Raw genomic sequence first — 115,343 nt, 5'->3', positions numbered from 1 at the left:
TGGTTCCCCACCGGGAACATGGCCGCGACCCCCATCAGGCCGAACAGCAGCACGAACATCGAGATCAGCACCTCGAGCAAGCTGATGCCGCCCCGAGCGCGCCCGCGCGGGGCCGCGCAAACGCCATGCCCGGCCAAGCATCGGCGAGGCAGGCGGCGTTCGAGTTGTCCCACGGGCTTGCGCATGGCTGAGTGCAGAGGGCTTATTGATCCGACCGCGTCAATTCCGCGGCGTAACTGTGGGCGGCGGCGATCTGGTCGTCGTAATCGCGCTCCAACTGGGTTCCGTCGTTGTCAAAGTCGACCGTGCTTCCGCGCGGGTCGACGAACCGATTCTCGCTGACGATCGCCCGGCCGTTGCGCGCCCCCAGGGCGACCCACCGGCTGTCGGCGTTGAGCCAGTTGAGTTCTCGCCGCAGCCGCCGGAACTCGTCCTCGTCGGCGCCGAGGCTGCCGAAGTCGGACCCCGGCGGGTCGGGCGGCACGGCCGGATACCCGGCCCCTTGCGCCCCGCGCAGGCCCGCGACCGCGTTCTCGATCCGCCCCACCAGCAGGAACGCCTTGGTGTAGCCGCGCTGCTCCTCGCCGTTGACGAGCACCGACTCGATGCCGGCGTTGGGCCGGAACATGATCGACACCCGCAGTTCGTTCCCCGCGACGTTCCCGCCGGGGAAAAGGCGGGGCGGAGGGTTCGTCCCCCCTTGTCGCCTCGTCGTCGCGCGAGACAACATCCGTCCGAACTGCGGCGAGGGGGGATTGGGCGAAGGCAGGGCGTACGGCGAAGTCACCAGGGGATTCGTCTCCACGCCGAACTCGACGCGATCGAGCCCCGAGGCGACCAAATCGATGCCGATCCCGCGCGGAAAGGTGAGCGGCGGCGCCGAGGTTGCAGCCGGCATCCGGTGGATCACGTACGCCTTCGGCGGCGAAGCGGGCGCCGGCGTGCCGCTGTTCAGCGGGTCGCAGGATGTAAAATCCCCGTTGCCGTCGACGATCGATTGCTCGCCAAGCGGCAACAACGGCGCGGGACGGCTGACAGGTTCGCAGCGGAAGAAGCTCTTCTGGAACATGCCCGGATTGCCCGGAACCGTGTAGTAGTCGCCGCGAACGAACGGGGTGCTGCTGGCCGTATCGTCGACGTTGTCTCCGTCTCGATCGCCGTCGGTGATCTCATAAAACGCGCCGTCGACCTCAACGACGTCGCCGCGACGCAACATCTGCGGAGGCATCGGCTCAGCCGCGTAACCGCCCGACACAGGGTCGAACGCGATGAACTGCAGCCCGTCGATCTGATTGCCGCCGCCGATCGCGAGCAAGTAGACTCGCGAATAGTCGGTGAACCCCGCAAACGGCGCCGGTTCGGCCAGCATGTGGACTTCCAAGGCGAAGCCGCTGTCGGGGCCCGTCTCGCGCAGCGCGATGCCGTGCGGCCGGCCGGTGCGGGCCGCCTCGGCCTGGGTGCGGACAATGAACGTGTGGAGGTTGCGGGCCCCCTCGCGAATCTTCCGCGCGTCGTTGTTGGGCGACAGGATCGGCACGACCCCCGCGACCAGCGTCGTGACGATCACCACGACCACCAACAACTCGATCAGCGTCATCCCGCGAACCGCCCCCCGCGCAGGGCGCACCGCGACCGCATCCCGCCGCGGGAGCGCCGCCGTTCGCGTTGACATGCCGCCGTTCATGATCGTCGTGGGAGGTTAGCCGTCGTGATTGGAGATGTTGTCTTTGTCGCTGTCGATTTGCCCGTCTTCGTCGTAAACGGCGCCGAGTTGCAAAGCCACGCCGTTGAGTTCCACGTCCGTCGGCGCGTACGGATCGGCGACTGTCGGCCCGGCAAATCCGACCGCGACGACCAGACCCGTACGTCGATCAGGGCCGGCGGAGAAAACGAGCGGCACGAGACGAAAGGCGCCCAAATACTGTCGAGGCGTGCCGGCAAGCGCCGCCTCGGCCTGCGCGTTGCGATTCTGAATCGCTTGCATGGATCTTTGCATTGCCGTCGTCGGGTAATTGCCGTAGGGAATCGCAGACAGACTGCTCGGCAACGCATCGCGGCGAAACACGTCGAACGGATCGTGGTCGGTCTCCCAATCGCCCGACATGATCGTCGACCGCTCGACATGCCCCGCCGGCCAGCGAATGTAGCGAATCGGCTGCCCCCAGCCGTCGAGGAACTCCAGGGCGCCGTCGCCGTCGGTGTCGCCGACGTCCTGTTCGCTGAACAGCGTTCTCGCTTCGCCGTCGCCGGTGGCGGACATGATCGTCATGAACAGGCACTCGGCGGCCTCGTTCGCCAACAACGTGTCCCGATCGACGCGATTGGCGGTTGCCAAATAGCGTCGGTAGTAGGACTGAGTCAGCGGCGAAGGTTGCGACAGAAAGTAAGTCGTCGGCGCGGGGGCGCTGCTCGGGTTTCCGGTCGGCACTCCCGCATTCAGCACGTCGCTCCAGCGGTCCGGCATTTCGAGCTTCATCAGTTCCCGACGGGCGAGGAGCCGCAAATCGGACATCACGCGATTGCGCGCCAATCCCTGAAAGTTCTGATTGATCTGCTGCACGATCGCCGGGTTCAACGACAGCCGCCGCGTCTCGTACGACTCCCACCGTTCCATGAGCAGGCCGTGGATCTTGGCGATCGTGCTTTTGGTGCGGGCCGCACGGGCCGACTCCATCGCCGAGCCCGCGGCGCCGTAGATCGCCGCGGCGAGGATCGTCAGGATCGCGATCGTGATCAGCAGTTCGACCAAGGTCACGCCCCGCCCGGACGCACCGCCGCCGGCCGCGCGACGCCGGGCGTTGCGCTGAACCCCGCTCAGAAGGCATCCCGCTGCGGCGATCATTCTTCCTGCGAGTCCTCAAGGGTGCCGGTCGTGAAGTTCGTCAAATTGTCCGCCAAGTCGCCGGTGAACGGCCCGGTCGGGAAGGCCAGGAACAGGTTCGCTGCCGTGGCGTACTGCTGAATCGTCGAGACGCTCATGTCCCCCCACGCATCGTCGAGCCCCGCGTGCAGGATCTGAAACTTGCCGCCGTTGACGAACACGATGTCCTGCGCCGGCGCGTTGATCGCCGTGATCCCCTCGCGCAGCTTCACCAGCGGATAGATCAACCGCCCCTGGCCGTCCGACATGGGCGCCGCGGGGAGCGAATACTCAGCCGGCTTGTGCCGCGAGACGTCGAAATACACGTACGGTTGCTGCGACCCGGCCGGCAGATACTGCCAGAGATTGATCCGGCGCTCGTCCCCGGTGCGGGGATCGTCGTAGACGATGTATCTGCCAAAGCCCCGTTCGTCGTTGAAACGGCCGTTGTCACGACGCGGGCCGAGCCGCGAAAGCTCGAACGGGTACAGCGGCGTGCGGTTCTCTAGGACTTCGCCGGCGGCGTCCGCGATTCGGAACGAAGGTCCGCCTAGCCCGGAAATGGGATACTCGGGGTCCTCGCTGAACCCGCCGAGCCAGAAGTAGACCGCCTCGCCAGCCGACATCCCCCCCTCGAGCGCCTGCGGCGCGGCGTTGCCGCTGGCCCCCGCCAGACCGGCGATCAGTTCGGGGTCCTCGCGATGCCGCGGAAACGCCTTCTTGAACATCCGCGCGAAGTCGGAGGCGACGATTTGGTTGACGTACTGATTCTTCGAATTCCGGCTCCCGTCGTTCATGCCGTTGGGAGGATACGCCCCGTACTTGTTCTTGAAATCCTCGACGGACTGCGAGAGCTGGTTGAGCTCCATCGTGATCCGCCCCCGCTTGGCCGCCTTCAGGCCGTTGACCGCGGCGTAGGTCCCCAGGGACGCCAGGATCGCGATGATGCTGATCACCACCAGCAGCTCGGTGAGCGTGAAGCCGCGCCGGCCCTCGGCGACGGTTGACCGTGGGTCGCGAATCAGCCCTGCGAGGCGCGAGGACCGACCTGTCGACGACCGCTCTGAATTGTCCATGCTCGTTGCTCCTGAAGCGGGGATTCGCACGCTCTCGGCCGGGGCCTGTCGACAGGAGAACCGGCGTCCCGAGGCCTGGGGAGGCCGCGGGGGGTTCGCCGAGGGGATTCCAACGCGACTGGCTGCCGTGCTCATTTTGGGATTAGGGGCCGACGACCCCTCCACAGAGGGAATCGACCAATGTCGCAAGATGGGACCATTGCCCCGTCTTGCCGCGCAAAATCGTACGTCCCCGCGAAAAAACCGCGGAAAACGTCGGGATTCGTGCGATCCGCCGGGGTTAGAGGGCAAACGGCGCGCCACCCGGGCCCGCCGACCGAGGGGGTCGTCCAAACTCCTTGCGACAGCACCGATTGTAGCACACCGGCGGCCCAATCCGCATCAAGCACGCATCCCGGTGCAGCGGCTGGATTTGCGGCTTCGCGGGTTGACGCGAGCTTCCTCAGCAGCGAACCGGCCATCGCGCCGCGACTACTGAGGCGGCGTCCACTTGCGGCTGTCGACGGTCCGGCGATGCTCGGCGACCCGGGCCTCGTGGGCCGCCCTGGCCTCGCCGGCCAAGTCCTTGCCGGCTCGCAGGTCCTCGAGCACTTGCCGCAGTTCGTCGGCCGACTCGAGCGGCCCCGGGCGCCAGAGCTGGACGCGCGATTTTTGGTCGAGCACGACCAGCGTCGGCGTCGCTTCGACGGCGAAGGTCTTGCGCGACTGGCGGTCGACGTCGGCCAGCCAGCCGAACGTTCCGCCCCAGGACTTCCAGGTCCGGTCGAGCAAGTCGCGGGGGGCGTCTTCGCGGTCGACGTTGACCGCCAGGAACTCGACCCCCGAGTCCTCCCCCAGTGCGGTCCGGACTTCGTCGATCAGTTGGGCCTGGCGCCGGCAGGGGGGGCACTCCACCTGCCAGAAATCGAGAACCACGATCTTGTCCTGATAGTCTTCGAGCACACGTTTCTTCCGCTGGGGGTCATAAAATGCCGCCTCGGCCGCCAGCCGGCCGGTCACAGGCGAAGGCCCCGGGGGGACGGGGGGCGTCAGCGCGGTCACCAGCGTCGCCTCGGCGGGCGCTTCCAGGACGAACGTCGCATCGTCGATGTCGGCGTCGAATGCGGGATCGCGGAAGTCGATCCAGACGCTGTGCTCCATATACTGGCTGTCCGGGTCGAGTTCCCCTTTCTGGGCGTCGACGGGCAATTCCATCCGCAACAGGGCGTCGGTCTCCTGGTCGATCCACAGGACCCGTTTCCCGGCCGGGTTGGTCGTTTCGAGCCGGTAGCAGACCCGCCCGGCGAGCGACTTCGAGGCAAGGAGCCGCGGGGCGCCGTCCTCGGGGAACACCAGTTCGTCCTCCGAGCGGTTCCACATCATGGCGAGTTGCGGAAAGACGTTCGCCAGCGATTGGGCCAACAGGGTGTCGCGCAGGAGCGGATCGGGAAGGAAATTGTCGCCCGCAAGTTCGGCCGGCGCCGGGGCGACAAGGATCTGGTCCGGCAGCGCCGCCACCGCGACCCGCAGTTGCCGGCCGTCGCACGCGACGTCGTACGACTGCCGGTCGGGCCCTTCGCTGATCGACTCCTTCAACGTGAGCCGCAGCCGGTTGGGGCGCGCAAGCGCGAGCGCCAACTCGAAGAACGGCCGCTCGCGCTCAACCCCTTCGCCCCGCACCACGTAGTGTTGAACGTAGGAGGCGCTGTCGGCGTAACTTTGGGCGCGGTTGTAGCGGGCGAACAGTCGCTCGGCGACCTCGTCGGCGGTCACGTCTGCTGGGATGCCCCTCTCGGCGACGGGCGACGTCGCGACCGGACCGCTGCAGCCCGCCCAGGGACACGCGGCGCACACGACCGCCAACCCTCCGAATTGCCGCCAACGACTCATGCTATTTCCTCGCAAGACGCCCGCAACTTCGACTCGGGGCTCGCCCCCGGTGCGGACTGGGCGAGGCGCGTCCCGTCCGCGATAATCCCGCCGGAGACTCCTGCCGCGGCGAAGTCCCCGCACGGTATCACACCCCCCAGAGCGAGCAAAGCCCGCCCCCATGACTGCTGCGACCCCTCCGACCGGCGACGTCCAGTTCTTTCCCCTGGCCGAATGGTCTGTCGTCGAGGTGCGCGGGGCCGATCGGCAAGCGTTTCTCAACAAGTTCTGCACGAACGACCTCGCGCCGTTGCAGGCCGGTCAGGGGGCCGAGACGTTCTTCACCGACGTCAAGGGCAAGGTGCTCGCCCACGCGATCGCGGCGATCGGCGACGAAGCGGTCCGGCTCGTCACGGCTCCGGGCCAAGCCTTGGGGTTGATCGCACATCTCGACCGGTACTGCATTCGCGAGCAGGTCGAATTCGTCGACGCGACGGCGACGACGCAGGCGTGGCACCTGTGGGGCCCGGGAGTCGAGGCCGCGGTCGCCCGCGCCGCCGGGGGGACGCCGTCGCTCCCGCAAACCGACTGGCAATGCGGGACCGTCTCGATCGGCGGCGCGGAGGCGGCGCTGCAGCGGTTCCCGCTGGGGGAGCTGCCGTCGTGGCTGGCGATCTCCTTGCGCGATCGCGCCGAGTGCGTCGAGCGCTCGCTGCGCGACGGCGGCGCGACGCTCGCCTCCGCCACGGTCTGGGACGCCCTGCGGATCGAGGCCGGGTGGCCGCTGTTCGGCGTCGACTTCGGCCCTGACGCCCTGCCGCAGGAAGTCGGCCGCGACTCGGTTGCGATCAGCTTCCGCAAAGGGTGCTACCTGGGTCAGGAGACCGTCGCCCGGATCGACGCCCTGGGGCACGTCAATCGCCACCTTGCGGCGGTGCTGTTCGCCGCGGGGACGACAGGCGTCGCCGTCGGCGACGAGTTGCACGCCGGCGGCAAGTCGGTCGGGCGACTCACGTCGCTCTGCGACTCGCCTCGCTACGGCAGGCCGCTCGGGCTGGCCATGCTCCGTCGCGAGGCCCATGTCCCGGGCGCCCGCTTGGAGTGCGGCGCCGCGCTGGCCGAGGTGATCGCGACGCCGGGCGACGCGCCCGAGTGAGCGGCAATTCAAGCCCCAGCCACGTTGGGAACGTTGGCGATCCGCAGCGGAAGCAGCGACGGCACGAGGCTCGCGAAGCGCGCAAGCGCATCCCCCTGCGGCGGTTCCTGCCCTTCGATCGTGAATCGGCCGGCGGCGAGCGCCGCAGCGACGCGGCCCAGTCGTTCGGTCGCGTCGGCGAGCAACGCCTCCGTTTCGGCGGGGGCGAGGCGGCGACTTGCCAGGGCGACCTCGGTTGCCGACCGCTCGCGCCGCATCGCCACCAAGGCGCCCTCGGCGGCCTTGAGCAATTCGCCCCCGACGAACGCTCGCCGCAAGCGACCGGCGGGATTGAAGTGATACGCGGGATCCTCGCCGAAGTAGACGCTAGCCGCATCGCCGCGGAACCCGCAGACGATCGGATCGGCCGCGGGTTCGTCGCTCAGGGTGATCTGAATTCGCGGCACGAGCGCCTTCGCGTCGCGCAACAAGTCCTCGCGCGTATGTTCTTGCCGAGCCATGGTCCTGAACCGCCGCCTTGCTTCGCGCCGCCTATGCCTGACGCAGCGCAGTTTGACGCTTGCGATTCTACTGGATCCAAGTCGTCGGATCGATGGTTCGCCCCCGCGGCTGGTCGGGGGCCCCGGCGGCAATCTTGCGAAAGTCGTCGCGCCGGGCGAAGTAGGCTCCCACCACCGCGGGGTCCCACTGGCTCCCCGCTTCGTCCCTGAAGATCTTCTCGACCCTTTCCACAGGCATCCCGTCGCGATACGGGCGACTGCTGGTCATCGCGTCGAACGAATCGGCGACTGCGACGATCCGGGCCAAGAGCGGAGTCTGTTCCCCGTTGAGCCCGTGAGGGTACCCGCGCCCGTTCCAGGCCTCGTGATGATGGAGCACGATCGGCAAGATCTTTTCCAGCGGACGAACCCCTTTGAGGATGTCGTAGCCCAGCGTCGGGTGCAGCTTGATATGCTGGAACTCCTCGTCGGTGAGATCGCCCGGCTTGTTGAGCACGAGATCGTCGATGCCGATCTTGCCGATGTCATGCAGCAACCCGCCGAGGTAGATCACGTCGAGCTCGGACTTGCCCAGGCCGAGTTGCTCGGCAAGACAGACGCTCAGGCGGGCGACCCGGTCGCTATGGCCCGAGGTGTAGCGGTCCTTGGCGTCGATCGCGGAGGCCAACGCCGAAACCGAACTGACGAACAAATCCCCCTGGCGCCGGAACAACCGCGAGTTGTTGCTGTGGATGGACAGGATCGCGGCGATGCTGTCGAGGAGGCGAATCTCTATCGCCCCGAACTCGTGCGAGTCGCTGCCGCCGCGGTGATTGATCGCGATCAGCCACGCGCGGACGTCGTCGCCGCTGACGACGGGGACGCAGGCCATTTCGCGAACCGCGGGATGGCGCCAGGTCGCGTGAGTCGTTTCAGCCCGATTGAGAGCAAAAGACAAGCGCCCGGTGCGCGGGCGAACGTCGCAGACGAGGGTCGACAGGGCGTAGTCGTCGAGCATCCGCTCGCCGTGGCAGATGACTCCCGGAGAGCCCTCGCCTGCGACGGGAACAAGCGCCAGCATGCGGGCCGGCACGGCGTCCGAAAGCCACTTCAGGGCGTGCCGCCACAGGTCCTCCTCGCTGTCGGCCACGTGGAGCCGGCGGCTGAGGCGGTGAAGCAGCCCGAGTTCGATGTAGGTGTCGCGGGCGTGAACAAGGGCCTCGTTCATGCCGTTGGAGAGCCGCAGGACTTGGCGCTTCAGGCGCAGGTTCTCGGCGGTCGTCTCCGCCAATTGGACGAGCGTGCGAACGTTCCACGGCTCCCGCGAACGAGCCCATCGAAACGCTCGCCCCCGCTTGACGCCCAGCACGCTGGCCGCCGATTCGATCTCGGACTCCCGGCGAACGACGCGGGTGAGAAAGGGGGCGACGGCGACCAGCCCCTTCTGGTCGATCATCCCCTCGAGCGGCACGGCAAGGACGCAAATCGGCGACTCGTCTTCGACGATCTCGACGCGACCTCGCGCCGCAATTTCCGCCAGAAGTTCCAGGCGGTCTCGGCAGTCGACCGTGAACCCCCCGGTCGGCGCACAAACGACGTCCCCGGCGATCGCGTCGACCGCCACGAACGGTTGCGCGAATTGCTTTTCCAGCGCTTGCAACAGCGGGCGCACGGGGCGCGCAGCGGGCGGCGTCGCCGGGTATGCCAACGGCGTCACCGGCAAGGCCGGATTCAAAGTCACAAGAACCGATTCTTCCATCACGTCGGTCAAGGCGCTCTGGCGAGCGCCGCTCGATACCCCAGCGGTCGACTGTTCGTGGTGCAATCAGCCGCAACGAGTCAAGCTCGGCAGCCACACAAACATACGTGGGCGCCTTGCCCAGGACCGCAATTCAAGCCGGACGGATTGCCGCAGGGCGACTCCCGGGGGGCCGGATCGGGGGATTGCAGCAACCTTGCCGAAGACGCTAATCCAAGCGGGGGGCAAGCTACTGCGACGCGGGAACATCCGGCGCGAGCCATGGCGCTGCGGCTTCGCAGGGGCACAGGGGGGACGCCGGGGATTGGCGGCGCACGCGATCGTAATCGAGATGCGAGGGATACGGCCGCTGGTACCAACTGCCGCCAAAGACCATCTGCGGACCGAAACCGAAGCCCCAGCCGACGCCCGGCCAGGGAACTTGTCCAGAATTGTCCCAGCCTCCCCCCGTCGGCATCGCGGCGTAGGCCGACACGACCCGTTGCCGCTGGTAGACGGGGGCGACGTAGTCTCCCTCGGCAGCCGCTGCGCGCGTCGACCCTGCCGTCGCGAGCGTGCAAACCGCTAAGAACGCAATCCGCCGATGCATTGCCTTTTCCCCCGATTCGGGCCGGGCGAACAAGAATTCGCCGCGGCAGGCCCGTCGCCCCCCTGGGGTCCCGACGGGCGCCTGCTAGGTCTATGCTAGGCAGGCCGCCGGGCGTTCGTCAAAAAAGCGGGGGATCGGGGGATCCGCCGCTGAGGGCCGGAGGAGTCGTCGCAATCCTGGCGGACCTGCGGTTGCTGACGCTTGGTCTTTGGCGCGCCGGACGAGTGCAAAGCAAGGCTTGAATCGCTCTACCGCGCCGCCGGACCGTCCATCGACTCGGCCATCTTTTCCAGGGCCTCGGTCTCGATTTGCCGGACTCGCTCGCGGGTGAGGCCGAGCTGCTCGCCGATCTCTTTGAGCGTCTTCGGCTCGTACCCTTCGAGCCCGAACCGCATCTTGAGCACCGTCGCCTCGCGGCCGTCCATGGTCTTGAGCATCTCAAGAACGTGCCGTAGGGCGTCGTTTTCCAAGAGCTGCTCGTCGGGACTTTGCTGCCGCTCGTCCATGACCATGTCCCCCAAGGTCCAGCCCGCCTCGGCCTGGTCGGTTTGGGGGGTGGCGTTGTAGATCTTGATCGCCTTCTTGATGATCGGCAGTTTCTTCTTGGGGAGGCCCAGCACCCGGGCGATTTCCTCGGGGGTCGGCGTGCGATCCAGTTCCTCGGTCAGCCGGGCGTTGGCGCGGCGCCACTTCGACAGCAACTCGACCATGTACGCCGGGATCCGAATCGTCTTGCCCGTGTTGATCAGGGCTCGCTTGATCGACTGCTTGATCCAGTAGCTGGCGTAGGTGCTGAAGCGAGTCCCCATGGCGGGGTCGAACCCTTCGACCGCCCGCAGCAGGCCCAGGTTCCCTTCCTCGATGAGATCCTGCAGCGCAAGCCCCTTGCCCGAGTACCCGCGGGCGATGTTGACGACCAACCGCAGGTTGGCCCGGACCATTCGGTCGCGGGCGGCCAAGTCCCCCTGACCGATACGCACGGCCAACTCGCGTTCGTCAGCCGCGGTCAACAGGGCCGTCTCGTTGATTTCGCGCAGATAGGTTTCCAGCGGCGTCTGGACCGCGGAGCTCGTGCGTCGACGTTTCGTAGAAGCGGCCATCGTCGCGGGTCCGTCGGGGGAGTACGGGAGGGGAGCGCGGTCGCCGCGGTCGATCGAGCGCCCGAGCGCGCCCTGACGGCGCACCTCAAGCGCAGTAGCTTCCCTGCCGTGCGATAGACGCTGGCTGCAAGTTTGGATTCATTCCTACGGACGACGACTGGCGCCATGGGGCAAGAACGCAAGCGCCCCGGCTGAACCGTCGTCCGTGATGGTGCTATCGTCGCCGGCGGCAAGGTCGCTGGAGAATCGCCCGGGGGCGCACCCATGGCGCGAATGCGCGCGACGTTCCGGCCGTAACAAAAAGAAAGGCCCCGCGGGTTGTGACCCGCGGGGCCTGGCGTTGCGTCGTTCCGTCGTCCCCGTCCCGGGGCGACTTTACTCTGAATCTTCGGACTCGTCCGCGGTCTCGGAGGCGACCTTGAACAGCGGGCCGGACCCGCCGCCAATGCCCCCCTTGAGCTCGGCCGGAGAGGTGCCGCCGGCCGAAGCGGCCGCCTCGGCCGCCGCTTCGTCCTCCGCAGCCCATTCGACCCGCTTGCGCGACAGGCCAATCTTCCGCTCGTCGGTGTCGACCCGCAGAATCTTCACTTCGAGCTCGTCGCCGACGTTGACCACGTCTTGCGGGTTTTCAACTTTGTGATCGGCCAACTCGCTGATGTGAAGCAGGCCTTCCAAGCCGTCTTCCAACCCGACGAAGACGCCGAAGTTGGTGATCTTGGTGACCTTCCCCTTGACCAACTGACCCTGCTGGTAGCGGTTGGGGATGTCGTTGTGCCAGGGGTCCTCTTCCATCTGCTTGAGGCCCAGGGCGATCCGCCGACGTTCCTGGTCGACCGACAGGACCTGGCACTCGATCTCTTGGCCCTTCTCGACCACTTCGCTGGGATGGCCGATTTTTCGGGTCCAGGAGACGTCGCTGACGTGCAGCAGGCCGTCGATCCCTTCTTCGATTTCGATAAAGGCGCCGTAATTGGTCAGGTTGCGAACTTTGCCCTTCACGAGGCTGCCGACCGGGTACCGCTCGGCGACCTTCTCCCAGGGGTTCGACTGCGTTTGCTTCATGCCGAGCGAGATTTCCTGCTTCTGCTCGTCGATCCGCAGGACGACGACCTCGATCTCGTCGTCGATGTTGACCAGTTCCGAGGGGTGGCTGATCCGCTTGGTCCAGGACATCTCGCTGATGTGCACGAGGCCCTCGATGCCGTCCTCGAGCTTGACGAAGGCGCCGTAGCTCATGACGTTGACCACGGTCCCCTTGATCTGCGAGTTGACGGGGTACTTCGTGGCGACGTTCTCCCACGGACTGGGCGACTTTTGCTTGAGGCCCAGGGCGATCTTTTCCTTCTCGTAGTCGATGTGAAGGATGACCACCTCGAGTTCGTCCTCGATCTTGACCATCTCCGAAGGATGGCTGATCCGGCCCCAGCTCATGTCGGTGATGTGGAGCAAACCGTCGATGCCGCCGAGGTCGACGAAGGCGCCGAAGTCGGCGAGGTTCTTCACGACGCCTTTGCGAAGCTGGCCGATTTCGAGCTCCTTGAGAAGCTTGGTCTTCTTCTCGGCCCGCTGGGCTTCGATGAGGCTGCGGCGGCTGACGACGATGTTCCGCCGGGCCTCGTCGATCTTGAGGACCATGCACTCGATCGTCTTGCCGATGTATTCGCCAATGTCGTGGGGCCGGCGGATGTCGACCTGGCTCGCCGGGAGGAAGACGTTGACCCCGATGTCGACCAACAGCCCGCCCTTGATCTTGCGCGTCACTTCGCCGGAGACGACGTCCCCTTCGTGGACGCTCTCCATGACCTTCATCCACTTTTCGATCTTCTCAGCCTTGCGCTTGCTGAGAACGATCATGCCGCGTTCGTCGACGCGCCCCAGGGCGTCCTCGACGTCTTCGACCAGCACCCGGATGACGTCGCCGACCTGCGGGGGAGGCGAGGCGGCGTCCTCGTCGGTCTCTTCCCATTCCGAGAGGGGAATCATCCCCTCGCTCTTGTAGCCGACGTCGATCAGGACGTACTCGTCGTCGATCCGGATGATCTTGCCTTCGACGATCTCGTTGACGTCGATGTCTTGGCTGCCGAGCCAACTGGCGTCGTCCGGAACTTCGCCGATGGCGGCGTTCCAATCATCCTCGGAGACGTCAAATTCGCGGATAAGGTTACGGTTGACCATGAATGGGGGGACCAGAAACGTGTCGACCGACGCACGAGCGGCGGCGTTCACGCGCCAGAGGAAGCATGCCGCTCGCGGCCGCCGAACATCGGCGGACTCTGCAGTCGCTCACGGGCACTAGGACCTCGTAGCGTACCAAACGCTGGCAGCGGTCACAATGCCCGCCTGGGCGAGGATTTACGGCAATTCGAGCCGCGAGGGCGAGCGATTTGTCAGCTCGCGGCTTTTCGACTGGGATCGACGCAACCTGCTGGTAAAGAGAGATGTTGCGCCGTCCCCAACCCAACAATCAGCCTGCGTCAACGCGCGAGTTCCCTTTGGCTAACCGTGCCTGCATATCGCGAACGATCGCCTCGAGTCCAGCGACGACCTCGTCCCGGGTGAGGCCGTCGGTGTTCAGCTCAATCGACTCGGGGGTCCGGGCCAGCCCGCCGTAGGGGCGGTCGAAGTCCTGCTGGTCGCGGGCTCGCTGTCGGGCGAGCACCTCGGCGAAGGTGACTGACTCGCCGTTCGCCAGCAGGTCGGCGTGCCGGCGACGAGCTCGTTCCTCTTCGCTGGCGGTGAGGAAGATCTTGCACTCGGCTTGGGGGAAGACGACGGTGGCCTGATCGCGCCCCTCGGTGACGACGTTTCCCGAGGCGGCCCAGGCCCGCTGCCGGTCGACGAGCAACCGGCGAACTTCCTGATTGTCGGCTGCGTGTCGGGTGAGGGTGGTCACCTCGAAGGTGCGGATCGCGCGACTGACGTCCTCCCCCGCGAGCCGGACGGCGTCCTCGGACACGTCGAGGTCCATAGCGGCCGCAATCTGGGCTAGGGCCGACTCATCGGCCAAGTCGATTCCGGCCCGGAGCCCGGCGAGGGTGACCGCCCGGTACATCGCCCCGGTGTCGAGAAACCGGAATCCCAGCCGCTGGGCCAGTTGGCGAGCGGCGCTGCTCTTGCCCGAACCGGCGGGGCCGTCGAGGGTGACAATCATGCTCGCCTCGGGGGGATTGAAGCCGGCTCAGGCGGAAAACGGACGGGAACGCCCCAGTTATTGTGCGGGGAGCGGCGATCTGCAACCCGGGCGGGACCTGGGCGGGCGGCTGGGGCCGGCGGCCGGGAGGGGCGACTGCAACGCGTCGTAAGTCCAAGCGTCTGCTATACAAGCGATTCGACCAGATTAGAATGGACCCTATGTCGTGGGGGGACGATGGGCCGACTCCCGCGGAGCCTGCTGCCGCATGCAACCGCCGCGGGGGCGCGCCGCTTTGTCGGCGACAAACCCGGGAAATGCGTGGGTTGTTTGACTTTGCGCACTTGCCGCGCATAGATTGCAATTGCAGAGAAGGCACTGCTGCGACTGCGACCGCCGGAACGGTCGCGGACGCTCGGCTTCGTCTCGTCTCGACGTGTCACTCCACACACGTCGCGCGGAGCGTACGCAGCAGCCACGGGCGCAGCGCCCGGCCGAGTTCGGCCGCGCCGCCGACGGAACAGAGGATTCTGGGATGGCCAAAGGCAACGCCGTTTGGGGAATCGACATCGGACAATGCGCGCTCAAGGCGCTGCAGTGCCGACCGCACGAGAAGGACCCGCGCCAAATGGTCGTGGAGTCCTTCGACTACATCGAGTACCCCCAGATCCTGTCGCAGCCCGAGGCCGACCCCGCGGAGCTCGTCCGCGACGCCCTCAAGGAGTTCCTCTCCCGCAATGATTTGACCGGCGACACGGTGGCCGTTTCCGTGGCCGGACAAAGCGGCTTGGCGCGGTTCATCAAATTGCCGCCGGTCGAGGCGAAGAAGATCCCCGATATCGTCAAGTACGAAGCTCGGCAGCAGATCCCCTTCTCGCTGGAAGACGTCGTCTGGGACTACCAACAACTGCGCGGCGGGAGCGAGGAAGACGGCTTCGCCTTGGAACCCGAGGTGGGTCTGTTCGCGATGAAGCGCGACCAGGTCGCGCGGGCCCTGGCGCCCCTGGAAGAATCGGGGATCGAGGTCGACGTCATCCAGCTCACGCCGCTGGCGGTCTACAACTACGTCTGTTTCGACCGGCTCGCCGAGTTGAACGAACAGCCGTACGACCCGCAAAATCCTCCGACCTCGACGGTCGTCATCTCGTTGGGAACCGACACGACGGATCTCGTGGTGACCAACGGATTCCGCGTCTGGCAGCGGAACATCCCCATCGGCGGGAACCACTTCACGCGGGCCCTTTCCAAGGAGCTCAAGCTCACCTTCGTCAAGGCCGAGCACCTGAAGCGCAACGCAATGCAGGCCGACGACCCCAAGGCCGTGTTCCAGGCGATGCGGCCGGTGTTCAGCGACCTGCTGGCCGAAATCCAGCGGTCGCTCGGGTACTTCATGAGCCTCGACAAGAAGGCGAAGATCGGCGAAGTGATCGCCCTGGGCAACGCGATGAAGCTCCCCGGGCTGCAGCGCTATCTCGCCCAGAACCTGGAGCAGGAGGTCAAACCGATCGACGACTTCCAGCGGCTCTCCGCGGGGAGCGCCGCCGGCGCGGCCCAGTTCAAGGAAAACATCCTCAGCTTTGCGGTTTCCTACGGCCTGTGCGCCCAGGGGATGGACAAGGCGGAGATCCACACCAACTTGCTCCCCGAGGAGATCGTTCGCCGCCGGCTCATTCGGGGCAAGAAGCCGTGGGCCGTCGCCGGGGCCGCGGCGATCCTCGCCGGGCTCGCCTTCAACTACTTCACGCACGTCTCGGCCTGGGCCGAGACCCAGACCCCCGCGATGTCGGCCGCCATTTCTCAAGCCGACAGCGTCAGCACCAAAGTCAGCAGCTGGGAGAGCGAACGGACTTCGCTCAAGGCCAAAGCCGACGAGGTCCTGACGATCAAGACGGGGCTCACCAGCAACGTCGAGGGACGAGTCCGCTGGCTGGAACTGATCAAAGCGATCTCCGCGGCCCTGCCGAAGGACGAGACGCCCCACAAGGAAGAGGGCACGATGGAGGAGATCGCCAAGGCGATCATGAGTCGCAACGAGCTCCACATCACCTCGATCGACGCGCGGCGATTCAACGACCTGCAAAGCGAATACCTGGGGTTGATCCAGAGCAAGTACAATGACGCCCGGGCGACCGCTGCGTCGGAGGAAACGACCGTCGAGACGACCGACGTCACAGAGGTCGACCCCTACGCGGCCGGGGCCGGAGGGACGGACGCGACCTTCGACACGGCCCCCGTGGTTGACTCCGGCGCCGGGGGCGCAGGGGCGCCCGGGGCGTGGGTCATCCAGCTCACCGGTTTCCACTACCACAACGACGACCGCACGAACCAGGCGACCCGGTTCGTCAACAACACGCTCATCAAGGCCCTCGAGGAAGGGACCGTCTTGCTCCCCGACGGCTACGACGAAGCGACCCAGAAATGGACCGGGAAGCTCGTTCGCGTGCCGATCGCGGACCTCAAGATCCATCATCCGTTCGTGCTCGTGAACAACGAGCTCGTCACGGTGATGAAGGACCTGGACGAGGAACTGAAGACGGCCGACGGGACGACCGGCGACATGGGAGGCCGACCGCCCGTGTTTGCGCCCCCGGTCGAAGGAGCGGGGCTCGACGGCGCAGCGACCGCCGATCCGGCGGCGCAGATGCGGATCGTCAAGCTGAAACGTTATGACTTCGTCGTGCAGTTTTGTTGGGAACCGACGACCCGCGCCCAGCGCCGCGAAATGCGAATCGCTCGCAAAGCCGCCGAAGACGCGGCGGCCGAAGCGGAAGCCGCGGCCGACGCCGCCGGAGTCGTCGAAGAAGACCTTGGACCTTGAGCAGCAGTAACGAACAGCAGAATCGCCCCTCCGCCCGACGCAGCGCGCGGCGTCGCCGACGCAGCGGCGGCGGGGACTAAGGATCATTCGCCATGGACCAACTTCGCCAAATCCTTCGCGTGATGTGGCAGCAGCGATTTTGGCTGCTGACCTCGATCGGCACGATCGTCGCTGCGATTTGCTGGATGCTGGCCTCGAAGGGGATCGACGCCGAGTTCGCGAAGAAGAAGAGCGAAATCGACGGCAAAGTCTCGGCTATGAACTCGCTGCAAAGCGCCCAAGTCCACGGCAACCCCGAGGTCAACGCGGCCGAACTCGCCCAGACCAAGATCATTCGCAACGACGTCCGCAAGGTCTGGGCGATGTTGTACGAACGGCAGCGGGAGGAAGTCCTCCAGTGGCCTGACGTGCTCGGCAAAGAATTCGTCAACTACATCGAGTCGAAGAAGTTCGGCGAGGCGCTCCGTCGCGAGCACCGTGAAACGTATCTCAACTACATCAAGGACCGCTTCGACGGGCTCCTGGAGATCGTCAAGGCAAAGAAACTGTTCGATCCCAACGCAATCCAACCAGGGATGCCGGGGGCCGAGTTCGCCCCCGGGGCGGCGGGGTATGCAGGCCGCGGGGCCGAGGGCGCCCTGCCGGGGATGTTCCCCGAGGACGAGGACGATTATCTCGTTCAATGGGCCGACCAGACGAAATTGCAGGCCAAGCTGACCTTTCCCGCGATTCCCAGCGCGATGGAGATCTGGGTGACGCAGGAGGACCTGTGGGTCTACCAAACCCTGCTGCGGGCCATCGCCGCGACCAACGACGCCAAAGGGTCGACGCGACCCGACAACACGGCGATCCGCGCCATCGTCACCTTGGACGTCGGTCGCGAAGCGGCCGAAGCGGGCCGGGCGACCGGCAACGTCTTGCTGCCGGCCGGCGCGGCCGACGGGAGTCTAGGCGGCGAATATCCCATGGGCGGGCCAGACGGCGGCATGTCGCGCGAATTTGACGGCTACGGAACAGAACGATCGCTCGACGGGGGCGAGGACCCCGCCGCCGCGGCGACCGCACTGCTCGCCAGCCGGTACGTCGACGCGGCGGGCCAACCGGTGACCGACCCGGCAGGCGCCGAGGGCCAACAGTTCCGCCGTCTGCCGGTTCACATGACGCTGCTCATGGACCAGCGCTGGCTGCCGACTTTGCTCATTGAGTTCGCCAACGCCCCGCTGCCGGTCGAGGTGTCCCAGGTGCGGATCAATCCCGAGCTCAGCGGCGTCGGCTTCGAGGCGGCGCTCAGCGCCGGCGCCGGAGCCGGTTCGGGGCGCGGCGGATTCGGCGGCGGCCGGATGGGCGGCGAGTTCGGCGGCGGCATGGGAGGTTACGGCGGCTCGCGCATGGGCGGCGAGTTCGGCGGCGGCGGATACGGCGCCGGGGCGACCGTCGACCTGACTTCGCTCAAAAGCCCCGGCATCGAAACGATCGTCATCCAGGGGGTCGTGTACATCTACAGCGAACCAAGCGACTCGATCCTGCTGCTCCCCGGCGAAGACGGCGCCGACGAAGCCGAAGCCGCCCCCAGCGACGTCGCAGTCAATCCGTAACGCCCCGACCGAACCGAGCGCTCGTCGCCGACGACGAATCCCCAGACATCTCCATCCTCCTCCGTCGCACTCACCGGAGACTCGGACATGAAGGCCAAACTCAAAAGCGCCAACGGACTGGTTCGATTCCTCCTCGCCCACGGCGAGAAGCTGGGAATCGTGCTGCTGTTGGGTCTTGCCGGCATGTTGTTCTACTCCTCCCTGGGACGCGACACGCTCAAGGACACGCAGCGGCCGACCGCGCTGGAACAGCTCGCACGGAGCGCCGACAACCACATCGCTCAGATGTCGTGGGAGCAATTTCCGCCGACCGAGAAGGTCGTCCCCCCTCCCGCGAGCGACAACGACGCCATCGGCAAGCCGATCGATCCGGAGCAGTTCCCGCAAATTGATCCGTTCAATCTCCCGATCACGCCGCCGGTGAGCCTGCGACAGGATCCGGTGCTCTTGGCGCTGAAGGATCTGGAAGCGTCAGGCGGATCGGGCCTGTGGGCCGAAGGGGACCCGGACGAACTGCGCAGGATGCGGCTCGAGGCCCTCGCCCAGGCGCGCCGCGACGCGGCGGAAGCCGAGGCGGAGCGCGAGCGGATGGATCGCGAAGCAGATCGCGGCGGTCGGCGTCGCGGTCCCGGCGAAGGAGAGCGATTCGGCCCGGGCGGCGGCTACGGCCAAAGCGAATTCACCAAGAGCGGCGCCGCGATCGTCCGCCCCAACACGGGCGCCATGACGCAAGGCGGAGGAATCGAGATCATCAAGAGCCGATCCTGGGTCGTCGTCAACGGGGTCGTGCCGCTGAAGGCTCAGTTCGAGGCGTACAAGTCGGTCTTGGAAAACGCCCGCGGATACAGTCAATCGGATTTCCCCGAGTATTACGGATATCAGGTCGAGCGCGCCGAGGCGACCCCCGACGGGCTAGGCCCGTGGAAACTGCTGGGGAGTTATCGCGACAAGTCCCTCATCGATCAGATCAGCGCATGGCCGGTGCAGACCCCCGAGGTCGTCAATCAGAAATACGTTCACCCGCTGCTGACGTTTCCGCTGCCGCCGATGATGCTGCGTCAATGGGGCGATGAGGTCACGCATTCCAGCATGCCGATCCCGACGCCCGAGGAGCTCATGGCCGAGCAAGGCTTCATGGGAGAAGGACTTCCTGGCGAAACTCCCCCGAGCGGGGAAGAATCGGCCGAGCCAGACGATCCCGCGGATCCGTTCTCGCGGCCTGATCCCCGTGAGATGATGCGTCGCCAAATGGAAGGCCCGATGGGCGGACGAACCGGGTCGCCCTACGGTGGCGAGTTCGGCCGCGGCGGCGGACGGATGGAAGGGCCGATGGGCATGGGACGCGGCAGTCGCTTCGGCGACTACGGGGGAGGAGAGTTCGGCGGCCGTGGCGGCGGTCGCGGCGAATTCGGTTCCATGATGGGCATGGGGGGCGGCTACGGCATGAGCGACACCGGGCTCATCCAGCTTCCGCCCTACGTCTGGGACTACAAGACGAAGAACCTGCTGTTCCGCTTCTTCGACACGACCGTCGTCCCGGGCGGGCGGTACAAGTATCGCATTCGACTGGTCCTGACCGATCCCAATGCGTACATGCCGCCAAAGTACCTGGCCAAGGAGGTCTCGGCCCGGCTCAAGAGCGAGGGGCCGAAACCGCGCGGCATTCGGTACACCGAATGGAGCGAGCCGAGCGCAACCGCGGTCGTCCCGCCGCCGGGGCTGATTTTCATCGCCGGCGGCAGTCCGGCCAATCCCAACAACATCGCCTCCGAGCCCGAAGCGACGCTGATCGTCAAGACGCTCGACGCGATTCACGCGGCCGAGGCGGCAATCAAAGTCGACTTCACCCGGGGCAGCGTGATCAATCTGTACGACTTCGCCAAGGTGATCTGGTCGAACACCTTCAGCACCGAGACCACGCCCGATGAACCCAAGTTCGATTTCCGCACCGGGGTGACGCTGCTCGACGTCCGCGGGGGGGGGCGGCTCGCGGGGAGCCGCGATCTGAACGGCCCGGTCCGCACGCTGCTGATGGACTCGGGAGGGCGGCTGACAGTGAAGGACGAGCTGGACGACTTCGAGGTCGTTCGCGAGTACAACTACATCTCCGAAGCCGCCGAGCAAGCGCGCCGTGCAGCGCGCGACGGGGGGGGCGGCGGAGGCGGCGGACGCGGAGGTCCCGAGGGAGGGGGCCGCGGCGGCCGCGGGTTCTAGTGCGAGGCGAAGGCTGGGGCGATCCTGCCTTGCGTCATAGCCCCCCGCATTGCGTCGGAGCTCGGAGCCATGACGACGGTCCGCGCGCTCACGACGCCTCGCGCTGCGGCGCGTCGGCCGGGGGCTGCTCTGTCGCGGCCAGCGGCTCGGCCTCCGAATCCATGAGCCGTTCGACCAACCGCCGCCGTTGCCGCCGCAGGAAGTAAAGCGCCGCGGCGAGACCTCCCAACAGCACGGCCAGCGTGATCGTTTTCTCGGCGTCGCGGAGGATGGCCGCGATCTCCTCGCCGTAGAAGTACGCCAAGCCGAAGAACACGGCAACGACCAAGGTTGCGCAGATCGCGTCGAGCACCAGGAAGCGGCGAAACGGCATCCGGATCATCCCGGCGGCCAGATAAACCGGCCCGCGGACCCCGACCATGAACCGCGCCAACAGCAGCACTTTGAACCCGTGGCGCTCGACCGCTTGCTCGAAGTACTGCTCGCGATCGGCGCCGACCAGCTTGGCGAACTTGGGATGCCGCATAGCGAGCCCGTGACCGAACCGGGCGCCAATCTGGTACATGATCGCGTCCCCCACCAGCGCCCCGGCCAGACACGCCCCGAAGGCGTACCAAGGGTCGAGCTTCTCCTGGCTGCTCAGCACGCCGGCGAGGATCAAGAACGCTTCCTCGGGGATCGGCAGACAGCACCCGGTGGCGACCAGCCCCAGGAACAGGCCGAAGTAGCTGCTGGGGTTGAGCAGGGACCCGAACACCGATTCGCTCTCGGAAGTCGCGGCAAGGAGGGACGTGCCTAGCGCTTTGACAAAGCCCAGGTCGGCGGAACCAGTCTGCTGGGCCCGCTATTGTACTATCGGACCAAGCGCCGACGACACCCGCATTTTGCCGGCGTCTGGCATTCAACCGTCAGTTCTCGTCCAGTCCGTCGGACTGAGATTGAATGCATGCACGTCGTACTCGTCCTCCCCAGCGCCGGGGCAAACGAGCACCGCGGCGACGTCGTCGTGCGCTGCACAGTACTCCGCGGCGCCCCCGGGCCCCAGCACGTAGAACGCGGTGGCGAGCGCGTCGGCCTCGGCGCCGGTGGGCGCGACGACCGTCGCCGTGTGAACCCCCTCGGCCGGCCAGCCGGTGCGGGGATCGAGCACGTGACCGTAGCGGCGTCCCTCGTACTCGAAGTGCTGCGTCGCCGAACCCGCGGTCCCCAGCCCCCGACCGACGACCCGCAGTTGGCCGACGTTTTCGCCGGGGCGAAGCGGGTGCGGGACGCCGATCGCCCACCCCGCGGCCGCGTCCCCCTCAGGCGACCCGCACGCCACGACGCTGCTGCGCCCGCCGTGAATCAGGAAATCGTCGACGCCCCGTTCGAGCAAAATGGCCGCCGCGAGATCGAGCGCGTATCCCTTGCCGATCGAGTTGAAGTTGAGTTCGACCCCCGGCTCGGCGAACTGAACAGTCTCGGCGGCCTCGTCGAGCAGCACGCGGCCAAATCCGACCCGATCCAGGGCGGCGATCCGCTCGGCTTCGTTGGGAAAACGTCCGTCGCGGGCAAAAAAACCCCACGTACGGGACAGCGGACCGCTGGTCGGGTCGAACGCCCCCCCGGTCGCGTGGTGGAGCCACTGACAAAGACGCAGCAGGCGAAACAGTCGCGACTCGACCGGGACCGGCCGGAGGGCCGCGTTCTGGTTGACGTCGATCGTTTCGCTCCACTCGCGGTAGACGGTCAGTTGGTCCTCGACGCGAGCGACGGTATCGAGCGCAGCGAGCGCAGCTTCGGTCGCGGCGCCGCCGGCCGCCGCGCGGACCTCGACGACGAACTCGGTCGCCATCGCCCGGCGCGAGACCGACGTCAGCGGCCCGGACTCCGCCGCAGCACCGCGGGCGGAGCGGATCGCGTCGAGCGACTTGGCGGCATCGTCGGCGATCTGATGCGTGCGCTGCCAGAGGGCGCGCAGTGCGAACCGCCCGCGGAGGAATTCACGACGCGATGCCTGTTGGTCGTCGGCCATGGGTCGATTATAACCGGTCACCCGGGCCGTCGTGCGGCGCATCGGCTCGTATCGCAACTTGGCCTGATCCCAGAACGCGTCCCAAGCACCAGCACTCCATGACGGCGCCGCTCATCATCAGCGTCTCGGGACTGCGCGGCATCGTGGGCGAGTCGCTCACGGTCGACGTGGCGCTCCGGTACGTCGACGCCCTGGTCGACGAACTGCAAAGCGCCGGCGCCGACGGGCCGATCGTGTTGACCCGCGACGGTCGGGCGAACGGGCCCCCCTTGGCCGAGGCGATCTTCGCGCACCTCGACCGCCGGGGGACGACTTGCCTCGACGGCGGCGTCGCCGCGACTCCCACCACCGGCGTGCTCGTGCGGCAAACCGGCGCCGCCGGCGGCGTTCAGGTCTCCGCCAGTCACAACCCGGCCGAGTACAACGGGCTGAAGCTGTTCGCTCGCACGGGCCGCGTCGTCCCCGCGGAGTTCGGAATGCGGGTCTTGCGGCGTTACGAGCAAGACGCCGCTCAGTCGACGGGACGGTCGATTCCGGGACCGCCAGCTTCGAAATCCGAGCGCGTCGACGGATACGCCGTGATCGCGCAGCATTTGGAACTGATCGCCGCCGCTTGCGACGTCGCGCGGATTCGCTCGCGACGGTTTCGGGTCGTGCTCGACGCCAATCACGGCTCGGGGAGCTTGCTCGGCCGGGCCCTGCTGAGCCATCTCGGCTGCAATACGATCGTGCTGGGAGACTCGCCCGACGGGCTGTTCGCGCACCCCCCCGAGCCGACCGAGGCGAACCTGCAAGCAGTGCTGCAGAGGATCGTCGAGGCGGGCGCCGACGCGGGGTTTTGCCAGGATCCCGACGCCGATCGGTTGGCGATCATCGACGAGCGCGGCCGGTACTTGGGAGAGGAGTGCACGCTCGCCCTGGTCGCCGATCACGTCCTGCGCTCGGGCCGCCGCGGACCCGTCGTGACGAACTGTTCGACCAGCCGCATGACCGAGGACTTGGCCCGGCGATACGGCGTGCCGTTCTTCCGGTCGAAGGTGGGCGAGGCGAACGTCGTCGATGCAATGCTCGCCGAGGGGGCCGTCCTGGGAGGCGAGGGGAACGGCGGGGTCATCGATCCGCGGGTCGGGTTGGTTCGCGACAGCTTCGTCGGGATGGCCCTGGCGCTCGACGCGATGGCGGCCCGCGGGGCCCCGCTCTCCGCACTGGCCGCGGAATTGCCGCAGTACGCGATCCACAAATCCGCGATCGCCGTGCCGCAGGGTGCGGTCGAGGGGGCGCTCGACAAGCTGGCCGCTCGGTTCAGCGACGCGATCCCCAGTCGGCTCGACGGACTGCGGCTCGATTGGCCCGACGGGGCGTGGCTGCTGGTGCGCGCAAGCAACACCGAACCGATCGTCCGCGCCGTCGCCGAAGCGCCGACGCTCGAGCGGGCTCGCGAGTTGTGCGAATCCGCGGCAGGCGTGATCTCCGGTTAGCAGGCGAGCGCTTCGTCAGTCGCTTCTTGAGCCTCGATGACGCCCTCCGACGCCTCGCCGGCGACGACGTCGACGAACTCGCCGACTTGAGACAGATCGCCCGGGAGGTTCACGGTGGCGTAGCGGCAACTGGTTCCGGCGAGGCGGGGGGACGACAGGCCTGCCGGGGGCGGGGACGCCCCGGCTCGCTGGGCGGAGCCAGGCTCGGCTTCGCCTTCGACGAGGACCCGAAGAGGCATCCCGCGGAGCGAGGCGTAGTACTCGTCGCGGAGTTGCGACTCCACCGCGGCCAACTCGCGACCGCGCTCTTGCTTGACTCCTTTGGGGAGTTGCCCCGGCATGTCCGCAGCAGGGGCGCCGCGACGCGCGCTGAACGGAAAGACGTGAATCTTCGAGAACCCGACCTGGCGGCAGACGTCGACCGTCTCGGCGAACTCGGCGTCGGTCTCGCCGGGAAAACCGACGATCACGTCGGTCGTGATCGCGGGGCGATCAAGCTGTTCGCGGACGTAATGGCAGCGATCGACGAATCGCTGCGCCCCCCACCGACGTCGCATGCGGCGTAGCACGCCGTCGCTCCCCGACTGCATCGAGATATGCAGATGCGGGCAGACCTTGTCGGGGCTCTCGGCCATCGCCTCCACGAGTTCGCGCGTCACCTCGGTCGCCTCGATGCTCGAGAGCCGCACGCGAAAGTCGCCGGGGATCGCGGCGATCGCCCGGACAAGGTGCGAGAGCCGGGTCCACTGCTCTTTCGGGGCGTCGCGGTTCCGCTCGACGCCGTAGTGGCCCAAGTGGATGCCGGTGAGGACGACCTCGCGATAGCCCCCGTCGACGAGCCGGCGAATCTCGTCCAGCACGTGCGGCAACGGCCGACTGGCCAGATGAGGCCGCACGCTGGGGATGATGCAAAAACTGCAGCGCAGCATGCAGCCGTCCTGGACCTTCACATACGCCCGATGCCGGCGGCCGAACCCGCTGATCCCGGTCGGCACGTCGGTCACCCCGAACCGGCCCAACAAGTCGGGCAGTTCTCGCTTGTCGGTGAGGACCTCGGTCACGTTCGGCAGCGCGGCGACCTCCTCGGGGGCCCGGGTGGCATAGCAACCCATGACCACAATCTTCGCCGCGGGGTTTTCCCGCGCGAGTCGCCGGACGACTTGGCGACTCTTCGAGTCCCCTTCTGCCGTCACGGTGCAAGTATTCACGACGCACAAATCGGCCGCCTCGGCCTCCTGCGCATCGCGATAGCCGATCCCCAGCAGCCCCTCGCGAAGGTACTCGGTTTCATATTGGTTGACTTTGCAGCCAAGCGTGACGGTCTTGAGCTTCATACTGAGAGCGGACTTGGTTGCGAAGGGGCAGTGACGTCGCTGCTGAACTCGCCGGATTTACTCCGGCTCGATCGTGCTGTGCATCGAGCCCTTGCAGGCCGTGATGGCATCGTCTTTGCCGTAGGCATGGATCTGGTCGCGTTTCAGTTCGGCGTGTTCCATGGTGGTGGTGAGGACAATCGCCCGGCCTTGTTTGTCGACCTCGACGGCCAGTTCATGGCATTTCATCTCCTCGTGGCCGAAGAGATCGCACAGCATCTTCTCAACGTACTGGTACGTGTGGTCGTCGCTGTCCCATAAAATCACGTGGTAGCGCGGCTGGCGTTTGCGTTTTTTCTTGGTCTCGGTGCGAGTTTCCGGGACGGCGACCATGACGCCGAGGCCGTCGTCGGGGGTCGGAGAGTCGCTGGACATGGAACGGGTTCTCACAGTTCGTGCCGGCCAAGGAGCGAGTTCGAGCGGCTGTAGCTTAACTCCTTGAGTGGCATTATATTGGGCCGATTCCCGGGGGCTAGCGGCAGGACCGCAAGCCGCGAGGGGACGCCGCCGGAGGCAACCGGGCGGTTGTCGCCGACGGATGGGCGAGATTCCTCAGGCAACATGCGAGTCGCTGGCGGTGAACGACGTCCTGGCATACATCGAGAAGCATCGCGAGCGTTTCGAGCAGGATCTGTTCGAGTTGCTCCGCATCCCCAGCGTCAGCGCCGACCCGGCGTTCGCCGGCGACGTGCGCCGCGCCGCCGAATGGGTCGCCGGACACCTGCGCGGTTTTGGATTGGCGGCCGAGGTGATCTCGACCCCCGGGCATCCGGTCGTCTACGCCGAGACGCCTCCCGTACCTGGAGCGCCGGTGGCCTTGGTCTATGGCCATTACGACGTGCAGCCCCCCGACCCGCTCGACGAGTGGATCACCCCAGCTTTCGAGCCGACGGTCCGCGCCGGCAAGGTCTTCGCCCGCGGGGCCACCGACGACAAAGGGCAGATGCTGACCCATGTGAAAAGCGTCGAAGCGTGGCTGGCCGTCGCCGGCAAGCTGCCGCTGCAGGTCAAGCTGCTCATCGAGGGCGAGGAAGAGGTCGGGAGCGAACACCTGGAGCAGTTCCTGCACGCGAATGCCGAGCGACTCGCGTGCGACTGCGTGGTCGTGAGCGACACAAGTCAGTTCGCCCCCGACGTGCCGGCGATCACCTACGGGCTGCGGGGGATCGCGTACTTCGAACTGCGGTTGTTCGGCCCGCAGCAAGATTTGCACTCGGGGGTATTCGGCGGCGCTGTGGCCAACCCGGCGATCGCCCTGTCGCAATTGCTGGCCGGGCTCATCGACGCGGAGGGACGGATCCAAGTGCCGGGGTTCTACGACGACGTGGTCGAGCTGACTCCGGCGGAGCGGGCGGAGTTTGCCGCGCTCCCCTTCGACGAGACGGGGTTCGCCGCCCAATTGGGAGTCGATGCGCTCGCCGGCGAGGCGGGGTACACGACGCTTGAGCGCCGCTGGTCCCGGCCGACGTTCGACGTCAACGGACTCACGAGCGGCTACCAGGGGGAAGGCGCCAAGACGGTCCTCCCCGCGCGGGCGAGTGCGAAGCTGAGCTTCCGGCTGGTCCCCGCCCAGGACCCGCACAAGATCGCCGCCGGCTTGCGGGCGCGGCTGGCCGAGTCGCTCCCCGCGGGGATTCGCATGGAACTGGTCGAACACCACGGCGCCCCGGGGATCGTCATGCCGCTGGACAGTCCCTACCTGCAGGCGGCGGCGCGGGCGATTGAAACGGGCTTTGGCCGCCGGCCCGTGTTGATCCGCGAAGGGGGCTCGATCCCGATCGTAGGGACGTTCGCCCAGGCGCTCGACGCCGACGTGCTGCTGCTGGGCTGGGGGCAGAACGACGACAACCCGCACAGCCCCAACGAAAAGTTTTCGCTCGCCGATTATCATCGCGGCATCGCCTCGAGCGCCGCCCTATGGCGGGAGCTGGCGGCAATTTGCCGGTAATCAAACAAGGATTTCCTAATTCACCGCAGAGGACGCGGAGCTTTACGGCGATCGCGTCCGGATTGCAATCATGTTTGTAGGGACGACTGACGTATGGGAATAATCTGCAGCCACGGCTACAGCTCTCGAGCGTGCTGTCGACCGCAAGGCGGCTTCCGCCCGCGTCGACGTGTGCTGCGGCAAGTTTCCGTCGTCTCCGATCGTCGCTAATCACCTCGCCCTAGTCCCTAGTTCGGACACTATGCTCGACAAACGCTACATCCTCGACCATGCCGACGCCGTCCAGATCAACTGCGATCGCCGCGGCGTAAAGGCGGACCTTGCGCGATACGTAAGGCTGGAAACCCAGTGCCGGGAACTGCAGCAGGAGATTGAAGAGATCGCCCGGCAGGCGAACGTCGTCAGCAAGTCGATCGGCCAAGCCAAGGACGACGCCGAGCGCGAGTCGCGCAAAGAGGAAGGCCGTCGGCTGCGCGAGGAAAAGGAGGCCAAGCAGGCCGAGCACGACCGCATCGCGGCCGAAGCGGGAGCGATCTACCGCAGCCTGCCGAACCTGACGCATCCCGACTCGCCGGTGGGGGGCGAGGACGCCAGTCGCGAAGTGCGCCGCGGCCCGCACGCCCCGAAGCGATTCGCGTTCCCGGTGCTCGACCATGTCGAGTTGTGCGAGCAGCACGACCTGTGCGACTTCGAGGGGGGCGCCCGCGTGGCCGGGCACGGATTCTACTTCCTGCGGAACGAAGGGGCCCTGTTGGAGCTGGCCCTGCAGCAATACGCCATGGAACTGCTGGTCAAGGAGGGCTTCACCCCGGTGATCACCCCCGATCTGGCTCGCGGCGAGGTCGTCTCGGGGGTCGGCTTCATCCCGCGCGGTCCCGAGACGCAAATCTACAGCATCGAGAACTTCGACCTGAACCTCGTCGCGACCGCCGAGATCACGCTCGGCGGACTCTATGCGGGGGAGGTGATCGAAGCCGAGAAGCTTCCGATTCTGCTTTGCGGCATCAGCCACTGCTTTCGGACCGAGGCGGGGGCCGCCGGCCGAGCGTCGCGCGGGCTGTACCGGGTCCATCAGTTCACCAAGGTCGAGATGTTCGCGTTCACGCTCCCCGAGCAAAGCGACGAGATCCACCAGCGACTCTGCGACCTGGAGTGCCGGATCTTCGACGGCCTGGGGCTTGCTTATCGGGTCATCGACATCGCGACTGGCGATCTCGGCGGTCCGGCGTACCGCAAGTTCGACCTCGAGGCCTGGATGCCCGGCCGCGGCGAGGGAGGCGAGTTCGGCGAAGTCACTAGCACCAGCAACTGCACCGACTACCAAGCTCGACGGCTCAACATCCGCTATAAGACCAAGGGGGAGAAGGGGACCAACTTCGTCCACACCCTCAACGGCACGGCGATCGCGGTGAGCCGAGCGCTGATCGCAATTCTGGAGAACTGCCAACAGGCCGACGGTTCGATCCTCGTGCCCGAGGCGCTCCGCAAGTGGGTCGGCAAGGAGCGCATCGGCGCTGCGGGGGACGACGAGGCTTAAGCTTCCGTAAGCTTGGTCCCCCGGCTGACGGGGGGGCGGCTCCGCTCGTTCGGCGGCAGAGTGTGCGGCGCGTGCCACGCGCCGCACGGCTGTGCGGGGCTTTTTCACGCCATGGTCGGTGTCGCCGGCCGCGAGTTCGAGACGCGCAGAGCCGTTTTATGTCGTGCGAAGCGGCGCCTGCTTGCGGCGCGCAGTACGGCGCGCCACTTGCACCGCAACTGAGTGAACGGGGCGATTGCCAGTCCGACGCCCGTTTCTGCGCCGGCGCGCCCGTCAGACGGAGGCCAAGCCATGGCGCCTGCAATCTCGCTCGACGTTTATCGCGACGCGCTTCGCGTGCAAGTCTGTGCCCGCTGCCCGGAGCGACCTCCCCACGGCCCGCCGTGCGAACCGCTCGGGAAGCGATGCGGCATCGAACTTCACTTGGAGAAACTGGTGGAGATCGTTCACGCGGCCCGCTCGGCGCGAATCGATCCGTACATCGAGGGGTTCCACGAGAACATCTGCGTGGGCTGCCCGAACAGCGTCACCAGCCAATGCCCTTGCCCGCTGGAATACCTCATCTCGCTGGCGGTCGACGCGATCGAGGAAGTCGATCGGCGTGAAAGTTGTCAGTCGTGAGTTCGGCGTCGTGAGTGGAACGGCCTCGACTCCGCCCCTCAAGACGCACGTCTCAGGACTCACGAAAACGCAATCGCCCGCTCGCGCGGCTGTCGTTGCGCGAACGGGCGACTTGTCGTTTCACGGGGGGACGATCGCCGCTGGTTACTGCGGGCTGGGGTCGGTGTAGCGACCGCCCGGCGCGGCGGGGGACAGCATCGCCGGCGAGGGGGACGAGGGGATGTACGACTCCCCTTCGTAGATCATTCCGGACGAGCCCGACTCGCAATTCGAGCAGCCGCTCATCCCTCCCATGTAGCCGGTCGAGTAGCCGCCGCACGGATCGGCGCACGGGTCGGCGCACGGATCGCACGGGACGCACATGGGAGATTGCATGTACTGCATGGGGGCGCCGACCATCATCGGGGCCGGCGCAGCCATCGTCATGGGCGCGCCGAGCACGGCGGGCGCCACGCGGGTGCCGCAGGGCGAGCCCTTCTGGAACCAACTGCGCACTTTGCCGAAGCAGCCGCAACAGCCGCTGCTGGACGTGACCAGCGCGGCGGCCGCGACAAGAACCAATAACTTCCTCATGATCCGATACTCCGCAGAGGGCGCCCCAATCCAGGGCGCAGGGGGAGGGTAGCGTGTCTTGCAGGCGGGGAGGGCAAGACGGCGGGTGTGAAAAACTCTACATCACGGCGAGCGTGTGGCAAATTTTCAACACGAAGTTTTTTTCTTGCCACGCCGTTCCGCACGCGCGCAGTTTAGGTGCTACATTTGCCTAAGGCCGCCGCGATGCGGTCGCCCCTACGACCCGCAGCGTTTGCACGTCCCGCGCGAGCGGCATGCTCGCCCGCGAGGATGATGCGTCAGGCACGATGCCCCTCGCCCCGTTCACGACGCTTCGCTCAGCCATGCAGGAAGTTCGGCGTCCCCCTCGCACCGGAGTTGTGATTCGCATTGCGCTCGCGGCGCTGTGCTGCGGCGTCGCGTCGTGCGGCCGTTGCGCCGCTGCGACCGAACTCTCGTCCCAGTCTCCCGCCGACCCCCGGCCGCGGGACGAGATCGTTCTGGCAAGCACGCGCCCCTTGGGAACTCGCTGCGACGCCGCGGCCATGTCTGCGGGGCTCGACTGCCGACGGTACGCGGCCGAATTGTCCGGAGGGGCCCGGACTTGGCAACGCACCGATCTGGCCACGGCCCTGCCGGCCGCGTCCGAGTTGCCGACGATCGTCTACATCCACGGTAACCGGGTCGAAGCTGGCGAGGCCTTCGGGCACGGGCTGAAGATCTATCGTTCGCTGGCGCCCCGTCTGCCGAGCGACACGCCGGTGCGATTCGTGATCTGGTCGTGGCCCGCCGAGCAGATTCGCGGAGTCGTGAAGGACTACACCGTGAAAGCGGCTCGGACAGGCGCGGTCGCGTGGCAGTTGGCGTGGACGCTCAACCGGCTCCCCCCCGACGCGGCGATCGCCCTGGTGGGATACAGCTACGGCGCCCGGGTGGCGACCGGCACGCTCCACCTGCTGGGGGGGGGCGCGCTCGAGGGGCGAACCGTTGCCAATCTGCAGCCCGATCGCCGCCGGGCGCACGCCATCCTGCTGGCCGCGGCTTTGGATGCCGACTGGCTCCTCCCGACGGGCCAACACGGCCGAGCCCTCAAGCAGCTTGAGCACCTGACGCTCGTGACCAACCGGCGGGATCCCGCGATGCGGTTCTATCACATGATCTCCGATCGCGACGTTCGAGCCCTCGGCTACGCCGGGCCGCCGTCGTGGGGACGGTTGAAGAGCCAGTTCCAGGTCGAAATCGATGCCTTCGACGCGACGAGCGACGTCGGCCGGCATCACGCGCTGCAGGCCTATCTCGCCTCCTCGCCGCAGTTGACGCGGGCCTGGAAGGGCCTCGCTACGCTGCTGCCCCCCTCCCCCGCTCCGGCCGCCGCGGTGCAGATGGTGAACGCCCCTGCCGCGGGCGACGCGAGCCAAGGGGGCTAACGGGCTTGTCGCCCCGCTCGGCGATGGCGTCGGCTCAGTCCCGGAATCGCTTGCGCAAGGGCGCGCAGCCGGAAGACGCAGCTCAACGCGGCCGAGGAACCGTTGGTTCTCGTCCGCGCTGACCTGCGTTCATCTGCGGCGACTCGTTTCAAGTCTTGAAGACCTTAATGACTTGAAATGCAGGACTTGGCGATGAATTGAGCCCGCCAGAATCGACCCTCCCCTTTTGCGGGCCTCGCGTGATAATGGGCGACATGAGCTCGCCGCAATGTTATCTGAACGGGCGCTGGCTGTCGGCCCGCGAATTGTCGATCCCGCTGGACGATCTGGGATTTCAATTGGGAGTGACGATCGTCGAGCGGCTGCGCACGTTCGGCGGCGAGCCGTTCCGCGTCGCCGAGCATGTCCGCCGATTGCGACGCTCGCTGGAGATCGTCGGTTGGGAGCCGGAGCGAATCGCCGACGAGGTCGAGTCGCTCATCCATGAGTTCACGAGCCGCAACGCCCGGCTGATCGCCCCTGGCGACGATTGGGCGATCGTCGCGTTCGTCACCCCGGGCAACTCCTACGACGCTCGGCGCCCGGTGGTGTGCGTCCACGGATTCCCGCTGCCGTTCGCGAGTTGGGTCGAGCAGTTCGCCACGGGCGTCGCGGGGGTGATCGTCGACGTCCGGCAGACCCCGACCAACTGCTGGCCGGCGGAGCTCAAATGCCGCAGCCGAATGCACTACTACCTAGCCGACCGCGAGGCGGCCCGCCGACAGCCGGAGGCCCGGGCCGTGCTCCTCGATCAGCACGGGTTCGTCAGCGAAGCGACCACCGCCAACGTCGTCGCCTGGTACGCCGACCGGGGGCTCGTCACCCCGCGACTCGACGGCGTGTTGCCGGGGATCAGTCAGCAGGTGCTGTTCGAGCTGGCCGACGAGTTAGGAATCGCCCGCAGCGAAGCCGATTTGACCCCCGACGAGTTCGCCGCGGCGGACGAAGCGTATTTCACCAGCACGTCGATCTGCATGCTGCCGCTGGTGAGCCTTGCCGGCCGCCCGCTCGGCGCCGGATGCCCGGGGCCGACGTTCGCCAAACTGCTGGCCGCGTGGAGCCAGCGCGTCGGCGTTGACATCGCTGAACAAGCGCGACGGTTTGCGGCGAGGTAGGTTTGCACCGCGGAGCAGCCGCAATGGCGCTAAGGACTCGAACCGGCGGAAGAAATCGGATTCCTCGCGCCTTTCGCGTCCTCGTAGTGAACCTGCCCTCCCAACGCGAGAACTACAGCGCAGCGAAGTAGTTCTTCACCGCGACGTCAAGCGACTCGGCAGTCACTGCCAGCGGGAGGTCGCGGTACTGGCAGTAGTTGCGGACCTGCCGCAGCAGGTCGCGGGGGTGGCAATACCGCAGCGGGCGCTGGCGGGGGCGGTAGTGCCGAGCGATCAGTTCGCCGACCGTATCCGGCGGACACTCGCAGCCCGCGTCTCGGGCCAGCGCGACGAACAGCTCGACGAACTCCGTCTCGCTTGGGCCGCCGACTTCGATTTTGTACGGAATCCGCCGCAGGAACGCTTCGTCCACAAGATCGCGCGGCTCGAGGTTCGTGGAGAACACCAACAGCAAGTCGAACGGCAGCGCCGCTTGCCGACCGCTCGCCAGGAGCAAGTAATCGTGCTGCTTCTCCATCGGCACGATGAGCCGGTTGAGGATTTCCGAGGTCGCCGCGCGTTGCCGACCGAAGTCGTCGACCACCAGCGCCCCGCAATTGGCCCGCAACTGCACCGGGGCCTCGCAGACGCCGGTCGTCGGATTGTGCTGCAATTCCAGGTGAGCCATCGTCAGCTCGCCTCCCACGACGATCGTGGGCCGTTCCACGAGCACCCACCGACGGTCGTAAGTCAGGTCGGCCAGTTTCGGCAGCGGCACGGCTTTGTGACACCGCGGGTCGTACAGCCGCACGAGCTCGCCGTCGATCGTGATCATCCGCGGAATCCAAACGTATTCCCCGTAGGCGTTGACGACCCGCTCGGAGATGCTCGTCTTGCCGTTGCCGGGAGGGCCGAAGAGGAACATTCCCCGGCCGTCGTTGACCGCTTGGCCGACCTGGCTCAGCAAGTCGTCGCCCAGCCGCAACCCTGAGAACGCGGCGACAAGATTGGATCGATCGAGTCGACTGTCGGCGAGCGACTGTCGGTGCACTGCGGCGACGTACTGCTCCAGCGGCACGGGCGCAGCGTCGGCGTAGGTCGCATGGTGCGCAAGGCGCCGAGCCCGATCGTGCCCCGCGTCGGTCAATTGAAACACGAAGTCCTCGATCCCGCTGGAGCCCTTGAGGGCGACCAGCAGTTCGACCCGTAGCCGCTCGAACCCCTCGGCGACAAGCGTACGCGGCAAGCGGGTCGTCTCGGCGGCCCCGCGACCGGTCGTCGTGCCGCGTTGCAGCAAGAGCTTGAGGAGCAACCCGTCGAGTTCGCCCGGCGACAATCCCGCTTCGGCCAGCGTCCTCGGCTCCGGAGGGAGAAAGCGATACGGCGGCGACTTCTGCTCCGTCGGCGCCGGCGGCTTCTCGACCGAGCCGACGGCCCCGATTGGCAACGCCTGCGAAGCGGCGGCAGGAGCGAACAGCGAGGACAAATCGAATGACATGCGAAAAAAATTCCTGACCTGCGCGGCACGCTGCTCGCTCGACGCCCGGAGAGCGGCGATACGGAGGCGACGAAGGGGCGGACTTGCGACTAGCGGAGACCCGTAGCAAAACATGCGTCATATCCCCCTCAGGCGGCGCCCCGGCGATCGGAAGTTCGCCAGTCTCGCCCGCCAGTCGAACACGTCGTGGCGATCGTAGCGACGGCGCCGACTCGCCGGGGTCGGGTCGGTTCGTTAAACTGGCGGGTCCGCTGCTGCCCCTCGTGTGCGGGGACGCGCCGCCCTCCCCCCTGCCCTGTCAATTCCCGCCATGTTCGACGCCCTTCAATCCGGCCTCAGCAGCGCCTTTCAGACGCTTCGCGGTCAGGGAAAACTCACCGAAAGCAACATGCGCGACGGGCTCAAGCTCGTCGAGAAGTCGCTCCTCGAGGCCGACGTCAGCTTCCCGGTCGTTCGCAAGTTTATGGCGAGGGTCACCGAAGAGGCCGTCGGCGAGGCGGTCCTCAAATCGCTCCGCCCCGGCGAGCAGGTCGTGGGGATCGTCTACCAGGCGCTCGTCGAACTGATGGGCCCGGTCGATCACTCGCTCCACCTCAAAGGGAAGGACGACGTCACGGTCCTCATGATGAGCGGCCTGCAGGGCTCGGGCAAAACGACCACCTGCGGCAAGCTGGGCCGGATGCTCAAGGAGGCGGGCCGCCGGCCCCTGCTCGTCGCCGCCGACCTGCAGCGCCCCGCCGCGATCGACCAGCTGCACGTCATCGGCGACCAGTTGGGGATCGCCGTCTTCTCCGATCGGGCGGAAAAAGATCCGGTCAAAGTCTGCAACGCCGCGGTGGCTCAGGCGAAGAAACTGGGCGCCGACGTCGTGATTCTCGACACGGCCGGTAGGCTCCATATCGACGATGAGCTGATGCAGCAGCTCATCCGCATCGATCGGATGTGCAATCCCGAGCAGGTCTTCCTGGTCGTCGACGGCATGACCGGACAGGACGCGGTCAACAGCGCCAAGGCGTTCAACGAGGCGCTCGAGCTCGACGGCGTCATCATGACCAAGCTCGACGGCGACGCCCGCGGCGGGGCGGCCCTGTCGGTGAAGGACGTCACCGGCGTGCCGATCAAGTTCATCGGCGTCGGCGAACATCTCGACGCGCTCGAAGAGTTCCACCCCGACCGCATGGCGGGCCGGATCCTGGGCCAGGGAGACATCCTGACGCTGGTCGAAAAGGCCCAGCGCGAGTTTGACCAGGAGGAAATGAAGCGGCAAGAAGAGCAGCTCGCCAAGGGCGAGTTCACGCTAGATATGTTCCGCTCGCAACTGAAACAAATCACCCGGCTCGGACCGCTGCAGAAAGTGATGGGCATGATCCCGGGAATGGGATCGCTCCTCAAAGGGCTCGACGACGTCGACCACGAAGGGGACATGAAGCGGCTCTTCGGCATCATCGACGCGATGACCCCCGCCGAGCGAAAGAGCCCCACCAAAGTCATCGATCAAAGCCGCCGCCGCCGGATCGCAACGGGCGCCGGCGTCGAGCCGCACGAGGTGAACGACCTCGTGAAGCAGTTCGACGGCATGGCCCAACTGATGACCGGCATGGCGGGCAAAGGCGTGCGCGAACGGATGCAGCTCGTCCGCCAGATGCAAGCGGGGCTCGCCGGCGACCCTGCAGGCGGCCTTAGCCGGCAAAAGAAGGGAACCGGCAAACGACTCTCGCCGAAAGAAAAGGCGAAACTGAAGAAGGAGCGCGAACGGGAGTTGCGAAAGCGCAAACGCGACGGGGGAGGGTGAGCGGTGCGATTGGCTCAAGTCGCGCCGAGCAGGTTATCGAAGCGTCCCGCCGCCCGGCCTACGGACAACCGCAGCCTTGCGGGAAGGTAAAACAGAGGTCGAAACGATCGGCTTCACGACTTGCGCCGTTGCCGATTCCCGCAATTCGTCGGCGAGCTCAGAACTGGCAGAGTAGCCTTGTCAGTGCCGCTCTCCCATGACCTGAGCGTCGAGCGATTCGCCGATGAACCGTTCCGTCTGCGAGCATCCTTCAAGTGCACGTCCTCCGATTGACGGCAGCGTCGTGTGCGGAGTGCGAAAGATCGCCTGCATACTGCTGGCTGCGGCGTCCTTCGTCCTGGCGATGATCGGCATCGTCCTGCCGGTGTTGCCGACGACGCCGTTCCTGTTGCTCACGGCTTACTTGCTGTCGCGGTCATGGCCGCGAATGTACCGAACGCTCTTGGGCAATCGATTCGTGGGCCCCCTGATCAACGATTGGCAGAGGCATCGGGCGGTCTCGCCGGGGGTCAAGATCCGAGCAACCGTCCTGGTGCTCGCCATGATGGCCGCGACAGCCGTCTGGTCCGAATTGCCCGTGGCGGGGCTGGCGGGCATGCTCGCCCTGGCGGGGGTCGGCGTCGCGGTCATCCACTCCCTGCCGACGCTGCGGCAGGCGGTCTGAAGACCGCCTCGCGGCTCGGGGCGCCCCCAAGCCCCCTCAAAGTCCCCCGGAACGCAAGAGTTTCTTGCCAATTTCCCTCCCGGGCGCCCCTTGCCGAGGGGGACCTAAGTCTGGCAAGATATGGGGTTTACCGACCGGCCGGACCTCCCGACTGGGGAACCGCCAGCCGCGTCGGTACGCCAATCCACCCCGCCGCGACGGCCGTGCGGCCGCGGGCGCAGCCCCTATGGCGCTCCCCTTCCGCCGCGATCGGAAGCCCGGCGCCCCGTCAGCGTTACCAGGAGTTCAGCCGTGGCGGTACGCATCCGCATGAAGAAGTTGGGACGCACCCACCGGGCGTTCTTCCGCATTTGCGCCATGGACAAGCGGGCTCCCCGCGACGGCCGCGTGTTGGAAGAGCTCGGCACGTACGACCCCTCGGTCCCGGAAACCGACGCCCGCGCGATCCTGAACAAGGACCGCGTCGCTTACTGGTTGGGCGTTGGCGCCGAGCCGAGCGAGAAGGTCGCCGTGCTGATCAAGAAGTACGGCCCCAACGGGACGCACGAAGAGGCTCAGGCGAAGGCGCTCGAGCGGTTGACTTCGCCGAAGTCGATCCCCGATCCGGGCCCCGCGGCGTCCAAGGCCAAGAAGCCGGGCGAAGAGCCCGCGGCTCCCGCCGAACCGGCCCCGGCCGCCGAAGAAGCCTCGGCGCCCGCTGAGGAACCGGCCGCGGAAGGGGGCGAGGCGTAACCGCCCACGATCATGCGGTTCGACGTGCTGACCCTGTTCCCGGAGATGTTCTCCGGCTACCTGGGGCAAAGCCTGTTGAACCTGGCGATCGGGCGGGGTTTGGTCGACGTCCAATTGCACAACATTCGCGATTGGGCTCACGACAAGCATCGCTCGGTCGACGACCGCCCCTTCGGCGGCGGACCCGGCATGGTGCTGCGGCCCGACGTCGTGGTCGAGGCGGTCGAAGGGGTCCAGGCTTTGGCCGCGGACCCCGGCAAGCTGGTGATGCTGACCCCCGGGGGTCGGCCGCTCAACCAGCGGGTCGTCGAGGAACTGGCCGAACACCCGCGGCTGGTGCTCCTTTGCGGCCGTTACGAAGGATTTGACCAACGGATTTGCGACCTGCTGGCCCCTGCCGAGATTTCGCTGGGGGACTTCATCGTCAACGGCGGCGAAGTGGCGGCCATGGTCGTCGTCGACGCGGTCGTGCGGCTGGTCCCCGGCGTGCTGGGCGACGAGGACAGCGGCCGCTATGATTCGTTTTCGACCGGCAACCGATTGTTGGAGTTCGCCCAGTACACCCGCCCTCGCGAGTACCGCGGCCTGGAAGTGCCCGAAGTCCTCACGAGCGGCGACCACCAGCGGATCGCCGCATGGCGCGAGGCAGACAGCCTCCGCCGCACGCAAGAGCGCCGCCCCGACCTGCTCGACCCGGACGGTTGAGCCATGACACATTTCCCTTCAGCCCCCGCGGCATCACCCCCAACCCCTCCCCTGTCATGAGCCAAGACATCATCAAGTACGTCGAGCAGTCGAGTCTCAAGTCGGCTGAGGAGACGCCGAAGTTCGAGATCGGCGACACCGTCGACGTCCACACGAAGATCCTGGAAGGCAACAAGGAGCGGATCCAGGTCTTCTCCGGCGTCGTGATCGCGATGAGCGGTACGGGCTCGAAGGAGATGTTCACCGTCCGCCGGATCGTCGCCGGCGAGGGGGTCGAGCGGAAGTTCCCGGTCCACTCCCCCCGGATCGCCAAGGTCGAGGTCGTCCGCAGCGCGATTGTCCGTCGAGCCAAGCTGTATTACCTGCGCGAGCGCTCGGGCAAGGCAGTGCGGCTCAAGGAACGTCGCACCGATCGCGTCGCCAAGGCCTAACGGCGCGCCCCGGTGGCCGCCGCAAAGTCAAACCGAATCGCCCCCAGGCGCAAGCCTGGGTTTTTTCGTGCCCTGAAGGCGACCGCCGCCGCGTGGTGGCGCATGCGGTTCGGACCGTACACGCTGGGCGAGGCCGGCGAGCGGGCGGCAGTCCGGCATCTTCGCAAGAGCGGTCTCAAGATCGTCGCCACGCGACACCGGCTCCGTTACGGCGAGTTCGACGTCATTGCGGTCGACGGCCAGACGATCGTGTTCGTCGAGGTCAAAACCCGCCGCGACGATCGCCTGGTCCGTCCCGCAACGGCGGTCGACGCCGTGCGACGCGTCCGGATGACCCGGGCCGCGCTGGCGTTTCTCAAGGCCCGCAACCTGCTGGCGTATCCGAGTCGGTTTGACGTCGTCGAGGTCGTCTGGCCCCCGGGCGTGCGCCGGCCGACGATCACCCACCACAAGAGCGCGTTCCAGGCCGAAGGCCGGGGTCAGTTCTTCCGGTGAGATTCGTTCGCTGCGCATGAACCGCCGCTTCTCCGCCCTCCGCGCTCCGCAGGTTTCTGGCTAGAATGCCAGTGGCGGCGGCTCCCCGAACGTCGTTTCTCCGCAGCTTGGAAGGACCCCTTCGCGCATGACCAAATTCATCTTCGTCACCGGCGGCGTCGTCAGCTCTCTCGGCAAGGGGCTCACCAGCGCCTCGATCGGCATGCTGCTGGAACAGCGCGGCCTGCGGGTGCGGATGCAGAAGCTCGACCCCTACATCAACGTCGACCCCGGCACGATGAGCCCCTACCAGCACGGCGAGGTCTACGTGCTGGACGACGGCAGCGAGACCGATCTCGACCTGGGCCACTACGAGCGGTTCACCCATTCCCCTCTGACCCGCAAATCGAACTACACCACCGGGCAAATCTATCTGTCGGTCATCAACAAGGAACGCCGCGGACAGTTCCTGGGCAAGACCGTGCAGGTCATCCCCCACATCACCAACGAGATCAAGTCGGTCATCCAAGGCTTGGCCGACGAGGGGGACGAACCGGCCGACGTCGTCATCACCGAGATCGGCGGAACGGTGGGCGACATCGAGAGCCAGCCGTTCCTGGAAGCGATTCGGCAGTTCGCTCTCGACGTCGGCAAAGAGAACTGCCTGTTCATCCACCTCACGCTCGTGCCGTACCTGAAGGCGGCCCGCGAGCTCAAGACCAAGCCGACGCAACACTCGGTCGGCCTCTTGCGGCAGATCGGCATTCAGCCCGATATGCTCGTCTGCCGCTCCGAACAGCCGGTCAGCCGCGAGGATCGCGAGAAGATCGCCCTGTTCTGCAACGTCTCGATCGACTGCGTGATCGAGGAACGCGACAAGGATTTCTCGATCTACGAAGTCCCGTTGAGCCTCCGCGACAACGACCTCGACGGGCTGATCTGCAAAAAGTTCGGCCTGCAGACTCGCGAACCCGACTTGGAGCCGTGGAACGAGATCCTCCGCCGGCTGCGGAATCCCGAGCATGAGATCAGCATCGCGGTGGTGGGCAAGTACGCCGAGCATCGCGACGCGTACAAGTCGATTTACGAATCGATCGACCATGCGGGCATCGCCAACGCGGCCCAAATCCGCATCGCCCGGATTCAAAGCGAGGAGGTCGAGGCCGAGGGCCCCGAGCGGATGCTCGCCGGGTACGACGGCATCCTCGTCCCCGGCGGGTTCGGGGAACGGGGGATTGAGGGCAAGGTGCAGACAATTCGCTACGCCCGCGAAAAAAACATCCCGTTCTTCGGCATTTGCCTGGGGATGCAGTGCGCGGCCGTCGAGTTCGCCCGACACGTCTGCGGCCTGAGCGACGCCCACTCGACCGAGTTCAACAAGGAGACTCGGGACCCGGTGATCTGTCTGCTCGACGACCAGCGAGCCGTAACCGACAAGGGGGGAACGATGCGGCTGGGCGCCCAGCCGGCGAAGCTGGAACCCGACAGCCAGGCGGCCGCGGCCTACGGCACGACGACCGTGTCGGAGCGGCATCGCCATCGGTACGAGTTCAACAATCGCTACCGCGAGCAATTCGCCGCCAACGGCATGCGGATCGTCGGCACGAGCCCCGACGGCAAGCTCGCAGAGGTGATCGAGTTGGCCGACCATCGCTGGTTCGTCGCGGTGCAGTACCACCCCGAGTTCAAAAGCAAGCCGACGGCCGCCCACCCGCTGTTCAAGGGCTTCGTCGCCGCCGCGGTCGAACACCGCAAGGTGAAGAAGGCCCGCGCCGCCGAACCGCAACGCAAGATCGACTTCTCTGCGGAAGAAGCCGAAATCGCCGAGGAAGCGGTCAAAGACCAATGACAGGGGCTGAATGACCAATGACGAAGCCCCGAGAACCATGCGGGCTCTCTCTGCGGCAAGCGCCCGTTCGAGCTTCACGACTCATGCCTCACTCCTCCCCATGAGCGACGACAAGAAGATCATCATCGACGAAGACTGGAAGTCCCAAGTCGAGGCTGAAAAGCAGCGTTTCGAAGAGACCTCGCCTGCTCCCGGCGAAGCCGCTCCCACAGCTGGCGGCGCAGCGACGGGCTCGCATCCCGAACTGGACGCCGAATGGCCCCCCGCCTCGTTCGAGATGCTCGTCGGGGCCTTCGTCACCGAGGCGATGGTCGGCCTGGGACAGATCCCTAGCCCGGTCACGAACAAGGCCGAGTTTCACGCCGGCCGCGCCCGCTACGCCATCGACATGTTGGAGGTGATCCAGAAAAAGACAAAGGGCAATCTCGCCCCCGGCGAAGCCGCCGGCCTGGAAGACTTGCTCCATCAATTGCGGATGGCCTTCGTTGCGGCGCAGCAACGCTCTCCAGACTGAGGCAAGGCGGCTTTCCGCTCGAGCGCGCTTTGCGTGAGACTTCGGGGCGAGATCACTCCTTTTTGCCGGCGACGTTCGGCGGCTCGGCGAACTGCGGAAGGCGCCGTTTGAGCAACTCCCTCAGTCGGTCCGATTCCTTGCCCTTCTTGAACCCGTACCACTGATGCTTTACTCGCCGCTGTTGCAGTTGGTCGTAAACTTCAGTCGCCATCGGAAGATAGAAGTTGCTGCATTGCCAGCACAACGAAGTCTCAAAGAGCAGCTGCTCTTCCCGATAGAACCGCAATCCGTACACGGGAAAGTGGCAGAATGCGCCTGCCAACCGATCAAACGATAGGGATCGCCATGCTTCGACGATCTCTGTTGCGTCGTTGCCGCTCAATACTACCTCGTTAAGAATGCGGGCGTCCTTTCCGTAAGGATGGATAGGAAAAGAGCTTTCTGGCGGAATCGAATCTCTCTCCAACTCGCCGCCCCTTGAAACGCGTGGATCGAAATCGCGCGGGTCGAGCGCGTAGAGGATGATCTGGTCGCAACGAGGCAATGACTCGGTGTGGGCCAGCACGATCATCTTTTCAAGCGGCGTCTCGCGATCGGAGCCTGCACTCGTCCGGCGAGGCTGTTTGGCTTCGCCAAGAGTTTGAGAACGCTCCTCTGCCAGCGCAATGGAAGCGCAGGACGCTACTACCGCGAGGAATGCAGTCGCGAGATCTTTCATGGAGGCGCCCGCAGCGAGAAGAGGACTCTAGAGCGTCCAGAGCAGATGCAACTTACAGTTTGAAGGATCGCGAATCAAATTCTCCGAACTTTGGCGGACGCGACGACAAGTTCGGTAAGGAGGCCGTCGCAACAGTCGTGCCGTCGTGGTTCCCTGCAGCGAAGGCCAATGGCCGTTCTAATGGGTGCGCAAAAAAACCGCGTCCAGTCGGCCTTCGGCTTACGAAGCCGAACGGCCTGTCGAATCAAGACTTGCATCCCTCGGCCGGGTGACAACGGACGAGGCGGGGCAGGCCTGGGACCGACTGGACGCGGTGGAAACGCAGGGAGCGATAAGCTGGAAGCTGAAAGCGAGAGAGGGCGAGAATCCGCCTGTCTCGCTCCGAACTTGCGGCTTACAGCCCCCTACTCCGTCAACTCGTCAAACAACTCTCTGAATCCGGGCATTCGCTCGCCGATGTGACGAGCCCAGGCGTCGGGACGCCAGATCTCGACACAGACCGCGGCGCCGACCAGTTGGACCGCTCCCCCCGGCTCGACGCCGAGGAAGTCGCGGAACGTCTCGGGGATCGCCAATCGCCCCCGTCCGGCGACGGGCACGGTGCGGTGGCGGGTCGACAGCAATCTCCCCAAGGTTTGCAGTTTCTCGATCCGGTCGTCGAAGCGCCCGCTGGCCGCCTTGCTTTCCAGCAATGCGACGCCGGCGTCGAGCCACCTCGTCCAAGCCTCCGCGTTCCAAATGCTGACGCACCCGGGACGCTCTTTGGCCAGGGTCGCTTCGCCGGCCTCCCCCGCAAGCACCTCGGCCCACTCAGGGGGAAGCGACAGCCGGTGACGCTCGTCGAGCGAGCGGCTGTGTTCGCCGAGCAGCAGGGGCCTCGGGAGGACGGACATGCACGGGGCTCGGCGTCAGGCCGAGGCTTCGAGCTAGCACCCTCCGTGTCGGGACATGGGACTCATCGTGGGCCTCCTGCCCCGGCTGACCTTCCGAAAAAAGTCCAATCTGGGCTTATAACCCGCTCTTACAGGCGTGATTCTATGTACTTTGGGCGTGAATACAACCACGTTCGCAAAAAATCTGCGATCGGCCCTGCTGAACTTGGCGATGCCCTCCCGGAGCCGATCGGCTAGACCCGCCGGTTGCGGGAAAACGGGCTCCGGAAAGCCTGGGATTCGGCATAGCCTTGCGAGCGGAAATTGGCTATTTCCTGCCGCTCGGAGTCCCCCCTGTTCGCGCGCCTGACTTTGCCCCGCTCAACGTCATGTCCGACCCGATTGTGATTTCCGGTATTGGCCTCGTGACAGCGGTCGGCAACGACCGCGAGACGACCTGGCGCAACGTCCGCGAAGGGGTCAGCGGCGCCCGGCGGCTCACCGGCGTCGCGGGGCTCCCCGACGGATTGCTCCTGGCCGCCGACGTCCGCGGAGTGAAGGGCGAGCCCGGCCGGCTGCGCGACTACCCCGTCGGCAAGCTCGCCGCAGGCGAGGCGATCGCCGACAGCGGGCTCCTGGCCGTCCGCGGGGTCGATCGCACCCGGATCGGCGTCACCATGGCCGCGGTCTACGGCGATTCGCCGCGGGTCGCCGCGGTGCGAGCCGAGCAGACGCCGGGGTTCGACCCGAGCGCTTGGCACCACGAATTCCTCCCCTCGTCGACGATCTCGCGGATCGCCAACGACTACGGCCTTTTCGGGCCGCGGATCGGCAACGCGACGGCGTGCGCCACAGGAACGATCGCGATCATTACCGCCGCGCGGGCGATCGAAGACGGCCAGTGCGACGCCGTGCTGGCCGGCGCGATCACGACGATCCAGCCGCTGCTGGCCGCCGGATTCCACAACATGCGCGTCCTGGCCATGCACGACGACCCGGCCGAGGCGTGTCGCCCGTTCGACGCGGCCCGCAACGGGTTCGTCATGGGCGAGGGCGCCGGGATGCTCGTGCTCGAGCGGGCCAGTTCGGCCCGAGCCCGCGGCGCACGGATCTACGCCGAGATCGCCGCCGGAACGATCGCCTGCGACGCCCATCACGTCACCGACCTCAGCACCGACAGCACGACGCTCACGTACCTGTTGGGCGCCACGCTCAAGAAGGCTCGGCTCGCCCCGAGCGACGTGTCGTACATCAACGCCCACGGCACGGGGACGCAGCAAAACGATCTCATGGAGACCCGCGGCATCCGCAACGCGTTCGGCGCCGCGGCCGACGAGTTGTGCGTCAGCTCCATCAAGGGCAACATCGGCCACCTGGTCAACGCGGCGGGGGCGGTCGAACTGGCGCTGACGGCGCTGGCGCTTCGCGACGGCTACGCCCCGCCGACGCGGAACCTCTCGAATCCCGATCCCGGGTGCGACCTCGACTGCCTGCCCTTCGTCGGCCGGCGATACGAATTCGAGCACGCCATGAAGATCTCGATCGCGTTCGGCGGCCACCTCGCCGCGATTGCGCTGCGCCGCTGGGACGGGGCCGAAGCCCAGGTCGCGCCGGCGCCGATGCGAATCGCGGCTTAAGCCTCGTTCGCCAGACTCTGCTACTCGCCCAACGTCCGTTTGCGGCGCAGCAGGTGGTGATACGCCTGGGCCGAGCGGTGCGCCTCGTCCCGCACGTACTGAAGCAGCCGCAGGGCGAAGGCGTGGCGGCTCAACCGCAGCGGCTCGTCGCGATTCATGACGTAGATCAGCTCCTCCCGCTTGGCGAGCGACAGCACCAACGGGGGCGTCACTCCCAGGGCGTCGAACGCCTGCAGCGCCTTGCCAAGCTGCCCCTTGCCGCCGTCGATCAGCAAGACGTCGGGCTGGGCCTCTCCCTCGTCGGCAAGCCGTTTGAATCGCCGCGACACGACCTCGTGGATGCTCGCGTAGTCGTCGACCCCCGCGACCTCGCGGATGCGGAACCGGCGGTAGCCCGGCTTGAAGGGCAACCCGTCGATGAACTGCACAAGGCTCGCCACCGTCTCGTTGCCGCCGAGGTGGGCGATGTCGACCCCTTCGATCGTCCGCGGCGTCTCCGGCAGTTTGAGCACTTTGCGCAGCCCGGCGAGCCCTTTTTTGGGGTCCATGTAGAACACCTCGGGCTGCTCGTGCTTCTCAAGATCGCCGCGGTCGCCGATCGAGGCGAGCATCTTCAGCTCGTCGCGCAGCCGGGCGGCCTGCTCGAACCGCTTGTTCGCGGCCGCCTCGCGCATCTCGGCTTCCATCTCCTTGAGCAGGCTCTTGCCGTGCCCGTCGAGGAACTGCCGCAGCCGCTGCACGTCCTTGCGATAGTCCTCCTTCGAGATCCGCAGGTTGCACGGCGCCGTGCATTGGCGGATCGACGCGAGCAGACAGGGCCGAAACCACCGCCACCGCTCGTCGCTCTCCTCGATGTCGAGCGAACAGGTGCGGAACTGAAACACCCGCTGCAGCACCTGCAGGGCCCCGCGCAGTTGGCCGACGTTGGCGAACGGTCCGTACAGCTTGACGCCGCTCGTGCGCGGCTCGCGGGTGATCTCAACGCGGGGGAAGTCCTCGTGAGTCGTGATCTGCAGGTAAGGAAAGCTCTTGTCGTCGCGCAGATCGCGGTTGAACTTCGGCTGCACGTCCTTCACCAGCCGGGCCTCGACAAGCAGGGCGTCGACCTCGCTCTCGCATTCCAGGAAATCGACGTCGTACGCCTCCTGGACGAGCTGCGCGGTCCGGGCGTCCTCGGCCGCGGCCTTGAGGAAGTAACTGCCGACCCGACTCCGCAGACTCTTCGCCTTGCCGACGTAGATCACCCGGCCGGCCTGATCCTGAAAGAGGTACACCCCCGGGGTCTCGGGAAACTTGGCGCGGACCTTCTCGGCGGCCCGCAGAAAGAACTCGACCTGCGACTTGGGCGCGGGCCCGTCAGGCTGGGGAGCGGGAGCTTCCGGAGCGGGAGCGGCGGATGAGTCCGGTTCGTCGGCCATGACGAACCATTATCGCGGAAGCGACCGAGGAGGATAGGAGCGCCGGCCGCCGCCGCCGCGGGGTCGACAGTCTCCGAAAATCGAGCCGACTCGTCCAATTTTGCTCACTGACGACGGGCGCGAACATCAAATTCTCGGAGCAAAACCGCGGCCTTGATGGGGGCGAGGGTCGTTGTTAGCGCTGGCCCGCAAACGAGTTGCGCGCGACGGTTCGCGACCCGGCTCGCGAGTATTGCCAGCAAAACTCCCGCTGGGGGAGCAAAACCCGGCGGCGGCTGGGCCACCTCCCTCTGACGGCGTCCTGCAGGTCGTGGCCTGCCGTCAATCTCCCACCGAGTGGCGTATAACGTGTGCGTGTCGTCGGGGGGGTAGCCGACTTCTGTCCTCCTGCCGACTTCGAGCGGTGGTACGATTCGATCCCCGCCGACGATCTCGACGACTTCCTCGCAGGGCTGTCGGAAGCGGAGCAGGATGCGCTCGCCAATCGCACGCGGGGCCTTGAGCGCAACAACGGCGGCGCCGGGCACTGGTCGCGGCAGTATGACAGCCAGGAGGAGGATCCGACGGGGATCCTTCTGGACGGCGCTCAGAGCTCGCTCGACGCGTTGGGCTTCATCCCGGGCTTGGGGGCCATTCCGGACCTGCTGAACGCGGGGGTGTCGGCGGCCCGCGGCGACTGGGGCGGGGCGGCGACCAACGCGCTGGCCGCCTTCCCCGGATTTGGCGACGGGGCCAAAGCGGGTAATATGGCGGCCAAGGCGGCCGCCCACGGCAAAGAAGCCGCCAAGGCGGTCAAGGGAGCGATCGGGGGAGCGATTGGGGCCGTCGGAAAAGGAGCCGACGATGCGGCCGGGGCCGCCTTCGCCGCGACGAAAAAGGCGGGGGCGGGGGTTGCGCCAGTTAGTGGAGTCACGCACCTACACCATGCCTGGCCGAAGTATCTGGGTGGGCCTTCGAAGCAAGTCTTGGAACGATTGCCCAAATCGGTGCATGACGCGTATCACAGCGGCTTAGACAAGATTCTTCCCCGACAATGGGGCACGAAGTATTACGACAACCTTAGCGATGCAGCGCGAAGACAAATGGAACGTGACCTCGCAGACTACACCAAGGCTTTTGACTCCAAGTATGGTACGAAACTGTGGCAGTCAATGCTCGACAATGGCTTCCCCGGAAAGTGACTATGAATACGAAACCTCTTGAGAGCATCACGATCGAAGAGCTTCAGGAATACCCCGTGTGGCGATTCGTTTCAAAAAGTGGCGACGATGATACGTGTTTAGTACCGGTCAAGTGCATCCCATGTTCTGATCTTAAGGGGAAAATTGTTGCCACGAAGGCGACACTAGCGAACGGAGCGCACGTATGGGCGTTTCTGGGAAGTATCGATCCGTCGAATCCTATACTGACTCAGCATTTTGTCACTATTTCAGTGCATAGTAGTGGCAAATGGTTCCATCTCGCGCGCTACCATGATTACGACTACGACGAGCGAGGACCAAGACAATTGGCTGAGTTCCTGGGACTCAACGAACATGACGTTTTTCCAATCAGCTACGACGTTACGAGGTATGTCACAACTGCAGATATCGGAGCATTGGCAGGTACGATCGAACGAGAGTCGAAGATTAAACTGAGCAGAGCGGAAATAATCGCGTTGGCGGTTCCGTGATGCGCCAAAGGGCGTGGGGTGTAAATAATCGCGCCGCCAGAAAGCACCGCCAATCCCAGCCTGAAACCAGCCTCGCCCCCCAGAAACCACCCTCTCAATTGTCGCCGCCCAACGACCCATACCGCCGCCTGTGCCACCGCTGAAGAGAGAAGTGAGCGACGTGCGCAGCAGCGCCGGCTGCTCGCGGCTCGGTGATCGTCAAACAAGATCTTTCTGGACGGCGCTCAGAGCTCGCTCGACGCGTTGGGCTTCATCCCGGGCTTGGGCGCCATTGCCGACCTGCTGAACGCGGGGGTCTCGGCGTGCTGCGGCGAGTGAACCTGGCGCGTGCTTCATCGGCGGCTAGCGCCGTCCGCTCATGGCTGGCGAGGACGTTTGGCTTACACGCCGGCGAAGGTTCTTAGGTCGGCTTCCATTGCGTCGAGGCGCGATTCGAGGTCCTGCTTCGTCTCGTCGAGGTTGTGGAGTTGTTCGGCCGGTTCGTAGGCGAACATGTAGAGCTTGATCTTCGGCTCGGTGCCGCTGGGGCGGATCGCCACGTAGTTGCCCGCCAGGGCGAGGTCGATGATCACCAGGTCGCCGCGGGGGCCGGCGAGCGGGCTGGCGCCGCCGCCCGGGTGGAGGACGAGTTGCTGCTCGTAATCGCGGAGTCGAGTCACTTGGCTGCCGGCCAGCGCGGTCGGCGGGCTGGCGCGGAACGCGGCCATGACTTCCTTCATCCGGGCCATCCCCTCGCTCCCCGGCATTTGGACCGAGACGGTCCGCTCGGCGTGGCAGCCGTGTTGCCAGAACAGGGCGTCGAGTTTCTCGTGGAGGGTCTGCCCCTGGGCTTTAAGCTGGGCGGCCAGTTCGCACGCCAGCAGGGCGCCGACCCCGCCGTCCTTGTCGCGGTTGTGCCGCCCGGCCATGTAGCCGTGCGATTCCTCGGTGCCGTAGACGAACTTGTCGGCGCCCTGGTCGTCGATGACCCCGGCGATCCACTTGAAGCCGACGAGATTGTCGCCGAAGGTCTGCACGCCGTAGCTGTCGCCGATCCTTCGCAACAGTTGGGTGGTGACCAGCGTGGTGACGACGAAGTTGTCGGGCCCGAGGGTCCCGGCCTGCTTGCGGTTTTCGAGGATGAAGTCGCCGAGCAGGGCGCCGATTTGATTGCCGCTGAGGGTGCGCCACTTGGCGCCGGGGGCGAACGACAGGGGCGCCGCAAGCCCGATGCGATCGCAGTCGGGATCGGTCGCCAGGCACAGGTCTTGCCCGTGGTGACTGGCATGGGCGATCATCGCGTCGAACACCTTGGGGTTTTCGGGGTTCGATACGTGGCCCGGCACGTTCGGAAAGTCGCCGTTCGGCTCGGCGTGCGGGGCGAAGACCTCGACGTCGTGAAAGCCGGCGCGCTCGAGCACAGGGCAGACCGCCGTGGCGCCGACGCCGTGGAGCGGCGAGTAGAGCACCTTCACGTCGCGCGGTCCCGCGGAGGCCAACGCCACGACGGCCGAGACGTACGCCGCGTCGACCTCGTCCTGGCAGACGACGACCCGCCCGTTGGCCAGGGCTTCGTCGAAGGAAGCCCGCTTGATCGTCTCGACGGTCATCACGCGATCGATGACCCCCGTGTCATGGGGGGGGAGCAACTGTCCGCCGGTCGACCAATAGGCCTTCACGGCGTTGTCGCTGGGGGGGTTGTGGCTGGCGGTGACCATGATGCCGCACGAGCACTCCTTGAGCCGCACGCAAAACGACAACTCGGGGGTGCTGCGATGCCCCTGCAGGAAGTACACGCGGAACCCGTTGGCGACCATGATTTCGGCGCACAACCGGGCGAAGTGCTCGGACCGATGGCGCGTGTCGTAGGCCAGGGCGCACGACAGGTCGGCCGCCTCGCCGAGCTGCGACTTGACGTAGTCGGCCAGCCCCTGGGCGCTTTCGCCGATCGTGCGATCGTTGATCGCGTTGCTGCCGATCGGGTACATCCGCCCGCGCCGTCCCCCGGTGCCGAAGGGGATGATCGTCCAGAACACGTCGTCGAGCGTCTGCCAATTCTCCTCGGCGACGTGCTGGGCCACCTCGGGGGCGTACTCGGCGTAGCGCGGCTCGGTGAGCCAGGCGGAGATATTGGGGACGGCGGACGCGGAAATCTGGCCTGCGGCGGCCGCCTGCTCGACGGCGGCGATCAAGGCGCGGGAATCCATGCACGGTTCCTCGGTTCGGGCGGGAGGCGGGGCGAAGCGCGGCACGACGGCGCTCGACGCGGCGGCTTGGCGATCGGCCAAGCGCGACTCCCAAGGTACCCGAAAATCGGCCGCACGGGCTACCCTGCGTCCCAAAACCATGAGCGGACGGCGCTCGCCGCCGGTGAAGCGCGAGCACGGTTTGTCGGCCGTTTCGTCGTCACGGTTGGCTTTGCCATCGCGTGGTTCATCGGGGGCTAGCGCCCAATGCTCATTTTGGGTTCTGAACAATGCTTCGGCGTGCGACTTGGATGCGAAGTCATTCTCTTGAAGGCGAGCGACCTGTTATCTTGGCGAGAGAATCGCCCCCTTGTGCCGGAGTTCCGCATGAGCGCTTGCCGTCGACTGGTCCGCTTGCCCTGCCTAGCCACGACGTTCGTCGGAGTCCTGAGCGCGGCGTCGCGCGCCGAGGACGGCCGCAGCGAACCGACGAAGCGAGCGGCGCGCCCGGCGTGGACGGCCGACGTCGTCGACGTGTTTTTCGCCGACGCCCGCGCGGAGCTTGTCGGTCCGCGACCCGTTGGGGCCGACGCAACGGCCCGCGCGGCGAGCGCAGGAGCCGCGGAGGGGGCGGCGAGCGCGGGGGGCTTCGCATGGTCGCAACTCGTCGACGGGGCGGCGCTCGCGGACGAAATCAAACGCACGGCCAATCGCCTCGCCGGGCCGCTGGCTTCGCCCGGCAAATTCAAGAGCGGCGGCAACAAGCAGTGCCGCGGCGACTTTGCGATGCTGGCCGTGCTGGCGGCCGTCGTCGCCGAGCACGACGACGACGTGCGATGGAAACGCGAATCCGCGGCGCTGGCGGTGCGCTTCGCCGCCGTGGCCGACGCCTGCCGGAAAGCCACCGACGAGGCGTACGCCGTCGCGCAAACCGGCAAGGAGCAGCTCGACGACCTGCTGCGCGGCCAGGGGCCTGCCGAGGAGGCGGGCGCGGCTGCGCGGCCTGCGTGGAGCGAGCTCGCCTCGCTGCCGACGGTCATGCAGCGGATGGAGACGGCTCTCCACGGCGTCCTCCTCCCCGCGCTGGCCGATGAGCGGACCATGCGTCGTCAGTCCGTGGACGTGCAGCGCGAAGCGCAACTCCTGGCGATGCTGGCCGAGATCGTCCAGCGCGAGGACTACGACTACCGCGAGGAGGAGGAGTATCGCGCCAGCGCGGCTGCGCTGTTGGAGGCGGCTCGGGCGATCGCTCACGCTGCGCGCGACAACCAGTACGACGCGGCCCGCGCCGCCGCCGGCCGCGCGGGACAGGCCTGCTCGGCCTGTCACGAAGGATTTCGCGGCTGACGGGCGCTTGGGGAGGCCGCGACGGGGAGAATCGCCCTGTCGTAGTTCAGCCGAGCCGATGACCCAAACTGGACATTACTGATCGCCGAGCCGATTGCGCAATCCCGCGGCGATTCTGTCTCGGGCGGCGGCCGATTCCTCGCTGGTCAGCGGGGACTTGCCCGCGAGTCGCCGGGCCGCCTTTTCGACGGCGGCCAACTGGCTGCGCATTCGACGGCAAGCCGCGCAGGCCGCCAGGTGGAGCCGCAGCGCCAGCCGCTCGACGAGCGTGAGCCGCCGGTCGTGCGACTCCGACGCCAACCGGGCGGCGTCTTCGCACCCCAGGGCAGAGAAGTTTCGCCAGTGTTTCTGCTGCGACACGAAGGTCGATCCTTTCACCCGGAGGCGAGCAAGCCGCATCAGGAACTGCCGAACCAGGTCCGCTCGAGACATTCGCGCAGCGTCAACCGGGCCCGGGTCAGGCGAACCGAAAGGTTCGTCGGCGAAATGCCCAAAATGCTACAGGTTTCTTCGGTGGTCGACTCGTCGAGGACCCGCAATTGAAACGCGCTGCGCAGGGTCGGGCCCAGCCGGCCGAGGCAGCGGGCCAGGGCCTCCTGGAACTCGGCCGCCTCGGCGGTCGCCGCGGGGTCGCCCCCCCACTCGCCCGGAGAGGCCCGCCAATGGCCATCGTCGGCGAACCACTCGAGCCGCTCCTCGTCCCCCGCGACGGGAACCTCTCGCGACCGTTTGCGGTAGAAATCCGCGATCTTTCGCCGCAGGATCGCCGTCAGCCAAGTGAGCAGGGTCGAATCCCCCTCGAAGCTGGCGATCGCCACGACCGCGGCGGCCAAGGTCTCCTGGACCATGTCCTCGGCCGTGTGCAGATCCGGGGTGCGTCGGACGGCGTAAGCGAGCAACGCTTCGCCATGGTCGGCGAGCCACTGCTCGGCCTGGGCCGCCCGATTGCTGGAGTCGCTCGGCATGTTCCGATCGTTCCGAGGGCGAAAGAGAAGTCTCCGCACGGGGGGAGGATACCGCGACGGGTCGCTTGGCTCCAGTGCGGCTCAGCGAAATCGTGCGGCGGCGTGATCGCTCAGGCGATCGCGTCGAGCTGCGCTCCCTTGTCCACAGCCTTGCCGATTTGGGCGGCGGACGCCAGCATTTGGGAGACGGCGGCCCCTTGCGCCTTGGCGGCTTCGAGCGACTTGGCCGCCAGGGCGTAGCCGATTTGCTGGTGCACCGCCGAGGCCTGGGCGCTGAGCACGGCTTCGATCGCGCAATCGGCAGAACACATGACGGGCGCTCCGAGGAAAGGGGTACTCTGTTATTGGTCGCCGCAACGGAGCCGCCCCAAGCAAAGTCCGCCGCAGCGAGTTTTTTCCGCCCTCCGCCCCCCGGTAAATCCCCCCTGCGCGATACCTTCGGTCGTTTCGACCGGCTGCTGTCGCTCGGGATCGCCGCCACGCCGCAACCGGCACGGCAAGACCGAGACGATGACACCGTCGTCGTGCCCGTCGTGCCGCCGAGGTTCCCGAGCAGATCAGTCGTAGGATGAACCGACGATGAACGAACCATGCACGTGGCTGCCGGCGTCGTCGGACCTCCTGCTCGCCCGCGCGGACGGGGTCGATCTGTGGCTCGTCGCCGCCGGCGCCGAAGCCAATGCGTCGCACGCCGGCGAGCTGCTATCGGCGGACGAGCTCGAGCAATACGGCCGGCTCCGCAACCACGCCAAGCGAGATCAGGCGATTGTCGTGCGGGGGACGTTGCGAATTATCTTGTCGCGCTACATTGGCGTGGAGCCCGCGGAGTTGCAGTTCGCCCGCCAGCCGCAAGGCAAACCTGTGTTGCTGAGCCCGCAAGTGCCGCCGCGGATGGAATTCAACTGTTCGCACGCTGGTGCGTGGGGCTTGGTCGCGGTGACGGCCACGGGACCGGTGGGGGTCGACATCGAGGAAGTGCGCCCGCTTGCCTCGCCGGAAGGGTTCGCGCGCAAGACGCTCGCCCCTGCGGACGCCGCGGAGTGGGCGACCCTGGCGGACGACGCGGCGCGACTCATGAAGCTCTTCGAGGACTGGACCTGCAAGGAGGCGGCGCTCAAGGCCGCTGGTTGCGGGATCGTCGTGGGTCTCGACGCCGTGCGCATTCATGCGGCGGGAGAACAGCGGCGACTGGTCGAGCTTCCCCCGGCGATCGGCGGAACGCAGTGGCAGGTCGCTCTGCTCGCCCCCGCGCCCGGCTACGTGGCGGCCGTGGCGTGGCCGGAAAGCGTCGGGGCGCTCCCCCTGCGTTTGTTTCGGTCCCCGAAGCTCTGAACAACGGCGTCGCGACCGCCTGGACGGCAGGACTGGCTCCCCGATTGTACCGACTCTGCCGGCGGCGCCGTCGTTGATCCGGGGCGTGAGCTATTCTTCCCTGTGCCGATTGCACGGCCCTGCCCTGCTCTGCCGAGTTTGCACGACGCTTCGTATGACGACTGCCGCCGTCCCTCGCTCGTTCGTCGATCGCCTGCGGAGCGCCCTGCGCCGCCGTCCATCTTCCGGCGCACAAACCGGTTGGGGCGACGTTTGCCGTCGCGCGGCTCGTCGCAGCTGGCCTGGCGCCCTGCTGGTCGCGCTAGCGATCGTCCCGGCGGTCCAATGTTGGCGGACCGGGCTCGATCCGCTGATCGACTTCGGACGAGAGCTGTACGTGCCGTGGCGGCTGGCCGAGGGAGAGGTCCTCTATCGCGACGTGGCCTACTTCAACGGGCCGTTGTCGCCGTATCTCAACTCGCTGTGGTTCCGCTGGTTTGGCACAAGCCTCGGGACGCTCATGACGGCGAATCTGGCGATCTTCGCCGCGACGGCATTCGTCGCGTCTCGGTTGCTGTTGCGGATCGCCTCGCGCGGAGCGGCCGTCGCGGCGACCGCGCTGCTGCCGCTGCTGCTGGGATTCGGCAACTACGCGAGCGTCGCCAATTACAACTTCATCACGCCGTACTCGCACGAGATGACGCACGGCTTGCTGTTGGCCTTGCTCGCGTTGGCCGCCGCATGGCGGATCGACGACTGGGGTTGGCCCGCCGTGGTTGCCGCGGGGGCGTGTGTCGGCGGGACGTTGTTGACGAAGCCGGAGTTGGCCCTGGCCGCCGGCGCGGGGGTCGTCGCCAGTGCGGTCCTCCAGGGGATCGCCCGAGGGACGCCGGTGCGGCGCCTTGTCCTCGCGACAGGCGTGGCGGCGCTGTCAGCCGCAGGCGTGGCGCTGGCGGCAACCGCATGGCTTGCCGCGGCCATGCCGTGGTCGGAGGCGGTCGCTCACACGACGGCTGCGTGGCGCATGGCGGCCGACAGCGAGATTCGCCAGCTCGACTTCTACCGCCGCTGCCTGGGGACGTACGACCTTGCGGCGAGTTGCGAACAACTTGCCGTGAGCCTGCTGCTGGGGGTGCAGACGCTCGGGGCGGCGTATCTCGTAGGCCGCCGGTTTGGGCCGAAAGAACTGCGCTGCGCAGCAATCCCAGCCGCCCAAGGAGGAGTTTGGCGAATGCGGGCGGCGGCGCTGGCTCTCGGCACGCTCGCGGGCGGCGCCAGCCTGACGGTCGGATTCGACTGGCCGCTCGTCGAGCGCGCCTTGCCGGCGTGGCTTCTCGTGCTGGGGACGTGGCAGGGCGTCGCTCTAGCGCAACTTCGAGCACGATCCGGCGGCGGCCAAACGACGCACGAAGCGGCGGCAACCGCGGCCCGCAGGATCGCGTGGTGCGTCTTCGCCCTCGCGCTGCTCGCAAAGATCGTGCTGTTCGCGCGGGTGACGCACTACGGCTTCGCGCTTGCGTTCCCCGCCTTGGCCGCGGCGGTGCTTGCGATCTTCGACTGGGCCCCGCGGAACAGCGAAGGCCGCAGAACCTGGGCCGCGGCGTTGCCGTGGCTTGCCGCACCGCTGATGGCGGCTTACTTAGCCCACTACCAACTTGAGCAGTCGACGCACGTCAGCCGCGAGGTCGAACTCGGGCTCGTTCCGGGGGACCGCTTCTACGCCGGCGCCTCAGCCGCGTCGACGGCGTACGCGGCGCAACTCGTCGCCGAGCGCGTCGCGCCCGGCGAGACGCTCGCGGTGCTCCCCGAGGGGGTGATGCTCAACTACCTCGCCCGTCGCCCGTCGAGCACCCGCTACCTCACCTGGATGCCGCCGGAGGTGATCCACTTCGGCGAGGAGGCGATGCTCGCCGACCTTGCGGCCCGTCCGCCCGACTGGATCGTCGTCGCCCCGCGGCGTCTTGAGGAGTACGGCCAAGCTGATTTCGGCGCAGGATACTGCGAGGCCACGGCCGCGTGGATCGAGGCGAATTACGCGCCCGTCGAGCAGTGGGCCGAACGTTGGCGGCTGCTGCGGCGAGGCAAGCCGTGACGACCTGTCAAGCCGCTTTGCGGCGGGCGACGAAGTCCGCATAGTCGCCGGGGGTGTCGATCCCGCGGCAAGCGTGGTCGACCGGAGCCACAAGGATCGTCTCGCCGCACTCGAGCACGCGGAGCTGTTCGAGCTTCTCGACCGACTCGAGGCAGCTCACGGGGAGCGAAGTAATCCGCTCCAACAGCAGCCGGCGATAGGCGTAGATTCCCAGGTGGAGGTAGAACGTCGGCGGCTCGGCCGTAAGCAGCGCGTCGCTCCACTCGCGAGGGTGCGGGATCGCGCTACGGCTGAAGTAGAGGGCTCGGCCCGCGTGGTCGAACGTCACCTTCACGCAGGCCGGGTCGTCGAGTTGCTCGCGCGTGCGGAGCGGCGCCGCGGCGGTCGACATGCCTGCGGCCGGGTTGCGCTCGAGCTTGGCAATGACGCGGTCGATCGCCCGCGGGTCCATGTCGGGCTCGTCCCCTTGCAGGTTGACCAGGATTTCGGCCCGGGGGAGTTGCCGGGCGGCCTCGGCGACGCGGTCGGTGCCGCTGGCGCAGGCGGGGCTGGTCATGAGGACCTCGGCGCCGAACCGCCGGGCCTCGCGGGCGATTTCCTCGTCGTCCGTGGCGATGAGCACCACGTCCGGCCGCTGGGCCTGTCGAGCGACTTCCCAGGTGTGTTGCAAGACCGTCTTGCCGGTCTCGCGAAGCAGCATTTTGTCGGCCAGCCGAGTCGAGGCGCGGCGGGCGGGGATGATCAAAGCACAACGGGCGGCGGCAGCCGATTCCATGGCAGCGTTCCTTCGCATCTCAACGGGTGTCGACATCCTCCGAGTCGACGGCGGGGGAGGGAGAATACCGCGCGCCCGCGAGAACTCGCCAGAGCAGGTGCGCCGGGGAGAAGGAGCAAACAACCGCCCCTGGGCGCTCTTACGCCCCCCTTCCGCTCTCCCGCTTCCGCCAGTTTCCTCGCCTCCTTTCCGCGTAGGCCGACGTCCTTCGGGATGCTACTATTCCGAGGGGGCGCCAACGAGCGCATCGCCGCTGCTAGCGTCGACGGAGTTTGAACACGCGGGGGACACCAGCGCCATGTGCGGAATTGTCGGCTACGTCGGCTCGAAACGAGCGTCGAGCTTCCTGTTGTCAGGTTTGCGGCGGCTCGAGTATCGCGGCTACGACAGCGCCGGGATCGTCACGCTCGACGAGGGCCGGCTTCACGTCAACAAGACCAGCGGCCGGGTCGAGGAGCTGGCTGCCCTGGTCAAGCGGACCAAGCCGACTGGCACGACCGGCGTCGGCCATACTCGCTGGGCGACGCACGGCCCGGCGACCGACGTGAACGCCCACCCGCACCTAGGGGGGGGAGACGTGCTGGCCCTGGTGCACAACGGGGTCATCGAAAACTTTCGTCCCATCAAAGAGCACTTGATCGCCCAGGGTTACGAATTCCGCTCGGCGACCGACAGCGAGGTCGTCGCTCAGTTGATCGTTCATGAGCTTGCACAACTGGGGGACGAGGTCAGCGACGAGCTCGACCCCTACGCCCGGCTCGTCGCCGCGGTGCAGAACGCGCTGGCTCAACTGCGGGGGACGTACGGCCTGGCGATCGTCTTTCGGCAGTTCCCCGAGGCGGTCATCGCCGCCCGCCTGGGAAGCCCGCTGGTGATCGGCGTCGGCGACGGCGAGCAGTTCATCGCCAGCGACGGTTCGCCCCTGGCCGGCCACACCGACAAGATCGTCTATCTTGCCGATCACGAGATCGCGGTCGTCACCGCCGAGACCCTGCGGGTGATCCACCGCGACCAGGGGGACGTCGCCCACAAAGTCAAGCTGCTTGAGATCACGGCCGACGACGTGGAACTGGGCGAGTTCCCCCACTACATGCTCAAGGAGATCTTCGAGCAGCCCGAAACGGTTCGCAACGCGCTGCGCGGACGACTCGACTTCGACGCGGCGACCGCCAAGTTCGGCGGACTCAATCTCACGCCGCGGCGGTTGCGATCGATCGATCGGTTCGTGCTGACGGCGTGCGGCACGAGTTGGCATTCGGCGCTGGTGGGGGAGTACATGATCGAGGCCCTGGCCCGCATCCCCGTCGAGGTCGAGTACGCCAGCGAGCTGCGCTACCGCAATCCGCCGCTGTCGCCCAGCACGCTGCTGTTCGCCATCACGCAAAGCGGCGAGACGATCGACACGCTGGCCGCCATGCGCGAGATGAAGCGCAAAGGGCACATGACCTTGGCGATCTGCAACGTCGTGGGGAGCACGATCGCGCGCGAGGCGGACGGGGGGATCTACCTCCATGCGGGGGCGGAGATCGGGGTCGCCAGCACCAAGGCGTACACCTCGCAGTGCGTCGTCATGGCCCTGTTGGCGCTCCACTTCGGCCGCCTGCATCACCTGAGCTACGAGGCGGGACTGCGGATCATCGACGATCTGCAGGGGCTCCCCGAGTTGGTCGAGCGAGCCCTGGCCACGAACAACGCCTGTCGGCAGATCGCCGCCAAGTACGCCCACGCGAACAACTTTCTGTACCTGGGGCGACTTTACAATTTCCCCACGGCGCTCGAAGGGGCGCTGAAGCTCAAGGAAATCAGCTACATCCACGCCGAGGGCTACCCGGCCGCCGAGATGAAGCACGGGCCGATCGCCCTGGTCGACGAGCATACGCCTAGCGTGTTCCTCGTCCCGCGAGGCGGGGTGTATGACAAAGTCATGGCGAATCTCGAAGAGATCAAGGCCCGCGGCGGCCCGGTCATTGCAGTCGTCGAGGAAGGGGACGACGAGGCGGCCCAGTTGGCCGACGACGTGATCGAGATTCCCGCCGCGGCCGACTTCCTGCAGCCGATCGTCGCCGCCGTGCCGCTGCAACTCTTGGCGTACCACATCGCGGTCTTGCGCGGCTGCGACGTCGACAAGCCCCGTAACTTGGCGAAGAGCGTCACGGTCGAGTAGCGAGCGTCGGGGATCGCTTAGCCCACGAGCCGCTTCGATTCGACCGTCTCTTCGTCGGCGGCCGGGTGGAGCTTGATCGCCATGCGAGGCGGGCTGCGGCGTTCTTGGACGAACCCGCGGCGACTGTCCTGAAAGAACTCGGCGAATTCGGCCGCCGGGCCCGCGGGGTACTGCTGCTGGAGCGCGGCGACCACTTCGTCGAACGACAGCCCGCGGCGATAGATCAGACGGTAGGCTTCCTTGAGTTGGAGCGCCTCGTCGCGGTCGATCCCCGCGCGACGGATCCCGACCCGATTGAGCCCTACGATCAGCCCCGAGTCGCCATCGGTGAGCACGAACGGAGGGACGTCTTGGACGATCCGGGCGCAGCCGCCGATCATCGCCAGTCGACCCACGCGGCAGTGCTGATGGACTGCCACGCCGCCGCCCAGACACGCTCGGTCGCCGACCTGAACGTGACCGCCCAACAGGACGTTGTTGGTGAGGATGACGTGGTTGCCCACTTTGGCGTCATGGGCCACGTGCGCCCCAGCCATGAGATAGCAGTCGTGGCCGATGCGGGTTTCTCCCGTCGTAAATATCGACCGGTGCACGGTGACGTTCTCGCGCAGCGTGCACCGTTCGCCGACGACCACCCGTCCGGGAGGCTCCGGGGGCGAGAGATGCTGCGGACCGCCGCCGACGACGGCGCCTTCGCAAACCGTCACGTCGCGGCCCAGGGTGACCCCCGTCTTCACCACGGCACCGGAGAAAAGCCGACAATTCTGGCCGACGACGGCGCCGGGTTCGACGACGCAGAACGGGCCGATCTCGACGCCGGAGTGCACAATGGCCTGGGGACTGACGACGGCGGCGGGGTGAATGCTCACGCTTGTGGGTCCTTCGCTAAGCGTCTGCCAAGCGTCGCGAGCGGTGCGGGGGCGCCCGTGCGTCGTGCAGGCAAGGGTGCCGGAATACGAATCCAGCGTATTTCCAGCAAGGCCAGTCCTTTCCAGGCCGCTGGCGGTGTTATCGGTCAAATCGGTCGTAGCGGGTGAGCCCGAGGCGCAACAACGGCGCCGCGGCGTCCCGCACCGGGACGACGGGCAGCTAGCAATGGGGGTCCCCGGAGCGGCAAGCGCCGGGTAAACTCGATCGTTTCACCGCCGCACGCATGCGGCTCGCTTAAGGAACTCCCCCATGGCCGACGTGGTCGCCCTGTACGACGAAGCCGATCGCCTGAAAGCCGCTGGCGATCTCGAGGCCGCCGCCGCCAAGCTTGCCGAGACGCTGGAGGTCGACGAGACTTACGCCTTGGCCCACGCCGCCTTGGCGGTGGTGCTGCAGCGGCTCGGTCGGCACGAGGAGGCGGTCCGCCATGCCCAACGGGTGTGCGAACTCGAGCCGAACGACCCGTTCAGCTTCACCGCGATGAGCGTTACGTTCCAGCGCGCCTACGCCGGAACGGGCGAAACGGGGTACATTCGCCTCGCCGAAGAGGCGATGGAGCGGAGCCGGATGCTCAGCCAGCGCTAGAACCGCGCGGCGCCGCTCGCATTGGCGCCTTGCACTTGAGCTGAACTTGCTTGCCGCCTCAGGCCTGAGGCGGCTTGGCGACGACGCGCTTGTTGACGTCGACCTCAAGCACGCCGAAGGTCTGCTCGTGCCGCTGCACCGACAGGTGCAAGGCGTGCAGCAGCCGCTTGGCCGTGAAGTAGTTCGTGACGATTCGCTCGGTCACTTTGACCGGCTCGGTGGGAACGCCGAACGGCTGGCTGTTGAGGCCGAAATCGATGATGAGCTCCTCGGGGGTGCCCGTCACGCGGCAGAAGTTGGCGTAGCATGCCGTGGCCGTCGAGTCGTCGACCTGCACCCGCTGGGGTTGCGCTTGCTCGCCCTTGGCTGGCGAGGAGGTTTCTTTGATGTCGTCGGCCATCGTCTTGCTCCTATTCACTCTCAGGTACGGCAATCCCTTTGCGAACGTCGTCGCACTGACCGCAGTGTACGGGAGATTCCGCCGATCGGCTATCCCCGCCGAGGGCGGAGCCGCTCGCTGCGAACCGTCAGTCGAGATCTCCTCCGTCGCCGCGGCGGATGCGCAGGATGACGCTCTCGCCTGCCGGACCCGGCATGGCGTAGGTCGCGGCCTTGCGAAGTTCCAAGCCGTGCATCAGTCCGCGATGGCGAGCCTCCCCCCGTTCGTCGACCCATGACCGCCCCTTCACCAGCAGCAGTTCGTCGAACGACTCCCAATACGGGGCGAGCCAGGAGAGCATCTTCGCCAGCGGGGCGACAGCCCGCGCGACGATCGCGTCGAACGTGCGGACCTCCAGCAGTTCTTCAGCCCGGCAGCCGAACACCTCAGTCGGCAGGCCGAGTTCGTCGACCAGCGATTGCAGCACCTTGGCTTTTTTCTGGGTCGACTCGCACACGGTGACGCGCAGGTCGGGCCGGCAGATGGCGATCACCAGCCCGGGAACTCCGCCGCCGGAGCCGACGTCGAGGACGCGTCGCTTCGGGGCGATCAACTTCGCCAGTTCGAGGCTGTCGACCACGTCGCGGCCGACGAACTTGGCGTGGGTCGTATGTCGCGTGAGATTGAGCTGCTCGTTCCATCGCCACAGGGCTGCGCGATACCGATCGAGCAATTCGACGCGCTCCGGCTCCAGCTCGATGCCGTGGGCGGCGAGCGCCTCGGCGAGCGTAGCAAATTCGGCGGCGGAATCGTCGGGGGTCACGCGAGCGGGTCTGGTCGAGAGGCGAGTAGGGCAATCTTGCCCCGATGCGGGGCGTGGGGCAGTATGGGGGATCGCCGCGCCGGCGCGAAGGGCCGGCTGCTGACCAAGCGAGTTCGCGGCTGGTTCCGTCGCTGCTTGCCCCCCTTCAACCGGCTGTCGCATGTTCGCCCTGTTGAATCTCCGCAAACCTCCCGGACCCACGTCGCGCGACGTGGTCAATCGGGTCCAGCGGCTCGTTCGACCCGCCAAGGCGGGTCACGCGGGCACCCTCGACCCGATCGCCTCGGGGGTGCTGGTCGTCTGCCTCGGACAGGCGACGCGGCTGACCGAATACGTCCAGCGAGCGCCCAAGACCTATCGGGCGACGTTCCTGCTGGGACAGCGCAGCCCCAGCGACGACGTGGAGAGCGAGGTCGAACTGGTCCCCGGGGCGCCCGTCCCCGGCGAGGGGGAGCTGACGGCCGCGCTCCCCCGGTTCGTCGGGACGATCGAGCAGCGTCCCCCGGCGTTTTCGGCAGTGAAGATCGCCGGGCAGCGGGCCTACGACTTGGCCCGGCGCGGCAACGAGGTGAAGCTCGCCCCGCGACCGGTTGCGATCCGCTCGCTCCGACTGCTGGCGTACGACTATCCGCGGTGCGAACTGGAGATCGTCTGCGGCAGCGGAACGTATGTCCGTTCGCTCGGCCGCGATCTGGCCGAATCGCTGGGGACCTCCGCCGTGATGGCGGCGCTCGAGCGGACGGCGATCGGACCGTTTCGCGTCGAAGCGGCCGCCGACCCGCGCACATTGACGGCCGAGATGTTGCCGAATTGCTTGATCTCGCCGCTGGAGGCGGTCCGCGACCTTCCCCAGTGGGAATTGGCGCCTGCGGAACTGGCCGATGTCGCCTGCGGCCGGCTGCTGCCGCTCCCAGCCGGGGTGACCGAGGCGGCGGAGTTCGCCGCGCTCGATCCGGGCGGGCGGCTTGTGGCGATTCTGCGTCGGCACGCCGCCGGGCAGTACAAACCGGCCCCCAACTTTTCGCAGCCGTAACGACCGGCACGACGGAGCCGGATTCCGCCCGCAATCGAGGCGATTCTCGCGGCTCCCGCACCCCCGACTGCTTGGCTCGCGGGAACAATTGCAGCGGGGAGAGAATGCTCCCTCGCGGCGGCGTTCGCATTGACGCGGTTGTACGCACGGCCGCAGTCGTGCGAATCGTCCCCCAGGGGCAAGGGCTGCGGCAGGGCGACTTCCGATTGCATCCCCCTTGCGGCGAACGCCGAAACCATATCGCAGGCGAGGTGCGCGTGACTCCAGGACGGCGTCGTTGTGCGCGTGGCTCGCCCCCTGCACCTGTGAGTCAGCGTTACGGACATCCCGTTGGGCACGGAAGCGCCCTGCGATCCAATTTCGCCCGGCCGATCGCGGCCGAGCGACGACGAGCTCGCCGCGACCTGCGTCGCGTCGGTTCGGCGGTTGGTCGTTCATGCATTCCGCGCCTATGTTCGAGAATCGTAGTCTCAAGCTCGATCTGTTTTCGCTCGGTCTGGCGGCCGCGGCGCTGGTGATCACCGCGTCGCTGGCGACCTACGACCCGGCCGACCCGCCGAGTTCGCTCGTCGATCCCCCCCGACAGTACGTGAACAACGCCTGCGGGCGCGTCGGCGCCTACGCGGCTCACGCCCTGTTCGCCGGATTCGGCTACGGGGCGTTCTTTGTCGCCGGTTCGATTGCGCTGGTGGCGGTCATGCTGACCGTGCGGCGCGAGTTCGACCAGCCGGTGCTCCGCGGCGTCGGTTGGACGGTCACGCTCGTGGCGTTCACCACCCTGGCGGCGATGGCGCTTCCCGACAGGTCTCCAGGACCGGAGATCGGCGCCGGCGGATACCTGGGCGCGATGGGCTGGGCGCTGCTTGAGTCCCATTTTGCCGTCGCCGGGGCCTATATCTTGGCACTTGCCGTACTCATGGCCGGGCTGCTCTTGGCGACCGACTATCTCATGTTCCGGATGGCCGCCGGGGCGACGGCCGTGTCGGGACTCGGCTTCCGGGCGCTCGGCTCCGCCGCTCGACTGCCGCTCGCCGCGGCGACCCGCCGCCGAGCCAACGACGTCGACGGCGAACTTGACGAACTGCTGGACGAGTCCGACGAAGAGGACGAAGACGCCGAGGAAGCGGACGGCGAGGAGGAATACGAGTACGAATACGAGGAAGAGGGGGAAGAAGACGAAGAAGCCGAGTGGGAGGAAGAAGACGAAGCCGAGGAGGCTGAGTCCGACGCCCTCACGGTGCGCACCCCCGCCGACCGCAACGCGGAGGACGCTTCTCCTGCCGCTACGGCGGCAGCCGCCGAGGAACCCTCGGGCCTCAAACAGAAGCTCGCCACCGCGCTCGGCATCAAGTCCCGCCACAACAAACCCGCCTCGGCGAAGGAGGCCAAGGTCGCCGAGCAAGACGAGGTCGCCCAGATCATCGACCAGCTCGAAGCCGCCGACAGCGCCCCGCCGGAGGATCTGAATTACGAGCTCCCGCCGCTCGATCTGCTGCTGGAGTCCGAAGAGGTCAGCTACGAGGAGCATGAGCGCGAGGTCCGCCGCAAGGCGAAGATCCTGGAGCGCACGTTCCGCGATTTCGGATTCAACGTGAAAGTCGTCGAGATCGAGACCGGCCCGGTAATCGCCCAGTACGAGGTGCAACTCGAAGCGGGCCTGCGATTGTCGAAGATCACCGGTCTGGCCGACGACCTGGCAATCGCGCTGCGCGTGCCGAGCGTGCGGATCGTGGCCCCCATCCCCGGCAAGAACACCGTCGGGATCGAGGTCCCCAACGAACGGCGGCAACTGGTCCGCATCCGCGAGATCATCGAGCAGTCCAACGGGACCGCGAAGCGGATGAAGATTCCGATCTTCCTGGGAAAGGACGTCTCTGGCAATCCGCTGGTGGTCGACTTGGCCGCGCTGCCCCACTTGCTCATCGCCGGGCGCACGGGCACGGGCAAGTCGGTCTGTCTCAACTCGATCATCGTGTCGATGCTCATGGCCCGCGGCCCCGACGAGGTGCGGATGCTGATGATCGACCCGAAGATGGTGGAGCTCTCCGGCTACAAGAAGCTCCCCCACCTGATGCACCCGGTCGTCACGGACATGAAAAAGGCCGAGGCGATCCTTGCCTGGGCGGTCGACAAGATGGAGGAACGGTACACGCTCCTCGCTCGAGCCGGGGTGCGGCACCTGACCGTCTACAATCAACTGAGCGAGGAAGAACTGCGCGAGCGGATCCAACCCGCCAGCGAGGCGGAGTGGGAGCACGTCCCGCGCAGCCTGCCGTTCATCGTGATCGTCGCCGACGAAATGGCCGACCTGATGATGACCGCCGGCAAGGAGGTCGAGCAGCATATCATCCGGCTCGCCCAAAAAAGCCGAGCGGTCGGCATCCACCTGATCCTCGCCACGCAGAAACCGACCGTCGACGTCATCACGGGGTTGATCAAGTCGAACCTGCCGGCCCGGATCGCGTTCCAAGTCGCCAGCAAGACCGACAGCCGCGTCGTGCTCGACGAGAACGGCGCCGAGAAGCTGCTGGGCAACGGCGACATGCTGTTCCTCTCCCCCGGCACCAGTCAATTGCTCCGCGGGCAGGGGACGTACCTGTCTGACGATGAGATCACGCGAGTCACCGATTTCGTCGGGACCGACAGTCCGCAGTTCGCCCGCGAGTTGATCGAACTGAAGACCAAAGACGAGGAGGAGGCCGGCGCCGGGGGCGGCGGAGCCCTCAAGAATCGCGACGAACTGTACGAGCAGGCCGTCGACGTCGTGGTGCGCGAGCGCCGCGGCAGTTGCTCGCTGCTGCAGCGGTGCCTGGGGATCGGCTACGGCCGAGCGTCGCGGCTGATCGACTTCATGGCCGAGGACGGCATCGTGGGACAGTACAACGGCTCGCAGGCCCGCGACGTGCTGCTGACGGTCGAGGAGTGGGAGGCGATGGCCCGCGGCGGCGAAGCGGGTCCGCCGCCGACGTCGCTGCTCGACGGCCCGTCGACCGTTGCGACGGCCGCGACCGTCGCTCCGAAGCCGCGGCGGCCGAACATCATCATCCCCGGCTCCGACGAGCCGAGCGACCTGGAACCCGCGGCGACGCGCGCCGACTTCGGCTCGTCGGCGCCCCCCGCTCCGACCCGCCGCCCGTCGCTCGCGGGGACGACGCTCAGCGCCGCCGCCGCAACCATGGCCGCGACCGCGACGCTGACCGCCCCGTGGGAGGAGGACCAAGCCGACGAGGAAGCGATCGGCCAAATCCGGACCGCGGCGACGAATCGCATATCGCCGAGTCCGTACGATTCGGAACTGGAAGAACCCGCTGCGTGGTCGGAGGTTGACTCGGAACTCGAAGCGAACGACGACGCTTCGGATATCGTCGAGGACGACGACCAATGGGAAGAAGCCGCCGAGGACACGGCCGAAGACGTTGCGGACGCCAACGAACAACTCGAAGCAAATGAAGCCGCTGCGGACGAACTCGACGAAGAAGAGTCGGAGGACGAAGAGGAGTACGAATACGAGTACGAAGACGAAGAAGAGGACGCCCCGGACGAGGACGAGCCGGAGTTCGACGAAGAAGAAGCCGAGACTGACGTCGAGGCCGAAGCGGAAGTTGACGAGATCGACGAGGATGAAGAAGTCGACGAAGCGGACGACGACGAACTCGAAGACGAAGAAGCGGAGTACGAATACGTCTACGAGTACGAGGACGAGGACGAGGAAGGCGCCGAAGGGGATGAAGGCGAAGAGGACTGGGAGGAAGACGAACCCTGACGCCCCGGTCGGTGCTGGCCGCTGCCTGCGGCTGTGCCGAGGAAAGTCGGGGAATGCCGGGGTTCTTGGACTTCTGACCCTCAGGGCGGTCGTTGACCCTGCTCCGTCGGCGGGCTAAGCTTGTTTCATGTCGAGCCGCTGATCTTCTGCTGGTTCCAACCAACCGTTCCGACTGTGCCCGCTGAGCCGATGATGCCCGCCCCGATCGCCATGATTCCGATTATTCCCCGACGGCGGCCCTAGGGCGGTTCGAGCACACCTTGCTGCAAACCCGACCCCCGAAGGCCGCGATGGCCTGCGGGGGTTTTTTATTGGGGCAGACAACAGCGGCTCCCAACGTTCCCCCCCAGCGGCAACCTTCCCAAATCGAGCGATCGGCGTCCTCCGCCTCTGACCTCCGACCTCTGGCTCCCCTCCTCCCATGCACATCCAACTCTACGACACGACCCTCCGCGACGGCGCCCAAGGCGAAGGCGTCAACTTCTCGCTCGATGACAAGGTGCTCATCGCCCGCCGGCTCGACGAGATGGGGTTCGACTTCATCGAGGGGGGGTATCCCTTGTCGAATCCCAAGGACGCCCAGTTCTTCGAGCGACTCGCCGCCGAGCCGCTCAAGCATGCCAAGCTGTGCGCGTTCGGCATGACGCGCCGCCGGGGGATGACCGCGGCAGAGGACCCGGGGATGAAGGCCCTCGTCGACGCCCAGACCCCCGTCGTGACGATCGTCGGCAAGACGCACGACTTTCACGCGACCGAGGTGCTGGGAGTCTCGCTCGACGAAAATCTGGCCATGATCCGCGACACGGTCGCGTATTTCGTTTCGCAAGGGCGCGAAGTGATCTACGACGCCGAACACTTCTTCGACGGCTGGAAGGCCAACCCCGCCTATGCCGCCCGCACGATTCAAGCGGCGGCCGACGCGGGGGCGTCGATGATCGTCATGTGCGACACCAACGGCGGGTCGCTCCCCGAGGAAATCGCCGAGTTGACCCGCGTCGCCGCGAATGCGGTGCATGTGCCGCTGGGAATCCACTGTCACAACGATTGCGAGCTGGCGGTCGCCAACTCGCTGGCCGCGATCGACGCCGGGGCGATGCAAGTCCAGGGGACGATCAACGGCTTCGGCGAACGGTGCGGCAACGTCGATCTGCTGGCCGTGGCGGCGAACTTGGCGCTCAAGAAGCGGCGGGGCTACACCGTGCTCAACGGCGTCGACGGCGCCGGCGCCCCGGGGCTCGCCCATCTCACCGAGCTGTCGCGGTACGTCTACGAAATCGCGAACATGAATTTTCGCAACAACCAGCCCTTCGTCGGCGCGAGCGCCTTCGCTCACAAGGGGGGAATGCACGTCCACGCGATCAACAAGGCGGCCCGCAGTTACGAGCACATCGACCCCGCCGCCGTGGGAAACGAGCGGCGCGTGCTGGTCAGCGAACTGTCGGGCCGGTCGAACATCATCGCCCTGGCGACGAAGCTGAATCTGCAGAACGACAAAGCGCTGATGGACAACGTGCTGGAACGGATCGTCGATTTGGAGAACAAGGGGTACCAGTTCGAGGCGGCCGAGGCGTCGTTCGAGCTCTTGGTCAAGCGCCTCGCGGGGACGTTCACGCCCCACTTCGAGCTGGTGAAATACCACACGACCGTCGAAAGCCGCGGCGGCCAGCCGGTGACCGAGGCGACGGTCAAGCTGCTGGTCGGCGACGAACTGCGACACGAGGTCGCCGAGGGAGACGGCCCGGTCAACGCGCTCGACGCCGCGTTGCGCAAGGCGCTCGGCAGTCATTTTCCCGCATTGGCCTGCATGCACTTGGTCGACTACAAAGTGCGGGTCATCAACAGCGAAGCCGCCACCGCGGCGAGCGTGCGGGTGGTCATCGAGAGCCGCGACGAGGAGTCGACCTGGGGCACTGTCGGCGTCCACGAGAACGTCATCGAAGCAAGCTGGGCGGCGCTGGTGGACAGCATCGAGTACAAGCTCTGCAAGGACGAGGGGTCGAAGCCCGGCATTGACAGTTGCGAGAAAGCGTGAGGCGGTTCTATGGCTGGAAAACAGTCACGGATTCTGTACGTCGAGTTGAAGTCCGGCTACGGAGACAACGGTCCGGCGTGGATCGGTCGCGCAAGGTTTTCGCGCACTGGCTGTACTGTTTACTTCCACGATCTGGTCTTGCAGTCCTGCGCCGGCCAGGGGATTGGCGCCAATTACTACGACGTCGCAACGGGCGATGAATACTGGATCTCCGGTCCCAAGAAGAACGGCCAAGACCGACATTGGGCAGGCGGCGGTTCAGTGACGATCGACGACGACGTCGTCGACGAATACTGGCGAGAAATCCGCGGCATGAAGCCTCCCAGGAATCAGCACACGGCCTGAAGCGTTTCGGTCGACTGATAAGTCGTCGTCCCTCGGAGTCGCAGTCCCCCGCTCAGGCAATGAAGCAAACGCGTTGACCGCCCTTCATGAGCTTGTGACTATTGCATGAAATTCACGGTCCGCAACATCACTGACGACATCGAGGTCGCCGCCCGCCAGCGCGCCCTTGCCGAAAAGAAATCGCTCAACGCAGTGCTGGTCGACGCGCTACGGCGGGGGCTAGGCATCAACGGCGGGCCAGTGAAATATCGCGATCTCTCCGACATTGCCGGCCAGCGCTTGATGGACGACGAGACTTTGGCCGCGCTGGAAGAGCAGCGGCGTATCGACCCCGAGATTTGACAATGATTTTGGCGCCCCGCTTGGCCATCGACGCCAATCGGTATTGCGGACTTCGACCGAGGCGACGACGCGGTCGTTCGGCGAATTGAAGCGGCGCCCGAAATCTGGGTCTCGCTGGTCGTACTGGCTGAGTTGCGGTCCGGTTTTGCCGCCGGCAGGCAGGAACAATCCAATGAGACCACGCTCCAGCGATTTCTCGCCAAACCGCACGTGGGCGTCCTCGTTCCCGACGACAAAACGACGCTTTACTACGCCCGCATTGCGACATCGCTTCAAAACGCGGCACGCCAATTCCCACGAACGACGTGTGGATCGCCGCTCAAGCCCTGCAGCACAATCTTACGCTCGATACGCGGGACGAGCATTTTCGCAAGGTCCCGGGCCTGAAGCTCTGGCGCGGATAGCCGCGAAGCATTTGCCCCCCGCCCCTCGATTGTCGCCCTCGCCCCGGTGCAACTCCTCAGGTCGCCGGCCGCTCGGGGGGTTGGATTCTCCCCTTTGCGCGTTCGCGCCTTTGCGCAAGAATTGGACGCTTTCCGACCCTCGCGCAAACTCGCGGCCCCGTCGCGGCCATTGCGCATGCCCCCCCACTTGATTGCCGCCAGTCGCCGCCATGAGCTCGCCCGCCAAGCCGAATCTCCAAGATCTCCCTTCGCAATACGACCACGAGGGCGCTCAGCGGCGTTGGCATTCGCTCTGGGAAGAACGGGGCTATTTCCACGCCGAGGTCGGCGCCATGGACGCCGCCGGCAACAAGAAGCCGCCGTTTTGCATCGTCATCCCGCCCCCCAACGTCACCGGCGCCTTGCACCTGGGGCACGCGCTGAACAATACGCTGCAAGACATCCTCTGCCGGCAGAAGCGGATGCAGGGGTACAACGTCCTGTGGATGCCGGGGACCGACCACGCGGGGATCGCCACCCAGGCGGTCGTCGAGCGGCGGCTGTTGGAGGAAGAGAAGAAATCGCGACACGACCTGGGCCGCGAAGGGCTCGTCGCGCGAATCTGGCAGTGGAAGGAGCAGTACGAGAAGCGGATCCTCGGCCAGCTCAAACAGCTCGGCTGCAGTTGCGATTGGCAGCGGCTGCGGTTCACGCTCGACGACCAGTGCGCCCGGGCGGTCCGCGAGACGTTTTTCAAGCTGTTTGAGGACGGCAAAATCTACCGCGGCAAGCGACTGGTCAACTGGGACACGTACCTGCAGACCGCGGTCAGCGACGACGAGGTGTTCCACGAAACGGTCAAGGGGCACTTCTGGCACTTCAAGTACCCGTTCGTCGCGGCGGATTTGAAGCCGGGCGAGCCGGAGTTCGTGACCATCGCCACGACGCGGCCCGAGACGATGCTGGGCGATACGGCCGTGGCGGTCCATCCCGACCCGGCCGCAGCGCTCGACGAGGCCGAGGCGGCGCTCGTCCGCAAGCGCTCCGAGGCGGCGGACAAGGATCGCCCGGCGATCGACGCGCAGCTCAAGGCGTTGCGCGAACGGCGAACGACGCATTTGCCGCAGCTTGTTCAGTTGCGGGACATGGCGCTACGCGGCGTGCGGATCGAGTTGCCGCTCGCCGGGCGCGAGATCCCGCTCATCGCCGACGAGTGGGCCAAGCCGGAACTCGGCTCGGGGTGCGTAAAGATCACCCCGGCGCATGACGAGAACGACTACCAAGTGGGGCAACGTCACCCCGAGATCGGCGCGATCAACATCATGACGGTCGACGGCCATCTCAACGACGCCGTCCCCGAGAGGTATCGCGGTCTGAAGATGCACACCAAGGCCCGCGAGGCGGTGATCGCCGCCTTGGAAGCGGAAGGGCTGTACAACCCCGAGACCGACCGCGAAGACCGCGAAATCGATCTCGCCCACAGCGACCGTTCGAAGACGCCGATCGAACCGTATCTCGCGGATCAGTGGTTCGTGAAGATGGATGAGCTCGCGCAATCGGCGATGGACGCCGTCACGGACGGCCGCGTGAAGATCACGCCAGAGCGGTACGCGAAGTCGTACCTCGATTGGCTCGGCGAGAAACGCGACTGGCCGGTGGGGCGGCAGCTGTGGTGGGGGCATCGGATTCCGGTATGGAGCAAGGTGAAGACTGCACAGAGCGACGAAGAAACACGATGGCTTCTCACTGAATTGCGTGAGCGATTCGAAGCTTGGAAATTTAAAAGACAAATTACGTATGCCGATTCATCCGACCCATTTCAGGTGGCCCAATTCCTGGTTTGCGTTCGCTCTGAGCACGATAGGAATGTTGTAGAAGCTCTTGAGAAATTCGATTTCTTTCGACAGGAACCCGAAGTCCTCGACACCTGGTTCTCCTCCGCCCTCTGGCCCCACTCAACGCTCGGGTGGCCGGAGCAGACGCCCGAGCTCGCCGAGTTCTACCCCACCAGCGTGCTGGTGACCTCGCGCGACATCATCACGCTGTGGGTCGCGCGGATGGTGCTCGCGGGACTCTACAACATGGGAGAGGTCCCCTTCCGCGAGGTCTACATTCACCCCAAGATCCTCGACGGCTACGGCGAGACGATGTCGAAGTCGAAGGGGAACGGAGTCGACCCGATCGACGTCATCGAGAAATTCGGGGCCGACGCGCTGCGGTTCGGGCTGGCGTATCTCACCACCGAGACGCAAGACGTCCGCATGCCGGTCGAGTTCGAGTGCCCTCACTGCCAGAAGCTGGTCGAGCAGACCAAGAAGAACCGCACCCAGCCGCGGATCGAGTGCACGCATTGCAAGAAGCCGTTCGCCACACAGTGGGCCGAATCGCACGGCACGGACGAAGACAAACGGCTCCCCCGCGGGGCGGTGGTGAGCGAGCGGTTTGAACTGGGGCGGCGGTTCTGCAACAAACTGTGGAACGCCGCGCGGTTCAGTCTGCAAAACCTCGACGATTTTCAAGCCGCGACTTCCCAAGTCGCCGGGGGGGACGCTCAGCCGCAGGCAAGTGGAACGCCGGCGCTGACGCTCGAGGATCGGTGGTTGTTGTCGCGGCTGGCGACGGTGACGCGCGAGGTGAACGACGCCCTGGCGGGGTTTCGGTTTGCCGACGCGGCGCGGGCGCTCTATGCGTTTGCCTGGAACGATTTCTGCGATTACTACGTCGAGATCACCAAGGCGCGGTTCGCGAATCCCGCGACGCGGCTGACGGCCCAGCGGGTGCTGTCGCACGCGCTTGACGCGCTGGTGCGGTTGTTGCATCCGTTCGTGCCGTTCTTGACGGAGGAGATTTGGCAGTTGCTCAACGCGGCGGCGCCGCTCCGGGAGCTGACGCTTCCCGGCTCGGGGGAGCTGACGCAGTGCGGCTCGGCGAGTCGGGGTTGTGAGGCGCCGGCGTCGGTGTGCATCGCCCGGTGGCCAGAGGTCGACGCCGCACGCATCAACGCCGACATCGAGGAGCAGTTCGCCGACTTCCAGCAAGTGCTCGGCGCCGTGCGGGAGATTCGCTTGGGGCAGAACATTCCCCCGCGCGAGCCGGTCGAGTTCGCGGTGCGCTGCGACGCGGCGACGGCCGCACTGCTCGAGCCGATGCGGCCCTACTTCCAGCAGATGGCCAAGGCGACCCTGACGACGCTGGGCCCCGCGGCGACGGCGCCGGAGCGCTCGGCGAGCAAGTCGCTCACGGGGATCGACGTGCACGTCGACGTGTCGGCGTTCTTCGATCCGGCGGCCGAGATCGCACGGCTGGAAAAGGAGCACCAACAACTCGCCGGGCATGCCAAGTCGCTCGCCGCCAAGCTGGGCAACGAGAGCTTCGTCAGCCGCGCCCCGGCCGAGGTCGTCCAGAAGCAACGGGACAAGCTGGCCGAGGTCGAGGGGCAAGTCGCGGCGATCACGGCGGCGCTGGCGAAGTTGCGTTGAGCGCTTGCCAAGTCGCTTGGGGGATTCGCTTGCCGTTGCGAGAGTTTCGACCCAAAATAGTCGCTGGCGAAATCCTTGACTCATTCTGGCTTTCCAGGTTCGTCGCCATGACACGCTGCGTCGAATGTAAACGTCTTGGCCCCTTGCTGTGGGCGACGCCGCTGTGGCTGCTGACCGCATGCCCAGCCGTTGGCGGCGAGATGCACACGTGGACCGATCGGACCGGCGCTCACAAGATTGACGCCGAGTTCGTCGAAGTCGTCGACGGCAACGTGACGCTCAAAAAGGCGACGGGCGAGACGGTGACGCTGCCCTTGTCCAAGCTGAGCAAACCGGACCAAACGTACCTGCGGGCGCTGGTCAAACGGCAACGGGAGGCGCAGGCAGCTCCCCCCGCAGCAGCGCCGACAGTTCGCGGCCGGGGCCCGCGCGGGTCGGGGCCGACGTTCGCGGTAGGCGATCGAATCGAGTACCGCGACGGCTTCACTCCGCGGGCGGGCACCGTCACAGGGTACGACGGGAGCCACGTCAAGTTCCGCTTCGACGGCGATCCCGAGGACGCGATCCAGTCGAAGCCGGAAAGCTGGGTGAAACCGCTTAGCCCGGCGACGGCCGAACGAGCCGCGTTTGACTGGACCCCGCCCGGCGTGAAGCCGCCGCTGACGCCCGACGACTCCGCTGTCCGGCGGGTCGCGTCCGCGGCGTCCGCTCCGACCGGTTGCGATCCCGACCCTGCCTCGACGGCGGCGGCAAAGGTTCAGCCCGCCCTGGGGATCGCCGATCCGTTCGGACATTACGAGAAGGTGCTCACGGCCGAGGTCGTCGCGGAGCCGCGGCCGCTGCTGATGGTGGCGCGCACCGGGGGGAACGAATTCAACTCGCCCAACTCGCGCATCGAGATCTACGATCTGAGCACCGGCGTGCGGACGGCCAACTTCTCGGGTCCGCCGAACCTGACGGCCGCCGCCCTGTCGCCGTCGGGCCAGCGCGTGGCGACTCGCACCAAGCCCGACGACAGCGGCCTGGGCGACCGGCTCGACGTGTGGGACGTGGGAGAGAAATCGCTCGTCCACGCGGCAAGTTGGCGACCTTACCAGTCTTCCGCGGAACGGAAGCGCGCGATCGCTTCGGCACGCTGGATCGACGACGAGCGGATCGCGACGACCGGGGGCGAAGGGACGTGGGTGCTGTGGGACGCCGCCTCCGCGAAGGCCGTCTGGCAAGTTGCCGCCGCCGGGGGCTGGACGTCGAGCCCGGGGAGACGGCAAGTCGCCATTGCCGGGACCAACGGAGTCGACGTGTTTGCGGTCGACACGGGAGATCAACTGGCGCACTTTGCGGGAGTTCGCTCGCTGAGTCGGCCGGCGTTCTCGCCGTCCGGCAAGCGGCTGGCGATCGTCGGGGCCGAGACGCTGGTCGTCGTCGACGTCGCCGGCAAACTGCCTCCGACCGTGTTTTCGTTGGGGCGCATGGCCGGCGCGGCGTGGGTCGACGAACGGCTGCTGCTGACCGACGACGGTCTGCTGCTGGACGCCGACCGCGGTTGCGCGATTTGGCGGTACCGCGCCACGGGCGCCACGTGGGTGCGCGACGGTGCGCTGTGGTATCTGGCGGGAAGCGGGTCCGAGGGGCAATCGCTGCAGCGCGTGGCGTTGCCTCATCCGGCGGCCGCGTCGGCGCTCGCAGCGATCGCGACCAGCGACGTGTTTGCCTTGAAACCCGGCGACAAGATCTCGCTCGACGTCGACCTGGGAGACCAAGCCGTGCTGGACGAAGCCCGGCGGCGTCTGACTCAGGCGGCGGCGGCCGCGGGGCTGGAGGTCGCCGACGGGCAGGCCGCCGTTCTGACCGCCCGAACTCGCTCGGGCGAGAGTCAGACTCGCGAGTTTCGCGCGATGTTCGGCCTCGACCGCCAAACCGCGAGCGTGACGGCAAACGCTCGGCACTACGAAGTCGCCCTGACCGTCGGCGGCGAAACGCTGTGGTCTTGGTCGACAGTCCAGACGATGCCTTACTCGGTGCGCCCCGAAGCGAACGAATCGATTCAGGACGCCGTCTATCGGGCGATGAACGTCAGCGCCATGTACTTGCCCGACGAAGCGCCGCGCAATCTCGTGAAGGCTGAGTTCCGTCGGCCGCGAGGCGAGTCGCAACTGACCGCCGAAGGGGTCGTCGACGGGGGAAACAGCGAGCCGTGACGCCCAGCCAATCGCAGGCGACCTGCCCAGCGGGACAAGTCTCGCGCAGAGTCCGCAGAGTCTGTGGCACGGCGAATTCGAGGGCCCTGGGCTCGAGCGTCGAATTGCAACCGAGTTCGCCGCATCGGGTTTGACGCTGCACTTGCCCAAGCGTGGAGAGACAGGGCCTGACAGGGATTGTTCGCTGCGGCCCAGCCCCCTGCGAATGCATTCAGGAATCGCCTGCTCAGGACGATTTTTGCAGGTCTCCTGTCTGCGATCGGCCGAACTTGCATCGCGATCGGTTTGGGTCGACAATGGCCGAAACGGCAGCGGCGGACTGTTGATTCCGCTTCCGACTTCTCCTCGCTCCGAGGCGCGCCATGTCTCGCGATTTCGCTCTTCGACGGCGGCTGGTCCTGCCCGCCGCAGCGATTGTGCTGTTGGTCGGCTGTTCCGGGAACAGCGGCATGAACGCCGCCCAGAACGCGGTGAAGTCGATGGAGCAGCTCACGACGCTGCTCAAATCGGTGCAGGACGCCCCGTCGGCCAGCGTCGCCGTCGGCAAGATCAAACCGGCCTTCGCCGAATTCAGCGTCGCGCTCAAGGAAATTGCCGCGTACGAGAAGGAGCACGGCCAAGTTCGCGGGCTCAAGACCCAGGTCAGCCAACTGGAACAGGACTTGGCTCGGCTGCAAATGGAGATGGCCGGCGAGTCTCAACGACTTGAGTCCTTGCGCGGGTTGCCTCCTGAATTCTGGAACGAGCTGCGCATGGCTTCGGCCCAGTTGGCCGTCGATCTCATCGACGCGATGGCGATTCAAGCGGGGCTCGATCCGGCGCTTGCCGGCAATCTCAAATCGGAGGTCGAACAGGTACGAGTCGCGTACGAACAACATGGCCCGGAACGGGTCGCCGAGGTGACGATCCGCGGCGGTCGCGACTTCGATCACGAGGAAGCGATCGAGCGGCTCCGCAATCTCGCCGGCTCGGGGGCGACCCTCGCTACGGTCGCCGACCTCGACGACACTGGGGAGACGAATCTCATGATCGCCCCCGTGGCCGACATGCAGGCGTTTCGCGATTCGATCGATTTCGGCACGGTCGTCGATTTCATCCCCGAACGGTGCGAGATCACTCTCGAAGTCACCGAAGAGCTCGCCGGACCCTTCGCCGGGATGACCGACGAGGAGCGCGCCGAGCACGAGCGGATAGCGGCCGAACAAGCCGAATACGAACGCCGGCAGGCCGAGGAGACCGAGCGGCAGGCCGCCGAGTCCCGCCAGCGCGAGGAAGAGGCCGAGCGCGAGCGACTGGCGGAGGAAGAGCGGCAACGTCCGCCGACGCCGGGGGCGGCCGACTATCACCAGAAACTGCTGACGAACCTCCGCGATCCCCAGGCGCCCCACCATGAATTGGCGCTCGACCATTTGCTGAAAATGAAGCCGACCGACGTCGCCGACGCGCAAATCCGCAAGGAGATCGCCGTCGCGTTCCGCGAGTTGGCGACCGGCGACGCGTCGCACCGCGCCGAGGCGGTCGAGGGACTCGTCCTGTGGGCAGGCAAGTTCGCCGTGCCGGTGCTTGTGAAGCTCGTCGAGGGAGGGGCGCAACCGCTTGAGGAGGCGGTCCTGGCGGGCCTCGGCAAGCACCCGACCCCCGAGGGGGCGAAGGCAGTCGCCGCGTTGTTGAAGGAAACCCAGCAGCAGGAGGCCGCCTCGCGGGCGCTGGTGCTGATGGGCGAACTCGCCGAGCCCCCCCTGCTGGAGATGGTCCCCGCCGAGGAGCCCGGAGTCAATTTGGCCGTGATCAAGGTGCTGGGAGAATGCGGCACGAAGGCGAGCCTGCGGATCATGCGGCAGGCGGCCCGGAGCGAAAACGAGGACATCGCCGCTGCGGCCCGCGAAGCCGCAGCCAAGATTCGCCAGCGGGGCGACGAGTAGCCCCGCTCGCCCGGCGATTGCGGGCAAGATTCCTCCCGTCCCGGCGAATAAGCCCCCGACAATCGCCGGAACCCTGGCTGGCGACCCAGGCTGGCGGGCCCGGCAGATTCGTCACTTTCGGCGCAGCCCTTTTAGCCCTGCGCCGCTGAGAAAGCTACACTATCAAGCGGCTTTGCCGGTTCAGGTGCGGTCGTCCCGCACGCACGGCGGCCGCCCCGGGAGGGTGATCTCACTATGCTCGACATTTGCTTCCTGACCGCAGCCATCATCGGCGGCACCGTGATGGCGTGCCAGTTTCTGATGTCGGTGATCGGCTTGGGAGGCGACGGCTTCGACGGCGACCTGTCGGGCGGTGACGCCGGCGCCGCGGGAGGCGATATTGCGGACCTTGGCGATCTCTCCGACGGCGATCTCCATCATCCGGACAGCACGTGGTTGTTCGGCGTGCTGTCGTTCCGTTCGATCGTTGCGGCCTTGGCATTCTTCGGATTCAGCGGCCTGACGCTGCGGGCGGCCGATTTCGGCCCCACCGCGTCGCTGTTCGCGGCCGTCCTGACGGGACTCGCCGCGATGTTCGGCATGTACTACGTCATGCGCGCGATCATGCGACTCGCGTCTTCGGGCAACGAGAACATCATGAACGCCGTCGGCGAACATGCCACCGTTTACATTCCGGTCCCCGCGGCCCGCGCCGGACTCGGCAAGGTGCAACTGACCATGCAAAACCGCATCGTCGAGTTCGCCGCCGTCACCGACGACTCCGAGCCGATCCGCACGGGCACGGCCGTCGAGGTCGTCGCGGTGAACGGCCACGACACGTTGGAAGTCACTCGCATCGCGACCCCCGTCGAAGCGTGATCCGCTTGACTACCGCGCCGGAAGCGATCGAGCTTCCCGCCGCATTGACTTGATCCGTCTGACAATTCACTGCCGTTCACGATTTACTCGAAGGCGCATACGATGAACTCACTGACTGACTGCTCGCTGGTGATCGGGGCCCTGTGGGGCATTCCAACTCAAGTGTGGGCCGCCGGCCTGATGGGGCTCGTGGCGGTGCTGTTCTTCGGCACCATCATCTTGCTGAAGGCCAACTACAAACGCTGCTCCAGCAACCAAGTGCTGGTCATCTTCGGCAAGACCAACCAAGGCACGGCCGCGAAGACCGTGCACGGCGGCGCCGCGTTCGTGATTCCGCTGATTCAGGACTATCGCTACCTGAGCCTCGAGCCGATCCAGATCGAGATCCCGCTCCGCGGGGCCCTCTCGATGGAAAACATCCGCGTGAACGTCCCCAGCGTGTTCACCGTGGCCATCGGCACGCAACCCGAGGTGATGACCAACGCGGCGATTCGCCTGCTCGAACTGTCGACGCCTGAGATCCGCAAGCAGGCCGAGGAAATCATCTTCGGCCAGTTGCGCCAGGTGATCGCCTCGATGAAGATCGAGGACATCAACCGCGACCGCGACACGTTTCTGGAGCACATCCAAGGCTCGGTCGAGCCGGAGCTTAAGAAGATCGGCCTCGTGCTGATCAACGTAAACATCACCGACATCACGGACGAAAGCGGCTATATCGACGCAATCGGCCAGAAGGCGGCCAGCCAGGCGATCCAGCAGGCCCGCGGCGACGTCGCCGACGAAGTGCGACAAGGCGAAATCCGCGTGGCCGAGGCGGAACGCGCGAAGGTGGTCAACGTCGCCAACGCGACCAAGCTGCGCGAAATCGGCACCCGCGAAGCGGCCCGCGAGCAGGCCGTCCGCGTCGCAGAACTGGAAAAAGAACAGACCATCGGCGAGCAGACCTCGGCGTTCCAACGCGACGTCGAAGTCAAACGGGCCGAGCAAGAGAAGCGGATCGCGGTCGCCACCGCCAACGCGCTGGCGGTGGATGGCGAAAACGTCGCCGAGGCGAAGATCGCCGCGTCGCAAGCGACGCTGCTGGTGCAACGAGCCGAGGCGTATGAAAAGGGCGAGGCCCGCAAACGCGAAGCCGAAGCGGCGGTGGTCGAGATCCAGAACCGGGCGATGGCCAAGGCCGCCCTCGCCGAAGCGGAGCGCGTCGAGGCCGAACAGCGGGCCAAGTTTGAAGCCCCCGCGAAGGCCCTCAAGGCGAAAATCCTCGTCGACGCCGAGGCCGAGGCCGAAAAGCGCCGTCTCGAGGCCGAGGGCGAGGCGAAGGCGATCTACGCCAAGCTCGAGGCCGAGGCCCGCGGGCATTACGAAATCCTGGCCAAAAAGGGCGAAGGCCTCAAGCAGATCGTCGAAGCGTGCGGCGGCGCCAAGGAGGCGTTCCAACTGATGATGCTGGAGCACCTCGACAATCTCGCGGAGAGTTCGGCCAAGGCGATCAGCAACATCAAGTTCGACAAGGTCGTCGTCTGGGAGAGCGGCGGCAGCAACGGCCGCAGCAATACGGCGGACTTCCTCCACAAGATGGCCGGCACGCTCCCCCCGATGATGCAGGTGATGCGCGACATCGGCGGAGTCGACATCCCCGAGAGTCTGGCGAAGCTGGTCGGGGCCGACGACACGAGCAAGTCGGTGGAGAACGGCGCTCCGGCGACGACGACAACGACGGCGGCGGCGGGGGACAGGGTCGGCAAATGATCCGGGGCCATACCCTGCGACGGGCCATTGATCGGCCAACTGCGGAGCGCCCGGGGCCGTCAACAGACAACCCCGGGCGTCCGTGTTGAGCGGCTGAGTTTTTCTCCGCTTGTCGCTTTCGTCGCGACTCTTCCCCCCGGCGCTACGGGGTTTCTATAATGACGCTGCTGCTCCGGGGGCGACGTCGGCTCGGAGTCGGGCTCTCGCCCTTGCTTGCCGTCTAAGGAACGCCGCGATGCCTGTTGCGATGGAGTTGTCTCGAATCATCATCAGCGAGGTCACCAGTGAACAGGTGATCTGGCTGAAAGAGATCGACGGCGAGCGCAGCTTTCCGATCCTTATCGGCATCTTCGAGGCGACGAGCATTGATCGCCACGTGAAGAAACACGAGACCCCGCGCCCGTTGACGCACGACCTGCTGGTCAACGCCGTCGAGCAGCTCGGCGGCGAGTTCCAGGACGTGGTCATCAGCACGCTGAAGGACCACACGTATTACGCGGTGCTGCGCGTCCGACAAGAGGGAGAGCTGATCGAGGTCGACGCCCGCCCCAGCGACGCGATCGCGGTGGCCGTCACCTGCGATCCGCCGCTGCCGATCTACGTCAGCGAGGAAGTCCTCCGCGACGCCGTGCCGGAGAAGTAAACCGCTCGGGTGCGGACTTGCGTCGACCTACCGCCCCGACAGCCGGGCGATGAAGTATCCCGCGACGACTGCCGTGCCGATAACGCCTGCGACGTTGGGGCCCATCGCGTGCATCAACAGGTGGTTTTGCGGGTCGACGCGCTGCCCCTCGATCTGGGAAACTCGGGCCGCCATCGGCACGGCCGAGACGCCGGCCGAACCGATCAGCGGATTGATCGGCTTGGCGGGGCTGAGCAGGTTCATCAGCTTGGCCAGCAGGACGCCGGACGCCGTCGACACGCTGAACGCGACGACCCCCATCGACAGAATCTTGAGCGTTTTGGCCTGCAGAAACGAGTCGCTCGTCATCGTGATGCCGACGCTTGAGCCCAGAAAGATCGTGATCACGTTGATCACTTCGTTCTGGGCGGCCTTCGAGAGCCGCTCGACGACGCCGCTCTCGCGGAGGATGTTTCCCAACATGAGCATCGCGATCAGAGCCGAGGCGTAAGGGACGATCAAAATGCAGACGATGAGCGTCATGAACGCGAAGATCAGCCGCTCGCGTTTGCTGACTTTGCGGAGCGATTTCATGCGGATTCGACGTTCCGCATCGGTCGTCAGGGCCCGCATGATCGGGGGCTGGATCAGCGGCACAAGGGCCATATAAGAGTAAGCGGCCACCGCAATCGGTCCGACCAAATCGGGGGCGAGCTTGTTCGCGATGAAGATCGACGTCGGCCCGTCGGCTCCGCCGATAATGCCGATCGAGGCCGCTTCCTGCGGCGTGAATCCCAGCCAATACGCGCCCAGGAAGGTGACGAACACGCCGCCCTGCGCCGCGGCGCCCAGCAGCAGAGTTCGAGGATTGGCAATCAACGGGCCGAAATCGGTGAGCGCTCCTACGCCCAAAAAAATCAGCGGCGGGAAGAGTTCCCACTCCACCCCTTTGAAAATGTAGTAGTACAGCCCTCCCGGCTCGCCGTTGTGAGGCGGGTTGAGAATGCCGATCGTCGGCAAATTGGCCAAGAGCGACCCGAAGGCGATTGGCAGCAGCAGCATCGGCTCAAACTCTTTGGCGATCGCCAGGTAGACGAGCAGGGCCGTGATCGCCCACATGATGATCATGGGGCCGGTCACGGAGTCGAACGCTGTGATCTCGTAGAAATCCTGGAGCATGGGGCGAGCTCTCTGACGCCGGCGGAACGGATCGATTCAGCGACGGTCCCGCGGTTGAATTTGGTGCGAACTGTGATGCTGCATCCGGCCCCCGAGCGTCCAGATCGATTCGTCGTAGCTGCGGACGTAGTGGATGCGGTGCGGCTCCTGGATCGCCACCGCCACGGCCGCGGCGATCACCACCGCGACGTCCTCGGACAGTTCGTCGGCGACGACCCCGGCCGAGGCCGAGGCATGGACCGGCGTCCTCGGCGCCAGCAGCTTGAGCGCCAAGCCCACGGAACTGGTGCACAGGGCGATGAACGACAATGCGGCCAGGACGACGGCGACCCCCCCGGCAAGAAAGCTAAGCATCTCGCCGGGCGAAGGGTGAACGGGCAAGTCGGCGGCGATCAGGATGACGGCTTCGTGCATGGGATGTTTTGCAGGCGGGTGCGGGTCGTGTCCGATTGCTCAACAGTTCGCGATCGGCGTCGCCTGACGTTGCAGGAGGATTGTGTCGCATGACCGTAGCCGACGACCCGAGAGTCGGCGTCGCTACGCTGTGCGATCCAGCATCGGCAACATTCGGCGCCCGCGGCGGGGACGGTGCTCGTCGAGCGGGCGGAGGCATGGTCGGTCGAGATCAATCGGAACGGCCACGCACGTTCGCGTCCCGCCGTTCGATTGCTCGCAAGATGGTCGTGACTTGAGCAAGTTCCGCGCCGGGGGACTTGAGCGACTGCCGTCTGCCGCAGGGGAGAAGAATCCCTGCTCGAAGTGTTCAGCGGTTGGCCAGTGCGTACATATTGCGTACGTGAGCCGCACTCAAGATCACGACCAAGAGGACTTTGCTCGGCGTTTGCGATTGCCGAAATCGTCGATAACAACGATGTCCGTATCGAGAGACATGCTCGTCACGGGTTAGTCACGGCGCGCCTCGGAGTCAGGCGCCACGTTTCCGCGAACTGAGCGATCTCGACTCGCAGTGCGCGGCATCGTTCGCACACATGGAGTCGCTCACCCCACGTTGATCCACGAATCGATACGCGCCAACGACCAGGGCTCTCGCTGTGGACGCTCCAGCAAGATGTTGGCCTCGGGTTCGGCGGGGAACTCCTCCCGCTGGGGGTCCCACGCCAGCGGCCGTCCCAGCCGCATGGCGATGTTGCCCAGGTGGGCGACGGTCGCAGTCCGGTGCCCGACTTCGGCGGGGGCGTAGGGTTCGCCTCCGTTGAGAATGCAATCGACGAAGTCGAGGTGTTCGCCGCCGACCGTCTCAGCGGTCCGTGGAATAATTGTCCGGGGCCGATGCAGTCGCTTCTCCGGAGGGATCGTCGCGTCAAGAATCTTGGGATCGCTTGCCCGCAACGGCTGCCGCCAGCCGCGAAACATAATCCAGCCCTCGGTCCCCTCGAACTTGATCCCGGGGACCTCCCCCCAGACGTGCATCGTCAGGCCGTCGGCGTAGCGGTAGTGCAGGTCGAAGTCGGTCGCCGTGTTCCACACCGCGTCGCGCGGCGGAAAGACGCCGGTCCCCTCGACGGCGACCGGGCCGGACAATTGTCGACCGCTCGCCCACTGAGCGAGATCGATGAGGTGAGCGCCCCAGTCGGTGAGCCGCCCCCCCGAATACGCCAGATTCCATCGGTAGGTGTTGTGAACCCGCGCCGGGCAGTACGGCGCCTCGGGGGCCTGCCCCTGCCACATGTCGTAGTCGAGATGGGGCGGCGGCGGTTGCTCCGTGAACTCCTCGTTCCCCCGGCCGGCGTTCCCCCGCTCGAGCAGCACCTTGACGTGCTTCAACTCCCCGATGAACCCGCCGCGAACCAGCTCGGCCAAGCGAATATGGGTGTCGATAGAACGGCTCTCCATGGCTGTTTGGAACGCCAGCCCGCTCCGCTTCGCCTCGTCGGCCATAAGCCGCCCCTCGCGTACGGTGAGAGACAGCGGCTTTTCGCAGATGACATGCTTGCCGGCGCGGAGGGCCATGATCGCGATCGCGGCGTGCCAGTGGTCGGGCGTGGCGACGTCGACCGCGTCGAGATCGCGACGATTAACCAGATCGCGAAAGTCACGGTAGACGTCGCAGCGGTACGACCGACCGAGCATGGTCGAGTAGTGGCGGTCGACGCGCTCGGCCGCGGCGGCGGCGTGGTTCGCGTCGACGTCGCAAACCGCGACCACCTGTTGCCGGGGATCGGCGAACATCTGGTCGAGATTCCACCCCCCGCCGTGAATGCCGCACCCGACGAGGCCCATCCGCACGCGCCCGCTGGCCGGCGGCGGCGCGCCGTAACCCAACGCCGTCGCCCGCACGAACAACGGCGCGGCCGCGGCACGGGCAAGAAACTGACGACGGCAGACGGCGCGAGGCTGATTCATGGGGCGAGGCGTCGAGTTCGGTGTCGGCGGCGAGGCGCGCTCGATCCCCCCATTCTATTTCGTGCGCCGCGTTGGAGCGGGATCGCAACGAACCGGCCGACTTTCGCACATGCCCGGGCTTGATCGCACAGTCAAATTCAGCCGTCTCCTGTCGATGCGACCTTCCGGTTGCAGGAAACCTCGATCAGCTTGCACAACCTGCCGAGGACGCGCGATTGCGCCTGCCTGCCGCAAAGCGGGCGCCGATTCCCGGTGCGCATCGCCCCTGCCAAATCGGACGGCACGACCGCGAGCGCATAGAAAAAGCCAGCCGCCTGGCGTGCGAGTCCGTGCACGAAGGGCGGCTGGCTATGCGAGCGTCCCTGCTCGCAGCGTTTTTGAGCGTCGGCAGAAACGGCTACCGGGCGACCCAGTCTCCGCTCAATACGGTCCGATTGAAGGCGGGTTGCTCATCAGAAAGTCCCGCGGACCGCGGACCGTGTAGTAGGGATAAGCGACTTGCCCGGTAGGCGGGCCGGGATTGTAGGTCGGGTACTCGGGGTATCCGCCGCCGTGAGGACAGAACCCGCTGGCGAGCCCCCCGACGACGCCGCACATGCCGGGATTGCAGTTGCAAGGATCGTTGCCGCAGGCCTTTCCGCCGCTCCGACTGCCGAACAGTCCTCCGCTAAAGAGGCCTTTGCCCTTCCGGCCCTTGCCGTTGCCGCAGCACTCGTCGCCGCAACAATCGTCCTCGCAGCACCCGCCCACGCTGCAACCGCAATCGGCGTCGCAGCCCCCTTTGCTGTTGAACGAGCAGAGCTCGCAACAGGGGGCCCCAGGCGAGCGGAACACGCCCGGCCGCGGAGCGTTCCGCGAGACCGCGACATGACTCGCTTCACCGCCCCGATTGCCCAAGAAACCAGAGTTTGCGCAGCCGGCGGCGAACAGGCACGCCAGGCTCGCAAGCGCGATGCATTGTCTCATCGAATATCCCCCCTGTGAGTCGACGCCGGCGCGGCGGCCGACGGTGGCTCGGTCGGCTGCGGGGCCGGCCGGGCGCTATGGGTCGTTTGCCGGGCCAATCCCCCGGCCTGCTTGTCTAGCAAACCCGCAAAACTGGTATCGGCGGCAGAATCGGCAGAATCCAACAAATCGTCGCACCCCCCGTTCCGCCTCCCGAAGCAAGTTTGTCTTGCTGCGGGATGGACGTTGATTTAGAGTAAATGCGGCAGCGGCGGCCTCTTCGCAAGTCATGCTGCTGATTAGCCTTCGGTCAAATCGCGTCGTCTCGACCGCTGCGGACGACGAACTTGCCACGGCCCTGGCGCCAGCACGTCGCATGAGCTCTTCCAAGCCCACTCCTGCGAGACCGGACGGAACCGCCGTTCCCGCGGCCGTCGTCAACCGGCTCAGCATGTATCTGCGCGAACTCCATCACTTGCTGGCCGAGAACCGCCAGACCACCAGCAGCAGCCAACTCGGCCGGCGGCTCGGGTTCACGGACGCTCAGGTTCGCAAAGATCTGGCCCATTTCGGGCACTTCGGCCACCCAGGCATCGGATATCGCTGCGACGAGCTCGTCGCCGAGATCCGCAAGATCCTCGGGACCGACCGCACCTGGAACGTCGGGTTGGTAGGCGTAGGCAATCTGGGCCGAGCCCTGTTGGGTTACCGCGGGTTCGAGCCGCAAGGGTTCGTCATCGTCGCAGCGTTCGACTCGGACTCAAGCAAAGCGGGAAGCCCCGTCGAGGGGGTGCCGGTCTATCCCATGGAGTCGCTTGTCGAGGAAGTCCGGCGACTGCGGATCGAGATCGGCATCGTCGCCGTGCCGGCGCCATTCGCCCAGCCGACGACCGACAAACTCGTAGCGGCTGGGGTTTCGGGGATCGTCAACTTCGCCCCGGTGACGGTGAACGTCCCTGAGGGAGTCAGCAAAGTGGGGGTCGACCTAGCCCGCGAGCTGGAACAGGTGACTTTTGCCGTGGCGAATCGGTTAAAAGTCGGCGACGAGTAGGCGGCCCTTTTCCCTGCGGGGCCTTCGCCGTAAACTGCTCTGCTGGCAGCAGTTGGGCGGCGCCTTGGCGACAAGTCCGCGGCGCGCCCGCCACTACCCCGTGGTGTAATGGTAACACTAGGGATTTTGATTCCCTCATTCCAGGTTCGAGCCCTGGCGGGGTAGCTTCTGCCGCCTGTGCGCCTCTCCCGGCCCGCAACGAGCGCTTGGTCGCAGGCTGACAAACCACTGGGCGTGAGCGCACATCCAAGAACCCATTTGGGCGGCTGGGTCGGAGCAGAGCGAAGCTCTCGGCTATTTCGAAACCGCCCCTCTGGGGGCGGCGAAAAGCCCGACTCCAGACGCCCGACAATCGCAGGCCGGACGGATCCTGCGGGTTGCTGCGAGCCGATCCCTCCCCAGCCCCGGCATCAACTCGCGGGCCATGGCGCAAAACGCGCGCCGCAAATTCCAACTTCCAGGAGTCGACAGCGTGAGTTCTCCGTTTGACGTCCCCGCGGTTCAGTTCGCCGTTGCCGCAGTCCGCGAGGCGGCGCAGCTTGTTCGCCTCGTTCAATCCGAACTGATCGGCGGAGCGCTCACAAAAGACGATCGGTCGCCGGTGACGGTCGCCGATTTCGCGGCGCAAGCGCTGGTGGCCCATCGGCTGCAGGCCTGGAACGAGCAAGCCGTGCTGGTCGGCGAGGAGAACGCGGCCGTGCTGCGGGAGGAGGCGGGTCGCGAGACGCTTGAGCAAATCACGCGCTTCGTGGCGACGGTGCTGCCGGAGGCGACGGCCGACGCGGTCTGCGAGTGGATCGATCGGGGCGACACTGAGCCGCCGGCGGAGTTCTGGACGCTCGATCCCGTGGACGGCACCAAGGGTTTCCTGCGCGGCGATCAGTACGCAGTGGCGCTCGCCCTGATTCGCAACGGGCAGGTTGAGATTGGCGCCCTGGGCTGTCCCGAACTTGAAGGGGCGGCCCGCGCGGCCAAAGGGGGGGCCGGCTCGGTGGTCGTGGCTGTGCGCGGGCAAGGCGTCCGTACGCAGCCGCTCGATGAACCGCAGGCGCCGTGGATCGAGCTCCGCGTCGCCGACGTCGCCGCTCCCGCCGAGGCCCGGCTGCTCCGCTCGGTCGAGAAAGGGCACACCGACACGGGGGGCATCGGCGCCCTCGTCGAGAAACTGGCCGTGTCGGCTCCGCCGGTGCCGCTCGACAGCCAGGCCAAGTACGCGGTGCTGGCCGCCGGCGGCGGCGACGTGCTGCTGCGACTCCTCTCGCCAGGACGGCCCGACTATCGCGAAAAGATCTGGGACCAAGCGGCGGGGTCGATCGTCGTCGAAGAAGCGGGGGGACGCGTCACCGATCTCGACGGGAAACCGCTCGATTTCGCCCACGGTCGCACATTGGCGACCAATCGGGGCGTGCTGGCCACCAACGGCAAGCTGCACGACGCGTTTCTGGCGGGTTTGCGTGCGATTGGCGCGTAGCGGGGACGCGAAAGGGTCCTGCTTCGGCAGCAGCCCCGCCTCCTGCCCTTTAGCGTCTCTGGGCGCCCGTCGCCGCTGCGGTCTTTGCGGGGGTTTGCGGGGGCGATTGCGGCTGGTCCTCCGCGGGCTGCCCGTGCGTCGCCATGATCGATCGCGTCCGCATCCGCCGCTCGGCGATGTTCTGCTGGATGGCCGGATTCGCCTCGACGACCTGTTCGATCATATTGGCGACGATCGGATATCGCTCGACGAGCGCAGCCATCAACCGTTTCAGCTCTCGTCCCTGCTGGTCGACGGCGATCATCCACAGCGACGGGTCGCTGTACAAGCACAGATCGAACCAAAACTGCTCGCGGCTCTCAGGCGTCAGGTCTTGTGACGATTCCAGCAAGCCGTCGGTCGCGGCGGTGCGTTGGAAGCCGTTGCGCTTGAACTCCAGGAACAGCCGCCACACGAGTTGCTTGTGGGCGTACACCGTGTGCCCCGCGGCGGTCGCGTAGCGCTCAAGACGTTCGACGTGGCGAACTTGCTCCGGCAGGGGCAACGGCGAACCGACGACCAGTTGCCCGTAGTGGTCGGCCAAGGCCTTGGCGAGTTCGGCGTCACGGCGGATGAAGTCCCCGAGCAGGTCGTCGATTTCGTCGATCTCAGCGACCCGATTGAACCGCACGAGCACCTCGACGATGCGCCGCGTCACGACCAGAAACCGGGTCCGGCCGGTCAACTCGGGCTCGGCGGCGACGGCCCGGATCGCCTGCATCGTCTCGCCCAATACGGCGGCGACGTACTTGTCCTGGCCGCGATGAACCCCCGAGAGTCGCTCCGCCACGCGGTCGGCCAACTCGGCGTATTCCTCGAACTGACTGTTGACCTGCAGCTGCCGGCGCACGTCGCCCAGTTCCTTCGCCACGTCGGCCAGCACTTGCTCGCGGACGTGATTGACGGTTTGAATCGTCTGGTCCGCAAAGCGGGCGCCGACGGCCGCGTCGAGTTCGTCGCGTAACTCGGCCATGCGCGTCTCGACGCTGTGCATCTCTTGCCAAACCAGCAGCTTGAGCCCTCCCATCACGGCGCCCACGCCGGCCAAGCCGAGCACGGCGATCACCGTTGTCAGCGTCCGATTGCGGCGTTCCTCGCGGGCCAGGACCTCGGCCTTGGCCATCTGAGCAGCCCGCTCGGCGATGTGATCCAGCAGGGCTTGGCCGGCGAGCGAAAATTGGGGCGTGGCGGTCGGATCCATCGAGCTTCCCCGGCGGCGAATGGGCAAAATGGGTCGGAAGCGTAGCAAACCAAGCCCCCGCGTGCCACGTCGGCCGCGGCGAGCCGTGCCTGACGGCGTAAGTCGTTGAGCCGCGAGAGGTTTTGCTGAAATTGCCGGTCTCCGGGCCGATTGACTGTCAACTGCCGCCCCACTAAATTGCAGGGCTAACTTGGCTCGCCCGGCCCGAGCCACTCCGTGCGGGGGCAGTCCCCCCGCCGGGATTGAATTCAGGCCGAATGAACGTTTCCAACGTCGGACGCCCTCCCCCAGCACGTGCCCGGGGCGGGACATAGCCGGCGTGCCACGCCGTCAGGAGCATCCCCTCGTGTCCTCGGAACTAGTCAAAGAGTTGGTCGAGTCGGGCGTCCACTTCGGCCACCGCAGCAGCCGCTGGAATCCCAAGATGCGGCCGTACATTTACGCCCGCCGTAATCTGATCCATATCATCGACGTTCGCGAGACGGTCCGCGGCCTGCTGCGTGCCAAGAAGTACCTGCACGACGTAGCCTCGCGCAACAGCCAGATCCTGTTCGTGGGAACCAAGCGTCAAGCTCGCGAGACGATTCAACGTGAGGCCGAGCGGTGCCACATGCCCTACGTAGCCGACCGCTGGCTAGGAGGCACGCTGACCAACTTCCGCACGATCCGCGACCGACTCGGTCGGCTCGAGCAGTTGGATCGCATCCTCAACAGCGAGGAAATCAACACGTACTCGAAGAAGATGCAGTCGACGCTCAACCGCGAGTACCGCAAGATCCATCAAAACCTGCACGGCATGCGTACGATGACCCGCCTTCCGGAGTGCCTGGTCATCGTTGATCCGCGCAAGGAAAAGAACGCGGTCAGCGAAGCCCGCAAGCTGGGAATCGCCACGGTGGCCCTGATCGACACCGACTGCGACCCCGATCTGGTCGACCTGCCGATCCCCGGCAACGACGACAGCATGCGTTCGATCGAGATCGTCGTGCGGATGCTGGCCGACGCGATCGCCCAAGGCAAGATCAAGGCGACCGTCACGCAGCAGCAACGCAACGAAGGGGCGGAAGCGAAGGAGTAACGCTTCGCGGGGGCTGGTCGTCGCGGTCGACGACGCGAAGGCCGGCAAGCGACCGCGAGAGCGGCTTCGCCTGCGTAGGCCTGCCGAGCCCTCGCCCTGACCCGCCGGATAATCCACCGATTCAAGCGACACGAGATTCAAGGAGCAACGAGTTCCATGCCGGAGATTACCGCTGACATGGTCAAGAAGCTGCGCGACGAAACGCAGCTTCCCATGATGGAATGCAAGAAGGCCCTGACCGAGAGCGGCGGCGACATGGAAGCCGCCAAGCAGACCCTGCGCGAGGCGGGCAAGAAGTTCATGGGCAAGCGGACCGACCGCACCACCGAAGAAGGCCGCATCGGCGTCTACGCCAGCGTGGCCGGCAAAGTGGGCGCCATGATCGAGCTGAAGTGCGAGAGCGCCCCGGTCGCTTCGAACGAGGAGTTCGTCGCCCTGGCGAACGACTTGGCGACCCAGCTTGCCAAGGGCCCCGGCGCCAAGTCCGCGGAGGACTTGTGGAAGCAACCCGCCCCGAGCAAGAAGGGGCAGACGCTCGAAGACTGGCGCGACGAGATCCAGAACAAGATCCGCGAAGTGTTCAACCTGACCCGGCTTGAGCGGATTGACGCCCCGTGCGGCGGATTCGTCCACATGGCCAAGATCGGCGTGCTCGCCGAGGTCGAAGGCGGGAACGACGAACTGGCCAAGGACGTCGCTCTGCACGTCGCGGCGATGAGCCCCAAAGCGGCCAGCAAAGAGGAGCTGGACCCGGCCGCCATCGAACAGGAACGCCAAATCCAGAAGGAGCGAGCGCGCTCCGAAGGGAAGCCAGAGAACATCATCGAGAAGATGATCGAAGGCCGGATGAAGAACTTCTACGCCGAGCACGTCCTCACCGAGCAACCGTTCGTGCGCGACGAGGCGAAGACGGTCGGCCAACTCGCCAAGGAAGGCGGCATGAAGGTGAAACGGTTCATCCGCTGGCAGCTCGGCGAAGCCGCTGCCGCGGAATGAACCGCTCCCGAGAAGTAACGACGAAGCCCCGAGCGACCCTCGGGGCTTTTTTACGGACCCGTCAGACTCGTCTCGCGCGGTCTCGCGGTCTCGCGAGGATCGAGTTGGCGAGCGGCTCGACCGCTCTAGCGCCGCGCGCGACTTCCCCTCCTGCATTTGCAACGACGCCATGAGCGAACCCACGTCCGGCCCCTATCGCCGCGTCATTTTGAAACTCTCCGGCGAGAGCTTTGCCCCGCGGGGCGAGCGGGGGATCAGCATGACCGAGGTCGTGCATATTTCCGCGCAGACCTATCGGGCGAAACAGCAGGGAGTCGAGATCGCCATCGTCATCGGCGGGGGGAACATCCTCCGCGGCGCTCAGTTCACTGCCGGCAATTCGAGCGTGCACGAAGCGACGGCCCACTACATGGGGATGCTCGCGACGGTCATCAACGGGCTGGCGTTGCAGGACGCGTTGGAATCGCTGGGATGCGAAACTCGGCTGATGAGCGCGATCAAGATGGACGGCGTCGCCGAACCGTTCATCCGTCGTCGCGCCCGGCGCCACCTGGAAAAGGGGCGAATCGTAATCCTCGCCGGCGGCACAGGCGCCCCGTTCGTCACCACCGACACGGCCGCGGCGCAAAAGGCCCTGGAACTCGACGCCGACATCCTGATGAAGGCGACCCGCGTCGACGGCGTTTACAGCGACGACCCCGAGAAGAATCCCCACGCGGTCCTCTACCGCGACCTGACGTTCGAGCAGTGTCGCAACCAGAATCTGCGGGTCATGGACCCGACGGCGATCGCGCACTGCATGGAACACGACCTGCCGATCCTGGTGTTCAATTACCGCGAAGACGGCAACATCGAACGCGCAGTCCGCGGCGAGACGATCGGCACGCGGGTGACGAGCGGGAAACGCGATTGATCGCATCCTGCGCGAATTTTTCCGAAATTGGAGCAGCCTCAAGAGGCCCATCAGTCCCTGACGAAGCACAATGGCTGACCTGGCCGGCGATTCATCGACCGTCGTTTGCTATGCGGCGTCGTGCAGCGCCTTTCTTGCGGTTGGTTGACCCTCATCCGTGAAATCAGCGGTTCAACGACCAAGGAGCGACGCCCAATGACCTTCGATGAAATCCTCCTCGACTCCGAGGAACGCATGGAAAAGGCGATCGCCAAGCTCAAAGGCGATCTTACGGGAATTCGCACCGGACGGGCGAATCCGGGGCTCGTCGACTCGCTGCGAGTCGACGCCTACGGCTCGCCGACGCCGCTCAAGCAACTCGGTTCGGTCAGCGCCCCTGAGCCGCAGCAGATCGTCATCCGGCCGTTCGATCCGTCAATTCTCAAGGACATCGAGAAGGCGATCATCGCCAGCGATCTGGGCTTGGCGCCCAACAACGACGGCAAGGTGATTCGCCTGAATATTCCGGCACTGTCGGGCGACGTCCGCAAGAAAATGGTCGCCCGGATTAAGGATCTCACCGAGGAGACGAAGGTCTCGATCCGCAACGTCCGCCGCGACGCGAACAAGCACGCCGACGCAAGCGAGAAGGACAAGCTTCTGAGCGAGGACGACTGCAAAGGCCTCAAGGACGAGGTGCAGGAACTCACCAAGAAGTTCGAGAACCAAGCCAGCGAGCTTGCCAAGGCGAAAGAAGCCGAGGTGATGGAAGGCTGAGCGAAGGGTCGGACGAGGCCGCCTGTGCGCGCATCGCTTGCTAGCACCCGCTTGTTCAACTTCTCTTGCCTGGATTTCCCGGCCTCGCCTATACTCCCCCGCGCAACTCAACCCGTTGCGTGTGCGCGCCCGCTCCCGTGTTCGGGGCGCGTCGACCCAGATTCTTGACTCGGTTTATGGAGAAACCGTCATGAGCAGCAAGGAAGCTGCGGCGCGGTCGCGCGCCGCTTCGCCCGCCGCCACGACCGTACGTTCTCGCGAATGGAAACGTCGCGCCGCGTGGCTCGTGGGCGCCGTGTTGGTGCTCGCCGTCGCGGCGCTCGTGCGTCACGGGGCCGGAGGCCGCGAAGCCGCGGCCCAAACGCCGGCGACCAAGACCGCGCCGCCCGTCGCAGAAGCCCCCCTGCCCCGTATCGGTCGTCCCGAGCACGACGTCATGGCGATCGTCAACGGCGAAGACGTCAGTCGGCAAAAGCTGGCCGACGCCTGCGTCCGCCGCTTCGGCGAAGAGGTGCTCGAAAGCCTCGTCAACAAGCGGCTCATCGCCAATCACTGCGCCAACCGCGGCATCGAGGTGACCGATCAGGAAATCTCCGCCGAGATCGACCGGATGGCCAAGCGGTTCCAACTGGGACGTGAGCAGTGGTTCGAGATGCTGCAGAAGGAACGAGGCATCACCCCGCAGCAATACGCTCGCGACATCGTGTGGCCCACGCTCGCGCTTCGCAAGTTGGCCGGCGAGTCGATTAAGCCGACCGTCCAGGAGATCAATCAGGTCTACGAACGCGAATACGGCGAGATGATCCGGGCCCGGCTGATCGCCGTCAGCGATGCGACCAAAGCCCAGCGACTGCAGCAACAGCTCGCCGCGAACCCCGAGGCGTTCGCCCGGGCCGCGATCGAGCAGTCCGAAGACGTCAACAGCGCCAGCGTCGGCGGGCTCATCCAGCCGATCCGTCGGCACCTGGGGGATCAGGCCGTCGAGTCGGCGGCGTTCGCGTTGCAGCCGGGACAGGTGTCGCCGGTCGTACAGGTGGGGAACCAGCACATTCTGCTCAAGTGCGAAGCCCGCATCCCCGCGCGGGCCACGCCGCTGGCGCAGGTGCAAAGCAAGATCGAGGAGCAGATCAAGGAAGAGAAGTTGCGAACCGCCGCGCACGAGCTGTTCGGCAGCCTGCAGAAGACCGCGACGATCCAAAACGTGCTGAACGACGCCAAGCTGAGCCAGCAGATGCCCGGCGTCGTGGCCACTGTCAACGGCGACCGCATCCTGCGCAGCGATCTCGACAAGGAATGCCTCCTGCGCCATGGCGAAGAAGTGCTCGAAGCCGAGATCTCGCAGATGCTCTTGCTGCAGGCGCTGAAGGCCGCCAACCTCACCGTCGCTCAGGCCGACATCGACGCTGAAATGCGGCACGCCGCGGAGTTGGCCGGGGTGGTCGACGCCCAGGGCAAAGCCGACTTGACCAAGTGGATGCAAATGGTCACGGTCGACCAGGGAATCGACCAGGACGAGTACTACCGCGACGCCCTGTGGCCTTCGACGGCGCTCAAAAAACTGACTGCTCGCGAAGTGATCGTCGACGAAGCCGACATCCGCAAGGGATTCGAGGCGAACTACGGCGAGCGAGTGATGTGCCGGGCAATCGTGCTCGACAACATGCGTCGCGCCCAGGAGGTGTGGGACATGGCCCGTAAGAATCCGTCGCTGGAGTTCTTCGGCGACCTGGCCGAGCAGTACTCGATCGAACCGACCAGCCGAGCGTTGCGGGGCGAGGTGCCTCCGCTGGGCCGGCACGGCGGCCAGCCGCAGCTTGAGGACGTGGCGTTCCAGCTTCAGCCGGGTCAGCTTTCCGGAATCGTTCAGGTTGAGGACAAGTACATTATCCTACGGTCCGAAGGACGTACGAAGCCGATCGACGTCAAAGAGAGCGAAGTCCGCGACCTGCTGCAGCGCGACATCTTCGAGAAGAAGCTGCGGATGGCGATGAGCGAGAAGTACGACCAGATCCGCTCGAGCGCAAAGATCGACAACTTTCTCGCCGGCACCTCGAGTCGCCCCGAGGACCGCAAGCCTGGGCAGCGTCAAGCGACCGTCCGCCAGGACGCCGCCGTCCGCCCGACGGCAGGGGTTCGATAGCCGAACGCACGATACCGGTCTCTTTGACCGCTCAAAGCCGGCAGCGTTATACTGAGGCAGGCGAACCTTCGCGGGTTCGCCTGCCTCGTTTCATACCCCCGCAATGCTTGGTCCTTCCCGACCACGACGCCTCCGCCCTATGTCTGCCACGCCCGACCCCGTCCCTCCCTTCCGCGTCGAGATCGCCGAGCGGGTCAAACGGCTGCCGCCGTACCTGTTCGGGCGGATCAATGCCGCGCTCTACAGCAAGCGGCGCAACAACATCGACACAATCGACCTGGGGATGGGCAACCCCAGCGACCCGCCGCAGGATCTCGTGATCGAGAAACTCGCCGAGGCGGCCCGCGATCCGGACAATCACGGGTACTCGAAGAACATCGGCATCGCCAATCTGCGGCGCGAAGTGGGGGCCAAGTACTTTAAGAAGTACGGCGTCCGGCTTGATCCTGACGGCGAGGTGCTGGTCTGCCTGGGCTCTAAGGAGGGGTTCAGCCACATGTGCCTGGCGCTGATGGGCCCCGGCGACACGGCAATCGTCCCCGCTCCGTACTTTCCGATCCATGTCTATGCGATCGCCCTGGCGTCGGGGAACGTGATCGCGCTCGATGTGGCCGACAGCGACAAGTTCCTCTCGAACATCGCCTACACCTGCGAGCACCTGTATCCCAAGCCGAAGATGCTGGTGATCAATTACCCGCACAATCCGTCGAGCGTGGTGGTCGAGCAACCGTTTTTCGACGAGGTGGTGAAGCTCGCCAAGCGGTACAACCTGATGGTGCTCAGCGATTTCGCGTACGCCGACGTGGCGTACGACGGCTACCAGCCCCCGAGCTTTCTCGCCTCGCCCGGCGCCAAGGACGTGGGGGTCGAGTTCACCACGATGAGCAAGGGGTACAATATGGCCGGCTGGCGGGTCGGCTATTGCTGCGGCAACCGCGAGATGGTGACTGCGCTGGCCACGATCAAGGGCTACTACGACTACGGCATGTTCCAGGCGATCCAGATCGCCGCGATCATGGCGCTGCGGCACACCGACGCCGCGGTCGAAGAACAGGCACACATCTATGAAAGCCGCCGCGATGCGCTGTGCGAAGGTCTCACGCGCCTGGGTTGGGACGTCACTCCGCCGAAGGCCGGGATGTTCGTCTGGGCGCCAGTCCCCGAGCCGTGGCGAAGCCGAATGAGCACGATGGACTTCGCGATGATGCTGCTCGAGAAAGGGAACGTCGCCGTAAGTCCCGGCAGCGGCTTCGGCCCCGCCGGCGAGGGATACTTGCGGATGTCGCTCGTGGAGAACGAGAATCGGCTCAAACAGGCTGTAAGGCAGATCAAGCAGTGCCTCAAGGAGGCGGAGGCGGGATACGCCTCTGACAAACCCGCAGCGACAGTAGGGCTGTAGTTCTTAGATCGCCGCCCGCTCGGAGCGTTTTTGCGGATGCGCTTCGACGAAGTCGAACCTGATGCGACCTCCCGCGTGAAAGAGAGATCATGGCGATTCGTAGGGCGGCGCGCCGAGCGCTCATCAAGTCCTTTCTCCGGAATGTCGTTCTTGCGTATTTCGCCTTGTCGGAACGGGGCTTGGCGCACGCCATGGCCGACGATGCGGCGGTCGTGCTGCTGACGCCGTTCCATCAGGTGGATTTGCATGACGAGATTTGGGCCCCGCGGATTCGGTTGCTGCAACAACGAACGCTGCCGCATGCGTTTCGTAACACGTCTGAAGCCCTGGAGGGGCTGCGGCTCTGCGGCGAATTCCTTCTCAACGGGGGGCAAAGCCCGCCGCCCCCGCCGCACAGGTTCCGCGACTCGGACTTGTACAAGGTCATGGAGGGAGCCGCGCTCATGCTCAAGGCCGAGCCGAACGTCGACCTCGAAGCCCAAATGGACGAGATCATCGATGTCGTCGCTCGCGCGCAAAAGGACGACGGCTACCTGTACGTCGCTCATATCACCGGGGCGATCAACGAAGCCGAGATGGGACCGCGTGCCTACAGCTACCTGCTCCACAGCCACGAGTTGTACAACATGGGGCACCTGTACGAGGCCGCCGTCGCATACGCCGAGGCGACCGGCAAGACGTCGCTGCTGGAAATCGCCGAGAAGAACGCCCGGCATGTGCAGCGGGTCTTCTTCGAAGGGGATCCCGCCTACAACGACGGGCGACCGGTCAACCAAGCTCCGGGACATCAGGAAATCGAACTCGGGCTGGTGAAGCTCCATCTCCACACGGGGAATCGGCAGTATCTCGACATGGCGAAGCGGTTCCTCGACATCCGCGGGGTCACGTTCATCCCTGACGGTCGCGGCATCGACGCACCTGAGTACGCTCAGCAGCACCAGCCTGTGGCTCGGCAGCGCAAGGCGGTCGGCCATGCGGTTCGAGCGTGTTATATGTATGCGGCCATGGCCGAAGTCGACAGCCTAACCGGCAAGAACGACTACGGGGCGGCGCTCGACAGCATTTGGCACGACATCGTCGATACGAAGATGCACATCTCCGGCGGGCTGGGGGCCGTGCCCAACATCGAGGGGTTCGGTCCTAGCTACGTGCTGCCGAACCGCGACGCCTACCTGGAAACCTGCGCCGGGGTGGGAAATTTCCTGTTCAACATGCGGATGTACCTGAAGTACCGCGACGCAATGTACGTCGACGTCGCCGAGACGGCCCTCTACAACAACTGTCTCGCGGGGATCGGCCTCGACGGCGCGAGCTTCTTCTACCCGAACCCGCTCGACGCCCCGGCGGGGCACGCGCCGCGGTCGAGTTGGTTCGGCACGGCATGCTGCCCGTCGAACCTCGCCCGGCTCATTCCCAAAATCGCCGGCCACATGTACGCGACAGAACCACGCCGGCTGTCCTGTCTCCTCTACGGCAGCAACGACGCCGAGTTGGAGATCGACGGCTCGCCCGTGGCGCTTTCGCAATCGACTCGCTACCCGCTGCACGGCGCAGTCAAGTTGGAAGTCAACCCGCAGGCCGCCCAGGAATTTGAAATCGCACTGCGCATCCCGACGTGGGTCGGCGAGCAGTTCGTTCCGGGAAAGCTCTATCGCTACGCCGATAGGAATTCCGCGAGTTGGACTGTCTCAGTGAACGGCAAGCCGGTCGTCCCCGAGGTGAAACGTGGGTTTGCCGTCGTCGCACGCCGCTGGTCTCCTGGCGATCAGGTGGAGCTCGACCTGCCCATGCCGGTCCGGACGAACCAGTGCCTCGAGCGGGTTGAATCCAACCAGGGGCGCCAAGCCGTCAGCCGCGGCCCGCTGCTCTTCTCGGCCGAGGAGATCGACAACGGCGGCGACGTCGCCCGGTTCTTCTTTGCAGGAGCTGCGCCGGTCGACAAGGCAACCGTCATGACGATCGCCGAAGGCCCGTTAGCCGGGCTTCCCCAGATCACCCTGCCGGCCAAGGAACGCCTGCCGGACGGATCTCGCCCCGTGCCTTTGAAGCTGGTCCCTTACTTTGCCTGGAGCAATCGCGATCGCGGTTCGATGACGACTTGGATCGGCACGCGGGCCGAGTTAGCGCATGTCGATCTGCTGCGGCCGGAACATCTCAAGTTCGCGGGGGCAAGCGCCTCGCACACGGCCGAGGGAAACACGGTCCAGGCGGTGCGAATGAAGCATACGCCGCAGTCGTCGCGCGACACGTCAATCCGTCGCTGGACAAGTTGGCCCCAACGCGGCCAGTCCCAATGGGTCGAGATCGATCTGGGCGAAGCCCGCGCCATTCGTAGCGTCGGCGCCTACTTCTACGATGACAACGGAGGGGTTCAGCTTCCTGACGCTTGGCATCTGTCGACGCCAAACGACCTGGGCACGTGGACTCCGGTCGCAATCTACAACACCGACTCCTACAGCACGTCCCCCGACAATTACAACACAGTGCGCCCCGCAGCGCCGCTGACAACCAGCCGCTTGCGCATTGAACTGACTCCCCGCAGCGAGAGCACGTGCGTGGGGATTCTATCGGTGAACGTAGAAACCGCTGACTAGCGGGCTTCTCGCTTTCCGTGGAGCGAAATGTCTGAAATCGCTTGACGCCGCCAGTGACATGTGTTACATAACTGTAGTCACCTGTCTCCGCATCGGGACCTCTCGCATGCTCCTCCGCATCGAAAAAGGCTCCGCCGTGCCGATCTCGCGGCAGTTGGCCGCGCAGATCGAGGCGTTGGTGTCGACCGGCAATCTCGCCCCGGGGGCGAAACTGCCGTCGGTGCGGGAGCTGGCCCGCGAGCTGGCCGTCAATCAGAACACGGTGCTCCGCGTCTACGAACGGCTGGCTCGCGAGGGACTGCTCGACATGCGGCAGGGACAGGGGACCTTCGTCACGGCCCGGCCGAGAGGGCCGGCGATGAAGGGCCGCCGCGAGAAGATCGCCGAGGAACTGCGGCAAGTCGCCCGCCAGGGGGTCGCCCTCGGACTCACCGCCGAGCAGTTGCATGAGTTGTTGGCCGAGGTCCTCGCCGAGCCGGCCACGATGAACCACAGAACCCAAGTCGCCCAGCACGTCGCGGAGAACGCCCCATGACCGCCGCCATCGAGATGCGTCACGTCGACAAGTCGTTCCGCAAGCAGCGGGTGCTGGCCGACATGTCGCTGGAAGTGGACCAAGGGACGACGTACGCGTTCCTCGGGCGAAACGGCGCCGGCAAGACGACGACGATCCGCATGCTGCTGGGCCTGCTTCAGCGCGACGCCGGCGACGTGCGCGTCCTGGGGATCGACCCGGCTGTCGACCCGTTGGCGATCCGGGCCCGCGTCGGCTATCTCGCCGAAGACCAGAAGATGTACGGCTGGATGCGGGTCGACGAGATCATCCGCTTCGTGGCGCCGTTCTACAAGACGTGGGATCACGACCTGGCACTCAAGTACGTCCGCGAGTTCGAGCTGCCGCTTGCCCAGAAGATCAAGACGCTCTCCAAGGGCCAAACCGTGCGGCTGGGGCTTGTGCTCGCGCTCGCCCATCGCCCGGAGTTGGTCATCCTCGACGATCCTGCGCTCGGGCTCGACCCCGTGATGCGGCGACAGTTCAATCGCGACCTCATCACGCACCTGCAGGGGGAGGGGCGGACCGTGTTCTACAGTTCGCACCTGCTGTACGAAGTGGAACCGGTGGCGGACGAGGTGGCGATCCTCGACCACGGCCGGGTCGTGAGGCAGGCCGACACCGAAACGCTCCGCCGCGACGTGAAGCAATTTGTGTTGTCGACCGACGCGTTGGCCGCGATTCGCGACGATCTGGCGGTTCTGGACCTCAGGATTCACGACGGCGAGGCGGCGGTCACCGTGCAGAACGCAGGCGCTGCGGCGGCCTTGCTGGGTCGCGAAGGAACGCCGCATCGAGTCGTCGATCTCAATCTCGACGAGATCTTCGCGGCGTACGTGAGCGGGACGATCGAACGCACGGCGCCAACGCCGAGCGATGCCCTCTCGGTCGGCGAGGCCGAATGATCCGTGGGCGCTGGCCCCGGGCGGAAGCGCGGACAATTCGCGAATGACCGGCAACTCGGCCCCCGGCTAGCGCCGGCGGCTCATTCGCCTTGCTGCGAAGGATCAACATCATGCATCGAACTTGGCAGGCACTCCTCTGGAAAGAGTACCGCGAGCTGCGCTGGAAGGTTGCGGCAATTATCTTGGTCGCCGTCGCGGTGCAGTTGTTGGTCGTGGCGATCATCGACAACCACCGGGGACTTGCGTTCGAGACGGCCGACGGCATACTCAGCGCCGCCGCGGTCGCCGCCGCCTGCTTTTTAGGGATGGGAATCGCCGCGGGCGAGCAGTCGGCGGGGACGATCGGGCTGTTGCAGTCGCTTCCCGTGCCGACGCGACGGGCCGCTGTCGTCAAGCTCCTCACGGCCTTGCTCGCCATCGCCGCGGTGATCGGCATGCTTCTCGTCGTGGTTTGGGTTCAAAACTCGGTCGTGCCGTCGATTCGCGACGTCTCGCAAGGTTTGTGGAAAGGGTTCGACAATTGGTACGCATCGCGGGGCCTTGTCGCGCTACTGGCCGCGACGAGCCTCTTGCTTTGGGGAAGCGCGGCAGGGGTGAACGCCGTCGATGAAGTCCGCGCCGCAGCGATTGCGTTCGTGTCGATCGTCCTCGCATGGGGCGTTTTCGAGCTGCTGATTTTCTGGAACGGCGATCTGCAAGAGCAATCCCTCTGGGGCGTTGCCATGGGATGTCTTCCTGGGGGGTTGGCGATCCTTCTCGCCGAATCGTCGCAGTTTGTTTCCTACTGGTGGGGGCACGTCGCCGCCTCCGTAGTCGTCCACGCTGGCTTGGCGTGGTGGTACGTCACCCGCTTCGGCCGCGTCGTGCCGGCGCGGGTGCAGACGGTCGAGGGCGAGCGGCCGGTCGTTTCGGCCGAGGCGCCCCGCACCGACTGGCTCGCCCCGCCGCGGCGCGGGCCGCTCTCGGCGCTTATGTGGAAGCAGTTCCGCGAGTCGGGGCCGCTGGCGCTGTTTGGCGGCGGCGGCATCGCAGCCGTCTGCATCGTCATTTTAGTCAGCGCTCGCTTGCGCTGGGGCGTTATGCATTTCGAGGGATCCAGCATCCTTGAAGTGGCTGGGGTGATTTGGGCAATGGTCGGCTACGCGATCGCCCTGGTCGCCGGGATCGGCGTCTTCATGGACGACCTGCGGCCGGAGCTGCAAGGCTTCTGGCGTTCGCGACCGATTCCGATCGGCCGGTGGTTCACAGTGAAGCTGCTCGCGGGGCTCGGCGTCACCTGCGGATTCTTGTTATGCGGGTTGTTGGCGTCGATCGCAGCCGCCGAACTGCTGGCGCCCGGCAAGGCGCTTTCCGCGATCGGCCTCGATGAAGTCTTCTGGGCAGCCGCCGTGATGGGGGTCCATGTCGGCGTTTATCTCGCGGCGACGGCTCTCATGGCGTACCTGAGGCACCCCGTTTATGCGGGCGTTCTGGCGACGCCATCTCCTTACGTCGCCGCGCTACTGTGGATTGGGCTTATGAGGCTCGTACATTTGGTTTTGCCTTTGCCGTCAAATGGACATGTCCCGACGGTCGTGTTCGGGTTCTTTGTCGTGACGATCACGTCGCTCATCGCCGCGGCTTGGCTCGCCGTGAAGCACGATTGGGGGTGGAAGCATTGACGGCGGCCGGGCGCCGGCTGCCGACGATGGCGACGCCGAACGTGGCGCCGCCGGCGACCTGGGAGGTCGCGGCTTATGGTCTTTCGGCGGTCGGCGTCGCCTTGCGGTCGCGCTGGTCCCTCCAAATTGCGGGATTTCGGCCGATTCGAGCGGCAATCGCGGCGCAAAAAAAGAGGGCCCTTGCTCGCCGAAGCAAGGACCCTCTATCTTTCATAGGCTGCACGCGGCGGCTGGCGGCGGCGGGGCTTCGCAAGCGAAGCTGCCGCAACTGGCCGGCGCGAGGACCCTCAGCCCGCTGTGAGTATCGGCGACGCGGAGACGAGTCTTGAGCCGCTCGGGGTCGAGCAGTTCCCTGCCGCGGGTGAGATTCCTCTTGCCGCGGGCGGGGACGTCGCGGCTCGCTTGAGTTTCTGCTGCCCTCGACCTTCCCCCCTTCCTCCCTTCCCCTTCGCGCATGTCCCGCCAGATTGCCAAACTTGCCCTGGAAGACGGCACGGTGTTCACCGGCGCCTCGATCGGCGCCCCCGGCGAGGTCGACGGCGAGGTGTGTTTCAACACCTCAATGACCGGCTACCAGGAAATCCTCACCGATCCTAGCTACCGCGGGCAGATCGTCACGATGACCTACCCGCAGATCGGCAATTACGGCGTCAACGAGGAGGATCTCGAAAGCGCTCGGCCCCGCTTGGCCGGTTTCGTCGTACGCGAGCACAGCCGCGTCGCCAGCAACTTTCGCGCAGACGGAACGCTGGGCGATTACCTGAAGGAGTGGGGAGTCGTCGCGATCGAGTCGATCGACACCCGAGCCCTCGTGCGGCGAATCCGCTCGCGGGGCGCCCTGCGCGGCGTGCTGTCGACCGTGGACCTCGACGACGCGAGCCTCGTCGCCAAGGCCCAGGCGAGCCCAGGGCTGGTGGGCCGCGACTTGGTGCAAGAAGTCGTTCCGGACATGCCTTGCGACTGGCAAGAGCCGGTGAGCGAATGGACGTTTCTGAATGCAGACGGCGGAGGGGCGACGGGGGAGGACGCGATGCGCGCGGCGACGCCCGCAGCCGCCGGCGACGCCCCCCACATCGTCGCCCTCGACTTCGGCATGAAGTGGAACATCCCCCGCCACCTGTACGACGCGGGGTGCCAGGTGACGGTCCTCCCCGGGCCGGCGTCGGCCGAGGAGGTGCTCGCCCAGAAGCCTGACGGAGTGTTCCTGTCGAACGGCCCCGGCGATCCCGAGCCGCTGACCGCTGCGATCGAGACCATTCGCGGCATCCTGGGCAAGACCCCGGTGTTCGGCATCTGCTTGGGTCACCAGTTGCTGTCTCTTGCCAGCGGGGCGAAGACCTTCAAGCTCAAATTCGGTCACCGCGGGGCGAATCACCCCGTGCAGCGGTTGGCCGACGGGACGGTCGAGATCACCTCGCAAAATCACGGCTTCGCGGTCGAGGAGGAGTCGCTTCCCGCGTGCCTGGAGGTGACCCACCGCAGCCTGAACGACGGCACGATCGAAGGCGTCCGCCGCCGCGACGTGCCGGCCTTCAGCGTGCAGTACCACCCCGAGGCCTCGGCCGGACCGCACGACAGCCACTACTTGTTCGCCGAATTCCTGCGGGAGGTGCGATCTGGCGTCGCGCCATCGTCCTAGAGCATTGACCGATCGCCCGGCGGCCGACTCTCGGTTCAGCTCGAATGCGATCGTCATCGAAATCGTCGGTCGGCGATCTGGCTGCTGCAATCTCGGCGTCGATACGATACCGCAGTGGCGCCCACCAGCCGACGATTGGGATTGCGATTTGGCCCGGAATTCCGAAAAAACCCGGGGGCTCGGGCTGACGGTGCGCCCCTCACGCCGCCGCCCCGGGCCGCTACAATGGGGGTTTTGTCCGCTTGCCGCGGCTGCCGACTGATTGAAGGAGACCTTCCCGTGCCCGGGACTTGCGTGATTGGCCTGCAGTGGGGGGACGAGGCCAAAGGGAAAATCGTCGACCTCCTGACCACCCGCCACGACGTGGTCGTGCGGTATCAGGGGGGCGCCAACGCCGGCCACACCGTGGTCGTCGGCGACCAGACCTACAAGCTGTCGCTCCTTCCCAGCGGGGTGCTGACCCCCGGGGTGACTTGCGTCATCGCCGGCGGGGTCGTGTTCAACCCGGCCAAGGCGATCGAGGAACTCGACGAGCTCGCCGCCCGCGGGGTCGAGGACCACGACAACCTCAAACTCAGCGACCGGGTTCACGTCATCTTCCCCTGGCATTTTGCCGAGGACCGGGCGTTCGACCACAGCGCGGGATCGACCGAGACGATCGGCACGACGGGGCGCGGCATCGGCCCCTGTTATCGGGACAAGGTCGGTCGCACGTACGCCCTGCGGCTCGGCGATCTCTACCGCCCGAACTTCCGCGACAAGGTCGAGCAGATCACCAAGGCCAAGAATCGCCAAATGGCGGCGCTCGACGACTTTGGCACCATGAAGCCTCTCGATGCCGCGACCATCTACGACCAGTACCGGGCGTTCGCCGACCGACTGCAGCCGTACGTGTGCGACACGACCGAGTACCTGCTCTCGGCCGCCGAGGGGGGACGGCGCCTGTTGTTCGAGGGGGCTCAGGGCGCTCTGCTCGACGTCGACCATGGCACCTATCCCTACGTCACCAGCAGCAACTCCAGCGGCGTGGGGGTCTCGAACGGTTCGGGGGTCCCGGGCAAGTACATCGACCATGTCATCGGCATCGTCAAGGCGTACACGACGCGCGTCGGCGGAGGGCCGTTCCCCACGGAGCAAGACAACGCGATCGGCAAGCGGATCCGCGACGCGGGCAACGAATACGGCACGGTCACCAAGCGTCCCCGGCGGTGCGGCTGGCTCGATACGGTTGCCGTGCGATACACGGCCCGGCTCAGCGGGGTCGACTCGATTTGCGTGATGCTGCTGGACGTGCTGAGCGGGTTCGACGAACTGCAGATTTGCACCGCGTACGAGATCAACGGCGAGCGGACCAACGTCTTCCCCAGTCATGTCGACGATCTTCGCAAGGCGAAGCCCGTTTACGAGTCGGTCCCCGGCTGGCAGGAGGACGTGACGGGAGTCCGCAAGCTGGCCGATCTTCCCGCGGCGGCCCGGGCGTACCTCGACCGGATCGCAGAACTCGCCGGGGCGCCGGTGGGACTCGTGTCGGTGGGGCCGGATCGGGCGGCGACGATCGTCACGGGCGCTGCAAGCGATCTGGATTGACGGCTGCTCGGCGTTCAGAACATGAGCTGCGAACTCGACCGTCCGTCGAGGAGAGCATGAGCCAACATCTGGGATTAGTGTCCGTCGTTGTTCGGGACTACGATGAGGCCCTGCGATTCTACGTGGACAAGCTTGGCTTTCGCGTGTTCGAAGACAAGCCGATCGCCGCACAATCCAAGCGATGGGTCGTGACGGGGCCGAGCGAGGGGAAGGGGTGCCGCATCCTGCTTGCTCGCGCCTCCAGCGCGGAAGAGGCAAGCTGCATTGGAGCCCAAGCCGGCGGGCGGGTGTTTCTGTTCCTTTACACGGACGATTTTTGGTCGGACTTCGAACTGTATCAATCCCGAGGGGTCGAATTCGTCCGTCAGCCCAAGACCGAACCCTACGGCACTGTCGCCGTATTTAAAGATCTCTACGGCACGCTGTGGGATCTGATCGAGCCCGTTCCAGACGCCTGACCATGTCGTCACTGGCTGCCAGCCGGTTCCTATGCCCGTCGCATTGACTATCCCTGACGCCCTCTCCGCCGTGCCGCGCGAGCGCTGGCCGCGGCATATCGCCGTCATCATGGACGGCAACGGTCGGTGGGCCGAGCGGCAGAGCTTGCCGCGAATCGAGGGCCACCGCCGCGGCGTCGCCAGCGTTCGCCGGACGACCGAGGAGGCCGCCCGACTGGGGATCGAGCAATTGACCCTGTATTGCTTGAGCAGCGAGAACTGGAAGCGGCCTCAGCCCGAGATCGACTTCCTGATGCACCTGCTCGAGCAGTACATGATCGAGGAACGCTCGACGATCATGGACAACGATTTGCGGGTCCGCATGATCGGCCGGCGCGAGGGGATCCCCGACCAGGTCCTCCGCGAGCTCGACAAGACGGTCGAGATGAGCGGCGCCAACGGGGGGATGTGGCTCAACCTCGCAATTAACTACGGCGGGCGGGCCGAGTTGGTCGACGCCGTCCGCGAGATTGCCGCGGAGGCGGCAGCAGGCGGTTTGCCCCCTGAAAAGATTGACGAGCAGACGATTGCCGAGCGGCTTTACACGGCGGGACTTGCCGACCCTGACTTGTTGATTCGCACGGCCGGGGAAATGCGAATCAGCAATTTTCTGCTGTGGCAAATCAGCTACGCCGAGATCTGGGTGACTGACCGCTGCTGGCCCGAGTTCGACGAATCGGCGCTCTACGAAGCAATCCTTGACTTCGCCGCCCGCAATCGCAAATTCGGCGGACTCAACTGCTAGGACCATGCCGTGCTCCGTTGGCGACTTTTGATCGGCGCAATCCTCGTGGCGGCACTGGCGGCAATTTGTCGAGCCGATGCGCGCGCCGCTTGGCCGGGCGCGTATCTGGCCCCGGTCGCGTTTGCGGCGAGTTTGCTCGCCGCCGGCGAGATGCTGCGAATGGGACGCACGCGACACGTGGCGGCGATCCCCGGAGCGATCTATGCCGCCACGGCGCTGCCGGTGCTGGCCAGCTTCGTTCCGATCTGGCGCCACGGCGCAAGCAATCTTGAACAATTCGGGTGGCTCGCTGCGGGACTGGTCGCTGGGCTGGCCGTCGTGCTCGTCGCCGAGATGCGCAGCTTCGATCAACCCGGCGGCGCCACGAACAGCCTGGCGCTTGGCGCCCTGAGCGTGCTCTACGTCGGCGGCTTGCTTGGAACCCTCGTCCAAGTGCGCCTGGTCCGCAGCGGCGGCTCGATCATCGGTCTCACGCCGCTGGCCACGATGATCGCCGCGGTCAAGCTGAGCGACACCTGCCAGTACTTCGTCGGCAAGTCGATCGGGCGCACGAAGCTCGCCCCCCGACTGAGCCCCGGCAAGACCTGGGAGGGGACCATAGGAGGAATCGGGCTCGCCGTGGCGATCGCGGCTTTGGGCTTTCCCGCGCTGGTCGCCGCAGCGAGCGGGGCGACCGCGGGAACGCCGCTCCGCTGGGCCGGCTTCACCCTGACCGTCGCCATCGCAGGACTGGTCGGCGACCTGGGCGAGTCGCTCCTCAAGCGAGACGCCGGGGTCAAGGACTCCAGCGATTGGCTCCCGGGGTTCGGCGGGGTGCTTGATCTGCTCGACTCTTTGCTGCTGGCGGCGCCGGTGGCGTATTTGTGGTGGGCCTGCGGCGGGATGTTGGCGACGGGGGGGTGAGCCAGGCGTTTTTGTGCCGCCGAGCCGAAAACATGCGTCGGCAAGGTGCGGCGATTGTGATCCCCCGCCCGCCACGCTCTGCAGATCGGAATGCCGCGGGGCCCCCGCCAAAGGCTCGCCCAATCGGCCGAATCGTCATAAACTGCGAGCATGCAACCGGTTACGCCCCCCGCGGCCGACTCCGGTGGCCTCGCAGCCCCCTGATTAGGTATAGTTTCACAAGCCCCCCGAGGGCCATGGACCTGCGTCCCCTTGGTCGCGAGCATCGCACGGGACCGCAGGCCCTTCCCCTGTCGACGGCCCGCCCGTCGCCCCACCGGATGATTGAAGCCTCGATTCCAGGCGGAAACGCCGAGGATCTCACGCTGCTCTTGGGCGCCAAGGATCTCCATATTCGGATGATCCGTGAACTCATCCCCGCGGCGCGCATTTCCACGCGCGACGGCAAGATCCTCGTCCAAGGGGACGAGGAAGCGGTCCTTAAGGCGACCGCCGTGCTTGAAGAGCTGCGCGGCGCCGTAGCCCGCGGACGGATGCTCGAGCCGCAGCAGGTCAGCGAGATCATCGGCCGCGTGACGGGATTGTCCGTTTCCCCGTCCTCCGCGGCGATCGACGTCCGCAACGGGCGGAAGATTCGCCCCCGCACCGCCGGCCAAGCCGAGTACGTCGAAGCGATCCGCAGCCACGACCTCGTGTTTTGCACCGGCCCCGCGGGGACCGGCAAGACGTACCTCGCCGTAGCAACCGCGGTCGAGGCGCTGCGCGAGCAGCGGATCCGCAAGATCGTGCTCGTGCGCCCCGCAGTCGAAGCGGGCGAAAGCCTCGGGTTTCTCCCCGGCGACCTGCAGGCGAAGATCAATCCCTATCTGCGTCCGCTGCTGGACGCGCTCCGCGAGATGTTCGACGCCGAGCAAGTCCGCCGCTACATGGACGACGACGTAATCGAGGTGGTGCCGTTGGCGTACATGCGCGGGCGCACTCTTAACAGCGCGTTCATCATCATGGACGAAGCGCAAAACACGACCGTCCCGCAGATGAAAATGTTTCTCACTCGCATGGGCGAAGGCTCGAAAGTGGTCGTCTCGGGCGACACGTCGCAGATCGATCTTCCCGCTCACGCCCGCAGCGGGTTGGTCGACGCCGTCGGACGCCTGCAGCATATCGTCGGCTACAAACTGGTCGTCCTGACGGGCGCCGACATCGTGCGGCATCGGCTGGTGCAAGAGATCGTCCGAGCATACGAAGACAAGTAACAGGCCGGCGGCAAGCAACCCGCGCTAGACAGCGACCGTCCCTCAGACCAGCATCCGGCCATTGGCCGATCGACGCTCCCCATGTCCGCTCCCTTGCAGAAACGAACTCGCCAGCAACGCGTCGCGGCGGTCGAATTGCCGCCCGGCATGTGGGCGACGCTGTGGGCCAATCTGCAGCGGGGCGGAGTCCTGCTGCGGTTGTCGCTGACTCTGTTCGCGGCTTTGTTCCTGTGGGGCTTCACGCGGGGATGGGATTTGCCGCTCGAGCATCGGGTGGGCGAAATCCCGGCCCGTGACGTGATCGCTCAGGTCGATTTCAGTCAACCCGATCCCCAGGCGACGCGCGAGGCCAAACAGAAGGCCCGCAAGCTTGCGATCGGCGTCTTCAACCAAGACGCCGAATCGCTCGTGCAGCTCCGGGCCCAACTGCGCAGCGAGATCGGCAAGCTGCTGGTGGCCGAAAGCTACGATCAAGTCGATCCTGACTTGTGGGACGACTTTCGTCCGACCCCCGCCGCGGGGACCCCGGACCCGACCGACGAGGAAGAAGCCGCCCAGTTCCAGCGATTCCGTGAAGCGTTCGCCGAGGAATCGGCCACCGAGCAGTTCTACGTGAAACTGGCCGAGGCGATGGCCCCGCTGGAGCAGTGGGGGCTCATCGAATCGCTCCCCCCCGACTACGACGCGAACGCCGAGAAGATCAACATCCGCGTCCCTGGCGCCGAGTCGGTGCTGGCGACCCGCAACACCTCGGACGTGCTGCTCAAGGAAGCGTCGGGACGACTGCAGCAGTCGCTGAACGAAAAGCTTCCTTCGCTGGAAATCGCCCAGCGCGTTTACGCCTGGTTGGCGAAGCGGCTGAAGCCCACGCTCACGCTGAACGCCGACGCAACCCGCGCCGCTCAAGACCTCGAAGCGGCCCGCACCCCCGAGCAGACCAAGCCCTACTTCGCCGGCAAGGACCTGCTCGCCAAGGGGGACGAACCGCTGACCGCCGAGAAGGTCGAACTGCTGGCCCTGGAACACCAGGCGCTGCTCGCCCAGCGCACGTTCGGGCAGAAGGTGCGCCGCACGATGGCCGTTCTGGGGATGTACGTCGCCTTGAGCACGCTGTGCGGGTTTTACTGCTCCCGTCGCGAGCACCGAGCCCTGGCCGATTTGTACCGCTTCTGCGTGCTGCTGGGCTTGTGGACGGCGACCGTCGCGATCGGCACGGTGCTGTGTCGACAAAGCTGGGGCGCCGACGTCATCCCGCTGCTTTTGTTCGGCATGATGATCGCCGTGGCGTATCAACAGGAGATGGCGTTGCTGTTGACCGCCTGCGCCACGCTGGCGATCGTCGTCGCCACGGGGCACGCGTTCCCCCAGGCCTTGGTGCTGGTGGCCACGTGCGCGGGGGCGATCCTCGTGCTGCGGCAGGTTCGCACCCGGTCGAAGCTGCTGACGGTCGGTTTCGCGGCGGCCGTCGTCGGGTTCTTCACGATGCTCGGGGTGGGCACGCTTTACTCCCAAGATCTCGCGCTCACGCTCCGTGACGCCTTCATGCTGATCGTGTGGTCCGTGATCGCCGGAGCGTTGATGACCGTGCTGTTGCCGACCGTGGAGAAAGTGTTCCAGGTTCAGACCGATCTGAGCCTGATCGAGTTGGGAGACCCCGCCCACGCGCTTCTGCAGGAACTGATTCGCCGGGCTCCCGGCACGTACAACCACTCGATCACCGTGGCTGCGCTGGCCGAGACCGCGGCCGAGGCGATTGGCGCCCGGGGCTTGCTGGTTCGCGTCGGGGCGTATTTCCACGACATCGGCAAGATGCTCAAGCCGGGCTACTTCATCGAGAACCAGTCGCATGGCGACAATCGGCACGACGCCCTCGTGCCGGCGATGAGCACGCTAGTGATCATTGCGCACGTGAAGGACGGCGCCGACCTCGCTCGCCAGAACAAGCTCCCCGAGTCGATCATCGACTTTATCCAGCAACACCACGGCACGACGCTGGTCGAGTACTTCTATCGCCGGGCGAGCGACAAGAAGAGCAAAGAGGATCCGGACGGCGGCGAGGTCGATGAAAGTTCGTTTCGCTACCCCGGCCCCAAGCCCCAATCGCGCGAGGCGGGCGTGCTGATGCTGGCCGACGCCGTGGAGAGCGCCAGCCGGGCGCTCAAGGAACCGACCCCGGCGCGGATTGAGGCGATCGTCGAGGAACTCTCCCGCAAGCGTCTGCTCGACGGGCAATTCGACGAGAGCGGTCTCACGCTGGAAGAAGTCCGCAAAATCGGCGACAGCTTGGTAAAATCGCTGACCGCCGTTTACCATGGCCGGGTCAAGTATCCCGATCAGGAGACGGCGTGACGGCCGCGCCGGCGCTGGAAACGATTCCCCTCCATGCCTGAAGACGCCCCCTTGCCTCTCGACGACCCGGAGCCTGCTCCGGGCAGCCTGACCGTCGAATTGGCCGTCGAAGTCGACGCTCCGCTGGACGAGTCCCGGTTGCGCGAAGCCGTGCGTGCCGCGTTCGACGAGGACGCCTACGACGACGCGGTCATCAGCGTCGCGATCGTCGACGATCCGACGATCCAGCGCCTCAATCGCCAGTATCTGGACCACGACTACGCGACCGACGTCCTCAGCTTTCCGCTGGTGGACGAGCCCCCGACGCGATTCGAGGGGCAGATCGTCGCGAGTCTCGAGACAGCCGTCGCGTGCGCCGCCGAGGCGGGCTGGAACGCCGACGACGAGTTGCTGCTGTACGTCGTCCATGGCGCCCTGCACCTCGCGGGACACGACGATCATGCTCCTGCCGCGAAGCGCCGCATGCTGGCGGCCGAGATCGCGGCGCTCGACCGGCTGGGGATCGAGCGCTCGCCGACCGACCTTCGCTGGCGCCCGGCCGACGGCGGAGTCGCCGAGAGTTCTGCGGAGGGCGACTGACCGGTGAACCCCTCGACGCTGTTTTGGATCTGTCTCAGCTCGCTGCTGGCCTCGGCGGCGGCGAACTTCGCCTACCGTGCGCTCAACAATTACTCCCGCCACGAGTTGGAGGAAGTCTGCCGCCGACGCGGGCGACCGCAGCGATTCAGCGAAATCCTCGAACTCGACGATCGGGTGGCCCTGGGAACCGAGATGATCGCCGCGCTGTTGAGCGGGCTGTCGGTCGTCTCGGCGCTCGCCTGGGCGCGGATCCGATTGGGATTCGCCCCCACCCAGTCGGCCGGGTCGCTGGTGCTGGCCGCCGGGGCCGTGGGACTGCTGCTGATCCTCGTGCGCACGTGGGCGCCTTCCGCAGCCACGCGGATCTACGGCGAGTCCTTTCTCGATCGGACTTGGCCGCTGTGGCGTGGCCTCGCCGCGGCGGCGACGCCGCTGGTCTTCTGCGCCCAGATGATCGACGCAGTGCTCCACCGCATTGCCGGACGGACTCGCAACCACGACGAGAGCGAAACCGTCGAGGAGGAGCTCCGGACGATCGTCACCGAGGGCCACCGCGCCGGGGTGCTCGAGGAGGACGCCCGCGAAATGATCGAAGGAGTCATCGATCTGGCCGACGCCGTGGTCTCGCAAATCATGACCCCGCGGACCGACATGCACATGGTCCAGGCCGACATGTCGTGGGACGACGTGATCGCCGAGGTGGTCCAGTCGGGGCACACGCGGATCCCGGTGTACGACAAGACGCGGGACGACATTATCGGGCTGCTGTACAGCAAAGACCTTCTGCCCGAGCTGGCGACCGGCGATCCCGCGGCGCGAACCCCGATCCGCGAAATCGTTCGCAAGCCGGTGTTCGTCCCCGAGACGAAACCGCTGGACGACCTGCTCGAGATGTTCCAGCAGATGCGAACCCACATCGCGATCGTGCTCGACGAGTACGGCGGCGTTTCGGGACTGGTCACGATCGAAGACGTGCTCGAGGAAATCGTCGGCGAGATCGACGACGAGTACGACCCCGAAACGGTCAGCGAGATCGAGCGAATCGACGAGGACACCTGCGAAGCGCTCGGCCGAGCCCACGTCGACGAGATCAATTCCGAACTTGGGCTCGAACTGCCCGAGGACGGCGATTACGACACGATCGGCGGGTTCGTCTTCTCGGAGTTGGGCCGCGTCCCTGCGCCAGGCGAGTCGCTCGTGTGGCAAAATCAGGTGCGGATCAGCGTGCTGGAAGCCTCGCGCCGCCGCATCGACCGCGTCCGTATCGAACGGCTGGGCGACGACCGCCGCGAAAGCGCGTAGCGGCCTGGCAAACGGGGGGACCGGCCCGCGGCCCAAGGCCGAGATCCCCCTGAACGTTGCGTTCCGTGAGCGCGATTGGCCGCTTTTTCACGGCGCTCTTGGCGTCCTTGGCGGTTCCCGTAAACTCGTCATTGCGTCCTCGCGTGCCGTCGCCTTTCTCTTGCCGCTTGCCATGCCTGTTCACGATCTTGTTCTCGGAACGACCAATGTCGGCAAGGCGCGCGAGCTGCGCGAGCTGTTGGAGCCGCACGGGTTCCGGGTGCGCACCTTGGGCGACCTCAGCGATTATCTCGACGTCGTCGAAGACGGGGCCCTGTTCGCCGACAACGCCCGGTTGAAGGCGACCCAGCAGGCGCGGCATTTGAATTCGTGGGTCATGGCCGACGACAGCGGCATCGAGATCGCGGCCCTCGCGGGACGGCCGGGGGTCCTCTCGGCCCGCTACGCCGGCCCGCAGGCGACCGACGCCGACAACAACGCCAAGGTCCTCGCGGAGCTGGCCGGGCTGCCCCCCGAGCGACGCGGGGCGCGATACGTTTGCCACATCACGGTCGCCGATCCGACCGGCGCCGTACGAGCCGAGGCGAGCGGCGAATGCCGCGGCCGGTTGCGCACCGCACCGACCGGCGCCAACGGCTTCGGCTACGACCCGCTGTTCGAGGTGATCGAGTACCACCGCACGTTCGGCGAACTCGGCTCGCACGTCAAGGCGGCCCTCAGCCACCGGGCCCGTGCCGTTCGCGGCATCGTGCCGCAACTGATCGCGATGGCCGAACGGGGCGAGTGGATCGCGCCCGCCGCCGTCTGACGCGTCGCTTCGCCGCCAACCGACCCGCGCAACAAAAGAGCCGCTTCGAGCAATGAAGTCTCGAAGCGGCTCAATGAACGAGTCCGACCGAATGAATGCCTGTAGTGTACGACTCGCCGCAACCGCGTCAACAAGTCGCCGAGAGCGCACCCAGGCCGTGCTGCGCCAGCGCACGCCACGGGGCCGCCGCCCCGCGCTGGGAACGACGTTAACTGCTTGTGCGAGTTGCCTTTGCATCGCGAGCGCGCACGCCGCAGGCCCTGCGGGGCTGGCCGACTGGATCGCCGCCAGCATGGGAGATCTTGCCCAAGTTTACACAGAGTTGCACCAGCGGCCCGAGCTCTCGTTCGCCGAGAAGGAGACCGCGGACCGGCTCGCCGGCGAGGTGCGGTCGCTGGGGTTCGAGACGACCGAGCAGGTCGGCGGCCATGGCGTCGTCGGCGTGCTCAAAAACGGCGCCGGGCCGACCGTGCTGCTGCGGGCCGACATGGATGCGCTGCCCGTCGCGGAAGAGACCGGGCTCCCCTACGCCTCGCGGGTCCGCACTCCCGACGAACGGGGCGCCGTCGTCGGCGTCATGCACGCCTGCGGGCATGACATGCACATGACGATCCACCTCGGCACGCTGCGGTATCTCGCGGCGCACAAGTCGCAGTGGAGCGGCACGCTGGTCGCCATGCTGCAGCCGGCCGAGGAACGAGGCGCCGGCGCCAAGGCGATGCTCGACGACGGGCTGTTCGTGCGGTTCCCGCGGCCCGACTTCGCCCTGGCGGTGCACGTCTCCGGCGACAAGCCGTGCGGGCAGATCGCCTATCGCACCGGATACGCCATGGCCAACGTCGACAGCGTCGACGTGACGATCCACGGTCGCGGCGGGCACGGCTCGGCGCCCGACACGACGATCGACCCGATCGTCATCGCCGCCCGGCTGGTGCTCGACCTGCAGACGATCGTTTCGCGCGAGATCAAGCCGATCGAGCCGGCGGTCGTCACCGTCGGCGCCATCCACGCGGGGACGAAGCACAACATCATCCCGGACTCCTGCAAGTTGCAGATCACCGTGCGCAGTTACGCCCCCCAAGTCCGCGAGCAACTCCTCGAAGCGATTCGCCGCAAGGCGAAGGCCGCCGCTGCCAGCGCCGCCGCGCCAGAACCCGACGTGCAGGTTTCCGAGGGGACCCCCGCGCTCTTCAACGACCCGCACCTTGCCGAGCGGGTGCTGCCGGCGGTGCGGCACGCGCTCGGCGCCGAGAACGTCGTCGAGGACGAGCCGTCGCTGGGGGGCGAGGACTTCGGCCGCCTCGGCGGGGCCGGGGCGCCGATCTTTATGATGCGGGTCGGCTCGGTCTCGCAGGAGCGGCTCGACGCGTACGCGCAGGAAGGGGGTCCGCCGTCGCTCCACTCGGCCAAGTACTGGCCCGACGTCGAACCGACGATCGCCGCCGGCGTGACGGCGCTTGCCAGCGCGGCGTTGGAACTGCTGCGACATGCGCGTTGACCCGGGATGCGGGACCGTAACTGGGGAGTTCGCTGGCGTCGCGACGGCGTGCATTCGTCGTCGCGGGAGAGTCGCGGGGGATTTTGCACTTTTGCCAAGCGGCAATACTACGAATTCGCCGAGCAAAACTCCGGGCGGCTGCTCGGTTGGATTGGCACTTATCTGGTTGCTCGCAAGCGACTTGCGCCCGACGCCTCGAGTCGCGCGCCCGTTGGTTTTGCAAGCAAAACTCGCGGACGGCGAGCAAAACCAAAGGCCGCCCGGGGGGCTGCTCTCTCCCCGTTGGTCGCCCGACGCGGCGTTCCCATTTCTTTTACACGACCGCGCGGCTCAATTTCCACCACAATCCGGCGGGAATACGAGCGAAACACCCAGGCATTTTTTTGAAGATTCTGGGCTCCCGCCGCTGTCCGATCGTCGTGGGCTATCGCACGTTGCGATAGCCCACGACTTTCGGACAGCGGCGTCGAGTTCAGCAGAATCCATTGTTGTTCGCACGCCGCATGGGTGCGTGGCTTCGCTCGGCCTTCTCAGCGGTCCTTGAGCCGCGGATCGAGGGCGTCGCGGAGGCCGTCGCCGAGGAAGTTGAGGGCGAGCAGCGTCGAGCCCAGCGCAAGGCTGGGGAACAGCACGAGCCACCAGTAGATTCGCACCGGGGTGATCACCTTGATCCCCTCGTTGGCCAACAGGCCCCATGAGACGTCGGGGGGGTCGACCCCCAGGCCGAGGAACGACAGGAACGCCTCGAACAGCATCACGCGCGGGATGGTGAGCGTCAGGTAGACCAAGACGACGCTCAGCACGTTGGGCAGCAAGTGGCGGAAGATGATCCGCGGCGCCCGGGCCCCCAGCGAGCGGGCCGCCTCGACGAAGTCCTGATGCTTCAGCGAAATGATCTGTCCCCGCACGACCCGGGCCATCGTGAGCCAATAGATCGCTCCGACCACGAGGTAAAACACGGTGATCTTGGTGATCCCCAGACTCCGCAAGCGT

94 protein-coding genes, 1 tRNA gene and 1 pseudogene (2 of these 96 cut by a window edge) are annotated in these 115,343 nt (G+C 66.2%); 62 read left to right on the top strand and 34 right to left on the bottom strand.

The annotated features are described in order from the left end of the window. From KF688_04785 to KF688_04765, 5 genes are all read right to left on the bottom strand, one after another. Positions 1–185: the beginning of a hypothetical protein gene (locus KF688_04785; protein MBX3424976.1), read on the bottom strand. Its footprint begins 1,201 nt before the window's first position; the window shows 185 of its 1,386 coding nt (coding positions 1–185); it begins with the start codon at positions 183–185; its stop codon lies off the left edge, out of view. A 17-nt stretch (positions 186–202) separates the two neighbouring features. Continuing rightward, complete coding sequence (locus KF688_04780; GenBank protein MBX3424975.1) at positions 203–1,672, bottom strand: prepilin-type N-terminal cleavage/methylation domain-containing protein; 1,470 nt, start codon at positions 1,670–1,672, stop codon at positions 203–205. Positions 1,673–1,699: 27 nt separating this feature from the next. Continuing rightward, entirely contained in the window at positions 1,700–2,842 is a 1,143-nt protein-coding gene (locus KF688_04775) for a prepilin-type N-terminal cleavage/methylation domain-containing protein (protein ID MBX3424974.1), read from the bottom strand. Then, the gene (locus KF688_04770) at positions 2,839–3,936 is read right to left on the bottom strand and encodes a prepilin-type N-terminal cleavage/methylation domain-containing protein (protein MBX3424973.1); all 1,098 of its coding nucleotides are present in this window, start codon (positions 3,934–3,936) and stop codon (positions 2,839–2,841) included. Before KF688_04770 ends, KF688_04775 begins: the two co-directional genes overlap by 4 nt. Positions 3,937–4,407: 471 nt before the next feature. Then, positions 4,408–5,805 carry a redoxin domain-containing protein gene (locus KF688_04765; protein MBX3424972.1) on the bottom strand — a complete coding sequence of 466 codons (1,398 nt, stop codon included), beginning with the start codon at positions 5,803–5,805 and terminating at the stop codon, positions 4,408–4,410. Positions 5,806–5,965: 160 nt separating this feature from the next. Here KF688_04765 and KF688_04760 point away from each other — a divergent pair, with 160 nt between their 5' ends. Beyond that, positions 5,966–6,940, top strand: a complete 975-nt coding sequence (locus KF688_04760) for a folate-binding protein YgfZ (protein ID MBX3424971.1) — start codon at positions 5,966–5,968, stop codon at positions 6,938–6,940. An 8-nt stretch (positions 6,941–6,948) separates the two neighbouring features. On the opposite strand, the gene KF688_04755 is transcribed toward KF688_04760, so the two are convergent. The 6 genes from KF688_04755 to cmk form a co-directional block, all read right to left on the bottom strand. After that, positions 6,949–7,440 carry a hypothetical protein gene (locus KF688_04755; protein MBX3424970.1) on the bottom strand — a complete coding sequence of 164 codons (492 nt, stop codon included), beginning with the start codon at positions 7,438–7,440 and terminating at the stop codon, positions 6,949–6,951. A gap of 67 nt (positions 7,441–7,507) precedes the next feature. After that, positions 7,508–9,160, bottom strand: a complete 1,653-nt coding sequence (locus KF688_04750; GenBank protein MBX3424969.1) for an HD-GYP domain-containing protein — start codon at positions 9,158–9,160, stop codon at positions 7,508–7,510. Positions 9,161–9,407: 247 nt separating this feature from the next. Continuing rightward, complete coding sequence (locus KF688_04745) at positions 9,408–9,767, bottom strand: hypothetical protein (GenBank protein ID MBX3424968.1); 360 nt, start codon at positions 9,765–9,767, stop codon at positions 9,408–9,410. Between the two features lie 248 nt (positions 9,768–10,015). After that, on the bottom strand, positions 10,016–10,867 hold the full coding sequence (locus KF688_04740; GenBank protein MBX3424967.1) for a sigma-70 family RNA polymerase sigma factor: 852 nt from the start codon (positions 10,865–10,867) through the stop codon (positions 10,016–10,018). 375 nt (positions 10,868–11,242) lie between these two features. Next, a complete protein-coding gene (locus KF688_04735) occupies positions 11,243–13,042 on the bottom strand; it encodes a 30S ribosomal protein S1 (GenBank protein ID MBX3424966.1) in 1,800 nt (599 codons plus the stop codon). A gap of 289 nt (positions 13,043–13,331) precedes the next feature. Next, complete coding sequence (gene cmk / locus KF688_04730; GenBank protein MBX3424965.1) at positions 13,332–14,018, bottom strand: (d)CMP kinase; 687 nt, start codon at positions 14,016–14,018, stop codon at positions 13,332–13,334. A 514-nt stretch (positions 14,019–14,532) separates the two neighbouring features. Between cmk and pilM the strand changes: the two genes are divergently transcribed. The 3 genes from pilM (at position 14,533) to KF688_04715 (ending at position 20,624) form a co-directional block, all read left to right on the top strand. Then, on the top strand, positions 14,533–16,815 hold the full coding sequence (gene pilM / locus KF688_04725; GenBank protein MBX3424964.1) for a type IV pilus assembly protein PilM: 2,283 nt from the start codon (positions 14,533–14,535) through the stop codon (positions 16,813–16,815). A 92-nt stretch (positions 16,816–16,907) separates the two neighbouring features. Beyond that, a complete protein-coding gene (locus KF688_04720) occupies positions 16,908–18,410 on the top strand; it encodes a hypothetical protein (GenBank protein MBX3424963.1) in 1,503 nt (500 codons plus the stop codon). Between the two features lie 87 nt (positions 18,411–18,497). Then, positions 18,498–20,624: a hypothetical protein gene (locus KF688_04715; GenBank protein ID MBX3424962.1), complete on the top strand. Its 2,127-nt coding sequence runs from the start codon at positions 18,498–18,500 to the stop codon at positions 20,622–20,624. A gap of 88 nt (positions 20,625–20,712) precedes the next feature. Here the strand turns inward: KF688_04715 and KF688_04710 are convergent, their stop codons facing one another. Both KF688_04710 and KF688_04705 read right to left on the bottom strand, forming a co-directional pair. Next, positions 20,713–21,381 (bottom strand): DedA family protein, encoded by a 669-nt coding sequence (locus tag KF688_04710; GenBank protein MBX3424961.1) that lies wholly within the window; start codon positions 21,379–21,381, stop codon positions 20,713–20,715. 144 nt (positions 21,382–21,525) lie between these two features. Then, positions 21,526–22,638 carry an FAD:protein FMN transferase gene (locus tag KF688_04705; protein ID MBX3424960.1) on the bottom strand — a complete coding sequence of 371 codons (1,113 nt, stop codon included), beginning with the start codon at positions 22,636–22,638 and terminating at the stop codon, positions 21,526–21,528. Positions 22,639–22,736: 98 nt separating this feature from the next. On the opposite strand from KF688_04705, the gene KF688_04700 reads away from it, so the two are divergent. After that, positions 22,737–24,116 carry a phosphoglucosamine mutase gene (locus KF688_04700; GenBank protein ID MBX3424959.1) on the top strand — a complete coding sequence of 460 codons (1,380 nt, stop codon included), beginning with the start codon at positions 22,737–22,739 and terminating at the stop codon, positions 24,114–24,116. On the opposite strand, the gene mtaB is transcribed toward KF688_04700, so the two are convergent. Both mtaB and KF688_04690 read right to left on the bottom strand, forming a co-directional pair. After that, the gene (gene mtaB / locus KF688_04695) at positions 24,113–25,450 is read right to left on the bottom strand and encodes a tRNA (N(6)-L-threonylcarbamoyladenosine(37)-C(2))-methylthiotransferase MtaB (GenBank protein ID MBX3424958.1); all 1,338 of its coding nucleotides are present in this window, start codon (positions 25,448–25,450) and stop codon (positions 24,113–24,115) included. The two genes, KF688_04700 and mtaB, sit on opposite strands and share 4 nt — an antisense overlap. 57 nt (positions 25,451–25,507) lie before the next feature. After that, on the bottom strand, positions 25,508–25,822 hold the full coding sequence (locus KF688_04690; protein MBX3424957.1) for an ATP-dependent Clp protease adaptor ClpS: 315 nt from the start codon (positions 25,820–25,822) through the stop codon (positions 25,508–25,510). Between the two features lie 205 nt (positions 25,823–26,027). Between KF688_04690 and KF688_04685 the strand changes: the two genes are divergently transcribed. The 3 genes from KF688_04685 (at position 26,028) to KF688_04675 (ending at position 29,595) form a co-directional block, all read left to right on the top strand. Continuing rightward, positions 26,028–27,437 carry a dipeptidase gene (locus KF688_04685; protein MBX3424956.1) on the top strand — a complete coding sequence of 470 codons (1,410 nt, stop codon included), beginning with the start codon at positions 26,028–26,030 and terminating at the stop codon, positions 27,435–27,437. Positions 27,438–27,678: 241 nt separating this feature from the next. After that, entirely contained in the window at positions 27,679–28,974 is a 1,296-nt protein-coding gene (serS, locus tag KF688_04680; GenBank protein ID MBX3424955.1) for a serine--tRNA ligase, read from the top strand. Between the two features lie 291 nt (positions 28,975–29,265). Further along, positions 29,266–29,595 (top strand): hypothetical protein, encoded by a 330-nt coding sequence (locus tag KF688_04675; GenBank protein MBX3424954.1) that lies wholly within the window; start codon positions 29,266–29,268, stop codon positions 29,593–29,595. Between the two features lie 144 nt (positions 29,596–29,739). Here the strand turns inward: KF688_04675 and KF688_04670 are convergent, their stop codons facing one another. Then, positions 29,740–30,168, bottom strand: a complete 429-nt coding sequence (locus KF688_04670; protein MBX3424953.1) for a hypothetical protein — start codon at positions 30,166–30,168, stop codon at positions 29,740–29,742. A 254-nt stretch (positions 30,169–30,422) separates the two neighbouring features. Between KF688_04670 and KF688_04665 the strand changes: the two genes are divergently transcribed. Both KF688_04665 and KF688_04660 read left to right on the top strand, forming a co-directional pair. Beyond that, positions 30,423–31,574: an alpha/beta hydrolase gene (locus tag KF688_04665; GenBank protein MBX3424952.1), complete on the top strand. Its 1,152-nt coding sequence runs from the start codon at positions 30,423–30,425 to the stop codon at positions 31,572–31,574. A 254-nt stretch (positions 31,575–31,828) separates the two neighbouring features. Continuing rightward, entirely contained in the window at positions 31,829–32,728 is a 900-nt protein-coding gene (locus tag KF688_04660) for an aminotransferase class IV (protein ID MBX3424951.1), read from the top strand. A gap of 112 nt (positions 32,729–32,840) precedes the next feature. Here KF688_04660 and KF688_04655 read toward each other — a convergent pair whose 3' ends face one another. Then, positions 32,841–34,205 carry an AAA family ATPase gene (locus KF688_04655; GenBank protein MBX3424950.1) on the bottom strand — a complete coding sequence of 455 codons (1,365 nt, stop codon included), beginning with the start codon at positions 34,203–34,205 and terminating at the stop codon, positions 32,841–32,843. Positions 34,206–34,515: 310 nt separating this feature from the next. On the opposite strand from KF688_04655, the gene ffh reads away from it, so the two are divergent. The 8 genes from ffh (at position 34,516) to KF688_04615 (ending at position 41,366) form a co-directional block, all read left to right on the top strand. Beyond that, the gene (ffh, locus tag KF688_04650) at positions 34,516–35,997 is read left to right on the top strand and encodes a signal recognition particle protein (GenBank protein ID MBX3424949.1); all 1,482 of its coding nucleotides are present in this window, start codon (positions 34,516–34,518) and stop codon (positions 35,995–35,997) included. Positions 35,998–36,220: 223 nt separating this feature from the next. Further along, positions 36,221–36,661 carry a YbaN family protein gene (locus tag KF688_04645; GenBank protein MBX3424948.1) on the top strand — a complete coding sequence of 147 codons (441 nt, stop codon included), beginning with the start codon at positions 36,221–36,223 and terminating at the stop codon, positions 36,659–36,661. Between the two features lie 309 nt (positions 36,662–36,970). Then, the gene (rpsP, locus tag KF688_04640; protein ID MBX3424947.1) at positions 36,971–37,393 is read left to right on the top strand and encodes a 30S ribosomal protein S16; all 423 of its coding nucleotides are present in this window, start codon (positions 36,971–36,973) and stop codon (positions 37,391–37,393) included. Positions 37,394–37,405: 12 nt separating this feature from the next. Continuing rightward, positions 37,406–38,098, top strand: coding sequence for a tRNA (guanosine(37)-N1)-methyltransferase TrmD (trmD, locus tag KF688_04635; GenBank protein ID MBX3424946.1), 693 nt, complete (start codon positions 37,406–37,408; stop codon positions 38,096–38,098). A gap of 56 nt (positions 38,099–38,154) precedes the next feature. Next, positions 38,155–38,529: a 50S ribosomal protein L19 gene (gene rplS, locus KF688_04630; protein MBX3424945.1), complete on the top strand. Its 375-nt coding sequence runs from the start codon at positions 38,155–38,157 to the stop codon at positions 38,527–38,529. Between the two features lie 102 nt (positions 38,530–38,631). Beyond that, on the top strand, positions 38,632–39,024 hold the full coding sequence (locus KF688_04625; protein MBX3424944.1) for a YraN family protein: 393 nt from the start codon (positions 38,632–38,634) through the stop codon (positions 39,022–39,024). A gap of 127 nt (positions 39,025–39,151) precedes the next feature. Continuing rightward, the gene (locus tag KF688_04620) at positions 39,152–40,852 is read left to right on the top strand and encodes a CTP synthase (GenBank protein ID MBX3424943.1); all 1,701 of its coding nucleotides are present in this window, start codon (positions 39,152–39,154) and stop codon (positions 40,850–40,852) included. A gap of 100 nt (positions 40,853–40,952) precedes the next feature. Beyond that, positions 40,953–41,366 carry a DUF1844 domain-containing protein gene (locus KF688_04615; protein ID MBX3424942.1) on the top strand — a complete coding sequence of 138 codons (414 nt, stop codon included), beginning with the start codon at positions 40,953–40,955 and terminating at the stop codon, positions 41,364–41,366. A 52-nt stretch (positions 41,367–41,418) separates the two neighbouring features. Here the strand turns inward: KF688_04615 and KF688_04610 are convergent, their stop codons facing one another. Next, positions 41,419–42,084, bottom strand: coding sequence for a hypothetical protein (locus tag KF688_04610; GenBank protein ID MBX3424941.1), 666 nt, complete (start codon positions 42,082–42,084; stop codon positions 41,419–41,421). 404 nt (positions 42,085–42,488) lie between these two features. Continuing rightward, entirely contained in the window at positions 42,489–42,977 is a 489-nt protein-coding gene (locus KF688_04605) for a division/cell wall cluster transcriptional repressor MraZ (protein ID MBX3424940.1), read from the bottom strand. A 368-nt stretch (positions 42,978–43,345) separates the two neighbouring features. Here KF688_04605 and KF688_04600 point away from each other — a divergent pair, with 368 nt between their 5' ends. Next, positions 43,346–44,593 (top strand): beta-ketoacyl-[acyl-carrier-protein] synthase family protein, encoded by a 1,248-nt coding sequence (locus KF688_04600; protein MBX3424939.1) that lies wholly within the window; start codon positions 43,346–43,348, stop codon positions 44,591–44,593. 20 nt (positions 44,594–44,613) lie between these two features. On the opposite strand, the gene KF688_04595 is transcribed toward KF688_04600, so the two are convergent. Beyond that, the gene (locus tag KF688_04595) at positions 44,614–46,011 is read right to left on the bottom strand and encodes an excinuclease ABC subunit UvrC (GenBank protein MBX3424938.1); all 1,398 of its coding nucleotides are present in this window, start codon (positions 46,009–46,011) and stop codon (positions 44,614–44,616) included. Positions 46,012–46,361: 350 nt separating this feature from the next. Between KF688_04595 and KF688_04590 the strand changes: the two genes are divergently transcribed. Further along, positions 46,362–47,192: a hypothetical protein gene (locus KF688_04590; protein MBX3424937.1), complete on the top strand. Its 831-nt coding sequence runs from the start codon at positions 46,362–46,364 to the stop codon at positions 47,190–47,192. Between the two features lie 2 nt (positions 47,193–47,194). Further along, positions 47,195–47,683 (top strand): hypothetical protein, encoded by a 489-nt coding sequence (locus KF688_04585; GenBank protein ID MBX3424936.1) that lies wholly within the window; start codon positions 47,195–47,197, stop codon positions 47,681–47,683. A 380-nt stretch (positions 47,684–48,063) separates the two neighbouring features. On the opposite strand, the gene KF688_04580 is transcribed toward KF688_04585, so the two are convergent. Next, positions 48,064–49,869, bottom strand: coding sequence for a phospho-sugar mutase (locus KF688_04580; GenBank protein ID MBX3424935.1), 1,806 nt, complete (start codon positions 49,867–49,869; stop codon positions 48,064–48,066). Positions 49,870–50,235: 366 nt separating this feature from the next. On the opposite strand from KF688_04580, the gene KF688_04575 reads away from it, so the two are divergent. Beyond that, a complete protein-coding gene (locus tag KF688_04575) occupies positions 50,236–51,195 on the top strand; it encodes a cytochrome c (GenBank protein ID MBX3424934.1) in 960 nt (319 codons plus the stop codon). Positions 51,196–51,270: 75 nt separating this feature from the next. On the opposite strand, the gene KF688_04570 is transcribed toward KF688_04575, so the two are convergent. From KF688_04570 to KF688_04560, 3 genes are all read right to left on the bottom strand, one after another. Next, a complete protein-coding gene (locus tag KF688_04570; protein ID MBX3424933.1) occupies positions 51,271–51,555 on the bottom strand; it encodes a zf-HC2 domain-containing protein in 285 nt (94 codons plus the stop codon). Between the two features lie 38 nt (positions 51,556–51,593). Then, positions 51,594–52,160, bottom strand: a complete 567-nt coding sequence (locus tag KF688_04565) for a sigma-70 family RNA polymerase sigma factor (protein MBX3424932.1) — start codon at positions 52,158–52,160, stop codon at positions 51,594–51,596. 110 nt (positions 52,161–52,270) lie between these two features. Continuing rightward, complete coding sequence (locus KF688_04560; GenBank protein MBX3424931.1) at positions 52,271–52,471, bottom strand: hypothetical protein; 201 nt, start codon at positions 52,469–52,471, stop codon at positions 52,271–52,273. A 268-nt stretch (positions 52,472–52,739) separates the two neighbouring features. On the opposite strand from KF688_04560, the gene KF688_04555 reads away from it, so the two are divergent. Continuing rightward, positions 52,740–53,492, top strand: a complete 753-nt coding sequence (locus KF688_04555; protein ID MBX3424930.1) for a 4'-phosphopantetheinyl transferase superfamily protein — start codon at positions 52,740–52,742, stop codon at positions 53,490–53,492. 154 nt (positions 53,493–53,646) lie between these two features. After that, on the top strand, positions 53,647–55,563 hold the full coding sequence (locus tag KF688_04550; GenBank protein MBX3424929.1) for a hypothetical protein: 1,917 nt from the start codon (positions 53,647–53,649) through the stop codon (positions 55,561–55,563). 7 nt (positions 55,564–55,570) lie between these two features. On the opposite strand, the gene kdsB is transcribed toward KF688_04550, so the two are convergent. After that, positions 55,571–56,338: a 3-deoxy-manno-octulosonate cytidylyltransferase gene (gene kdsB, locus KF688_04545; GenBank protein ID MBX3424928.1), complete on the bottom strand. Its 768-nt coding sequence runs from the start codon at positions 56,336–56,338 to the stop codon at positions 55,571–55,573. A gap of 298 nt (positions 56,339–56,636) precedes the next feature. Between kdsB and glmS the strand changes: the two genes are divergently transcribed. Beyond that, positions 56,637–58,502, top strand: coding sequence for a glutamine--fructose-6-phosphate transaminase (isomerizing) (gene glmS, locus KF688_04540; protein MBX3424927.1), 1,866 nt, complete (start codon positions 56,637–56,639; stop codon positions 58,500–58,502). 17 nt (positions 58,503–58,519) lie between these two features. Here glmS and lpxA read toward each other — a convergent pair whose 3' ends face one another. Then, positions 58,520–59,371: an acyl-ACP--UDP-N-acetylglucosamine O-acyltransferase gene (gene lpxA / locus KF688_04535; protein ID MBX3424926.1), complete on the bottom strand. Its 852-nt coding sequence runs from the start codon at positions 59,369–59,371 to the stop codon at positions 58,520–58,522. A gap of 310 nt (positions 59,372–59,681) precedes the next feature. On the opposite strand from lpxA, the gene KF688_04530 reads away from it, so the two are divergent. After that, positions 59,682–60,017, top strand: coding sequence for a tetratricopeptide repeat protein (locus KF688_04530; protein MBX3424925.1), 336 nt, complete (start codon positions 59,682–59,684; stop codon positions 60,015–60,017). Between the two features lie 58 nt (positions 60,018–60,075). On the opposite strand, the gene KF688_04525 is transcribed toward KF688_04530, so the two are convergent. Together KF688_04525 and rsmG are read right to left on the bottom strand one after the other, a co-directional pair. Further along, complete coding sequence (locus KF688_04525) at positions 60,076–60,417, bottom strand: DUF3467 domain-containing protein (protein MBX3424924.1); 342 nt, start codon at positions 60,415–60,417, stop codon at positions 60,076–60,078. Positions 60,418–60,544: 127 nt separating this feature from the next. Beyond that, positions 60,545–61,381: a 16S rRNA (guanine(527)-N(7))-methyltransferase RsmG gene (gene rsmG, locus KF688_04520; GenBank protein MBX3424923.1), complete on the bottom strand. Its 837-nt coding sequence runs from the start codon at positions 61,379–61,381 to the stop codon at positions 60,545–60,547. On the opposite strand from rsmG, the gene truB reads away from it, so the two are divergent. From truB to KF688_04460, 12 genes and pseudogenes are all read left to right on the top strand, one after another. Next, positions 61,380–62,252: a tRNA pseudouridine(55) synthase TruB gene (truB, locus tag KF688_04515; GenBank protein MBX3424922.1), complete on the top strand. Its 873-nt coding sequence runs from the start codon at positions 61,380–61,382 to the stop codon at positions 62,250–62,252. The genes rsmG and truB overlap by 2 nt on opposite strands. Before the next feature lie 451 nt (positions 62,253–62,703). Further along, positions 62,704–65,313: pseudogene (locus KF688_04510) on the top strand (DNA translocase FtsK). Between the two features lie 1,123 nt (positions 65,314–66,436). Next, the gene (gene cimA, locus KF688_04505; protein MBX3424921.1) at positions 66,437–68,047 is read left to right on the top strand and encodes a citramalate synthase; all 1,611 of its coding nucleotides are present in this window, start codon (positions 66,437–66,439) and stop codon (positions 68,045–68,047) included. 9 nt (positions 68,048–68,056) lie between these two features. Continuing rightward, positions 68,057–68,392 carry a hypothetical protein gene (locus tag KF688_04500; GenBank protein ID MBX3424920.1) on the top strand — a complete coding sequence of 112 codons (336 nt, stop codon included), beginning with the start codon at positions 68,057–68,059 and terminating at the stop codon, positions 68,390–68,392. Positions 68,393–68,497: 105 nt separating this feature from the next. Then, positions 68,498–68,734, top strand: a complete 237-nt coding sequence (locus KF688_04495) for a hypothetical protein (GenBank protein ID MBX3424919.1) — start codon at positions 68,498–68,500, stop codon at positions 68,732–68,734. A gap of 191 nt (positions 68,735–68,925) precedes the next feature. Beyond that, the gene (locus KF688_04490; protein ID MBX3424918.1) at positions 68,926–69,138 is read left to right on the top strand and encodes a PIN domain-containing protein; all 213 of its coding nucleotides are present in this window, start codon (positions 68,926–68,928) and stop codon (positions 69,136–69,138) included. A gap of 209 nt (positions 69,139–69,347) precedes the next feature. Beyond that, positions 69,348–72,596 carry a valine--tRNA ligase gene (locus KF688_04485; protein ID MBX3424917.1) on the top strand — a complete coding sequence of 1,083 codons (3,249 nt, stop codon included), beginning with the start codon at positions 69,348–69,350 and terminating at the stop codon, positions 72,594–72,596. 107 nt (positions 72,597–72,703) lie between these two features. After that, positions 72,704–74,794: a hypothetical protein gene (locus KF688_04480; GenBank protein ID MBX3424916.1), complete on the top strand. Its 2,091-nt coding sequence runs from the start codon at positions 72,704–72,706 to the stop codon at positions 74,792–74,794. Positions 74,795–75,156: 362 nt separating this feature from the next. Further along, positions 75,157–76,716 carry a hypothetical protein gene (locus tag KF688_04475; protein ID MBX3424915.1) on the top strand — a complete coding sequence of 520 codons (1,560 nt, stop codon included), beginning with the start codon at positions 75,157–75,159 and terminating at the stop codon, positions 76,714–76,716. Between the two features lie 234 nt (positions 76,717–76,950). Further along, the gene (locus tag KF688_04470) at positions 76,951–77,574 is read left to right on the top strand and encodes an NfeD family protein (GenBank protein ID MBX3424914.1); all 624 of its coding nucleotides are present in this window, start codon (positions 76,951–76,953) and stop codon (positions 77,572–77,574) included. A gap of 180 nt (positions 77,575–77,754) precedes the next feature. Continuing rightward, on the top strand, positions 77,755–79,323 hold the full coding sequence (locus tag KF688_04465; GenBank protein ID MBX3424913.1) for a flotillin family protein: 1,569 nt from the start codon (positions 77,755–77,757) through the stop codon (positions 79,321–79,323). 235 nt (positions 79,324–79,558) lie between these two features. Continuing rightward, entirely contained in the window at positions 79,559–79,966 is a 408-nt protein-coding gene (locus KF688_04460; protein ID MBX3424912.1) for a bifunctional nuclease family protein, read from the top strand. 27 nt (positions 79,967–79,993) lie between these two features. Here the strand turns inward: KF688_04460 and KF688_04455 are convergent, their stop codons facing one another. The 4 genes from KF688_04455 to KF688_04440 form a co-directional block, all read right to left on the bottom strand. Further along, positions 79,994–81,124 (bottom strand): sodium ion-translocating decarboxylase subunit beta, encoded by a 1,131-nt coding sequence (locus KF688_04455; protein MBX3424911.1) that lies wholly within the window; start codon positions 81,122–81,124, stop codon positions 79,994–79,996. 36 nt (positions 81,125–81,160) lie between these two features. Then, positions 81,161–81,538, bottom strand: a complete 378-nt coding sequence (locus KF688_04450) for a hypothetical protein (GenBank protein ID MBX3424910.1) — start codon at positions 81,536–81,538, stop codon at positions 81,161–81,163. 585 nt (positions 81,539–82,123) lie between these two features. After that, positions 82,124–83,488 (bottom strand): Gfo/Idh/MocA family oxidoreductase, encoded by a 1,365-nt coding sequence (locus KF688_04445; protein MBX3424909.1) that lies wholly within the window; start codon positions 83,486–83,488, stop codon positions 82,124–82,126. Between the two features lie 420 nt (positions 83,489–83,908). Then, positions 83,909–84,454 (bottom strand): hypothetical protein, encoded by a 546-nt coding sequence (locus KF688_04440; protein MBX3424908.1) that lies wholly within the window; start codon positions 84,452–84,454, stop codon positions 83,909–83,911. 355 nt (positions 84,455–84,809) lie between these two features. Here KF688_04440 and KF688_04435 point away from each other — a divergent pair, with 355 nt between their 5' ends. From KF688_04435 to KF688_04425, 3 genes are all read left to right on the top strand, one after another. Then, on the top strand, positions 84,810–85,484 hold the full coding sequence (locus KF688_04435; GenBank protein ID MBX3424907.1) for a redox-sensing transcriptional repressor Rex: 675 nt from the start codon (positions 84,810–84,812) through the stop codon (positions 85,482–85,484). 94 nt (positions 85,485–85,578) lie between these two features. Further along, positions 85,579–85,649 (top strand) — tRNA-Gln (locus KF688_04430). 307 nt (positions 85,650–85,956) lie between these two features. Continuing rightward, positions 85,957–86,955 (top strand): 3'(2'),5'-bisphosphate nucleotidase, encoded by a 999-nt coding sequence (locus KF688_04425; GenBank protein ID MBX3424906.1) that lies wholly within the window; start codon positions 85,957–85,959, stop codon positions 86,953–86,955. Between the two features lie 49 nt (positions 86,956–87,004). Here KF688_04425 and KF688_04420 read toward each other — a convergent pair whose 3' ends face one another. Beyond that, positions 87,005–88,195, bottom strand: a complete 1,191-nt coding sequence (locus KF688_04420; GenBank protein ID MBX3424905.1) for a hypothetical protein — start codon at positions 88,193–88,195, stop codon at positions 87,005–87,007. A gap of 346 nt (positions 88,196–88,541) precedes the next feature. Between KF688_04420 and rpsB the strand changes: the two genes are divergently transcribed. The 21 genes from rpsB (at position 88,542) to KF688_04315 (ending at position 114,350) form a co-directional block, all read left to right on the top strand. Next, positions 88,542–89,273, top strand: coding sequence for a 30S ribosomal protein S2 (rpsB, locus tag KF688_04415; protein MBX3424904.1), 732 nt, complete (start codon positions 88,542–88,544; stop codon positions 89,271–89,273). Between the two features lie 156 nt (positions 89,274–89,429). Further along, entirely contained in the window at positions 89,430–90,269 is an 840-nt protein-coding gene (gene tsf, locus KF688_04410; protein MBX3424903.1) for a translation elongation factor Ts, read from the top strand. Positions 90,270–90,438: 169 nt separating this feature from the next. After that, positions 90,439–91,182: a UMP kinase gene (gene pyrH, locus KF688_04405; protein MBX3424902.1), complete on the top strand. Its 744-nt coding sequence runs from the start codon at positions 90,439–90,441 to the stop codon at positions 91,180–91,182. Between the two features lie 195 nt (positions 91,183–91,377). After that, on the top strand, positions 91,378–91,938 hold the full coding sequence (gene frr, locus KF688_04400; protein ID MBX3424901.1) for a ribosome recycling factor: 561 nt from the start codon (positions 91,378–91,380) through the stop codon (positions 91,936–91,938). 190 nt (positions 91,939–92,128) lie between these two features. Further along, on the top strand, positions 92,129–94,078 hold the full coding sequence (locus KF688_04395; GenBank protein ID MBX3424900.1) for a peptidyl-prolyl cis-trans isomerase: 1,950 nt from the start codon (positions 92,129–92,131) through the stop codon (positions 94,076–94,078). Between the two features lie 103 nt (positions 94,079–94,181). Beyond that, positions 94,182–95,477 carry an aminotransferase class I/II-fold pyridoxal phosphate-dependent enzyme gene (locus KF688_04390; protein ID MBX3424899.1) on the top strand — a complete coding sequence of 432 codons (1,296 nt, stop codon included), beginning with the start codon at positions 94,182–94,184 and terminating at the stop codon, positions 95,475–95,477. 89 nt (positions 95,478–95,566) lie between these two features. Beyond that, positions 95,567–98,071, top strand: coding sequence for a glycoside hydrolase family 127 protein (locus tag KF688_04385; protein ID MBX3424898.1), 2,505 nt, complete (start codon positions 95,567–95,569; stop codon positions 98,069–98,071). Positions 98,072–98,177: 106 nt separating this feature from the next. Continuing rightward, complete coding sequence (locus tag KF688_04380; protein ID MBX3424897.1) at positions 98,178–98,606, top strand: GntR family transcriptional regulator; 429 nt, start codon at positions 98,178–98,180, stop codon at positions 98,604–98,606. Then, the gene (locus KF688_04375; GenBank protein MBX3424896.1) at positions 98,603–99,529 is read left to right on the top strand and encodes an ABC transporter ATP-binding protein; all 927 of its coding nucleotides are present in this window, start codon (positions 98,603–98,605) and stop codon (positions 99,527–99,529) included. The genes KF688_04380 and KF688_04375 overlap by 4 nt, the downstream gene beginning before the upstream one ends. A gap of 110 nt (positions 99,530–99,639) precedes the next feature. Next, positions 99,640–101,190, top strand: a complete 1,551-nt coding sequence (locus KF688_04370) for a hypothetical protein (protein MBX3424895.1) — start codon at positions 99,640–99,642, stop codon at positions 101,188–101,190. Positions 101,191–101,644: 454 nt separating this feature from the next. Then, positions 101,645–102,829 (top strand): glutamine-hydrolyzing carbamoyl-phosphate synthase small subunit, encoded by a 1,185-nt coding sequence (carA, locus tag KF688_04365; protein MBX3424894.1) that lies wholly within the window; start codon positions 101,645–101,647, stop codon positions 102,827–102,829. A 279-nt stretch (positions 102,830–103,108) separates the two neighbouring features. Beyond that, the gene (locus tag KF688_04360; protein ID MBX3424893.1) at positions 103,109–104,416 is read left to right on the top strand and encodes an adenylosuccinate synthase; all 1,308 of its coding nucleotides are present in this window, start codon (positions 103,109–103,111) and stop codon (positions 104,414–104,416) included. Between the two features lie 56 nt (positions 104,417–104,472). Further along, positions 104,473–104,874: a VOC family protein gene (locus KF688_04355; GenBank protein ID MBX3424892.1), complete on the top strand. Its 402-nt coding sequence runs from the start codon at positions 104,473–104,475 to the stop codon at positions 104,872–104,874. Between the two features lie 31 nt (positions 104,875–104,905). After that, a complete protein-coding gene (locus KF688_04350) occupies positions 104,906–105,658 on the top strand; it encodes an isoprenyl transferase (protein ID MBX3424891.1) in 753 nt (250 codons plus the stop codon). A 63-nt stretch (positions 105,659–105,721) separates the two neighbouring features. Further along, positions 105,722–106,561, top strand: a complete 840-nt coding sequence (locus KF688_04345; GenBank protein MBX3424890.1) for a phosphatidate cytidylyltransferase — start codon at positions 105,722–105,724, stop codon at positions 106,559–106,561. 320 nt (positions 106,562–106,881) lie between these two features. Beyond that, complete coding sequence (locus tag KF688_04340) at positions 106,882–107,814, top strand: PhoH family protein (GenBank protein MBX3424889.1); 933 nt, start codon at positions 106,882–106,884, stop codon at positions 107,812–107,814. Between the two features lie 81 nt (positions 107,815–107,895). Beyond that, positions 107,896–110,163 (top strand): HDIG domain-containing protein, encoded by a 2,268-nt coding sequence (locus KF688_04335; GenBank protein ID MBX3424888.1) that lies wholly within the window; start codon positions 107,896–107,898, stop codon positions 110,161–110,163. 33 nt (positions 110,164–110,196) lie between these two features. After that, entirely contained in the window at positions 110,197–110,742 is a 546-nt protein-coding gene (gene ybeY / locus KF688_04330; protein MBX3424887.1) for an rRNA maturation RNase YbeY, read from the top strand. 3 nt (positions 110,743–110,745) lie between these two features. Continuing rightward, a complete protein-coding gene (locus KF688_04325; protein ID MBX3424886.1) occupies positions 110,746–112,044 on the top strand; it encodes an HlyC/CorC family transporter in 1,299 nt (432 codons plus the stop codon). Between the two features lie 172 nt (positions 112,045–112,216). Beyond that, the gene (locus tag KF688_04320; GenBank protein ID MBX3424885.1) at positions 112,217–112,852 is read left to right on the top strand and encodes a non-canonical purine NTP pyrophosphatase; all 636 of its coding nucleotides are present in this window, start codon (positions 112,217–112,219) and stop codon (positions 112,850–112,852) included. Between the two features lie 292 nt (positions 112,853–113,144). Continuing rightward, positions 113,145–114,350, top strand: coding sequence for an amidohydrolase (locus tag KF688_04315; protein MBX3424884.1), 1,206 nt, complete (start codon positions 113,145–113,147; stop codon positions 114,348–114,350). A gap of 530 nt (positions 114,351–114,880) precedes the next feature. Here KF688_04315 and KF688_04310 read toward each other — a convergent pair. Continuing rightward, positions 114,881–115,343: the final stretch of an ABC transporter permease gene (locus KF688_04310; protein MBX3424883.1), read on the bottom strand. It continues 773 nt past the right edge of the window; 463 of the gene's 1,236 nt are visible here — the last part of the coding sequence; the start codon falls outside the window, past its right edge — the gene reads right to left on this strand; its stop codon occupies positions 114,881–114,883.

The sequence above is a fragment of the Pirellulales bacterium genome, from assembly GCA_019636345.1.
Classification (GTDB): domain Bacteria; phylum Planctomycetota; class Planctomycetia; order Pirellulales; family Lacipirellulaceae.
The sequence above is the reverse complement of the archived record's forward strand: the minus strand, read 5'-3'. Positions and strand labels throughout refer to the sequence as shown.

Excerpts from the sequence above, each read along its gene's own strand:
- trmD (MBX3424946.1), top strand. The coding sequence starts at position 37,406 with ATGCGGTTCGACGTGCTGACCCTGTTCCCGGAGATGTTCTCCGGCTAC.
- KF688_04665 (MBX3424952.1), top strand. The coding sequence starts at position 30,423 with ATGCTCGCCCGCGAGGATGATGCGTCAGGCACGATGCCCCTCGCCCCG.
- KF688_04670 (MBX3424953.1), bottom strand. The coding sequence starts at position 30,168 with ATGAGGAAGTTATTGGTTCTTGTCGCGGCCGCCGCGCTGGTCACGTCC.
- KF688_04705 (MBX3424960.1), bottom strand. The coding sequence starts at position 22,638 with ATGGCCGACGACCAACAGGCATCGCGTCGTGAATTCCTCCGCGGGCGG.
- KF688_04625 (MBX3424944.1), top strand. The coding sequence starts at position 38,632 with ATGCGGTTCGGACCGTACACGCTGGGCGAGGCCGGCGAGCGGGCGGCA.
- KF688_04735 (MBX3424966.1), bottom strand. The coding sequence starts at position 13,042 with ATGGTCAACCGTAACCTTATCCGCGAATTTGACGTCTCCGAGGATGAT.
- KF688_04620 (MBX3424943.1), top strand. The coding sequence starts at position 39,152 with ATGACCAAATTCATCTTCGTCACCGGCGGCGTCGTCAGCTCTCTCGGC.
- rplS (MBX3424945.1), top strand. The coding sequence starts at position 38,155 with ATGAGCCAAGACATCATCAAGTACGTCGAGCAGTCGAGTCTCAAGTCG.
- frr (MBX3424901.1), top strand. The coding sequence starts at position 91,378 with ATGACCTTCGATGAAATCCTCCTCGACTCCGAGGAACGCATGGAAAAG.
- KF688_04615 (MBX3424942.1), top strand. The coding sequence starts at position 40,953 with ATGAGCGACGACAAGAAGATCATCATCGACGAAGACTGGAAGTCCCAA.
- KF688_04385 (MBX3424898.1), top strand. The coding sequence starts at position 95,567 with ATGGCGATTCGTAGGGCGGCGCGCCGAGCGCTCATCAAGTCCTTTCTC.
- KF688_04685 (MBX3424956.1), top strand. The coding sequence starts at position 26,028 with ATGGGCGAGATTCCTCAGGCAACATGCGAGTCGCTGGCGGTGAACGAC.
- KF688_04720 (MBX3424963.1), top strand. The coding sequence starts at position 16,908 with ATGGACCAACTTCGCCAAATCCTTCGCGTGATGTGGCAGCAGCGATTT.
- KF688_04435 (MBX3424907.1), top strand. The coding sequence starts at position 84,810 with ATGAGCTCTTCCAAGCCCACTCCTGCGAGACCGGACGGAACCGCCGTT.
- KF688_04320 (MBX3424885.1), top strand. The coding sequence starts at position 112,217 with ATGCCTGTTCACGATCTTGTTCTCGGAACGACCAATGTCGGCAAGGCG.
- KF688_04335 (MBX3424888.1), top strand. The coding sequence starts at position 107,896 with ATGTCCGCTCCCTTGCAGAAACGAACTCGCCAGCAACGCGTCGCGGCG.
- KF688_04585 (MBX3424936.1), top strand. The coding sequence starts at position 47,195 with ATGAATACGAAACCTCTTGAGAGCATCACGATCGAAGAGCTTCAGGAA.
- KF688_04525 (MBX3424924.1), bottom strand. The coding sequence starts at position 60,417 with ATGGCCGACGACATCAAAGAAACCTCCTCGCCAGCCAAGGGCGAGCAA.
- cmk (MBX3424965.1), bottom strand. The coding sequence starts at position 14,018 with ATGATTGTCACCCTCGACGGCCCCGCCGGTTCGGGCAAGAGCAGCGCC.
- KF688_04420 (MBX3424905.1), bottom strand. The coding sequence starts at position 88,195 with ATGGATCCGACCGCCACGCCCCAATTTTCGCTCGCCGGCCAAGCCCTG.
- carA (MBX3424894.1), top strand. The coding sequence starts at position 101,645 with ATGTCCCGCCAGATTGCCAAACTTGCCCTGGAAGACGGCACGGTGTTC.
- KF688_04500 (MBX3424920.1), top strand. The coding sequence starts at position 68,057 with ATGGCTGGAAAACAGTCACGGATTCTGTACGTCGAGTTGAAGTCCGGC.
- KF688_04390 (MBX3424899.1), top strand. The coding sequence starts at position 94,182 with ATGCTTGGTCCTTCCCGACCACGACGCCTCCGCCCTATGTCTGCCACG.
- serS (MBX3424955.1), top strand. The coding sequence starts at position 27,679 with ATGCTCGACAAACGCTACATCCTCGACCATGCCGACGCCGTCCAGATC.
- KF688_04355 (MBX3424892.1), top strand. The coding sequence starts at position 104,473 with ATGAGCCAACATCTGGGATTAGTGTCCGTCGTTGTTCGGGACTACGAT.
- KF688_04780 (MBX3424975.1), bottom strand. The coding sequence starts at position 1,672 with ATGTCAACGCGAACGGCGGCGCTCCCGCGGCGGGATGCGGTCGCGGTG.
- KF688_04700 (MBX3424959.1), top strand. The coding sequence starts at position 22,737 with ATGACGGCGCCGCTCATCATCAGCGTCTCGGGACTGCGCGGCATCGTG.
- KF688_04770 (MBX3424973.1), bottom strand. The coding sequence starts at position 3,936 with ATGGACAATTCAGAGCGGTCGTCGACAGGTCGGTCCTCGCGCCTCGCA.
- KF688_04480 (MBX3424916.1), top strand. The coding sequence starts at position 72,704 with ATGACACGCTGCGTCGAATGTAAACGTCTTGGCCCCTTGCTGTGGGCG.
- KF688_04580 (MBX3424935.1), bottom strand. The coding sequence starts at position 49,869 with ATGGATTCCCGCGCCTTGATCGCCGCCGTCGAGCAGGCGGCCGCCGCA.
- KF688_04660 (MBX3424951.1), top strand. The coding sequence starts at position 31,829 with ATGAGCTCGCCGCAATGTTATCTGAACGGGCGCTGGCTGTCGGCCCGC.
- KF688_04605 (MBX3424940.1), bottom strand. The coding sequence starts at position 42,977 with ATGTCCGTCCTCCCGAGGCCCCTGCTGCTCGGCGAACACAGCCGCTCG.
- mtaB (MBX3424958.1), bottom strand. The coding sequence starts at position 25,450 with ATGAAGCTCAAGACCGTCACGCTTGGCTGCAAAGTCAACCAATATGAA.
- ybeY (MBX3424887.1), top strand. The coding sequence starts at position 110,197 with ATGCCTGAAGACGCCCCCTTGCCTCTCGACGACCCGGAGCCTGCTCCG.
- pilM (MBX3424964.1), top strand. The coding sequence starts at position 14,533 with ATGGCCAAAGGCAACGCCGTTTGGGGAATCGACATCGGACAATGCGCG.
- KF688_04715 (MBX3424962.1), top strand. The coding sequence starts at position 18,498 with ATGAAGGCCAAACTCAAAAGCGCCAACGGACTGGTTCGATTCCTCCTC.
- KF688_04655 (MBX3424950.1), bottom strand. The coding sequence starts at position 34,205 with ATGTCATTCGATTTGTCCTCGCTGTTCGCTCCTGCCGCCGCTTCGCAG.
- KF688_04645 (MBX3424948.1), top strand. The coding sequence starts at position 36,221 with ATGAACCGTTCCGTCTGCGAGCATCCTTCAAGTGCACGTCCTCCGATT.
- KF688_04375 (MBX3424896.1), top strand. The coding sequence starts at position 98,603 with ATGACCGCCGCCATCGAGATGCGTCACGTCGACAAGTCGTTCCGCAAG.
- KF688_04370 (MBX3424895.1), top strand. The coding sequence starts at position 99,640 with ATGCATCGAACTTGGCAGGCACTCCTCTGGAAAGAGTACCGCGAGCTG.
- cimA (MBX3424921.1), top strand. The coding sequence starts at position 66,437 with ATGCACATCCAACTCTACGACACGACCCTCCGCGACGGCGCCCAAGGC.
- KF688_04760 (MBX3424971.1), top strand. The coding sequence starts at position 5,966 with ATGACTGCTGCGACCCCTCCGACCGGCGACGTCCAGTTCTTTCCCCTG.
- KF688_04470 (MBX3424914.1), top strand. The coding sequence starts at position 76,951 with ATGCTCGACATTTGCTTCCTGACCGCAGCCATCATCGGCGGCACCGTG.
- KF688_04575 (MBX3424934.1), top strand. The coding sequence starts at position 50,236 with ATGAGCGCTTGCCGTCGACTGGTCCGCTTGCCCTGCCTAGCCACGACG.
- KF688_04775 (MBX3424974.1), bottom strand. The coding sequence starts at position 2,842 with ATGATCGCCGCAGCGGGATGCCTTCTGAGCGGGGTTCAGCGCAACGCC.
- KF688_04745 (MBX3424968.1), bottom strand. The coding sequence starts at position 9,767 with ATGCATCGGCGGATTGCGTTCTTAGCGGTTTGCACGCTCGCGACGGCA.
- glmS (MBX3424927.1), top strand. The coding sequence starts at position 56,637 with ATGTGCGGAATTGTCGGCTACGTCGGCTCGAAACGAGCGTCGAGCTTC.
- KF688_04440 (MBX3424908.1), bottom strand. The coding sequence starts at position 84,454 with ATGAGACAATGCATCGCGCTTGCGAGCCTGGCGTGCCTGTTCGCCGCC.
- kdsB (MBX3424928.1), bottom strand. The coding sequence starts at position 56,338 with ATGGAATCGGCTGCCGCCGCCCGTTGTGCTTTGATCATCCCCGCCCGC.
- KF688_04765 (MBX3424972.1), bottom strand. The coding sequence starts at position 5,805 with ATGAGTCGTTGGCGGCAATTCGGAGGGTTGGCGGTCGTGTGCGCCGCG.
- KF688_04460 (MBX3424912.1), top strand. The coding sequence starts at position 79,559 with ATGCCTGTTGCGATGGAGTTGTCTCGAATCATCATCAGCGAGGTCACC.
- truB (MBX3424922.1), top strand. The coding sequence starts at position 61,380 with ATGTTCGCCCTGTTGAATCTCCGCAAACCTCCCGGACCCACGTCGCGC.
- KF688_04495 (MBX3424919.1), top strand. The coding sequence starts at position 68,498 with ATGAAATTCACGGTCCGCAACATCACTGACGACATCGAGGTCGCCGCC.
- KF688_04340 (MBX3424889.1), top strand. The coding sequence starts at position 106,882 with ATGATTGAAGCCTCGATTCCAGGCGGAAACGCCGAGGATCTCACGCTG.
- KF688_04380 (MBX3424897.1), top strand. The coding sequence starts at position 98,178 with ATGCTCCTCCGCATCGAAAAAGGCTCCGCCGTGCCGATCTCGCGGCAG.
- KF688_04560 (MBX3424931.1), bottom strand. The coding sequence starts at position 52,471 with ATGTGTTCTGCCGATTGCGCGATCGAAGCCGTGCTCAGCGCCCAGGCC.
- pyrH (MBX3424902.1), top strand. The coding sequence starts at position 90,439 with ATGAGCGAACCCACGTCCGGCCCCTATCGCCGCGTCATTTTGAAACTC.
- KF688_04485 (MBX3424917.1), top strand. The coding sequence starts at position 69,348 with ATGAGCTCGCCCGCCAAGCCGAATCTCCAAGATCTCCCTTCGCAATAC.
- KF688_04395 (MBX3424900.1), top strand. The coding sequence starts at position 92,129 with ATGAGCAGCAAGGAAGCTGCGGCGCGGTCGCGCGCCGCTTCGCCCGCC.
- rsmG (MBX3424923.1), bottom strand. The coding sequence starts at position 61,381 with ATGCGACAGCCGGTTGAAGGGGGGCAAGCAGCGACGGAACCAGCCGCG.
- KF688_04475 (MBX3424915.1), top strand. The coding sequence starts at position 75,157 with ATGTCTCGCGATTTCGCTCTTCGACGGCGGCTGGTCCTGCCCGCCGCA.
- KF688_04465 (MBX3424913.1), top strand. The coding sequence starts at position 77,755 with ATGGGGCTCGTGGCGGTGCTGTTCTTCGGCACCATCATCTTGCTGAAG.
- KF688_04455 (MBX3424911.1), bottom strand. The coding sequence starts at position 81,124 with ATGCTCCAGGATTTCTACGAGATCACAGCGTTCGACTCCGTGACCGGC.
- KF688_04600 (MBX3424939.1), top strand. The coding sequence starts at position 43,346 with ATGTCCGACCCGATTGTGATTTCCGGTATTGGCCTCGTGACAGCGGTC.
- KF688_04450 (MBX3424910.1), bottom strand. The coding sequence starts at position 81,538 with ATGCACGAAGCCGTCATCCTGATCGCCGCCGACTTGCCCGTTCACCCT.
- ffh (MBX3424949.1), top strand. The coding sequence starts at position 34,516 with ATGTTCGACGCCCTTCAATCCGGCCTCAGCAGCGCCTTTCAGACGCTT.
- KF688_04755 (MBX3424970.1), bottom strand. The coding sequence starts at position 7,440 with ATGGCTCGGCAAGAACATACGCGCGAGGACTTGTTGCGCGACGCGAAG.
- KF688_04530 (MBX3424925.1), top strand. The coding sequence starts at position 59,682 with ATGGCCGACGTGGTCGCCCTGTACGACGAAGCCGATCGCCTGAAAGCC.
- KF688_04610 (MBX3424941.1), bottom strand. The coding sequence starts at position 42,084 with ATGAAAGATCTCGCGACTGCATTCCTCGCGGTAGTAGCGTCCTGCGCT.
- rpsP (MBX3424947.1), top strand. The coding sequence starts at position 36,971 with ATGAAGAAGTTGGGACGCACCCACCGGGCGTTCTTCCGCATTTGCGCC.
- KF688_04445 (MBX3424909.1), bottom strand. The coding sequence starts at position 83,488 with ATGAATCAGCCTCGCGCCGTCTGCCGTCGTCAGTTTCTTGCCCGTGCC.
- KF688_04315 (MBX3424884.1), top strand. The coding sequence starts at position 113,145 with ATGGGAGATCTTGCCCAAGTTTACACAGAGTTGCACCAGCGGCCCGAG.
- KF688_04595 (MBX3424938.1), bottom strand. The coding sequence starts at position 46,011 with ATGGCCGACGAACCGGACTCATCCGCCGCTCCCGCTCCGGAAGCTCCC.
- KF688_04565 (MBX3424932.1), bottom strand. The coding sequence starts at position 52,160 with ATGCCGAGCGACTCCAGCAATCGGGCGGCCCAGGCCGAGCAGTGGCTC.
- KF688_04740 (MBX3424967.1), bottom strand. The coding sequence starts at position 10,867 with ATGGCCGCTTCTACGAAACGTCGACGCACGAGCTCCGCGGTCCAGACG.
- KF688_04350 (MBX3424891.1), top strand. The coding sequence starts at position 104,906 with ATGCCCGTCGCATTGACTATCCCTGACGCCCTCTCCGCCGTGCCGCGC.
- KF688_04550 (MBX3424929.1), top strand. The coding sequence starts at position 53,647 with ATGACGACTGCCGCCGTCCCTCGCTCGTTCGTCGATCGCCTGCGGAGC.
- tsf (MBX3424903.1), top strand. The coding sequence starts at position 89,430 with ATGCCGGAGATTACCGCTGACATGGTCAAGAAGCTGCGCGACGAAACG.
- KF688_04555 (MBX3424930.1), top strand. The coding sequence starts at position 52,740 with ATGAACGAACCATGCACGTGGCTGCCGGCGTCGTCGGACCTCCTGCTC.
- KF688_04675 (MBX3424954.1), top strand. The coding sequence starts at position 29,266 with ATGGCGCCTGCAATCTCGCTCGACGTTTATCGCGACGCGCTTCGCGTG.
- KF688_04690 (MBX3424957.1), bottom strand. The coding sequence starts at position 25,822 with ATGGTCGCCGTCCCGGAAACTCGCACCGAGACCAAGAAAAAACGCAAA.